This is a genomic window from Algoriphagus taiwanensis, assembly GCF_036245645.1.
Classification (GTDB): Bacteria; Bacteroidota; Bacteroidia; order Cytophagales; family Cyclobacteriaceae; genus Algoriphagus; species Algoriphagus taiwanensis.
In genome coordinates, this window is the sequence record NZ_BTPE01000012.1 from 56,095 (window position 1) to 156,118 (window position 100,024).

The 100,024-nt window shown below is 44.7% G+C and carries 91 protein-coding genes and 2 tRNA genes (1 of these 93 cut by a window edge); 47 read left to right on the forward strand and 46 right to left on the reverse strand.

Translation table 11 applies throughout. From position 1 onward, the window contains the following. Together AAA938_RS15715 and AAA938_RS15720 are read left to right on the forward strand one after the other, a co-directional pair. Positions 1-1,072, forward strand: the final stretch of a protein-coding gene (locus AAA938_RS15715) for a prolyl oligopeptidase family serine peptidase (RefSeq protein ID WP_338229705.1). 1,856 nt of this gene lie to the left of the window's left edge; only the last 1,072 of its 2,928 coding nucleotides appear in the window; its start codon lies beyond the left edge, outside the window; it ends in the stop codon at positions 1,070-1,072. Between the two features lie 172 nt (positions 1,073-1,244). Further along, positions 1,245-2,201, forward strand: coding sequence for a calcium/sodium antiporter (locus AAA938_RS15720; protein WP_338229706.1), 957 nt, complete (start codon positions 1,245-1,247; stop codon positions 2,199-2,201). Between the two features lie 3 nt (positions 2,202-2,204). Here AAA938_RS15720 and AAA938_RS15725 read toward each other — a convergent pair whose 3' ends face one another. The 3 genes from AAA938_RS15725 to AAA938_RS15735 are packed head-to-tail and all read right to left on the reverse strand — an operon-like array spanning position 2,205 to position 3,620. After that, positions 2,205-2,489: a hypothetical protein gene (locus AAA938_RS15725; protein ID WP_338220877.1), complete on the reverse strand. Its 285-nt coding sequence runs from the start codon at positions 2,487-2,489 to the stop codon at positions 2,205-2,207. A 7-nt stretch (positions 2,490-2,496) separates the two neighbouring features. Further along, positions 2,497-3,291 carry a P-loop nucleotide/nucleoside kinase family protein gene (locus AAA938_RS15730; protein WP_338229707.1) on the reverse strand — a complete coding sequence of 265 codons (795 nt, stop codon included), beginning with the start codon at positions 3,289-3,291 and terminating at the stop codon, positions 2,497-2,499. Between the two features lie 5 nt (positions 3,292-3,296). Further along, positions 3,297-3,620 carry a hypothetical protein gene (locus AAA938_RS15735; protein WP_338229708.1) on the reverse strand — a complete coding sequence of 108 codons (324 nt, stop codon included), beginning with the start codon at positions 3,618-3,620 and terminating at the stop codon, positions 3,297-3,299. A 235-nt stretch (positions 3,621-3,855) separates the two neighbouring features. Between AAA938_RS15735 and AAA938_RS15740 the strand changes: the two genes are divergently transcribed. From AAA938_RS15740 to AAA938_RS15755, 4 genes are all read left to right on the forward strand, one after another. Further along, complete coding sequence (locus AAA938_RS15740) at positions 3,856-6,240, forward strand: TonB-dependent receptor (protein ID WP_338229709.1); 2,385 nt, start codon at positions 3,856-3,858, stop codon at positions 6,238-6,240. Between the two features lie 71 nt (positions 6,241-6,311). Beyond that, on the forward strand, positions 6,312-8,492 hold the full coding sequence (locus AAA938_RS15745; protein ID WP_338229794.1) for a DUF5916 domain-containing protein: 2,181 nt from the start codon (positions 6,312-6,314) through the stop codon (positions 8,490-8,492). A gap of 54 nt (positions 8,493-8,546) precedes the next feature. Continuing rightward, positions 8,547-8,792, forward strand: coding sequence for a DUF6364 family protein (locus AAA938_RS15750; protein WP_338229710.1), 246 nt, complete (start codon positions 8,547-8,549; stop codon positions 8,790-8,792). Next, the gene (locus AAA938_RS15755; RefSeq protein WP_338229711.1) at positions 8,789-9,208 is read left to right on the forward strand and encodes a type II toxin-antitoxin system VapC family toxin; all 420 of its coding nucleotides are present in this window, start codon (positions 8,789-8,791) and stop codon (positions 9,206-9,208) included. The genes AAA938_RS15750 and AAA938_RS15755 overlap by 4 nt, the downstream gene beginning before the upstream one ends. A 14-nt stretch (positions 9,209-9,222) precedes the next feature. Here AAA938_RS15755 and AAA938_RS15760 read toward each other — a convergent pair whose 3' ends face one another. The 3 genes from AAA938_RS15760 to AAA938_RS15770 form a co-directional block, all read right to left on the reverse strand. Beyond that, positions 9,223-9,789 (reverse strand): pyridoxamine 5'-phosphate oxidase family protein, encoded by a 567-nt coding sequence (locus AAA938_RS15760; RefSeq protein WP_338229713.1) that lies wholly within the window; start codon positions 9,787-9,789, stop codon positions 9,223-9,225. Then, positions 9,789-9,971, reverse strand: a complete 183-nt coding sequence (locus tag AAA938_RS15765) for a CPXCG motif-containing cysteine-rich protein (RefSeq protein WP_338229714.1) — start codon at positions 9,969-9,971, stop codon at positions 9,789-9,791. Before AAA938_RS15765 ends, AAA938_RS15760 begins: the two co-directional genes overlap by 1 nt. A gap of 125 nt (positions 9,972-10,096) precedes the next feature. Next, entirely contained in the window at positions 10,097-13,213 is a 3,117-nt protein-coding gene (locus tag AAA938_RS15770; RefSeq protein WP_338229715.1) for a WD40/YVTN/BNR-like repeat-containing protein, read from the reverse strand. A gap of 251 nt (positions 13,214-13,464) precedes the next feature. Between AAA938_RS15770 and AAA938_RS15775 the strand changes: the two genes are divergently transcribed. Next, positions 13,465-14,607, forward strand: coding sequence for an ATP-binding protein (locus AAA938_RS15775; protein ID WP_338229716.1), 1,143 nt, complete (start codon positions 13,465-13,467; stop codon positions 14,605-14,607). A 56-nt stretch (positions 14,608-14,663) separates the two neighbouring features. On the opposite strand, the gene clpB is transcribed toward AAA938_RS15775, so the two are convergent. The 3 genes from clpB to AAA938_RS15790 form a co-directional block, all read right to left on the reverse strand. After that, positions 14,664-17,288: an ATP-dependent chaperone ClpB gene (clpB, locus tag AAA938_RS15780; RefSeq protein ID WP_338229717.1), complete on the reverse strand. Its 2,625-nt coding sequence runs from the start codon at positions 17,286-17,288 to the stop codon at positions 14,664-14,666. A 172-nt stretch (positions 17,289-17,460) separates the two neighbouring features. Beyond that, positions 17,461-17,961 carry a hypothetical protein gene (locus AAA938_RS15785; RefSeq protein ID WP_338229718.1) on the reverse strand — a complete coding sequence of 167 codons (501 nt, stop codon included), beginning with the start codon at positions 17,959-17,961 and terminating at the stop codon, positions 17,461-17,463. 50 nt (positions 17,962-18,011) lie between these two features. Further along, positions 18,012-19,265, reverse strand: a complete 1,254-nt coding sequence (locus AAA938_RS15790; RefSeq protein WP_338229719.1) for a dipeptidase — start codon at positions 19,263-19,265, stop codon at positions 18,012-18,014. A 171-nt stretch (positions 19,266-19,436) separates the two neighbouring features. On the opposite strand from AAA938_RS15790, the gene AAA938_RS15795 reads away from it, so the two are divergent. From AAA938_RS15795 to AAA938_RS15815, 5 genes are all read left to right on the forward strand, one after another. Beyond that, complete coding sequence (locus tag AAA938_RS15795) at positions 19,437-21,164, forward strand: alpha/beta hydrolase-fold protein (RefSeq protein WP_338229720.1); 1,728 nt, start codon at positions 19,437-19,439, stop codon at positions 21,162-21,164. A gap of 3 nt (positions 21,165-21,167) precedes the next feature. After that, the gene (locus AAA938_RS15800) at positions 21,168-22,058 is read left to right on the forward strand and encodes an ATP-binding protein (RefSeq protein WP_338229721.1); all 891 of its coding nucleotides are present in this window, start codon (positions 21,168-21,170) and stop codon (positions 22,056-22,058) included. Positions 22,059-22,244: 186 nt separating this feature from the next. After that, a complete protein-coding gene (locus tag AAA938_RS15805; protein ID WP_420915747.1) occupies positions 22,245-23,243 on the forward strand; it encodes an acyl-ACP desaturase in 999 nt (332 codons plus the stop codon). 64 nt (positions 23,244-23,307) lie between these two features. Then, positions 23,308-24,606: a Zn-dependent hydrolase gene (locus AAA938_RS15810; protein ID WP_338229722.1), complete on the forward strand. Its 1,299-nt coding sequence runs from the start codon at positions 23,308-23,310 to the stop codon at positions 24,604-24,606. A gap of 67 nt (positions 24,607-24,673) precedes the next feature. After that, positions 24,674-25,516 (forward strand): pirin family protein, encoded by an 843-nt coding sequence (locus AAA938_RS15815; RefSeq protein WP_338229723.1) that lies wholly within the window; start codon positions 24,674-24,676, stop codon positions 25,514-25,516. On the opposite strand, the gene AAA938_RS15820 is transcribed toward AAA938_RS15815, so the two are convergent. The 14 genes from AAA938_RS15820 to bshC all read right to left on the reverse strand — a co-directional run bounded on the left by AAA938_RS15820 (position 25,517) and on the right by bshC (position 44,444). Next, positions 25,517-25,840 (reverse strand): hypothetical protein, encoded by a 324-nt coding sequence (locus AAA938_RS15820; RefSeq protein WP_338229724.1) that lies wholly within the window; start codon positions 25,838-25,840, stop codon positions 25,517-25,519. Next, complete coding sequence (locus tag AAA938_RS15825) at positions 25,840-26,382, reverse strand: DUF2589 domain-containing protein (RefSeq protein WP_338229725.1); 543 nt, start codon at positions 26,380-26,382, stop codon at positions 25,840-25,842. The genes AAA938_RS15820 and AAA938_RS15825 overlap by 1 nt, the downstream gene beginning before the upstream one ends. An 11-nt stretch (positions 26,383-26,393) precedes the next feature. Continuing rightward, a complete protein-coding gene (locus AAA938_RS15830; RefSeq protein WP_338229726.1) occupies positions 26,394-27,545 on the reverse strand; it encodes a hypothetical protein in 1,152 nt (383 codons plus the stop codon). A 42-nt stretch (positions 27,546-27,587) separates the two neighbouring features. Further along, positions 27,588-28,241, reverse strand: coding sequence for a DUF2589 domain-containing protein (locus tag AAA938_RS15835; RefSeq protein WP_338229727.1), 654 nt, complete (start codon positions 28,239-28,241; stop codon positions 27,588-27,590). A 299-nt stretch (positions 28,242-28,540) separates the two neighbouring features. Next, positions 28,541-29,317, reverse strand: coding sequence for a Rossmann-like and DUF2520 domain-containing protein (locus tag AAA938_RS15840; RefSeq protein ID WP_338229728.1), 777 nt, complete (start codon positions 29,315-29,317; stop codon positions 28,541-28,543). 87 nt (positions 29,318-29,404) lie between these two features. Then, positions 29,405-30,802 (reverse strand): dihydrolipoyl dehydrogenase, encoded by a 1,398-nt coding sequence (gene lpdA / locus AAA938_RS15845; protein ID WP_338229729.1) that lies wholly within the window; start codon positions 30,800-30,802, stop codon positions 29,405-29,407. Positions 30,803-30,917: 115 nt separating this feature from the next. Beyond that, the gene (gene odhB / locus AAA938_RS15850) at positions 30,918-32,444 is read right to left on the reverse strand and encodes a 2-oxoglutarate dehydrogenase complex dihydrolipoyllysine-residue succinyltransferase (RefSeq protein WP_338229730.1); all 1,527 of its coding nucleotides are present in this window, start codon (positions 32,442-32,444) and stop codon (positions 30,918-30,920) included. Positions 32,445-32,538: 94 nt separating this feature from the next. Continuing rightward, positions 32,539-35,331: a 2-oxoglutarate dehydrogenase E1 component gene (locus AAA938_RS15855; protein WP_338229731.1), complete on the reverse strand. Its 2,793-nt coding sequence runs from the start codon at positions 35,329-35,331 to the stop codon at positions 32,539-32,541. Between the two features lie 138 nt (positions 35,332-35,469). Continuing rightward, entirely contained in the window at positions 35,470-36,402 is a 933-nt protein-coding gene (locus AAA938_RS15860; RefSeq protein ID WP_338229732.1) for a hypothetical protein, read from the reverse strand. 18 nt (positions 36,403-36,420) lie between these two features. Beyond that, on the reverse strand, positions 36,421-38,070 hold the full coding sequence (locus AAA938_RS15865) for a SusD/RagB family nutrient-binding outer membrane lipoprotein (protein WP_338229733.1): 1,650 nt from the start codon (positions 38,068-38,070) through the stop codon (positions 36,421-36,423). Between the two features lie 18 nt (positions 38,071-38,088). Then, positions 38,089-41,340: a SusC/RagA family TonB-linked outer membrane protein gene (locus tag AAA938_RS15870; protein ID WP_338229734.1), complete on the reverse strand. Its 3,252-nt coding sequence runs from the start codon at positions 41,338-41,340 to the stop codon at positions 38,089-38,091. Between the two features lie 445 nt (positions 41,341-41,785). Beyond that, complete coding sequence (locus tag AAA938_RS15875; protein ID WP_338229735.1) at positions 41,786-42,292, reverse strand: hypothetical protein; 507 nt, start codon at positions 42,290-42,292, stop codon at positions 41,786-41,788. Positions 42,293-42,303: 11 nt separating this feature from the next. Next, a complete protein-coding gene (locus AAA938_RS15880) occupies positions 42,304-42,885 on the reverse strand; it encodes a 5-formyltetrahydrofolate cyclo-ligase (protein ID WP_338229736.1) in 582 nt (193 codons plus the stop codon). Continuing rightward, positions 42,882-44,444 carry a bacillithiol biosynthesis cysteine-adding enzyme BshC gene (gene bshC / locus AAA938_RS15885; protein ID WP_338229737.1) on the reverse strand — a complete coding sequence of 521 codons (1,563 nt, stop codon included), beginning with the start codon at positions 44,442-44,444 and terminating at the stop codon, positions 42,882-42,884. Before bshC ends, AAA938_RS15880 begins: the two co-directional genes overlap by 4 nt. Positions 44,445-44,626: 182 nt before the next feature. On the opposite strand from bshC, the gene AAA938_RS15890 reads away from it, so the two are divergent. The 4 genes from AAA938_RS15890 (at position 44,627) to AAA938_RS15905 (ending at position 47,743) form a co-directional block, all read left to right on the forward strand. Next, on the forward strand, positions 44,627-45,868 hold the full coding sequence (locus AAA938_RS15890; protein ID WP_338229738.1) for a M16 family metallopeptidase: 1,242 nt from the start codon (positions 44,627-44,629) through the stop codon (positions 45,866-45,868). Next, complete coding sequence (ispF, locus tag AAA938_RS15895; protein ID WP_338229739.1) at positions 45,865-46,347, forward strand: 2-C-methyl-D-erythritol 2,4-cyclodiphosphate synthase; 483 nt, start codon at positions 45,865-45,867, stop codon at positions 46,345-46,347. Before AAA938_RS15890 ends, ispF begins: the two co-directional genes overlap by 4 nt. Continuing rightward, a complete protein-coding gene (gene mnmC2 / locus AAA938_RS15900; protein WP_338229741.1) occupies positions 46,344-47,036 on the forward strand; it encodes a tRNA (5-methylaminomethyl-2-thiouridine)(34)-methyltransferase MnmC2 in 693 nt (230 codons plus the stop codon). The genes ispF and mnmC2 overlap by 4 nt, the downstream gene beginning before the upstream one ends. Before the next feature lie 236 nt (positions 47,037-47,272). After that, entirely contained in the window at positions 47,273-47,743 is a 471-nt protein-coding gene (locus tag AAA938_RS15905) for a Clp protease ClpB (protein ID WP_338229742.1), read from the forward strand. On the opposite strand, the gene AAA938_RS15910 is transcribed toward AAA938_RS15905, so the two are convergent. The 6 genes from AAA938_RS15910 to AAA938_RS15935 form a co-directional block, all read right to left on the reverse strand. Beyond that, on the reverse strand, positions 47,736-48,248 hold the full coding sequence (locus tag AAA938_RS15910) for a hypothetical protein (protein WP_338229743.1): 513 nt from the start codon (positions 48,246-48,248) through the stop codon (positions 47,736-47,738). The two genes, AAA938_RS15905 and AAA938_RS15910, sit on opposite strands and share 8 nt — an antisense overlap. An 82-nt stretch (positions 48,249-48,330) precedes the next feature. After that, positions 48,331-48,993 (reverse strand): phosphatidylserine decarboxylase family protein, encoded by a 663-nt coding sequence (locus AAA938_RS15915; protein WP_338229744.1) that lies wholly within the window; start codon positions 48,991-48,993, stop codon positions 48,331-48,333. Positions 48,994-49,061: 68 nt separating this feature from the next. Next, positions 49,062-50,339, reverse strand: coding sequence for a Glu/Leu/Phe/Val family dehydrogenase (locus AAA938_RS15920; protein ID WP_338229746.1), 1,278 nt, complete (start codon positions 50,337-50,339; stop codon positions 49,062-49,064). 68 nt (positions 50,340-50,407) lie between these two features. Beyond that, positions 50,408-51,247, reverse strand: coding sequence for a phosphatidate cytidylyltransferase (locus AAA938_RS15925; protein WP_338229747.1), 840 nt, complete (start codon positions 51,245-51,247; stop codon positions 50,408-50,410). Then, positions 51,231-51,437 carry a putative signal transducing protein gene (locus AAA938_RS15930; protein ID WP_338220837.1) on the reverse strand — a complete coding sequence of 69 codons (207 nt, stop codon included), beginning with the start codon at positions 51,435-51,437 and terminating at the stop codon, positions 51,231-51,233. Before AAA938_RS15930 ends, AAA938_RS15925 begins: the two co-directional genes overlap by 17 nt. Beyond that, a complete protein-coding gene (locus AAA938_RS15935) occupies positions 51,412-52,365 on the reverse strand; it encodes a CPBP family intramembrane glutamic endopeptidase (protein WP_338229748.1) in 954 nt (317 codons plus the stop codon). The genes AAA938_RS15930 and AAA938_RS15935 overlap by 26 nt, the downstream gene beginning before the upstream one ends. Positions 52,366-52,402: 37 nt before the next feature. Here AAA938_RS15935 and dusB point away from each other — a divergent pair, with 37 nt between their 5' ends. Beyond that, positions 52,403-53,392, forward strand: coding sequence for a tRNA dihydrouridine synthase DusB (gene dusB / locus AAA938_RS15940; protein WP_338229749.1), 990 nt, complete (start codon positions 52,403-52,405; stop codon positions 53,390-53,392). Between the two features lie 105 nt (positions 53,393-53,497). Beyond that, complete coding sequence (locus tag AAA938_RS15945; protein ID WP_338229750.1) at positions 53,498-54,403, forward strand: DMT family transporter; 906 nt, start codon at positions 53,498-53,500, stop codon at positions 54,401-54,403. Position 54,404: 1 nt separating this feature from the next. On the opposite strand, the gene AAA938_RS15950 is transcribed toward AAA938_RS15945, so the two are convergent. The 7 genes from AAA938_RS15950 to AAA938_RS15980 all read right to left on the reverse strand — a co-directional run bounded on the left by AAA938_RS15950 (position 54,405) and on the right by AAA938_RS15980 (position 60,336). After that, a complete protein-coding gene (locus AAA938_RS15950; protein ID WP_338229751.1) occupies positions 54,405-55,304 on the reverse strand; it encodes a M23 family metallopeptidase in 900 nt (299 codons plus the stop codon). 57 nt (positions 55,305-55,361) lie between these two features. Continuing rightward, positions 55,362-56,438, reverse strand: a complete 1,077-nt coding sequence (locus AAA938_RS15955; protein WP_338229752.1) for a DUF3810 domain-containing protein — start codon at positions 56,436-56,438, stop codon at positions 55,362-55,364. A gap of 12 nt (positions 56,439-56,450) precedes the next feature. Beyond that, positions 56,451-57,032 carry a NifU family protein gene (locus AAA938_RS15960; protein ID WP_338229753.1) on the reverse strand — a complete coding sequence of 194 codons (582 nt, stop codon included), beginning with the start codon at positions 57,030-57,032 and terminating at the stop codon, positions 56,451-56,453. 96 nt (positions 57,033-57,128) lie between these two features. Then, positions 57,129-57,872, reverse strand: coding sequence for a ThuA domain-containing protein (locus AAA938_RS15965; protein ID WP_338229754.1), 744 nt, complete (start codon positions 57,870-57,872; stop codon positions 57,129-57,131). 74 nt (positions 57,873-57,946) lie between these two features. Further along, a complete protein-coding gene (locus AAA938_RS15970) occupies positions 57,947-58,612 on the reverse strand; it encodes a M15 family metallopeptidase (protein ID WP_338229796.1) in 666 nt (221 codons plus the stop codon). A gap of 77 nt (positions 58,613-58,689) precedes the next feature. Further along, on the reverse strand, positions 58,690-59,454 hold the full coding sequence (locus AAA938_RS15975) for an SDR family NAD(P)-dependent oxidoreductase (protein ID WP_338229755.1): 765 nt from the start codon (positions 59,452-59,454) through the stop codon (positions 58,690-58,692). 216 nt (positions 59,455-59,670) lie between these two features. After that, positions 59,671-60,336, reverse strand: coding sequence for a heme exporter protein CcmB (locus AAA938_RS15980; RefSeq protein WP_338229756.1), 666 nt, complete (start codon positions 60,334-60,336; stop codon positions 59,671-59,673). Positions 60,337-60,827: 491 nt separating this feature from the next. Between AAA938_RS15980 and AAA938_RS15985 the strand changes: the two genes are divergently transcribed. The 4 genes from AAA938_RS15985 to AAA938_RS16000 are packed head-to-tail and all read left to right on the forward strand — an operon-like array spanning position 60,828 to position 64,700. Then, positions 60,828-61,619: a sterol desaturase family protein gene (locus AAA938_RS15985; protein WP_338229757.1), complete on the forward strand. Its 792-nt coding sequence runs from the start codon at positions 60,828-60,830 to the stop codon at positions 61,617-61,619. Between the two features lie 27 nt (positions 61,620-61,646). Continuing rightward, on the forward strand, positions 61,647-63,761 hold the full coding sequence (locus tag AAA938_RS15990) for an outer membrane protein assembly factor BamB family protein (protein WP_338229758.1): 2,115 nt from the start codon (positions 61,647-61,649) through the stop codon (positions 63,759-63,761). Positions 63,762-63,816: 55 nt separating this feature from the next. Further along, entirely contained in the window at positions 63,817-64,119 is a 303-nt protein-coding gene (locus tag AAA938_RS15995) for a DUF6922 domain-containing protein (protein ID WP_338229759.1), read from the forward strand. Next, positions 64,074-64,700 (forward strand): nucleotidyl transferase AbiEii/AbiGii toxin family protein, encoded by a 627-nt coding sequence (locus tag AAA938_RS16000; RefSeq protein ID WP_338229760.1) that lies wholly within the window; start codon positions 64,074-64,076, stop codon positions 64,698-64,700. Before AAA938_RS15995 ends, AAA938_RS16000 begins: the two co-directional genes overlap by 46 nt. On the opposite strand, the gene AAA938_RS16005 is transcribed toward AAA938_RS16000, so the two are convergent. Beyond that, positions 64,692-65,558, reverse strand: coding sequence for an AraC family transcriptional regulator (locus tag AAA938_RS16005; protein WP_338229761.1), 867 nt, complete (start codon positions 65,556-65,558; stop codon positions 64,692-64,694). The two genes, AAA938_RS16000 and AAA938_RS16005, sit on opposite strands and share 9 nt — an antisense overlap. A gap of 160 nt (positions 65,559-65,718) precedes the next feature. On the opposite strand from AAA938_RS16005, the gene AAA938_RS16010 reads away from it, so the two are divergent. The 5 genes from AAA938_RS16010 (at position 65,719) to AAA938_RS16030 (ending at position 71,942) form a co-directional block, all read left to right on the forward strand. Continuing rightward, positions 65,719-66,609 carry a dihydrodipicolinate synthase family protein gene (locus AAA938_RS16010; RefSeq protein WP_338229762.1) on the forward strand — a complete coding sequence of 297 codons (891 nt, stop codon included), beginning with the start codon at positions 65,719-65,721 and terminating at the stop codon, positions 66,607-66,609. 100 nt (positions 66,610-66,709) lie between these two features. Beyond that, positions 66,710-68,155 (forward strand): aldehyde dehydrogenase (NADP(+)), encoded by a 1,446-nt coding sequence (locus tag AAA938_RS16015; RefSeq protein WP_338229763.1) that lies wholly within the window; start codon positions 66,710-66,712, stop codon positions 68,153-68,155. Positions 68,156-68,268: 113 nt separating this feature from the next. Then, entirely contained in the window at positions 68,269-69,273 is a 1,005-nt protein-coding gene (locus AAA938_RS16020; RefSeq protein WP_338229764.1) for a 4-hydroxyproline epimerase, read from the forward strand. A 134-nt stretch (positions 69,274-69,407) separates the two neighbouring features. Beyond that, positions 69,408-70,463: a hypothetical protein gene (locus AAA938_RS16025; protein ID WP_338229765.1), complete on the forward strand. Its 1,056-nt coding sequence runs from the start codon at positions 69,408-69,410 to the stop codon at positions 70,461-70,463. Positions 70,464-70,694: 231 nt separating this feature from the next. Further along, positions 70,695-71,942 carry an NAD(P)/FAD-dependent oxidoreductase gene (locus tag AAA938_RS16030; RefSeq protein WP_338229766.1) on the forward strand — a complete coding sequence of 416 codons (1,248 nt, stop codon included), beginning with the start codon at positions 70,695-70,697 and terminating at the stop codon, positions 71,940-71,942. Between the two features lie 81 nt (positions 71,943-72,023). Here AAA938_RS16030 and AAA938_RS16035 read toward each other — a convergent pair whose 3' ends face one another. Next, positions 72,024-72,554, reverse strand: coding sequence for a DinB family protein (locus AAA938_RS16035; protein ID WP_338229767.1), 531 nt, complete (start codon positions 72,552-72,554; stop codon positions 72,024-72,026). A 77-nt stretch (positions 72,555-72,631) separates the two neighbouring features. Here AAA938_RS16035 and gldD point away from each other — a divergent pair, with 77 nt between their 5' ends. Further along, positions 72,632-73,204 (forward strand): gliding motility lipoprotein GldD, encoded by a 573-nt coding sequence (gldD, locus tag AAA938_RS16040; RefSeq protein ID WP_338229768.1) that lies wholly within the window; start codon positions 72,632-72,634, stop codon positions 73,202-73,204. 54 nt (positions 73,205-73,258) lie between these two features. Here gldD and AAA938_RS16045 read toward each other — a convergent pair whose 3' ends face one another. Continuing rightward, complete coding sequence (locus AAA938_RS16045) at positions 73,259-75,034, reverse strand: sodium:solute symporter family protein (protein ID WP_338229769.1); 1,776 nt, start codon at positions 75,032-75,034, stop codon at positions 73,259-73,261. A 168-nt stretch (positions 75,035-75,202) separates the two neighbouring features. On the opposite strand from AAA938_RS16045, the gene AAA938_RS16050 reads away from it, so the two are divergent. The 3 genes from AAA938_RS16050 (at position 75,203) to AAA938_RS16060 (ending at position 79,447) form a co-directional block, all read left to right on the forward strand. Beyond that, the gene (locus AAA938_RS16050) at positions 75,203-76,273 is read left to right on the forward strand and encodes a phosphotransferase enzyme family protein (RefSeq protein ID WP_338229770.1); all 1,071 of its coding nucleotides are present in this window, start codon (positions 75,203-75,205) and stop codon (positions 76,271-76,273) included. Between the two features lie 75 nt (positions 76,274-76,348). Continuing rightward, a complete protein-coding gene (recG, locus tag AAA938_RS16055; RefSeq protein ID WP_338229771.1) occupies positions 76,349-78,442 on the forward strand; it encodes an ATP-dependent DNA helicase RecG in 2,094 nt (697 codons plus the stop codon). Between the two features lie 246 nt (positions 78,443-78,688). Next, positions 78,689-79,447: an alpha/beta fold hydrolase gene (locus AAA938_RS16060; RefSeq protein ID WP_338229772.1), complete on the forward strand. Its 759-nt coding sequence runs from the start codon at positions 78,689-78,691 to the stop codon at positions 79,445-79,447. A 29-nt stretch (positions 79,448-79,476) separates the two neighbouring features. On the opposite strand, the gene AAA938_RS16065 is transcribed toward AAA938_RS16060, so the two are convergent. The 3 genes from AAA938_RS16065 to AAA938_RS16075 are packed head-to-tail and all read right to left on the reverse strand — an operon-like array spanning position 79,477 to position 82,338. Beyond that, a complete protein-coding gene (locus tag AAA938_RS16065; protein ID WP_338229773.1) occupies positions 79,477-80,619 on the reverse strand; it encodes a cysteine desulfurase family protein in 1,143 nt (380 codons plus the stop codon). A gap of 34 nt (positions 80,620-80,653) precedes the next feature. Next, on the reverse strand, positions 80,654-82,048 hold the full coding sequence (glmM, locus tag AAA938_RS16070; protein WP_338229774.1) for a phosphoglucosamine mutase: 1,395 nt from the start codon (positions 82,046-82,048) through the stop codon (positions 80,654-80,656). Positions 82,049-82,107: 59 nt separating this feature from the next. Then, a complete protein-coding gene (locus AAA938_RS16075) occupies positions 82,108-82,338 on the reverse strand; it encodes a hypothetical protein (RefSeq protein WP_338229775.1) in 231 nt (76 codons plus the stop codon). 72 nt (positions 82,339-82,410) lie between these two features. Here AAA938_RS16075 and mazG point away from each other — a divergent pair, with 72 nt between their 5' ends. The 4 genes from mazG to fumC all read left to right on the forward strand — a co-directional run bounded on the left by mazG (position 82,411) and on the right by fumC (position 85,754). Beyond that, entirely contained in the window at positions 82,411-83,211 is an 801-nt protein-coding gene (mazG, locus tag AAA938_RS16080) for a nucleoside triphosphate pyrophosphohydrolase (protein WP_338229776.1), read from the forward strand. Positions 83,212-83,406: 195 nt separating this feature from the next. Continuing rightward, complete coding sequence (locus tag AAA938_RS16085; protein WP_338229777.1) at positions 83,407-83,790, forward strand: RidA family protein; 384 nt, start codon at positions 83,407-83,409, stop codon at positions 83,788-83,790. Between the two features lie 2 nt (positions 83,791-83,792). Further along, the gene (locus AAA938_RS16090; RefSeq protein ID WP_338229778.1) at positions 83,793-84,281 is read left to right on the forward strand and encodes a hypothetical protein; all 489 of its coding nucleotides are present in this window, start codon (positions 83,793-83,795) and stop codon (positions 84,279-84,281) included. Between the two features lie 72 nt (positions 84,282-84,353). Then, positions 84,354-85,754 (forward strand): class II fumarate hydratase, encoded by a 1,401-nt coding sequence (fumC, locus tag AAA938_RS16095; RefSeq protein WP_338229779.1) that lies wholly within the window; start codon positions 84,354-84,356, stop codon positions 85,752-85,754. Between the two features lie 71 nt (positions 85,755-85,825). On the opposite strand, the gene AAA938_RS16100 is transcribed toward fumC, so the two are convergent. From AAA938_RS16100 to AAA938_RS16115, 4 genes are all read right to left on the reverse strand, one after another. Continuing rightward, positions 85,826-86,482, reverse strand: a complete 657-nt coding sequence (locus tag AAA938_RS16100; RefSeq protein WP_338229780.1) for a hypothetical protein — start codon at positions 86,480-86,482, stop codon at positions 85,826-85,828. 367 nt (positions 86,483-86,849) lie between these two features. Beyond that, a tRNA-Arg gene (locus tag AAA938_RS16105) sits at positions 86,850-86,948 on the reverse strand. After that, a complete protein-coding gene (locus AAA938_RS16110; protein WP_338229781.1) occupies positions 86,939-87,232 on the reverse strand; it encodes a GIY-YIG nuclease family protein in 294 nt (97 codons plus the stop codon). The genes AAA938_RS16105 and AAA938_RS16110 overlap by 10 nt, the downstream gene beginning before the upstream one ends. Beyond that, positions 87,208-87,279: transfer RNA gene (locus tag AAA938_RS16115), tRNA-Arg, on the reverse strand. The genes AAA938_RS16110 and AAA938_RS16115 overlap by 25 nt, the downstream gene beginning before the upstream one ends. A 348-nt stretch (positions 87,280-87,627) precedes the next feature. Between AAA938_RS16115 and AAA938_RS16120 the strand changes: the two genes are divergently transcribed. The 12 genes from AAA938_RS16120 to AAA938_RS16175 all read left to right on the forward strand — a co-directional run bounded on the left by AAA938_RS16120 (position 87,628) and on the right by AAA938_RS16175 (position 99,851). Then, on the forward strand, positions 87,628-88,209 hold the full coding sequence (locus AAA938_RS16120) for a 30S ribosomal protein S16 (protein WP_338229782.1): 582 nt from the start codon (positions 87,628-87,630) through the stop codon (positions 88,207-88,209). A 14-nt stretch (positions 88,210-88,223) separates the two neighbouring features. Then, the gene (rimM, locus tag AAA938_RS16125; protein ID WP_338229783.1) at positions 88,224-88,754 is read left to right on the forward strand and encodes a ribosome maturation factor RimM; all 531 of its coding nucleotides are present in this window, start codon (positions 88,224-88,226) and stop codon (positions 88,752-88,754) included. After that, a complete protein-coding gene (gene trmD / locus AAA938_RS16130; protein ID WP_338229784.1) occupies positions 88,754-89,443 on the forward strand; it encodes a tRNA (guanosine(37)-N1)-methyltransferase TrmD in 690 nt (229 codons plus the stop codon). Before rimM ends, trmD begins: the two co-directional genes overlap by 1 nt. 77 nt (positions 89,444-89,520) lie before the next feature. Beyond that, positions 89,521-89,886: a 50S ribosomal protein L19 gene (gene rplS, locus AAA938_RS16135; protein WP_338220778.1), complete on the forward strand. Its 366-nt coding sequence runs from the start codon at positions 89,521-89,523 to the stop codon at positions 89,884-89,886. An 84-nt stretch (positions 89,887-89,970) separates the two neighbouring features. After that, complete coding sequence (locus tag AAA938_RS16140; protein WP_338229785.1) at positions 89,971-90,255, forward strand: hypothetical protein; 285 nt, start codon at positions 89,971-89,973, stop codon at positions 90,253-90,255. A 142-nt stretch (positions 90,256-90,397) separates the two neighbouring features. Beyond that, positions 90,398-91,936: a glutamate--tRNA ligase gene (gene gltX / locus AAA938_RS16145; RefSeq protein ID WP_338229786.1), complete on the forward strand. Its 1,539-nt coding sequence runs from the start codon at positions 90,398-90,400 to the stop codon at positions 91,934-91,936. A 1-nt stretch (position 91,937) separates the two neighbouring features. Further along, positions 91,938-92,123 (forward strand): hypothetical protein, encoded by a 186-nt coding sequence (locus tag AAA938_RS16150; RefSeq protein WP_338229787.1) that lies wholly within the window; start codon positions 91,938-91,940, stop codon positions 92,121-92,123. A 76-nt stretch (positions 92,124-92,199) separates the two neighbouring features. Then, positions 92,200-94,812 (forward strand): carboxypeptidase regulatory-like domain-containing protein, encoded by a 2,613-nt coding sequence (locus tag AAA938_RS16155; RefSeq protein ID WP_338229788.1) that lies wholly within the window; start codon positions 92,200-92,202, stop codon positions 94,810-94,812. Positions 94,813-94,866: 54 nt separating this feature from the next. Beyond that, the gene (locus tag AAA938_RS16160) at positions 94,867-97,635 is read left to right on the forward strand and encodes a carboxypeptidase-like regulatory domain-containing protein (protein WP_338229789.1); all 2,769 of its coding nucleotides are present in this window, start codon (positions 94,867-94,869) and stop codon (positions 97,633-97,635) included. Positions 97,636-97,665: 30 nt separating this feature from the next. Next, positions 97,666-98,310, forward strand: coding sequence for an outer membrane beta-barrel protein (locus tag AAA938_RS16165; RefSeq protein ID WP_338229790.1), 645 nt, complete (start codon positions 97,666-97,668; stop codon positions 98,308-98,310). A 60-nt stretch (positions 98,311-98,370) separates the two neighbouring features. Then, positions 98,371-98,799: a type II 3-dehydroquinate dehydratase gene (aroQ, locus tag AAA938_RS16170; protein ID WP_338229791.1), complete on the forward strand. Its 429-nt coding sequence runs from the start codon at positions 98,371-98,373 to the stop codon at positions 98,797-98,799. Beyond that, a complete protein-coding gene (locus tag AAA938_RS16175; RefSeq protein WP_338229792.1) occupies positions 98,796-99,851 on the forward strand; it encodes an aminotransferase class V-fold PLP-dependent enzyme in 1,056 nt (351 codons plus the stop codon). The genes aroQ and AAA938_RS16175 overlap by 4 nt, the downstream gene beginning before the upstream one ends. Positions 99,852-100,024: the final 173 nt, after the last annotated feature.

Here is a 100,024-nt window from a genome sequence, read left to right on the forward strand (position 1 = left end):
GAAAAAAGGAGGACTTGCTCCAGGCACAAAAGTGATGATTTGGGAAGATGCTGCAATCCAAGGCTTGAATAAGGCCGAAAATGCTGCCGTTTACTATTTCACCAAGGAAAAAGCCAATGTACCGACTCAGGTTTTCTTGACAGACGCTTCTTTGTCAGCGCCCAAGCAGATCACCGAAAACGCTCCTGATGCAGGTAAGTTTGCCTGGTCATCTGGGGTGAAGCTGGTAGATTATGTTACAGACAAGGGAGACTCTCTGCAAGCTGCACTTTTCCTTCCGGCTGGCTACGTGGAAGGACAAAAGTACCCGACCGTGGTGTATTATTATGAAAAACTATCTCAAACCCTCCACAACTGGGCTAACCCAGGCTACAGCGGTACGGGTTGGAATCCGTCCCTCTACACCAGCAATGGCTATGCAGTGCTGATTCCGGATATCGTGTACAAGCTGGATGATCCGGGAATGTCTGCCGTCTGGGCAGTACTTCCAGCAGTAGATGCCGCGATCCAAACCGGCGTGATCGACGAAAGCAACATGGGCCTACACGGACACAGCTGGGGAGGCTATCAGACCTCTTTCCTGATTACTCAAACTACCCGATTCAAAGCCGCTGCGGCTGGTGCTCCACTGACCAATATGATCTCCATGTATGACCTGATTTATTGGAATTCCGGAGGTGGAAACATGTCCATCTTCGAAGCTTCTCAGGGGAGATTCCGTGGAGGGCCTTGGGAAAATTGGGAAGCTTATGAGCGAAACAGCCCGATTTACCATGTAAAAAATGTACAAACTCCGCTTCTCCTTTTGCACAATGACAAAGACGGAGCGGTAGACTTCACTCAGGGTGTGGAGTATTATAATGCTCTCCGCCGATTGAAAAAGCCGGTCATCATGGTTCAATACTTGGGTGAAAATCACGGGCTGGGCAAAACAGAAAACAGAAAGGACTATGCCGTCCGAATGATGGAATTCTTTGACCATCATCTAAAAGGTGCTGCTGCCCCTGACTGGATGAGCAAAGGTGTACCAAGGCTTCAACTTGGAGAGCATTTAGAAGAAAGAGCATTTTAATAAGCTGAATTCAAAAATCTCAAGTAAGAAAATCCTCCGGTGCGAATCGGAGGATTTTTCATTTGGAGATTAAATTCTCTGGGAAAAAATAATTTTTCCGGACGGTCAATTGGATTGAAAAATTGAGGAAAAATTAACGCTAGCTTTACATGAACTTAGCCCCTCTACTCCCGTGATTCTTCAGGTTTTCCTATTGCTTCTTGGTCTCATTCTCTTGGTCAAAGGTGCCGACTGGCTGGTAGACGGGGCTTCTGTTTTGGCCAAAAAGAAGAACGTCTCTGACTTGGCAATTGGACTCACGATTGTTGCTTTTGGGACTTCAGCCCCGGAACTGGTAGTCAATGTCGTCGCAGCATCAGGAAACTACCCGGATATTGTCTTTGGCAATGTGATTGGCTCCAATAATTTCAACCTGTTTATCATCTTGGGTATATCCGGACTGATTATCCCTCTCTCCGTGCAGTCAAGTACCGTTTGGAAGGAAATCCCCTTCTCCCTATTCGCGGCAATTGGCTTGTTTTTCCTCGCAAACAACTTCTTCCTTTCTGAAACTACGGTTCTTTCTCGCTGGGATGGATTGATTTTGTTGGTGTGTTTTGCCGGGTTCCTGTACTATGTAGCCACTCAGCTCAAATCTGACCCGCAAGCAGAGCAAGTGGAAGCAAAGGATTATTCCAATCCGAAAATCTGGATGTTGATTTTGGTAGGTTTGGCGGGCTTGGTCGGCGGTGGAAAATTAGTCGTAGACAATGCCGTTTCCATGGCTCAATCCCTTGGTGTAAGTGAAAAAATTATCGGGCTCACTATCGTCGCTGCGGGTACTTCTCTTCCCGAGCTTGCAACCTCGGTAGTCGCAGCGATGCGAAAAAATGCTGACATTGCCATTGGCAATATCGTGGGCTCAAATATCTTCAACCTGTTTCTAATTCTTGGAGTTAGCTCAGTAATCCGTCCTTTGGAATTTAACGTCTCTTTCAACACTGATCTTTACATTCTGGGGGCAGGGACGGTCTTCCTTTTCTTTGCCATGTTCACTGGAAAGCGCCACAAGCTGGACCGTTGGGAAGCTTTGGTTTTATTGAGTTCCTATCTGCTCTATACCGGATATTTGGTGGGATTAGAAAGCTAATTCTCATTCATTCCCTTGCAGATTCAGATTATTGAGCCCATTCCAGGCGATCATTTCTTCTTCCGCTATTTCCATGGCTTTCACCACGTATTGAAGGCTTTGGATATTGGGATCAGAGGCATGATCAAAATCGCTGGACCTAAATGAGAAAAGCTCTCCTTCATCAAACAGCTCATCGATATCTTTGAATTCGGAAGCCATTGCCACATTGATCAATGCTGTAAAAACCTGGATTTTAGCATTTTCTAAAGCTTCAAATGCCTCTTTAACTTTTTCCTGATAGTTCATCTTTCGATTAGTTTAAGTAGAAATTCCATTTTTGGTTGGCTTGAAGGGCTTGCTTTCCCCTTAGGTAGTGTTGATATGCCGACCGAAACTCAGATTTGTATCGGGAATGGACTTCCAAGGGAACCAAACCGAAAATCGGATATTTGTCCAAGAGTGCAGTAAAAGCTTCCTTGAAATTATCGAACTCTTCGATGTAGTTGACCCCCTCTTTTTTCTCAAACTCATAGTCAGGTTCAAAATCAAAATACCCATTCTCATCCGTAGTAAAGAAAAACCGATCCTGACTTCCCTTTTTGAATCGGAAAAAACTGATCGTGCCTCCCTCACCCCCGATTTCACAAATCCGATCAAAGTCCAGATTGAACTCCACATCCTCCAGTATTCCCATGAAAATGAATTCGGTATCCTCTTTTATCCTTGCAGAAGGAAAATAGGCCGATCCAGCTTTTTGAACCCGGTTCCAAGCTTCATCCACATCACAAGTCAGGGCAATTACCTCGATTCTCACACCAAGGGATTTGGCTTTCTTAGTCATCGCAAAAAGTCCGTCATCAAAACCATCCGTGTAGTACTCGACTACTACTTCTTTTCCCTCCATCAAGGCCATAAATGCTTCGCTGCAGGAGGCATTGATGGCTTGAAGCTCCATATCTCCATCTTCCATCGCTTGATAGCTCCCAAAAAGCTCTTTTGCTTTCCTCGCAATGTTGAAAATGAAGACCTCTCTCCTTCCAGCATACTCCCGCTCGATCAAGCTGCTCTTTCCTACCCCACTTGGCCCGATGACAAATGTTACTTTCATGACAATCAGTGGTTTTTGGCATAATCCCACATCACTCCCCAAATGTCATGATAGGACTGTAACTTGTCCCGCTGTTCCGGGTTTTGAGCGATGGCATTTTTGAAATTTGGATAGTCTATTTCCAATACCTGCTGAGAAATGATAGATACTGCTTCCTGTTTACTGACATGGACCCGGTAGCCATAGTCTGCTTCGGGAGTTTCGATGATGCTTTCCTTCGGAAAAAGTGATTCCAAATCCTTTCTAACCCGAGCTCGAAAAAGCACCTGATCTGGTTTGTCTCTATGCTGTACGATAGAAACAAACCCATTTTTACTGGCAATCCACATAGTTGATTTTGAATTGATTACAGGAATAAATCTACGGGCAAAAGAATTATTGAACTAACTTTTGACAGTAAGTGTCACTGAATAGTTTTGATAGCATTTATTAGATCCCTGCTTTTTTCAACTCAAAATTTTCTCCTGCCATTGATCAAAAAGAGAAGCTATATCCCCAAATAACGAGGTAATTTTAGAAACTAATTTGGCAGACTAACCATTTGCCCTCCCAGCCTGAAAACCTATGCACCGCCCAAAAAGCCTCCTTCGGTATTGCCTTGCCGTTTTTGCACTATTTCTGTTAGGAAGCAGTGATGCTTTCTCCCAAGGGAAACTACGGGGGATGGTTCAAGACCAAACCTCCAAACAAGCTCTTCCTTTTGCATCAGTAGCAGTCTATTCAGAAAAAGACAGTCTGATCGGAGGTGGAATTACAGAAGACAACGGAAGCTTTTCCATTGACCTTCCTTTGGGAAAGTTTTATGCTTTGGTGGAGTTTATGGGTTTTGATTCCTTCAAAAGTCCGGTTTTTGAGCTTTCCAGAGCCGATGCCAATTTTAATTTAGGAACTATCACCCTACAAGCATCTGATCAAAAACTGGATGAAGTAGTCGTCCAAGGGGATAAGACCTTGATGGAGCTTTCGCTGGACAAGCGCATTTTTAATGTGGGGAAAGATTTGGCAAATGCCGGAGGTACTGCCACGGATATTTTGATGAACTTACCCTCAGTAGCAGTGGATACCGAAGGCAATGTCAGCCTTCGCGGATCCTCCAATGTCCGGATTTTGATCGATGGAAAACCGTCTGGACTTGTGAGCTTCAAAGGCTCCTCAGGTCTGAGACAGCTTCAGGCCAATATGGTCGAGCGGGTCGAGGTCATCACCAACCCCTCTGCCCGCTATGAGGCCGAAGGGATGGCAGGAGTCATCAACATCATCCTGAAAAAAGACAGCAACCAAGGATTCAACGGCTCCTTTGAAGTTATTGGAGGCACTCCGCTCAATCTGGGCTTTTCTACCAATCTGAATTATCGCAAAAACCGCATCAACTGGTTTATCAATTACAGCTTTGCCCGACGCTATCAACCCTACGTCAGTGAGCAGTACCAGGAAGTGTATGAAAACGGGGAAACACTCATCCTCAGTCAGGCAAATTCCGGTGAGCTTCGAGGATGGAACAATAGCATCCGGGGAGGACTCGACTATTTTTTCTCCGAGCAAAGCATTTTCACCGCTTCCTACCTCTGGAGGAGAACTGACGGTAGAAGAATCACCGACATCCGCTACGACGACTACCTGAATTCCTTGGACAACTTCCAAGGCTATTCCTTGCGCAGGCAGGATGAAAAGGAAAAAGAGCCCAACTCCGAGATTGCTTTGAACTACAAGCGGACTTTTGGACAAAAAGGACATGAATTGACCGCCAATTTCACCTATCTGAACTACTGGGAAAATTCCGATCAGCTATTCACCGAATACCGCTTTGATGCAAATGGACAGGCTGTCCCTGAAGAGGATTTGGTGCAGACCTCTCTCAATGATGAGTTTGAAAATCAATACCTCTTTCAGCTCGATTATGTCAAACCCATTGGCTCGGAAGGCAAATTTGAAACCGGACTTCGGACCAGCTTTCGGGAAATGGAAAATGACTTCATCGTCTCCGAAGAAAACGAAAGCGGAGAATTGGTCCCTTTGCCCGGACTGGACAATATTTTCCTCTATAATGAAAATATCCTTGCTGCCTATGGAATTCTCGGCAACAAAACCGGAGACTGGACCTATCAGGCAGGACTTCGCGTAGAGCATACCGATGTGGAAACCATTCTAGCAGAAACCAACGAGCGCAACCCCAGAAACTACACCAATCTCTTCCCAAGTGCTCATTTGACTTACAATATCTCTGAGGAAAATGCCTTCCAACTCAGCTATTCGAGACGGGTGCGCCGACCGGTTTACAATGATCTCAGTCCCTATGTGACGTTTTCCGATCAGCGTAATTTCTTCAGCGGTAATCCAGATCTTGACCCGGAGTTTACCGACGCATTCGAACTGGGACACATCAAGTATTTCGAGAAAGGAACCCTGTTTTCCACTGCTTATTTTAGAAATACGGTGGATAAGATCGAGCGAATCAGAACGGTGAATGAGGAAGGGTTTGCAACCACATTGCCTTACAATCTGAATGGGGAAAAATCCTTTGGGCTGGAGTTTAGTGCCGATTACCGACCCAAAGATTGGTGGAAGCTGGATTTGAACCTGAACTTCTTCCATGCTGACATAGATGGAAGCAATGTGCAGGCAAACTTTGAGGCAAGGACTACCTCATTCCTTGCCCGGCAGACTTCCAGGTTTACCTTGGATGGAGGATGGGATTTACAGCTGCGCGCAAATTACGATGCGCGGCAAAAAACGGCTCAAGGAGTCAGAAAAGGCATCTTTTTCATTGACCTTTCTGCAAGTAAGCAAATCATGCAGGAGCGAGGCAGGCTGATATTGACTGCCAATGATATCTTCAATTCCCGAAGAAACCGCTACATCATCGAAGGCGAAAACTTCTTCACCGAAGGAGACTCTCAGTTTATCCGACGCCAGATCAATCTGACCTTCTCCTACCAAATCAATCCATAAAACCCTTCCTTTTGCGACTCCTGTCACTGAAATCCAAGCCATCCTTTCTCAATTTTGGGAGGCTAAATGCTATGCTCCGATTTACCGCTTCACTTCTCTTCCTTTCCCTGGTTTGCAATAGTCTCGTTCAGGCTCAAAAAATCAATGATGCCTACCGCCTCCACATGAAGCGGGCTACATCTCCGATTTTGATCGACGGAGTGATGGATGAGCAAGCTTGGGAAGAGGCTGAAGTGGCCTCTGATTTTTTTATGATCACACCGATGGATACCAGCTTTGCACAGGTGCAGACGGACGTCCGGATGACTTACGATGATCAAAATCTATATCTCATCGTGGTCAATCATCATCTGTTGGAGGGACCTTACATGGTGGAGTCGCTTCGAAGAGACTTCTCTTTTGGTAAAAACGACAACTTCCTGCTATTCATGGACCCATTTGATGATCAGACCAACGGCTTCACTTTCGGGGCAAATGCTGCCGGAGCCCAATGGGATGGAATCATGTTCAATGGGGGATCGGTGGATTTGAGCTGGGATAACAAATGGACCTCCAAAGTCAGCAATTACGAAGACAAATGGATCTTTGAAGCGGCAATTCCTTTCAAGTCCATCCGGTACAAAAAAGGCATCAAAGAATGGGGAATCAACTTTTCCCGACTGGATCTAAAAGCCACCGAAAAGTCAGGCTGGGCGCCCGTACCCCGTCAGTTTCCTTCTGCTTCTTTGGCTTACACGGGCGTTTTGGTTTGGGATGAGGCCCCTCCGGAAGCAGGAGCCAATGTTTCCGTGATCCCTTACCTGTTGGGAGGGGTGTCCAAAGATTTCGAATCGGAGGGAGAAACCCAGTATCGGAGGGAGTTTGGAATGGATGCCAAGATTGCCCTGACTTCTTCATTGAATCTGGACTTGACGGTGAACCCGGACTTTTCTCAGGTAGAAGTCGATCGCCAAGTGACCAATCTGGATCGGTTTGAGCTCTTTTTCCCCGAACGAAGGCAGTTTTTTCTGGAAAACGGAGACCTCTTCGCCAACTTCGGCTACAGCACTATCCGGCCATTTTTCTCCAGAAGAATCGGTCTCAATGCGCCAATCCAATTTGGAGCCCGACTCAGTGGAAAGATCAACAAGGACTGGCGTATAGGTGCCATGAATATGCAAACTGGAGCCGTCGACTCAGAGGGCCTTCCTTCCCAAAACTTCACCGTGCTGGCTTTGCAAAGACAGGTCGGTGCCCGCTCAAATATCACCGGCATCCTGATCAACAAGCAATCCCTGAACTACAACCCGGACCCCGAATCTGAGCATCCAGTCTACAGCCAATTCAACCGCAATGTAGGTCTGGAATATAATTTAGCTTCTTCCAATAACCTTTGGACAGGAAAGGCCATGGTGCTGAAAAGTTTTGGTCCGGACGGCACTCAGGAAGGCTTTGTCCATGCGGCCAATCTTCGCTATGCTTCCGGGAATCTGACTTGGAACTGGCAGCATGAGTATGTCTCAGAAAACTACACCGCAGAAGTAGGATTTGTACCCAGAAATGGCTTTTATAAAATCAGTCCAACGGTAGGTTATCGCTGGTTTCCCAAAAGTGAAAAGATCCTTTCCCATGGACCGGATGTGGGAACTACCTTCTTTTTCAATACTACGGGCGAACAAACCGACAATACCACCTATGCAGCCTACAATGTCAAATGGAGAAGCCAAAGTACATTCATGCTTTGGGCAGGTTATGATTTTGTAAAGCTGCAACGGCCTTTTGACCCAACCAATTTCTCGGGAGAAACCCTGCCTGCAGGAACCACTCACACTTGGAGAGCATGGGGCACCGAGTATGCTTCCAAGCCTCAAAGTCTATTCACTTACAGCTTCTCCACTCGAATGGGCGGATACTACGCTGATGGGGATCGGTACAACATCAGCACTGAGCTGGGCTATCGATTCCAGCCCTATGTCAGCATAGCCATGAGCACCAATTACAACCGGATTGTGCTGCCTGAGCCCTGGAATACGACCAATTTCTGGTTGGTCGGCCCTAGGGTAGATGTGACGATGACCAACACGCTCTTTTTCACGGCCTTTGTACAATACAATGAGCAGATCAAAAACATCAACCTGAATACCCGCTTCCAATGGCGATTCCAGCCGGCTTCGGACTTATTTATCGTGTACACAGATAATTATCTACCCGCACCATTTTATACCAAAAACCGCTCCATCGTGCTGAAATTCACCTATTGGTGGAATGTCTGATCAAAACATGGACTAAGCTTGAAAATTTCACGTATAAGAATTAATTTTATACGTATGAACAAAAAGCTCACACTTTCTTTGGACGAAGACATCATTGAGAAAGCAAAAATCTATGCTTCCCAAACCGGAAGAAGTCTTTCGAGTCTGGTGGAGGATTTTTTTGAAAACCTGACCGAGAAATCCTCATCCACTCAAATTTCAGCGAAAATCAAACGCATTTCAGGGAAAATCGAAGTCCCAGCTGACTTTGATTGGGAGGAAGAGTTGAGAAAAGGCCTAGAAGAAAAGCACCTGAGATGAAGCTTTTTTTGGATACCAATATTATCATTGATTTTTTGACCAATCGACCGCCGTTTACTCAGGAAGCAATAGCTCTTTTTCAACTTGCAGAAGGCGGAAAAACTGAGCTTTTCACCTCCACACACGTTTTGGCCAATACCCATTATGTTTTGAAAAAGTTTGTAGAGGACAAAAAGCTACGAGAAACTCTCCTTGAATTAGCTGAAATGATTACGATCGCTGATGTAACTTCCAAGGGTTTTTTGACTGCGCTCAAGTCAAATCACAAGGACTTTGAAGATGCGGTTCAAATCATCACTGCAGAGCAAATTGGAGACGTGGATTATATCATAACCCGAAATCTTAAAGATTTTAAATCCTCATCTATTCCTGCAATTTCAGTTCATGAGTTGATGAGAATACTTTCTGGAAAGTAAAATCACCCCAAAAATCAAGGAACCAACCAAGCCCCTTTCCAATCCTTTTCCTTTGAAAACATCAATCGAAGATGTCCTTCTTTTCTTAACTGTAAAACCTCGATTTCCATCGGAGAAAATTCCAAAACGCAGAAAAAGTGATTTTCCAAATTACCTACTGTCCAGCCATCTTCAGGAAGAGAAATGGGGGTTCTCGGAGCTTGGGCACCGGTATATTCTGACCTTCGGTGGACGGGAATTGTTTTCCATATTTCTTTAGACAAATCATCCTGAAAATGAAGCTTAGCCTGAGTCTTTATCCGGATTTGAACCTGCTTTTTGGGATGGTAAAAATGAAGGGATGCGTTGGAATTTTGCTGTAAGTTCGAGCACTTTTCAGACCGATAATCGGTGTAGACAAAGAAATTAAGCTCCTCACTTACCTTTCTTAGCACCACCGTACGAACTGAGGGAAAATCCCCAGAAACCGTCCCCAAATTAACCCAATGAAAGGGGTGCTTGACGTCCAAAGCCCCGCGATGTAATTCGTGCTTGACCGCTTGCCAGATTTCTTCCAAACTATCTGTGTCCTTAAACAGCATTATTGCTCGATCGAGTTAGCTTCAAAAAAGACCAATTCTCCCTCTTCAAACTCCACCTGAAGCTCAATGGGATTGCAGCAAACTTCGCTATCCTCAATGTACTCCTGCCTGGAAACTGAGGGATCAAGCAACATAGAAATCTCTTGAAAGCAATGAGGGCATTGGAAGTAGTGTTCGTGCATGAAAATGAAACAGGTGAAAGGGTAAAAAGTTAAGGCCTGGATTACAAACCCAAGCCTTAATAAACTCAATTACAACTCTCCTGTTTTTGGAGAAGCAGGACAGCCGGAACACTGATCCCTTTTCCTTAATCCTTCTTCGGCCCCAAGATTGGAATCTTCTGGTCAATCATGGATTTCTCCAGAGCCTGAGTGGAAGCCATCACTGCATCAACTTGACCTTTGACTTTTTCATAAACTCCCAAGAGATCTTTTGCTCGTTGTTTTTGACCCTCTGTGATCGGAGGCTCCCCCTCATTGATTGCTCCATAGATATGCAGCAAGTCGGCATCGAGCTTGTTTGGGAAGTTGATCACATCCTGGAAGGTTTTCTGCTTAGTCTGAATCAATTCTGCTTCTGCTTCATCGATAGCGGTCAGTACTTCCTTAGCTTGAGTATGCCAAGCCTCATATTTTTCTGAATCGACTCGAATTTGCAAATCAGTGATTTGTGCGCGAATACTGCGTAGATCCTCAGCCATCGAACGGGTATCAATAATCGCTTCTCGAAGGCTCGTCAACTGCGCATCCTGCTCCTGATACTGTGCCGCCGTAGCAGTCCATCTTGGATCAGGTTTTACTTCGATTTCCTTGCTGATTTCCTTATCTCCGTAGCGCATCACCAATTTGTATTTGCCAGGAATCACTCGCTGAGCCGAAGAACCAATTCCGGAAAATACTCCTTTAACTGACTCAAAGGAATCCAAACTCAAATCCCAGTTCAGTCGGTTCATACCCGTCTTCTTTTTGATTTTTCCTGTTTTGGCTTCCGAATCAGTCGTGAATTTGCGTAGCACTTTTCCACTCATATCCTGAAATTCGGCTTCCAAAAGCACCGAATCCATATTTTCTTTTAGGTAATACATCACTGAAAATCCGGGATAAGGATTTTGCCCTACTTGTGGATTATTTCCACGGAAAGCAAAATCACGAATCGCAGCCTCAGGTTCGTAAACGTAGAAGTTAGCGTCTGCGGCAGCTTTCAGTTCATACAGCGGATTCAAATCATCCATCACCCAAAATGCCCTTCCGGAAGTGGCAATGATCATGTCATTGTCCTGAATCATCAGGTCATTAATCGGAACCACGGGCAAGTTTTGTTGGAATTTCTCCCATTTTTGGCCTCCATTGAAAGAGATATAGAGACCTGTCTCTGTTCCAGCATAAAGCAAGTCCTTTTGGTTAGGATCTTCCCGTACGACCCTTACAAAAGCTTCCTCCGCAATTCCATTCACGATTCGGTTCCAAGTAGCTCCGTAATCGGTCGATTTGAAAATGTGTGGGGTGAAGTCATTGTATTTGTAACTGGTAAAGGCCACATAGACCGTCGCAGGGTCATGAGGAGATACCTCGATCTGATTGACCATGCCTTCGGGTGTATTCGGGATGGTGATATTGGTCCAACTTTGTCCTCCATCTTTAGTGACATGAAGCAAACCATCATCCGCTCCGGCATACAAGACATCCGGAGTATGCGGAGATTCAGCGAGATACATGATGGTATGAAAAACCTCTCCGCCGGCACCCTCATTGGTAATCGGACCTCCACCATAATCCAAATGGGCTGGATCATTTTTGGTCAAATCCGGCGAAACTTCCTCCCAGCTTAATCCTCGATTGGTCGTCTTCAAAATCACATTTCCGGCATGGTAAATCACCGAAGGATCATGCTTGGAGGCAATGATGGGTGCATTCCAGTTGAAGCGGTACTTGACTTCGGCTGGCTTGGACGCTAAGCCCTGGTAAGGATAAGCCATCACGTCCTTTTCCTGCTTGGTTTTGGCATTCCACTCCGTAATAATGCCCTGATAGCAGCCCGAATAGATGTAAATGGGATTTTCCGGATCAAAGGCAGAATAAGCGGATTCGCAGCCACCTACCGGATAAAATTCCTCCCAACCAATCCCCGAACCATTTGCACGGGAAGCAATGGAAACCGAGGAATTATCCTGCTGCCCTCCGTAAATGCGATACGGGAATTGCTTGTCTACATTCACCCGATAAAACTGAGCAGTAGGCTGATTATCCTGTCGAGACCAGTTTTTGCCTCCATCGATGGAGACATTTCCACCTCCATCATTCGCATTGACCATGTATTGGGGATGTTCCGGATTGATCCAAAGCTGATGATTATCGCCGTGTCGGGTTCGAAGGTTAACAAATGTCTTCCCCCCATCCTTGGACTCGACCAAGGGTGCGTTCATTATGTAAACTGTCTCCGGCTCGGTAGGATGAGCCAAAATATGCATGTAATACCAAGAGCGCGCGCGAAGCAATCGGTCCTCATTGACCAATTTCCAGCTTTTTCCGGCATCATCCGATCGAAACAAGCCCCCGTCTTCGGCTTCAATAATTGCCCAGACGATATTGTTATTGGCACGGGAAACTGAAATTCCGATTTTCCCCATCACTCCTTTAGGAAGACCTTCGGTCAGCTTGGTCCAGGTTTTCCCCATATCTGATGACTTGTAAATTCCTGAACCTGGGCCTCCACTCTGTACCTTCCAGGGAAATCTTCGATGATCCCAATAGGCAGCATAGATCATCCGGGGATTGGTCATATCCATGCTCAGATCCGAAACACCGGAATTTTCATCCACATTATGGACTTTCTCCCAAGTTTCCCCTCCGTCCTCAGATCGGTAAATTCCCCGGGCATCGGTCGCACCGTATGGACTACCCTGACCACCCACGATAACTAAGTCAGGATTGCTAGGATGAACCACAATTTTGGAAATCTGTCTGATCTCAGAAAGCCCCATGTGCTTCCAGGTCTTTCCTCCATCAACTGATTTGTAGACCCCATCTCCATGAGATGTCATCACTCCCCGAACGGGAGCTTCTCCCATCCCTACATAGACCACGTTCGGGTCTGACTCTGCTACGGTGATTGCACCGACAGAGGCGGTTCCGAAAAAACCATCGGAGACATTAAACCAGCTTTCACCGGCATCGGTGGTTTTCCATACTCCGCCGACCGAGCCTTGATAGAAAGTCAAAGGTTCCTGAACTACTCCTGCCACGGCCGTAGCGCGACCTCCCCGGAAAGGTCCGACAAGACGGAATTCCATGGCATTGTAAAGTGCGGTATCATAATTGACTTCTTGAGCCGGCTCAGATTTCTTTTTGGATTTCTGTGAAAAGACACTTTCGGGTGACAAAAGCAAAAGCAACCCTAGGAAAAGGGGGCTGAATTTTAAACGCATGATGGATTGGGTTTGGTGGTAAGCAGTAAGTTACAAAAGGCTGGGAAAAATGAGTACAGAAAACATAAATTAGCTTTTCCTAAAAGGAAGTAACTGACGGAATTTACATGAATTGCGTCAATTAATTGACTGAATTAACGTTAATTGCGTCAAATAACTGACGGAATTAACATAAATTACGTCAACTTAATTTGGATTTATTGAATGAATGAGTCAATTTTAGACTGATATTCAGTGATATAAGATATTTAATGGTAATTTATCCAAGAGCGATTCAGGAAGTTTTTGAAAAAAAGCTAAGACCCAACAAGGTGCTGATGCTGATCGGCCCAAGAAGAGTGGGAAAGACTGCCTTTATCCGAGACTATATTTCCCGGTGGAAAACTGAAGAAAGACTCACCATAAACGGCGATGACGTCACAGACGCGGCATTGGTTCAGGAAAGGTCTGTCGCAAATTATACCCGATTGCTAGCAGGTAAAAAACTCCTTGTCATCGACGAGGCGCAGCACATACCTGATATCGGAATGGCTTTAAAGCTTATCGTAGATACCATCGAGGGAATTCATGTGATCGCTACGGGATCTTCAGCTTTTGACCTTCATCAGCAAGTGGGTGAGCCATTGGTCGGACGGAAAAACACACTTTACCTTTTTCCTTTAGCTCAAATGGAATTCAAGGAGCGGGAAGATTATAAGACCACGTTGGAAAAACGTGAAGAGCGACTCATTTTTGGAGGCTATCCGGAGTTAAACCAATATCCGGACTGGAAAGATAAACAGGATTATCTCTACCAAATCATGAATGATTACCTACTGAAGGACATCTTGATGGTAGACGGAATCAGAAACTCAGAGAAGCTTTATTCCTTGCTGAGACTTATCGCCTTTCAAGTGGGGAAAGAAGTCTCACTAGAAGAGCTGGGCCGTCAACTCAGCATGTCCAAAAATACGGTAGAGCGATACTTGGATATGCTATCCAAAGTTTTTGTGGTATACCGAATAGGCGGATTCAGCAAAAATTTGAGAAAAGAAATAGTCAAAAACAGCCGTTGGTATTTTTATGACAATGGAGTACGAAATGCCTTGATTCAGAACTTCAATCGTCTGAATCTAAGAATGGATGTAGGAGAACTTTGGGAAAATTATTTGGCAGCTGAACGCCTGAAATTCCAGAGCTATACTCAAATGCGCTGCAATAATTACTTCTGGAGAACTTACGATCAGCAAGAATTGGATTGGGTGGAAGAAGAAGGTGATCAATTACGAAGCTATGAATTCAAATACTCCCTGAATAAATCGCCAAAAGCGCCGGCTGCTTGGTCAAAAGCCTATCCTAAAGCGCACTTTGAAGTGATTCATTCGGGGAATTACCTGGATTGGATTGGGGGGTGAAAAGAACCCCCGACCTCTATTAGAGGCCGGGGGTGAAATATGATCAGTATTTTAGCTTACTCCACCTCGACAGCAGCATCTACATTCTTAAAGTATACCTGCTTGTCGGCATCCAAGTCAACCAAAACAGCTGAGTCATTTTTGATGTAGCCTGCCAAAATCTGCTTGGAAAGCTCATTCAAGATCAATCGCTGCATGGTTCTCTTCAGCGGTCTTGCACCAAACTGTGGATCGAAGCCGACTTCGCCCAGATAATCCAAAACTTCTTTGGTCGCCTCAATTTCAATATGGGATTCGGCCAATCGTTTTTGAATCTCTCTCCATTGGATATCCACGATCTTACGAATGATCTGCTTGTTCAGCGGCTCAAACATGATCGTTTCATCTATTCGGTTGAGGAATTCTGGTCGTACAGACTTTTTGAGCAGGTCAAATACTTCCGCTTTGGTTTTTTCCAAAACCTCTTCCTTATTCCACTCCTCCATTTCGGCAAATCGCTCCTGAATCAGATGAGAGCCAATATTGGTCGTCAGGATAATGATCGTGTTTTTGAAATTGGCAATTCGGCCTTTATTATCGGTCAATCGGCCATCGTCAAGCACTTGCAACAAGATGTTGAAGACATCCGGGTGAGCCTTTTCGATCTCATCGAGCAAGATGACAGAGTAAGGCTTTCTTCTCACCGCTTCTGTCAACTGACCGCCTTCATCGTAGCCTACGTATCCCGGAGGCGCTCCCACCAATCGACTGACGGCATGTCTTTCTTGGTATTCTGACATATCAATTCGGACCATGGCATTCTCGTCATTGAAGAGATATTCAGCTAAGGCTTTGGCCAGCTCGGTCTTACCCACACCGGTTGTACCCATGAAGATAAAACTACCAATAGGACGCTTCGGATCCTGCAGACCTGCTCGGCTTCGACGTACGGCATCAGAAAGCGCTGCAATGGCTTCTTTTTGACCGGCAACTCTTTTTCCAAGCTCATCTTCAAGATGAAGCAATTTTTCCCGCTCGGATTGAACCATTTTGCTGACAGGAATTCCAGTCCATTTAGACACAACTGCAGCGATATCTTCATTATCCACTTCCTCTTTGAGAAGCGGCGAACCAGCCTGCATTTCCGCCAATTGGGATTTAAAGGATTCCAACTTCTTCTCAGACTCTACGATTTTGCCATACCGGATTTCGGCTACTTTGCCAAAATCCCCTGCCCGTTCGGCTTGCTCAGCTTCCAGTTTGAACTTGTCGATATTCTCTTTTTCGCGCTGAATGCCCATGATGACGGCTTTCTCGCTTTCCCACTTGGCTTTGACGGACTGTCTTTTTTCTCCTAATTCAGCGATCTCTTTGCTCAGAATCGCTTCCTTGTCTTTGTTATTTTCTCTTCGAATTGCCTCCCGTTCGATCTCCAACTGCATGATTCTACGGTTGAGTTCATCGAGTTCTTGAGGAAGAGAGTCGATCTCCATTCTCAGTTTGGCGGCTGCCTCGTCCATCAAGTCAATGGCTTTGTCCGGCAAGAAGCGGTCTGAAATGTATCGCTGAGACAATTCCACTGCGGCAATCACCGCATCGTCCTTGATTCGTACCCCATGGTGAAGCTCATATTTATCCTTAATGCCTCGAAGGATTGAAATGGCGTCTGCTGCATCCGGTTCATCCACGATCACGGCTTGGAATCTTCGCTCCAATGCTTTGTCCTTCTCGATGTACTTTTGGTACTCCTTCAGGGTAGTCGCACCGATGGCATGGAGTTCACCACGTGCCAAAGCAGGCTTGAGCAAGTTGGCTGCATCCATAGCACCTTCTCCTCCACCTCCGGCACCGATCAAGGTGTGAATCTCATCGATAAAGAGAATAATCTCCCCATCAGAATCGGTCACTTCCTTGATTACTGCCTTCAGTCGCTCCTCAAATTCTCCCTTGTATTTGGCGCCTGCGACTAGCAAGCCCATATCCAGAGAGATCAAGGTTTTACTTTTCAGATTTTCCGGCACGTCACCGGAGACGATACGTTGTGCCAACCCTTCGACGATCGCTGTCTTACCCACACCGGGTTCTCCGAGGAGAATGGGGTTGTTTTTGGTACGTCTAGCGAGGATCTGCAGCACCCGTCTGATTTCTTCATCTCGGCCAATTACCGGGTCGATTTTACCCTTTTTGGCCAATTCGTTCAGGTTTTTGGAGTATTTCTCCAAAGCCCTGTACTTGCTTTCTGCGTTGGGATCAGTCACTTTATTTCCTTTTCTTAATTCCTTAATCGCTTCGATCAGGGGCTTTTCAGAAATGCCCTGATCTTTCAACAGTTGGGCAGTAGCCTCGCTACCCGCCAAAATCCCCAAGAGCAAATGCTCAATAGCGACATATTCATCCCCAAAAGTCTTAAGATAATCCTTTGCCTTAGTCAAAGCCTGATTGGCTGCCCCAGATAGATAAGGCTGCTGATTGGCTCCGCTGACTTTGGGAAGTTTTCCCAATTGCTCTTCAAGCTTTTGGGTTAGTTGTTGCTTATTGGCACCGAGTTTTTTAAAGACAAAATCGGTGACATTCTCATCTTCGGAGAAAATCCCTTTGAGCAGATGAGCTGACTCGATATTGGGTTGGCCCGAAGCCATGGCCAACTCAGCTGCTTTTTGGATAGCCTCCTGAGATTTAATGGTGAATTGCTTGAAATCCATTATTGTTGTTAGTGGTTTAGTGTTCTGGATTTCCAAGGATCAAAACCTTCGCCAAGTAAAAAATCTGGCCATTTTGTCCGAATTCGATCAATTCAAAGTGAGTTTTCAGAAAATATGGCAGAAAAAAAGCCCCAATCATTAATTAGGGCTCTTTGCAAATTTGGACAGCGATTTAATTCCCAGATTTTAATAATTCTTTGGCTGATGGTGCTTTTTTATTTCCTCCATGATCAGGATGAATAAACGTGTGGAAAAATAGACGAACAAAATACTTTTCCTGAGTTTGAAATACCTGACTCATTCCATCGGTGATAGTATATAGAGTTTCCTCGTCTTGAGCTTCCAACCAATCTTGATCAAGAGCTTTAAACATTCTAGCGACCGGCACATATGTGCCATCTGCTTTTTGGACTGAAACTGGCCGAGTGATTTTTCCTCCCTGAACATTGGTTTTCGCCATATAGCATTCACTTCTACCCTGATTAATAACCACCATCACTACTTCATGCTCTCCATCAGGGACCTCATACGCACCTCGATCATGGAAGGAAATATAATAATCTGAATAACAACCCTGGATTCCAGAGGCAAAGATGCTTTCGGCTCCTTGGCTTTGACCAAATCCCTGAAGGGAGGCGACAAAAACAAAAACGATAAATAGAAGTGATTTCATAGAAATTATAGCTTGATTTTTGGAAATCAAAATTTAATTATTTTTTTCATTCATCCTCCTTGTTGAGCCGCATAATCCTCTACCGCTTTCCAAACACGGAAAACATTTTTATAGCAGATCTTCTCGATATCCTCTTTGGAATATCCTCTTTTTAATAATTCTGCGATCAGATTGGGGAACATCGACACATCCTTCAGTCCAGTAGGCAAAGAATCTCCCACACCATCAAAATCTGACCCGAAACCCACATAATCAATCCCTACCAAATTCACCACATGATCGATATGGTCTGCTACTCGCTGTACAGTTGGGAAAGGATTGTTTGCTGCAGCATAAGCTTCTGCATATGCTCTAAATGCAGAATCTGATCTGCTCAGGTTATTTTCTGCCATGTAATTGACCAAATGCTCCCGGACCTTGGCAGAACCAGCTGCGTAGGCGGAGTCTATGAAACTACCTCCAAAATTGATCATCATCACACCTCCATTTTTGGCCATAGCTTGGATGAGTTCGTCACTCATATTCCGCTCAAAACCCGGAGTAAATTTTCTGACGGAAGAATGGGAGGCGATCACGGGCACTTTGGTGATGGCCAAAGCATCGCGAAAGGTATTGTCCGAAACGTGGCTCAAATCCACCATAATTCCTACTCGATTCATCTCAGCCACTACCTTTTCTCCAAATTCGCTTAGGCCTCCATGAGTCCCTGTGGTATCATAGCTGGCATCACCGATCAGGTTATCCTTGCCGTGAGTCAAGGTGATGTATCGAATTCCTCGCTTTTGGAAATACTCGACATTGGCCAGGTCATCTTCTATCCCGGCACCGTTTTCCATCCCCATAGGAAGAGAAATAAGCCCCTTGGCAAAATTGGCCTCTATTTCGGCCGGGCTGTAAGCCATGGCAAACTTGTCCGGAAATGTGGCTGCCAATCTCTCAGTCATCAATATTAGAGAATCTGCCAAAGCCTTTGAAGCTCCCGGCATAGCTTGGTTTCCTGCAGGAATATAAATCGACATAAAGGGAGCATCCAAGCCCCCCTCCTTGGAGCGGGGATAGTCAAAATTCCCGTCAGGAGTACGGACGGAAACATCCAAAATTTCCCGCTGAAGGGTAAATCCTCCTACTTTCATCCGATAGGGCAAGTCCACATGTCCATCTACCATGATGGTGGATTGGGCTATCTCTTTGGCTACTTCCAAGCGCTCGGCATCGGAAAGTTGGGTGTAGTCGATTTCCGGACTTTTAGTTTCGCAGGAAAAGATCATCCCTGCTAAAGCGATCAGGCTAAGGTATTTTTTCATAAGGCGGTTTTTTTCACTTCTAAAAATAGAAGTATTCTGAAGTCGGTTGACAAAATATCCATAAATGGCTAATAAAGCAGAATATACTTGGCTTACCTACGGGTATAAAGCCATAGGATCGAAATAAAAGATGGATTTTGTGTAAATTTCCTTTCTACCAACCCATCAATCATGAAAGACTTATCCGGACTCTTTCTACTCCTCTTTTTCTTGGCTTCCTGCCAAACTAGCCAAGATTCCCCGATTTCAATATCCATCGATGAATCCCTACAGGGAGACCTGCAAGATGGCCGACTCCTGCTCATTTTCTCCACCAATCATGAAGCTGAACCGCGATTTGGGATCAGCGACAATGTCGGAACCAATCAGGTTTTCGGGATGGATTTTGAAAATTACCAAGCTGGACAACCTTTGGTTTTTGACATGGAGAGTTTTGGATACCCGATCGAAAGTATAGCTGATATTCCTGCAGGAGAATACACGGTTCAAGCTTTCATCCAGAAATATGAAACTTTTTCCCGCGCTGATGGGCACACAGTTAAGCTTCCCATGGACCAAGGAGAGGGAAGACAGTGGGCTCGAGCTCCAAAAAACATCTACTCCACCCCACAAAAAATTAGTTGGGAAAATGGAAAATCACTTTCACTAACCATAGATCAGATCATCCCTGCAGTCACCGAACCGGAAGACACCCAATACATCAAGCATATCAAAATCAAATCAGAGAAGTTGTCTGAATTTTGGGGTAGGGATATGTACTTGGGAGCTCATGTCCTGCTTCCAGAAGGCTTTGAGGAAAATCCCAATCAATATTATCCCCTGATGATTTACCATGGCCACTTTCCATCTGACTTTGGAGGATTCCGTACAAGTCCTCCTGACCCCGACTTGGGAGAGGATGACTACAGCGCAAGATTTGGGATCTATGGCTATGAGAAAATGCAGCAGCAGGAAGCCTATGATTTCTATCAGCAATGGATTTCTCCGGACTTCAAGCGATTCATTGTCATCGAAATCCAGCACGCCAACCCCTACTACGATGACAGCTACGCGGTGAATTCCGCCAACCTAGGACCTTATGGAGATGCTATCACTTATGAATTGATCCCATACATCGAGCAGCAGTTTCGAGGAATCGGAGAAGGATGGGCCCGGTTTCTCTATGGAGGGTCTACTGGTGGATGGGAGGCCTTGGCTGTGCAGGTTTTTTACCCAGACGAATACAATGGCTGCTTTGCCGCCTGTCCAGATCCGATTGACTTCAGGGCCTACACCTCTATCAACCTTTATGAAGACAAAAATGCCTATTACAAAGAGGGGCATTTCAGAAAGACTCCACGTCCCGGTCATCGCAACTATCTGGGACATGTCAATGCCATGGTCAAAGACATGAATCATCGGGAACTGGCATTAGGGGGAGAAAAAAGCCGCTCCGGGGATCAATTCGATATTTGGCAGGCAGTCTATTCCCCGGTGGGAGAGGATGGATATCCGAAGCCAATCTGGGATAAGTACACTGGTGAAATCGACTCGGAAGTAGCCGCTTATTGGAGAGAAAACTTCGACCTCCGCTACATTATGGAAAGGGATTGGGCCACTTTAGGTCCCAAACTGGAAGGGAAAATCAGGATTTATTGCGGAGACATGGACAATTACTATCTCAATAATGCAGTCTACCTAACGGAGGAATTTTTGGAAAAAACGGAGAACCCTTTTTACGCCGGAGAGGTTGCTTATGGTGATCGGGCCGAGCACTGCTGGAACGGGGATCCGAATTTACCCAATTACATCACCCGACTGCGATACAATACCATGTATTTGGATAAAATTGCAAATCGCCTTCGGCAAACAGCCCCACCTTCTTTTAATCAAAACAACTGGACACTAACCAAAAACTAAACAATGAAAACCACATTAAAATCAGGAATTCTTTTCGCAAGTGCCATCTTGGCCTTTGCCCAATGCTCTGCTCCAAAAAGCGGTAGCAACGAGGAAATGGCTTCAGCAGATAGCACAGTTGTAAAAAATCCAAGCCTGACTCTCCTTTGGGAGACTCCTGCAGAGTTGATCACCAATGAATCGGTCCTTTTTGACCAATCTAGTGGCCAGCTTTATGTCTCCAATATCGGAGGAATGGATCCACTTGAAAAGGACGGCAAAGGTTCGATAGCTATCGTTTCTACTTCAGGAGAAATCATCAACCCAGCATGGGTGACCGGACTAAATGCTCCTAAAGGAATGGCTATTTCCGATGGAAAGCTGTACGTGACAGACATCGATGAATTTGTGGAAATTGATATCGCTACAGCAGCAATATCAAACAAGTGGAAAATAGAGGGAGCGCAGTTTCTCAATGACGTGGCAGCACACGAAGGAACCGTTTACTTTACCGACATGAATACAGGCAAAGTTCACGCTTATGCGGACGGATCTATTTCCACTATCTCGGAAGGAAATACCTCTATCAACGGGATAGCAGTGGCCAATGACGGTACTATCTATGGATTGGACGGATCCGGATTGAAAAAATGGAATGCAGATGGCTCCACTACTATTATTAACTCAACAGTAACAGGAGGCGATGGCCTGATTATCATGGGAGACGGTAACTTTGTTGCCTCAAGATGGCAGGGAGAAATTTGGTTTGCCTCGGCTGATGGCGAAACCAACATGCTGGATACTAAAGCTGCAGAGTCGAACACTGCCGACATTGGCTATAACCCTTCCGAAAAAGTAGTTTACGTCCCTACTTTTTTCAAAAACAAAGTAGCGGCTTACAAATTGGATTATTAATCCCAACTTATTCTTCAAGAAAGGGGGGCTGATTCAGCTCCCTTTTTTGTTTCCAAGTAGATTTAAATCCATTCATGGAAACTCAAATAAGGATTAGAGTTTTTCCATATCGATTCTGCTTTATTGTCCTTACCTTTATATTGATTCTAGATAATAACCCGAAGAGAATCAGGTAACCCGAATATTATGAGTTCAAAACCTATCAATTACGAACTGGAAAAAAACATGGAAGTGATCTCCCAACTGGATGATGTGGTAGGTCATGCAGTAGACACGATCCTGGTGGACCCCGATGACTGCTGGCAACCTTCCGACTTCCTTCCTGATCTTTCCAACCCTGAAGCTTTGGAAGACATCAAACTTTTACAGCAAAGAGCAGAAGGAATTCCTGACACCGTACTGACTTCCCTTGTAGGCAATATGATTACTGAGGAGGCACTTCCTTCTTACCAGACATATTTCAACCTTCTGGAAGGAATCAATGATGAAAGAAGCCTGCTTTCTCCTTCTGGCTGGGTGAGGTGGTCCAAAGCTTGGACTGCGGAAGAAAACCGTCACGGGGATTTGTTGAACAAATATCTTTATCTGACAGGAAGAGTAGATATGAAAGCGGTTGAGCGTACCATCCATAGATTGATTTCCAATGGATTCGACCCCAAATCCGAATCTGACCCATATCAGGCGATGATTTATACTTCCTTTCAGGAAAGAGCTACCAAAATTTCCCATGTAAACACAGGAAAACTGGCAGACAAAGCAGGAGACCATGTCTTGGCAAGAATCTGCAAGACTATCGCCGGAGACGAGGCAAGGCACGAGAAGGCATACAAAACTTTTATGTCCAAAATTTTTGAAATCGACCCGAGCGGTGCCATGCTTGCTTTTGAGAAGATGATGAGAAAGCAAATCGTCATGCCTGCGGTGCTGATGGGTGAGGGAGGCAATAGACAATCCCTTTACAAGGATTTTTCAGAGATCACTCAAAAAGTCGGTATTTATACAGGCTGGGATTATGCACGAATCATTCAGCATTTGGTAGACCATTGGAAAGTAGAAGCTGTGACTGGTCTAAATGATCTGGCTTCCAAAGCCCAGGATTACCTCGCTAATTTGGCAGACCGATACATGAGATTGGCAGACCGAATGAAAGCCCCTGACGAAGTCAAGCTTGCCTGGCTAAAATAAACTTAAAAGTCCTTCTGAAAAGAGGGACTTTTTTTGTATTTCCTGATCCCTTTGCCATCCAAATATGAAAAAACCAATATCCCTCCTTCTTATGACTTGCCTTTTCCTCTACCATGGAAGAGGTAAGGCTCAAGACTTCAGAGTAAATGAAGACAGACTGCATTCCACTTTGATGACATTATCCACCTATGGCAAAAATGAAAAAGGAGGCAGCGACCGGATTGCCTATTCCAGCCATGATGTTGAAGCCCGCGACTACGTCAAGGAGCTCATGATAAAGGCCGGGATGGAAGTCAGTGTGGATTTTGCAGGAAATATTATTGGCAGAAGACCAGGAAGAAACCCGGAAATGAAGCCAATTTCTTTTGGCTCCCATATCGACGAAGTCCCAAATGGAGGAGACTATGACGGTCCAGTCGGATCTTTGGCAGCCATTGAGGTGGTCCAAACTCTGGCAGAAAACAGACTATATACCGATCACCCACTGGAGGTCATCATTTTCACCAACGAAGAGGGAGGAGTGGTTGGCAGCCGGGCGATCGTCGGAGCCTTGAGCCAAGAGGCGATTCAGGTGGTAAGCAATGCCGGAGTGACTCAGGCTGAAGGAATAAAGCTTCTTGGAGGCAATCCGGAAAGAATCCCTGAAATAAAGCGAAATCCAGGTGATATAGCCGCTTTTTTGGAACTGCACATCGAGCAAGGCGGAAATCTTTATAATGAAAAACTGGATATCGGTGTGGTCGAAGGCATAGTCGCTATCGAGTGGTGGGAGATTTCGTTCAAGGGCAAGGCCAATCATGCCGGCACTACGCCCATGGATATGCGAAAAGACCCCATGCTTCCGGCGGCGGAGTTAATCTTGGAAGTCAACCGGATTGTTAATTCTTTCGAAGGGAGACAAGTCGGGACGGTCGGTAAAATTCAAGCTTTTCCTGGGGCTGGAAATGTGATCCCGGGAGAAGTAAAACTCAACCTGGAAATCAGAGACCTTTCTTCTGAAAAAATCTGGACGATCTACAAGGAAATCGAAGCCAAAGCCAAGGAATTAGCCGAAAAAAGCGAAACTCAACTCGATATCAACCATATAGAAGTGGCAAGCAAACCGGCCTTGGCAGACCCAATGATCCGTGAGATCATTCAGAAAGAAGCAGAAAAGTTAGGGTTGACCACCAAAAGTCTTCCAAGCGGAGCAGGCCATGATGCACAGGAGATGGCTAGAATAGCCCCGATGGGAATGATTTTTATCCCTAGCAAAGATGGCATCAGTCATGCACCCGAAGAATACTCCTCAAAGAAGGATATAGCGAATGGAGCTAACGTCCTTTTAAATACCATTCTGACGTTGGACAGAACCTTAAAGTAAAAATCATATCGAAAGAAAACTTTTTTCGCTTTTTTCCAATTAAATGTCTATACAACTATTTCCAATCATGAGACAAATCAAGAAAATCCATAAAGCGGAGTACCGACCAATTGACGATCTAGTCACCTACAGCCCAATGCCGACCCGCTCTCTTTCCATGATTGACCCGTTTTTATTTCTGAATCACCATGGATTGCAGACTTATCCCCAGCATAATCACGGGTTGCCATTCGGTCCACATCCGCACAGAGGGATGGAAACCGTAACCTTTATTTTGGAAGGAGACATCATGCATTCGGATTCTACAGGAAAAAATTCGGTAATCGGACCTGGAGGAGTACAATACATGACAGCTGGAAAAGGCTTGATCCATGCCGAAGTTTCCAGTCCGGAGTTTAAGCGTAAAGGAGGAGAATTGGAAATTCTTCAGCTGTGGTTGAACCTCCCCGCTTCCAAGAAAATGATTGCTCCCAAATATAAAGGTTTACAAAAGGAAGAAATACCCTTTTTCGAACTCGACCAAGGAAAGGTGCGAGTTCAGCAGTTGTTTGGAGAATGGAACGGAGTGAAGGGGGCATTTGAGGGTAATTTTCCTATTCAAATGAGCACAATCTACCTGGACAAGGGAGGGAGATTTGAAAAGGTCGTTCCTGCCCCCGAAAATGTCTTTTTCTATATCGTCAGAGGAGAGCTAAAAGTTAATGGAGAGGAGCTGGTCATGAGACATTTGATCGAGTTTGCCAATACTGGAGAAAAAATAGCCGTGGAGGCGTTGGAAGACTCAATCTTGATTTTGGGCCATGCCTTGCCATTTAATGAGCCTGTAGTAGCTCAGGGTCCTTTTGTGATGAATACTCAACAGCAGATTTACGAGGCTTATCAAGATTACCAAGCTGGAAAATTTGCCTGATCAGTTCAGTTGATTGTCTGATCTGATTTTCTCAGCCTGATCCAGACCATCCTGCAATCTCCTCAGAGATTCTATGGATTGTCTGGATTTTTCTTGATCAATAGTCAGCTCCAATCCACATCCGTGGCAAAGTACCGGCTCATAATTGATCAAAGAAGCGATGCTGATGACCAGCTTGGTACCACACTCCGGACAGGATAAACCCGGCTGTCGAGCCACTTCCACGATGGGAGTTTTCTCAGGCTCAGCAGGTTGGGATTCCTTTTTCCCCACCCCAAACCAGCTTAGAATTCGATCTTTGAAGGTAATTATCCAATTGGCCATTAGGTCTCTTTATTTGCGTTATCCAAAATATTCAGAAGTTGGACCATCCCGATTGCAGGTTCAGCTTGGGCAAGTCGGATTTTGACATTCATATTGGCCGTGGCAGCCTGAGTAGTATTGGGCTGATTAGGAACTGGCTTTTTCCCGAATATTCCTTTCAGTCTGAGCGAACTTGTATCTCCAATAAATTTATTCCCAATGGAACCTCCGCTTTTGGGAGTACTTGCAGATTGGTCAGGCTGAGACAGCGCCAAATCAAACTCTATTTCTGCCTCAGCTACTTTCAAGGATGGAATTGGTATAATAGTCAATAAAGGGACCGCTATTTTGGCAGTTTTGGAAGAACCGTCAGCCTCCACCTTTTGATAGGTAAAAATGATGTTTCTTACCTCCCCGAAGTCCTCATCAGTAGATGTGGATGTCTTTGAAAACCCTACTTCTTGGATAAACTCAGCAGTTGCCTTTGCCGCAATTGCCTCTGCCTGGACTACTGCAGCCAAAGGGGCTCCCAGCAGGTCAGAAATATATCTTGGTGTGATCATGATATCAGGGATTAAAGAATGGAAGTTTTGTTTTCGTCATCCAGCAGGGTAAAATCTTGGGAGCCTAGCGTAAACTTAATGGTCGCAATACTCTCTGGCTTGGCTTTGCTGATCGCTTCGCTATCCACTGAGACCTGAAGCTTGGTGACCACATTTTCAGAGAGAATTTTACTGGCAGAACTTTCGAATAAGGGAATTTTTTTTGCCAAAATTCGCTCTGCCAACTGAACCATAGCCCGGTCCTCCTCAAAATCATCCTTTGGATTAGGTGGTGGATTGTTACCCCCCGGACGTCTGACAGCAGATACTCCTCCCATCCACACTGGCTTGATTGCGGTGGACTTGTTGATAGCTAGTGCTTTTTCGGAAACGGACTTGTCAAAGAATGCTTTGGAATTAGCCGAGCCTATTTTTTGGGAGGATGCGATGATTTCCACTTCTTTATTCCCAACCTTTACTTTGGCAATCTCAGTTTTGGTATCCGTGTCTTTTTTGATTGCACCGACTTCCACTTTTCCTTTTTTCAAAGACTCCGAGAAAAGCTTTGCCTCTGCCAATGCTTTAGCGCTGTCATCAAAGCGCTCATTGATGGTGAATTCAGATTGCCCCTTTTTATCCAAGCCTATCACCTGGAATTCCCCGGTTTCCAAAGGAACAACTGCTAAGGATGGGCTTTTCTGCACGACTGGAAATAAAGGCTGCAAACTTTTAGTGAATGAATCCTTCACCAAGGCAGTCATTTTGATAGGGTCATTGGTTTTGATCCCCTCGAGAAGGGTATCCTCGATTTGCTCTGAAAGGGATTTTTCCCATTCATCGGATGGATAGGAATTGCCCAGTCCTTTGTATAGCTCGTTGGTCTGAGTCAGACTTTTCACCTGAGATTTGATTTCGGCCGCCGTCTCTTTGGAAAAAACCGCTGCCAAATCCGCCAATCTTTGCTTGGAAAGGGCTGGATTGGCCGGTTTTTCCTCTACCCCAGTCACGGCATATTTGATTTCCACTTCCAGATTTTGTATTCCGATTCTGGGCACTGGAAAATATCTAAGAATCTGATCGGAGGCGTAGGCTTTGGCTATTTCTCTGGAGGCCTCATCGGCTTTGGATTTGGCCTCATTGATATCGCTGAGTATAGACGCAATTATTCCATTTAACTGGCTCATAGTCAAGTAGGGGTTTAAAATGAAAAAAAGAGGGAGGGTGAATTACCCCCCTCCTCCGCCACCAGCTGCTGGTTTTTCCAAAATAGCCTGCTCCATGATATCCAAAACTTTGGCAAGTCCGGCTGGCATTTCGTCTTGGACAGCCTTCACCTGAATATCCATGGTGTATTGAGTAGAAGTATTGACTTTGTTGCTTTGATGACTGCTCCAATTGTTTCGAGTAGACACCTTAGCATTCAGATTAAACTTTACCGGAGAGAAGAATCCGCCCGCCTTAAAGCTCATGGTCGTATCCGTAGCGACACTGCCACTGCTGGCACTTCCACTTTTGTACTCTTGCTGCTCGGTGATGTTTGCTGTGAATTGGATAGTCATCTCCTGAATCCGGATAAAAGGAATCGGTACAATCGTAAGGATGGGTACGGTAAGGGCTACCGTTTCTTCTCCGGCATCATTTCCGCCAGAGCTCCCTCCTGCGGTTTTTCTTGTGTATCGGAAAGTGACATTGCGTACATCACCAAGGGTTTCGTCTTGGTCACCATTTTGCTCTTCCGGGGCTGACTTAAAACCTACCTCTTTAATGAAGTTCACTGTAGACTTTGCGGCGAGGCCTTGTGATTGGATTGCCGCGACCATTGGGCCTCCTATGATTCTGCCAAAGGGCAGAGAGCGGAGGGTTCGATTTACATAACTCATAGTAAAATTATTTATGGTGGAAAAAAAAGAAATTCAAAAATCAAAGGGTCCAAAAGGACTAAATCGAGTACTAAACAGCTGGAAGTAAGGAATTTAAATTTGAAATGTCAAGGAAAAAAGGGGTTAATACTTTTCACCAACCGTATCATTTGAAAAACTTAATTGACTAAAATAATATTTATACGGAATTAAATTTCAAAATAAAACAATAGTGCCAAATAAAATTAATTCACTTAACTCATTAAAAAGGCATTCTGACTTAAATCAAGGCCATTAAGCCTATTTAACTATTAAATTGATCAGGAAGCATCAATAATATCCTGAGAAATGAGCCTGTAAATTTCAGCCACTTGCTCATTGTAATTCAAAAATCGAAAATGCTCTTCCAAGGTCTCATAATCCTCTCTCACTGCCGGACCCGTTTGAGCTTTTTTTGCCCCAATTTGAAGGCTTTTGGAAATGGTTTCAATGATTAACGGCTTGAGCATCTCAAAATCCAATCCCTGCCTTCGCATGATTTCCTCAGCAATTCTGATCATATGATTAGAAAAATTGCTGGCAAAAACAGCTGCGATATGTACAGCCTTTCGGTCTTTGGACCGGACCGTATAAACCAAAGGAGAGAGGCTTTTGGCCAGCTTCTTCAACTTCTGAAGCGTTTCCTCATCTTCCGTTTCCAATAGGAACGGAACCTCGTCCATTTCGATTTTTTTTCCTTTAGTAAACGACTGAAGAGGGTAAAAAATACCTGTAAAACTTGCTGAACTGTAGCCTAAAATATCCAAAGGCATGGTCCCAGAAGTATGGACAAGGATGCTTCCTTCAGGAAGAATTACCGCATCAGCCACTTCGGGGATGGCAGAATCCTTTACTGCCAAAATAAATATTTGAGCTATACTCTCTGAAAAATCCAAATCATCTTTAGCCTCGGCGGAGTAAACCCGTTCCGTCACTTCAATGGCTTTAGCCAGATCACGAGAATATACTTCGGTAACCTCATGGCCGGCATCTTCCAATGCTGGCGCGAGCTGCCAAGCCACGTTTCCTGCTCCTATCAGGGCTATTTTAAACTTCATGATGGAAGTAAGGGATTTTTACACAAAAGAAAAAGTCACTTCCGAAGGGGAAATGACTTTTGGATTCTTAAGTATAATGTGGGTTACCTAGACGTGAAGCGCTCTGTTGTCCGTAGCTGCAAGGCAGGCCTCTTTGAAGGCTTCCGTATAAGTAGGGTGAGCGTGGGACATCCTTGCAATATCCTCAGCCGAAGCCCGGTACTCCATGGCTACCACTGCCTCGGCGATCATGTCCGCCGTACGTGGTCCAATCATATGCACACCTAGGATTTCGTCTGTTTCAGCATCGGCTAGGACCTTAACCAATCCATCCGTATCCATAGAGGCTCTGGCTCTGCCGGAGGCCATGAAAGGAAACTTTCCTGCTTTGTACTTCTTTCCTTTTTCCTTAAGCTGCTCCTCGGTATAACCCACAGAAGCTACTTCAGGCCAGGTATAAACCACCCCAGGGATAAGCAAGTAATTGATGTGAGGCTTTTGTCCAGCGATAGTTTCGGCTACGAAAACCCCTTCTTCTTCGGCTTTGTGAGCGAGCATTGCTCCTTTGATGACGTCACCGATGGCGTAAATATGAGGCACAGAAGTCTGCAGATGATCATTGACTTCCACTTGACCTCTTTCATTCAATTTCACTCCGGCTGCTTCTGCATTCAAGCCATCCGTATATGGTTTTCTGCCAATGGAAACCAACACATAATCCCCTTTGATCTCAATGGTTTCTCCTTTTCCGTTCTCCGCTTTTACAATGACTTCTTTGCCTTTATTCTCTACAGAAGTCACCTTGTACTTGAGGTAAAATTCAAAACCCAACTTTTTGAGGGACTTTTGCAGCTCCTTGCCCATGGTTTTGTCCATAGACGGAATCAAAGAATCCATGAATTCTACAACAGAAACCTTGGCTCCCATTCTTCCATAGACCGAACCCAGTTCCATGCCGATCACACCCCCGCCAATCACAATCAGGTGCTTGGGAATTTCCTTCATTTTTAATGCTTCGGTAGAAGTGATGATTCTGTCCTTATCCAATTTGATGAAGGGTAAAGAAGCTGGCTTGGATCCTGTAGCAATGATTATGTTTTTACCCTGGATTTCTTCAAATTTCCCGTCTTCTTTGGTGATTTTGACGGTGTTTTTATCTACAAAAGAGCCCATCCCATGATGGACATCGATTTTGTTTTTCTTCATGAGAAATTGGATACCATCCACATTTTGCTTCACGACATCATCCTTTCTTGCAATCATCTGCTTCAAATCCACTTTGAGATTGGAGAGATTGATTCCATGAGTTTTAAAGGTGTGAGCCGCATTGTGATAATGCTCAGAGGAGTCCAAAAGAGCCTTGGAAGGGATACAACCCACATTGAGGCAGGTACCTCCCAAAGTGGAATATTTTTCGATAATGGCGGTTTTCATCCCCAATTGGGCAGCACGGATAGCTGCAATATATCCTCCGGGACCAGAACCGATTACAATGACGTCATACATGATTTTTAGATTTTAGAAGCTAGACTCAAGCCATAAGACTTGAGCTAATTTTGTTAAAAAAAGGGACCGGTTCTATCCAGCCCCTCGTAAATCGAAATTCGTAATGGATGCTTAATTAGACTCCAAACAACAAACGTGTAGGATCTTCAAGCAACTGCTTCACCCGAACCAAGAAGCTTACAGACTCTCTTCCATCGATGATTCTGTGATCGTAAGAAAGAGCCACATACATCATTGGAAGAATTTTCACTTCCCCATTTACTGCCATTGGACGCTCAACAATGTTGTGCATACCCAAAATTGCAGACTGAGGGGCATTGATGATCGGAGTAGACATCATAGACCCAAAGACTCCTCCGTTGGTAATAGTGAAGGTTCCTCCGGTCATTTCTTCGATAGAAAGCTTGTTGTCTCTAGCTTTGGTAGCCAATCTGACCACTTCTTTTTCGATCTGATCAAAGCTCATTCCCTCAGCATTTCTGATTACCGGAACTACTAGGCCTTTGGGAGCTGATACTGCAATGGAAATATCACAGTAATTATGGTAAATGATTTCATTTCCGTCAATCTTAGCATTGACAGCGGGCCATTCTTGGAGAGCCACACAAACTGCCTTGGTAAAGAAGGACATAAATCCGAGACCCACTCCGTGCTTTTCTTTGAATTGATCTTTGAATTTGGATCTAAGGTCCATAATCGGCTTCATGTTCACCTCATTGAAGGTGGTCAACATAGCTGTCTCGTTTTTGACAGCTACTAATCTTCTTGATACCGTTTTTCTCAAAGAAGACATTTTCTCACGACGCTCATCTCTGGATCCTGATTGGGCAGGAGCCTGAGCAGCAGGAGATTCAGATTTACCTTCCACTTTGGCCGCAGCTTTTGGAGCTGATTTTTCAGCATTTTGTGCGTCTTCTTTGGTAATTCTGCCATCCTTACCCGTTCCTTTTATCTCCTCAGGCTTGATCCCTTTTTCTGAAAGGATTTTTGCTGCGGCTGGAGATGCATGACCGGAAGCATAGGAGCTGGATTGGGTAGAAGAAGACGCTTCTTTATTTTCTGTTTCAGAAGCAGTAGCCTCTTTTTCCGGAGCTTCCTCAGTGACTTCAATTCGACAGATCAATCCTCCTATTTCAAGTACGTCACCTTCTTTGGCAACGTGGCGAAGAATACCTGTAGCCTCTGCTGGAAGTTCAAAAGTAGCCTTATCAGAATCTACCTCAGCGATAATTTCATCCAGGCTTACAAAGTCTCCGTCTTTTTTGATCCAACTTGCTAGGGTAACTTCAGTAATGGATTCTCCAACAGTTGGAACTATCATTTCCTTGATTTCACCACTGGATTGGGATGATTTTTTGGAAGGCTTCGCTTCATCTGGAGCATTGGACCCTGATCCAGAGTTTGATGCTGATTCTTCAATCACACAAATTAACCCTCCAATTTCGACTGTTTCCCCTTCTTGTGCTTTTATTCTCAAAGCACCTGAGGCTTCAGCAGGAAATTCAAAGGTTGCTTTATCAGACTCAAGTTCACAAAGAACTTCATCCAGCTGGACTTGATCTCCGTCTTTTTTAAACCATTGACCTACGGTGACTTCGGATATGGACTCACCTACGGTAGGCACTCTCATTTCTTTGCTCATGGTTATTTTTTTTATCCCTTCTGGAGACAGAAAGGAGGTTTATACAAATGAATTTTTGGATTGGAGTATTTATGACTCCGGTAAAGGAATAAGATTAAACTTTAAGCGCTTGAGAAACAATATTCTTTTGTTCTTCCACGTGGACTTTGTTATAGCCGGTCGCAGGCGATGCACTTGGCTTACGGGCAATGACCTGCATAGGAAGATCCTTGTAAAGCAGTCTCAAAAGGTAGTTCCAATACCCCATATTTTCAGGCTCTTCTTGTACCCAAACGACTTCCGCTCCTTTGTATTGATTCAGCACATCGAGAATTTGTTTTTTAGGAAGTGGATGAAGCTGTTCGATACGGATGATTGCTACGTTTTTGATTTTCTCTTTTTCTCTTGCTTCTTCTAAATCATAGTAGACTTTACCAGTGCAAAGAATTACTCTTTTCACATCTTTTGTTGCCACTGTAGTATCCGGAAGTACTTCTCTGAATGTCCCTGAGGTGAATTCGGAAAGTGGAGAAATCACTTTTGGATGTCGAAGCAATGACTTTGGTGACATGACAATGCATGGCTTTCTGAATTCCCAAGTCAATTGCCTTCTCAGCAAATGGAAGAAGTTGGAAGGTTCCGTCACATTAGCAACGATCATATTGTACTCAGCAGAAAGCTGAAGGAATCTCTCTGGACGAGCATTGGAGTGCTCTGGCCCTTGACCTTCATATCCATGAGGAAGAAGCATTACGATTCCGTTTTGCTTTTGCCATTTGGATTCACCTGAAGAAATGAACTGGTCAATCATGGTCTGGGCGCCATTGGCAAAATCACCAAATTGTCCTTCCCAGATAGTCAATGAATTTGGATTGGCCATACCATACCCATACTCAAAGCCCAAAACTGCATACTCAGACAAAAGGGAATTATAGATATGAAACTGTCCCTTTCTTTCCTTCATTTCCTTTAAGGAATTGTAAGGTTGGTTGGTATTGGCATCATGAATCACTGCATGTCTATGGGAAAATGTACCTCGCTGAACATCCTGTCCAGTGATTCGTACAGTTTTCCCTTCAAGAAGCAAAGAACCATAGGCCAAAAGCTCTGCAGCAGCCCAGTTCAGTTCTTTGGATTCAAAGAACATATCCTTTCTTTGCTTCATCTGAACCTCGATCTGCTTGATCGGCTTGAATCCTTTCGGAATAGTAGTCAAGGCCTCGGCAACTTTGGTGATTTGATCTTCCTGAATGCCTGTCTCAGGAGATTGCTCGAAGTCTTCCGGCTTGGATCTTCGAAGATTACCCCATTCTCTTTCAAACTTGGTAGCTTGATAAGGCAAAGGTTTTTCTTTGACCATATTCAGACGATCCTGCAATAGTTGTCTGAATTCTTCATCCATTTGGGCAGCTATTTTGGCATCAAAATCACCCCTTTCGGTCAATCTCTTGATATAGATTTCTCTCGGATTGGGATGCTTGGAAATGATATTGTACAGCTCTGGCTGGGTGAATTTTGGCTCGTCAGACTCGTTGTGCCCATGTCTCCTGTAGCAAACCATGTCCACGAAAATATCCTTGCTGAACTTCTGACGGAATTCCGCCGCCAACTTAGCTGCAAAAACAACGGCCTCGGCATTGTCACCATTCACGTGAATTACAGGCGCATCGATGATTTTAGCCACATCTGTACAATAGATTGATGAGCGAGCATCATCAAAGTCTGTGGTAAAACCAACTTGATTATTGATTACGAAATGAATGGTTCCCCCTGTATTATATCCTTTCAAACCAGCCATTTGGGTGACTTCATAGACTATACCCTGACCGGCCACTGCAGCATCTCCATGGATCAAAATAGGCAGGGCTTTCTTAGCGTTTCCCTGATGCTCTGAGTCAATCTTCGCGCGAATAAATCCTTCAACCACAGGGTTTACTGCTTCTAGGTGGGAAGGATTTGGAGCAAGCTTAAGGTGAACCTTGTTATCTTCAGGAGTAACGATATCTGAGGAATAGCCCATGTGATATTTCACATCTCCATCACCCATGGTCAGATCTGGTTTCGCTGTTCCTTCAAACTCGGAGAAAATCTGCTCATAGGTCTTCCCCATAATATTGGCCAAGACATTGAGACGACCTCGGTGAGCCATTCCGATCATAACCTCCTCTACCCCATGCTTGGCAGATGTATTTATGACTGCATCCAAAAATGGAATGGTACTTTCCCCACCTTCCAGGGAGAATCGCTTTTGTCCCAGGTATTTGGTATGAAGGAAATTTTCAAAAACTACAGCCTGGTTCAGCTTAAATAAAATCCTCTTCTTTTCCTCCACGGATGGATTAAAAGCCAATGCTTCTTTCTCGACTTTGGTTTTGAACCAATCCAGCATTTCCGGATCACGGATATACAGGTATTCAAAACCCATCGGGCCTTCATAAATGGTCTTCAGAGCTGAAATAATATCCGAAAGCTTGGCACTACCAATGCCAATTTCATTCCCAGCCTGAAAAACAGTATTCATATCCGCATCGCCCAATCCAAAATCCTGAGGATCGATCAAGGCTTTCCTATCGCGACGCTCTCTGACCGGATTGGTCTTTGACCTCAAATGAGCTCGGGATCGATGAGCGTGAATCAGAGCGCGTACTTTAATTTCCTTGGGCAGCTGCTCCATATCCATAATTGTCCCCGGAGTGGCCAATGAACCATTTTTTGGAACAGATGTAGAGCTTGCGACTGAGGAAGAAGAACCATTTTCTTCCTCACCGTAATTGGCAAGGGCAAAGTCAAATCCTTCAAAAAACTCTTTCCAGCTTGGGTCTATTGAGGAAGGGTCATTTTTGAACGAGGAGTATAACTCATCGATGTAGGAAACATGCGCGTTGGCGATGTATGAAAATTTATCCATGGTGTGTTTTTGAAAGCCTAACAAAACTAGGATCAAATTGTTAGATTAAAAAACTGCTTATTTGTTTTAGCAAATATTCTAAGAAAAAAGAAAAGCAGCGCCAAAAGGCGCTGCTTAACTTATCCAAAAGAGGAACTCTTATCTGAGGTTAGGCCAAGGCTTGCCAGCATTAGACTTCACTGCCACTGTACCAAACTCGCCGAATGTATTCACCCACTCAAAGGTCAATACTTCAGGAGTAGAACTAATTACAGTCATAGAGTAGCTATCACCATACTTATCGGTACCAGTCATTGTCAAACGGTTACAAGCATCGTTGATTCTAACATTTCCGCTTCCCCAAGTATCAGGGTAGCAAGATTGCCAAGCGCCGAATGTACCATCAGATACAGTATAAGCACCTGGAGTTGAAGCAACGGCCGTCCAAGTTGTAGAACCAGAGAAGGTATCACCGCAGAAAGTCTCCAAATGATCAAACTGATAAGTACCAGCCAAATCTGAAGGACAGATTACAGAGACAGGATACTGGAATGGAGATGCATAGAATGGAGCACCAGCCACGTTAGTAGTCACATTGTCAGAGCTGAATCTTCTTCCAAATTTGTCATTCAACACCAAACGGAATTCAAATACGTCCCCACCTTCAATATCTGCAGGTGTCAAACCTACTGCAGAAATTGCTGCAGTTGCAGAAACTTCAAAGGTGGTTCTCAAGAATCTTGAATCAGGATTTGGTTGAAAATCTGCAGCCTGCAAAGTAGACACCAAGACATCATTTGCAGGAGTAAATTCCAAACCTACTCCAGGAATCAATCTTCTATGTCTTACTCGGATTTCTACAGTTTCTACTGTAGCACCGTCTTCATTGTCTACTGCTTCTAGAGTCAAGGCAAATTTGGAATTGGCCAAGTCGAAGAAGTTAAACGTCGTGCTTGTACGCGCGATTGTTCTCAAATAAGCACCGTTATCGAAATCAGTGTAAGGCACATTTGGCGTTACCGTATCTCTACAGGAGCTTAGAAAGACAAGGGCCATTGCGAGCAAGCCGAAACTATATTTTAGCATTTTCATGTTTTTCTAATTTTTTGGTTAATAAATCCAAGGTGAAGGAGGATTATTATCCCAGAACACCTGCTGAGCTAGATTATCCTTTTGCTTAGCATTAGTGTTGGTTACAACATAGTTGTTAGGATAGAAGAAAGAACGGATAAATGGACCCGGAATTTCTTCCAACGCAGGCTGCATGTTCAAAGGCATACCAGTTCTTCTATACAGATTGTAAGACTCAACACCATTACCATATAGAGACAACCAATATTCAGTAGCAACGAGATTCATTCTTTCAGTATTGTTGGCAGCTTCATCATATCGAGCACCTACAAACGCCAAGTAATTGTCTTTGGATCTTGTATACTGATCATCAGGTTCAAATGTACGAATTGCAGCACCTTGAGCACTTGCCAAAGCAAAAGCTCTAACGAAATTCATTTGCTTAGTAATTCCAGAAAGCATTAAGGCCTTAGCATCGCCAGTTGTACCTAAGGTAATCGCTGCCTCTGCCAACATGAAGTCTACATAAGCGGCCAACATAATCGGATGAATTCCGGCACCTGCAGCTCCTAAGGAAGGGTTGTTTACAGGAGCAGCAGAATTGTCATCAAATCGGCCACCCGCAGGGTACGTACCATAGGCAGTTCTTCTCAAACCATCTGGTGGAATACCGTCTGGGTCCAAATGATCTCTACCCCAATAACCTCTAGTTCCTGGATTACAGTATATATAACCACCCACCAAATACTGTGGAGGAGGTAGTTGTGTAATACACTCTTGTTCATCAGGGTTAGTGGTATTGGTCAAAGACTGACGATACATGTAATATCTCACTCGAGGGTCATCAAAACCTTTTTCTTCAGTCAAATGCCACATGTAATAGGTAGACTGATAGTCACCACCACCAGAAGTATACTGACCAGCAAACTTAGGATGTCTAGAATCTGGGTCAGCCTGAGAAGTACCAAACCGGAAGACGAAGTCATCACCTGTACCCAACATGTTGTTCTCAGCGATCAGCGCATTGATACCTGCAGTAGAACCAGAAGGATCAACCAGTCTTTTCGTAATGAAATATCTCAGTTTCAAGGTATTTACCAACTTTATCCAACGAGTATAATTTCTGTTGTAGAAATAGTCATTTGGATTACCTGCTGATTGGGCAGTAAAGTGAGCAGCAGCTTCGTTAAGCAGACCAAAAGCAGCTTCGTATACCGCAGCTCCAGAATCTACATTTGGATTGAAGTTAGCCGCATCCAAAGCTTCAGAGAAAGGAACATCTCCGAAGGTATCTACCAAATCAAACAACACCATCGCCTTGATGGTCTTGGCAATACCCATGTGTCTTTGGAAGTTGGAAGCCTCTGCCAAAGGAAGCAAGAAGTCAACATCCGCCAAAATTCCGGCATACGCTGTAGACCAAGTACCATTCTTTGAAGGTGGCGTATAAGCCAATTCATACAGAGCGGAACCTTGGTTGATCATACGAGTCAGTCTTTCCCCGTCATCAGACAGACCAAACCAAAGACCTGTATAACCTAATTGTATACTGTTCAAAAGAAAATCCGGAGAAGCCGTTTGTGCGTTTACCGCATTTGGGTTTTCCAAAAGTTCATCTAGTTTTTCTTCACATGACGTGGCAAAAAGCACGCTAGCTGCCAAGGTCATGCTATATAGAATTCTTTTCATATTAGTGTCTGTTTAGGGTTAGAATGTAAGGGTTAACGTTCCACCCAATCTTCTTGAGCTAGGTCCAGTCACGAAATCAAATCCAAGTCCGTTACCAACACCCGTTCCCAACACGTCCACATCAAAGTTCATGTTAGGTGGGAAGTTAGCAGCCAAGAACCAAAGATTGGTTCCGCTTACTGCGATTGAAGCTCTCTTGAAAGGAGTCTTAGACATCAGGTTATTTGGAAGCTGATAAGCCAAAGACACTTCACGAAGTCTCCACATACTTCCATCGAATACGTTTGGCTCATCAGTAGCTCCTTGGTATCCTGAGAAGAAGTAGTCAGAAGCAGTGATTTGGTAATCGTTAGGAATATAGTTTGGAGATCCATCAGCTTTTACTCCATCTTGTCTTACACCTGGCATGATGAAGGTCATTTCACGATCTGCTACTGGATCTTTGGTTACACCTCGAGCCAATGTTGCAGTTACAGTATTGGAGAATACAGCACCTTTGTGACGGTATTCCAACATGAAGTTGAACGTGAATCCTTTGTAAGTAAAGTTGTTGATCCAAGAACCAGTCCACTGAGGGTTAGGATCTCCCAATTCTACCAAGTCAACAGCGGCTTTGTGCACCCCATTGGAAAGAATGATTGGTTGTCCGGCAAATTCTTGGCCTTCAGGCACTCGGTCAAAACCAACACCTTTGATGATGTTGAATGGTCTTCCTGGGATAGCGAAGTTACCTAGGGTTGTAAAACCGGCAACTACAATTTCTTCCAATCCACCACCCAACTCAAGCACTTCACTTCGGTATTTTGACCAGTTCAAAGTGGAATTCCACTCAAATCCTGAAGCTGTAGATACCGGAGTTACTGTGGCCTGAAGTTCAGCACCACGAGTTCTGATTTTACCGATGTTGGTAAACGTGCTGGTAAATCCAGTAGAAGGGTCAATTGGTGCAGAGGTGATCAAGTCAGAAGTATTTTTCTCATACAAAGAGAGATCGAATCTCAATTTATTGTTGAACATCACTGCTTCAACACCAAATTCCAATTCACCGATCAATTCAGGTCTCAAATTAGGGTTACCCAACTGATTGGCTACTGCGTGAGTAGAAGTTACTCCATTTCTATCAAATGCACGTGCAGATTGATTCAGGATATTTCTGGTTCTGTATGGTGAAGGATAACCAGCAGAAGTACCATAACCCAATCTCAACTTTAGATCATTGACAGTAGAAGAATTCCAATCAAAGGCGGTAGTTGGGATAAAGGAAATGGAAGCACCTGGATAAATAATGCTTCTGTTTTCAGGCTCCAAAGTAGAAGTCCAGTCATTTCTAGCTGACAAGTTCAAGAACAAGTAGTCAGAATAATCGAAAGTCAAGTTGGTGTAAACACCAAATCTTCTTTCCTGAACGATGAAGTTCATGTTACCGCCAGAATAGGCATCATTACTAGAAGAGTTGGTGAAGTTGGAGTGACGGAACAAACCGAAAGCCAACTGACCCTGAGAAGCAACACCTACTTGCTCATAGTCATCAAATCGAGAGTTACCACCGATCAAAGCACTCATTCCGAATTTCTCAGAGAAGTCCTTCTTCCAGTTGATGATCAAATCTTGGTTCCAAATGGTATTGGTGATATTGATCGTTCTGTAATAACCTGAAGTGGTTGCCAAAGAAGAAGAAGGTCCACCTCTGTTGTATCTCAATTCCTGTACTTCAGAGTAGGTATCCAATCCCAATCGGTAAGTGATGGAGAAGTTGTCATTGATATCATAGTTCACTGAAGTAGAATTGAAGAAACGGCTTACATCAGAAGAGTTAACATAGTTTCTTACCAACCAGTTAGGGTTTACGATATCGTTACCGCCTCTATAGTAAACGGAGCTTCTATCCACTGGATTCTCGAAAGGCAAACCTGCCAAATCAACAGATCTTGGAGTATAAAGCACGTGTGCGAATACAGAAGGAATACCACCTGATGGACCAGAACCGAATGCTGCGTTAACTGGAGGAGTCAACAAATTGGTGATCGCATAGGTAAATGAAGAATTCACAGAAAGTTTGTCGGTAATCGCTGAGTTGATACCCAAACCGAAGTTGAATTTCTCCAACTCGTTACCCGGAAGATATCCTTCCTCATCTGTATATCCAAAGCTGGCATTGAAGCCGGTACGATCAGAACCACCTGCAATCTGAACAGAAGTATTGGATACCAAACCTGTTCTGAAGAAGATTTCTGAAGGATCAGCATACGCCTTGTACTCATACTGAACTGGAGTACCACCTACGACACCATCTACCCAAAACTCAGGGAAAGCATTTCGGACGGCAGCTACAGAAGATGTAGCATAAGGGTGGTTAACTGTACGTCCTTCATCCATTCTAGGTCCAAAGTTGGAGAAAAAGAATCCAGGAGCTTGCTGGAAACCATTTCCATATACTTGGCCATAGGTTGGCAAAGAAGCTGCCTCGTTTGCAAAGAAGGACTGGTTGACAGTTACCTCAGCAGCTTTTCTTTTAGATGCACCAGACTTGGTAGTAATCAAGATTACCCCGTTTCGACCTTGGTCACCGTAAAGAACTGTTGCAGAAAGACCTTTCAATACAGACATGCTCTCGATGTTGTTTGGATCGATATCCAAGAATCGGGAAGAAGTCGCAGCACCACCGGTAGTAAATCCGTTAGCATTGTTGGTGCTGGTGTTGAAAGGAACACCGTCTACTACGAATAGAGGCTGGTTAGAACCAGTTGCAGAAGAGTAACCACGGATTACCATGTTGGTACCCGAACCGGACATACCATTGGTAGAGGTGATGTTTACCCCTGGTACTTTTCCTTGCAATACACGGGCAACGTCAGCTTCAGGGCGATTTTCCAGCTGCTCATTGCCTACTGAAGTTACAGCGTAACCCAGCGCTTTCTTTTCTCTTTCGATACCGATCGCCGTTACTACCACTTCGGATAGTTGGGACGCGTCGGTCGTCAGAGTGACATTCACTACGGAACGATTGCCAATTGCTTCTTCAACGGACTTGAGTCCGACAAAAGAGAAAATCAGAACATCTGAACCCGCAGGTACATTAATGGAATAATTACCATCCAAATCGGTGGTAGTACCCACTGTCGTACCCTTGACGAGAACAGTTGCTCCTGGCAACCCTAATCCGTCTTCCTCGGAAATTACCTGTCCGGTAATTACCCGTTGTTGCGCCGACACCTCATAACTGAGGGCCATGGTGAAAAGCGCAACAACAAAGAGTAAAGCTTTTCTCATAAGGTATTTAGTTTAGTTGATCCGTAAAGAAAATTTATTCTTTTTTAATTTCAAAAGCGGTAAAAATTTCGTCTAAGCGGAAGAAAAAGCTAATTATTTGGCGTACCACCCTATTATTAACAATATTTAACTGCCAAGGACAGATTTTTTAACATTGGCAAAACAATATTTCGAGAAATGGCAAAAAAGTAAAAAATCAAAAAAAGATTGAAATTGAAAAAAAACTCAAAATGACGCTCATTTATTGAATTTTCTGCTGTTTTAGATGAAAAAATGCACTCAAATTCGCTTTTTCAATATAAAATTCTGATTTATACTATTTTTAAAAAATCTGATCCATTCTTTTTTGTTTAAACAAAATATTCGATTCCTTATTGATCAATAATTTTCGATTTTTTTGCAAAAAATGAAAAAACCGGTTCATTTTTTAACCGGTTTTCCAATTTTAGAACGAATATCTTAACGTGAAGGCTGCTTCATCCCACCACAGGTCCGTAAAGTCAACAAAATTATATGCAGGCTTCCAATCTAAGCTTAAATAGAAGTTTGTATTATAAAAATTATACTCCAGTCCAACTATAGCGTCTACTCCAAAAGCCCTGTAATCCTCTGTCCCTTTATATACCCACGGGGGTTCGGCTTTAGGTTCTTTCCAAATGCCATAATGAACACCTCCGCCTATGTACCACTCCATCCCCCGAAACTCCCGGATGTCCATATGGTATTCGTAAAGCAAACTGGCATTCCACCCTTTCCATCTATTAAACACCATCAACTCCAAAGCAGACTGATCCGTGACAAAATGCTTGACAGACCCTCCCAAAGAGGTTCCACCACGGACTCCTACCATCACATTGTAATCTCTAAAACTGTATTGTGCATGGGTAGAGAGAAACGTAGTGCCATATAGTAAGGCAAAAATCAAAAAACGGATAATCGGGAATTTTCTCAAAGGGCGCTGATTTAGGCTGAAAAAGTAAAGACATTTTCAGGAGTAATGCAATAATCCAGAGAAACATCATGGGGTTCGGCTTCTATTTGATCTTCTGGAGAAAAAAAGCTCAAACCCATTTTTACCACCGGTTGATTCATACTTCCCAAAAACGAGTCATAATATCCTTTCCCAAAACCCACCCGATTTCCTTTTTTGTCATAGGCCAATAGAGGCACAAATACCAATTGGATTTTGGAAGAAGACACCTGAATGGATTCCTGAGGAACCGGTATACCCCACTCGTCTTCGAAAAACTCCGCTTCTCTTGGAAGTTTTAAGGTTTCAAGTTCGGTGGCGCTTCGATTTACCCGGGAAGTGTAAAGCGTCTTCCCTATCTTTTCCAATTCCTCTCTCAATAAGAAAGTATTGATCTCATTGAACTTGATAATTGGAAAAAACAGGTGAATATGCTCGATTTCAGGGTGAGCTTGTAACCAAGCCAATACCCGGTCCGCAATAGCTCTGGATCTTTTTTCTACTTCCTCAGGATAAAACTCCATCCGCTTGGCCCGGTAGAAGGACCTCAATTGTTCTTTGGTGCTGGTGATCATTCGTATTGTAAAACAAATAGCTTAAACTCCAATGGGTCAAAATTCTCCATCAATTCAGATATCAACTTTGGATTTTCAAGGTAAAACTGCATGAAATTGACCGTCCGCTCCTGAGGCACACCTCCAGAAGCTGCAAAGTCCAATACTGCTTTGGCCCGAGCAAGAACCACCTCCTGCCTTCGTTCTTCGGCTTTCCTTAGCTTTCCCCCCAAATGGTCTAGAATTTTCAGACTCCGAACCTGCGCCGCATCGAATGCCGATTTCAGACTCTTCTCCAAACCTTCTGCCTCGTTTCCTTTTTTCTGAAAAAGCTCAATTACTTGTCTTTTTTGCTCATCCATATTGAAATCCACAGAAGCATGGGCCTCTACGTAGCTCTTTTTCCAGGAAGAAAAATCACTGAACAAATCCTCCACACTCCAACCCAGCTGATTCATTTTCCTTGAAGCAACTGAATCCAAAATCAACCCGAAATTTCTTGGCAATAAGACCGGAAAAGGGATTTGAAAATGGTCAAAGACTCCCTTCAGCTGCAACCAATAAACCACCTCTGCCGGACCGCCCAAATAAGCCAGATTGGGGAGAATTATTTCCTGATAAAGGGGGCGAAGGACCACATTCGGGCTAAACCGCTCCGGATGGGCCTGAATCAGGTCTTTCATTTCCTTTGGAGAAAAAGAAATTTCTGTATTCAAGACTCGATACTCCTCGCCTACTAGCTCAATGCGCTCTCTGATTCCCTTTTCCAGGTAAAAAAAGTTGATCTCTCGGGGATATATCTGACTTTTATAACCCAAGTCTTCCAGTCTTTGGGTGTAATCAGATGCTTGCTGGAAGGCGGAATGATAGAAAAGATCGTCTTCGATCACTGAAGCAAACTCCCACTTGAGACCCGAATGATTGCCATCCACTACAACCAAGCCCTCATCACCAAAAAGCCCATCTACATATTTTCTTACTGCTTCAGCGAGAGTTTTACTTTTTAAATATGCTTCTTTAAACACCTCCGGGGCAAAATGAATCTCTTTCATCCAGTCCCGAAAGCTCTGATCCAGCTCAAAATCCCCTACTGCTCCGGTCTGATTACTGTTCCATTGATACTTTTTGCCATCGAGTTTGAAATAATTGATTTCATCAAAATCGTGATCCTCTGCCGCCATCCAATAGACCGGCACAAAGTGATAATCGGGAAATTCATCCTTCAGCTTTCTGGCCAGATTGATGGTGGACACAATCTTATAGATGAAGTAGAGGGGACCGGTAAAGAGGTTCAATTGATGCCCTGTAGTCACGGTGAAGGTCTTCCCATCCAGTAAAGCATCCAGATTGGACTGTACCTCATCCTTGATCGTAAGGGATTGATACTGCTCCAAAAGCGCATTATGGAGAGTTTTTCGACTCGACTCCGGGAAAGCTTTTGCTTTAATTGCATCCTCAAAACTTTCCAAACGTGGAAGGTGAGTATAAAAAGGACGGAGACTTTCTTTTCCCTTAATGTAATCCAAAAAAAATGATGAAAACTGGCCGGTTTTTTCAAGATCAATACAGTACTTTTTCATCTATGGGCGGAGTGATTTTGGGGAGAGTAACTGAGTCGTTTTGGTCAAAGTTCGTTTTTTTTTCCAAAAATCAGGACATCTTACATCAGTGGCAGTCAGAGAAGGCTAAATTGCTTTTTCTTTCTTAAAAAGAAACAAAATAACCCCTTGAACTTTTTATTTACCCGAAACATTCCCAATTCATGATTCCCTACCAAAGGAACTTCTTGGATAATGGTCTTGAAATCATCACCCATCAAGACCCGAATAGCAAGATTGCAGTATTCAACCTGCTTTATAAGGTAGGTTCCCGATTTGAAAAGCCCGGAAAAACCGGTTTAGCTCACTTTTTTGAGCATTTGATGTTTGGGAGCTCGGCAAATGTCCCGGAATTTGACCGGGCTTTGGAGCGGGCTGGCGGATCTTGCAATGCCTTTACCAGCCCGGATATCACCAATTACTACATGACTTTGCCCCCCAGCAATCTGGAGACGGCTTTCTGGCTGGAATCTGATCGCATGCTGCAACTGACTCTTTCAGAAAAAACGGTCGAAACTCAGCGGAAAGTGGTTTTGGAAGAATACAAGCAGCGCTATCTGAATCAACCCTACGGAGATGTCTGGCACCATATGCGAAAGCTCGCTTACGATTCCCATCCTTATCGATGGCCGACCATTGGAGCATCGCTATCGGACATCGAAAACTACACGCAAGAAGATGTGTGGGAGTTTTACAAAGAAAATTACTTTCCGGCCAATGCCATTTTGGTGGTGGCAGGCAATATCGATCACCAAGAAGTCCTTCGGCTGGCCCAAAAATGGTTTGGTCCTATCCAAAACCCTAAGTTCAAATCAAAGTCTATTCCCAAAGAACTGCCCCAAACCGGCAGAAAAGTTCAGCAACTGGAGGCCCGAGTTCCAACTGATGCTTTATATAAGGCGTTTAAAATGCCCGCTCGAGGAGAAGAAGGCTATTTGGAAGCGGATTTGATTACCGATTTGTTGGGATTTGGTAAGTCTTCGCTATTGGAGCAAAAACTTGTCAGAAACGGAGATCGATTTGCCTCGGTTGGTGCCTACATTACCGGTTCTGTAGATCCGGGGCTTTTGGTCTTTTCCGGAAAAATGGAGAAAAACATCAAGTCGATGCAGGCCGAGGAAGCCTTGGATGAAGTTTTGCAGGAGTTTTTGGCAAATACAGTTTCTGAAATTCAGCTTCAAAAAATCAAAAACCAATCGGAAAGCATGAAGGTCTACGAATCCATTCAGTTGCTTAACCGAGCGATGAATCTGGCCTATTATGCCCATTTGGGAAATCCTGATATTTATGAGGAAGAATTTGTGAAAAAATCTGCCCTTGATCCGGACCGAATCCAAACCTGGGCAAAAAAACTTCTCAATGAAAATCAATCTTCTGTGATTTATTACCAAGCACAAGCACTATGACACCATTTAGAATAGGATTTGGGTACGATGTCCATCAGCTCAAGGAAGGCTATGACTTTTGGTTGGGAGGCATCAAAATCGACTTTGAAAAAGGGGCAGTCGGGCACTCTGATGCAGATGTTTTGATCCATGTGATCTGTGATGCGCTTCTTGGAGCAGCCAACATGCGGAATATCGGCTATCACTTTTCTGACAAAGACCCCAAATTCAAAGGAATTGACAGCAAAATCCTCTTGAAAGAGGTAATGAAAATGATCCGTGAGGCAGGTTACGAAGTGGGAAACCTGGATTCAACGGTTTGCCTTCAACTCCCCAAGCTCAATCCACATATCCCTGCGATGAAAAACTGTCTGGCAGAAGTGATGAATGTAAGCGAAGAGGCGATTTCCATCAAAGCCACGACTTCCGAATGGCTTGGTTTTGTGGGTAGGCAGGAGGGAATATCCGCTTATTGCACCGCATTGATTTATAAAGTATGAGTGAAAAAGTAAAGATCATTACGACCGAGGATGGTTCTCATTCTCTCTATCATGAGGGCCTTCAGGAGACTTATCATAGTTTTCATGGTGCCTATAGAGAATCTCTCCATGTTTTCATGATCTACGGGCTGGATTCTTGGCTTGCCCGGAATCCCGGAAAATACCCCATCCGGATCTTTGAGGTAGGTTTTGGGACGGGACTGAATGCTTGGCTGACTCTAGTCTGGGCGGAGCAAAACAAGGTACCTGTCTTGTATCATACCATCGAGCCCTTTCCACTCTCTAAGGAAATCTACTCCCAGCTCAACTACATTGAGCACGACCACGGCATCTGGCATTACCACAAATATTTTGAAGCCCTTCATCAGGCAGCATGGAATGCAGGTGGGCCAGTTTCCGACTATTTCAATATGAAAAAGGATCAGGTCACCTTGGAGGAGGCGCAGCTTTACCCTATGGATGTGGTCTTTTTTGATGCTTTTGCTCCGAGCAAGCAGCCTGAGCTTTGGGCCAAACCCTTGCTGGCAAAAATCACCGAAAACATGCGCCCCGGTGGTGTTTTCACTACTTACTGCGCAAAAGGCCAAGTCAAGCGGGATTTGAAGGACCTAGGCCTGGAAGTAGAAACCCTCCCCGGACCTCCCGGGAAAAAGGAGATGACCCGGGCTTGGATGAGCAGTTGGCAGTAAGCAGTAGTCTGAACCAAAGTGAAGAAATGTTAGTGGCAAGGAGTGGATGGTAAGTTGTAGAGAGCATCCGGTTATCCTACACTTTTTTCAGATTCAGACTATGGATCAGAAGTCTAAATTCAGAAAGCTGAAAATTTAACTCTTTCAACTGCCTACTGAGAACCGCCTTCTGCAAACTGAATCCTACCCACTGAATTGGCTTATATTTTGCAAAAGTCATATCCAAATACACGACTATGCTAACCTTTATCTTTACTCTTCTACTTGCCTGGATGCAATCCGGAAGCTTGGAAAGCGCCAAATTGGAAAAAATGGTGGCAGAGCGCGAAAGCCTTCATCGACAGTGGAAAGAATCCGAATCCAAAAAGTCTGGCATTTTTGGCAACCGCACCAAAAAGGACATGATCGAAACCAACGAATGGCTAGAGAGAATCTTGGCCAAAGACAATCAGATTATGGACGAGCTGAAAATGATCGGCGCTATTGAAACCACAGTGATTTCTCAGGAAAAGGAGGATTACAAGACTATTACCATGAGTCTGGAACAGGACGTGCAAGCCTTAAAAAGGGCCTTATCGGAAAAAGACAAAGAAATAGAGGCAGCACTTTCGACCCGCAGAACCTTTGAATGGACCACAGTTATTTTTTTTCTTAGTACCCTAGGTTTGGGATTCGGACTTTATAAAAGCAAAAGAAGGGTCAATTGACCCTAACATATTCTCTAAGAGGAAAAGGCAAACAATCCTCTGCCGTACCTACTCTCCAGCAATCCTCTTGGAATCTGAATCGATTTCCATTTTCAAAAAAAGTAAGTGTCCCTGTTGGTACTCTGAAAAAGTCCACAACCCCGGGTTTAAGCTCTTCCTTGGTTCCATAAGGCTTCTCTTCCGAGTCTGAGGCACCACCAAAATTGATCAAAGCGTAGGAATAATAGTATTTGAAAGTACTTCCCTCCAGATTATACCAAGAGTCTGCGATCATCCGATAGCCAAGGGTCTCCCCTATTTCCGTTTCCCGTACAATTTTTTGGACTTCCATCAGGGTGTCATTTTTAAAAGTCAGCACCTCCACAAACCAAAGCCCTGCTGCTTCATCAAACTCCCTATTTTCCCATGTTCCACTCAATGGAGATTGAAAAGGCTCTTCTGATTCCTGACAACCAAAGAGGCTTACAAGGAGAACTAGGGATAAGGTGTAAAAGAAAGATTTCATAAAAGTCTGATTAGGGATTGTACCTACCTAATACGATCCCTAATCTCAATTTGCTACAAAAAGCAAGGAATTCTTCTCTTAGTTAGGACTTCAGTCGTGCAATCGGAGTCCTTCCCCCCTTGGTGACTTGATCCATAGCAACCAAAATCTCAGCATCCAAAGGCAGGTACAAATCCACACGGGAACCGAATTTGATAAAGCCGAATTCTCCGTTTTGCTCTAGCTGATCTCCTTCTTTGACATACCATTTGATTCTTCTGGCCAAAGCACCGGCAATCTGCCTCACCATGATTTTCACCCCGGAATCAGTCTTCAGCACCATGGAAGTCCGTTCGTTTTCCGTACTGGATTTGGGATGCCAAGCTACGAGGTACTTGCCGGGATGATATTTGAAAAATTCCACTACTCCTTTTACCGGAGAGCGATTGACATGCACATTGATAGGAGACATGAAGATGGAAACTTGCTTCCGCTTTTCTTTTAGAAATTCATCTTCGAAAGCCTCTTCGATTACCACCACTTTTCCATCTGCAGGGGCATAAACCAAGCTTTCATCTTTGGGAAGCTTGAAGATGGGGTTTCTGAAAAACTGGAGAATAATCAGATAAAACACCAAACTGCCCAAAATAGCCACGTTGGACCAAAGTCTGGCATCAGGATAGAAATAAATTATCAGGTAATTTCCGGCCACCAGAATAATCAACAGCCAAAACAACAGGACTCTTCCTTCTCTATGTATAGTCATGGTATGAGATAAATAAAGGCGTGGATTCATCACCCACGCCTCAAAGATACTAGATTCTCTTAATTGATTTAGAAACCGCCACGGAAGGTGTAGGTCTTCGCCACCTTGTCAATAGCAACAATGTAAGCTGCTATTCGCATCGGTACATCGTATTTCTGGGATGCCTGATACACATGCTCGAATGCATCCTTCATGATTCGGTCGGAGCGACGGTTAACTCGATCTGCGGTCCATTTGTATCCGAGTCGGTTTTGCACCCATTCAAAATAGGAAACAGTCACCCCACCAGCATTAGCCAAAATATCAGGCACTGCCATGATTCCTTTGTCGTTGATGATGGCGTCAGCTTTTGCAGAAGTAGGGCCATTGGCTCCTTCCACGATTAGCTTGGCTTTGATTTTATCTGCATTGGCAGCGGTAATCACGTCTTCGAGTGCAGCTGGAACCAGCACATCCACATCAAGGGTCAACAAATCCCCGGGGTTTTCCATCAAATCTCCTCCTTTGAAGCCTTCCAAGGTACCATTGTTTGCTTCCTTGTGCTTGATGGCTTCTTCAATATTGATTCCCTTTTCGTTGTAGAATGCACCTGTATGGTCAGAAATAGCCGTAATCTTCAACCCTCTTTCCTCTAAAAGCTGAGCAGCCCAGCTTCCCACGTTTCCAAATCCTTGAACTGCGCAAGTCGCCTGGAAAGGATTGATTTTCAGTTTTTGCATAGCTGAAAGAGCCGAAACCATTACCCCGCGTCCGGTAGCTTCAGTTCTTCCCAAGGAACCTCCCAAAACCAAAGGCTTTCCGGTCACCACAGCTGGCACCGTCATTCCGTGAGCTTTGGAATACTCATCCATCAACCAAGCCATTTCTCTAGGGCCTGTACCCATATCCGGTGCAGGAATATCTTTGTCCGGACCAAATACATCAATCATAGCCATAGTATAGGCACGCATCAGTCGTTCGATTTCTCCTTTGGACATTTCGCGTGGATTACAGCGAACACCACCCTTGCCACCTCCATAAGGGATGTCCACAACAGCACACTTCCATGTCATCCATGCTGCTAGCGCCCTCACCTCGTCCAGATGGACGTCCGGAGCAAAGCGGATACCGCCTTTTGCAGGCCCGAGAATATTACTGTGAATCACCCGAATCCCTTCAAAAACCTGGATCTTTCCGTTGTCCATGGTGATGGGAAGAGAGACGATTACTTGCTTGGCAGGATTCTTCAATACGTTGTAGACTTCATCAGAAAGTCCAAGCTTTTCAGCTGCGATATTGAATCTCTCCATCATTGACTCCAATGGATTCTCTTTATCCTTAATTGGGGCCGGTTCAATGTAAGCCATATTGGGTTTGATTATTAAGTGAAATGCGGTACAAACTTAAGAGGATTTTCAGACTGCCCACTTAAGAATTAAAAGATTTTCAAAAAAGCAGTAATAAAGGGGGCTGAAAGTAACAATCCATCAAATCTATCCATAAATCCCCCGTGACCGGGCAGTCCATTTCCTGAGTCTTTGATCTCAATCGAACGCTTGAAAAGAGATTCAATTAAGTCTCCATAAGTACCGGCAATAATGATAATCCCTGAGATTACCAGCCATTTCCAGTCGGCCAAGACATGAAAGTATTGGGAAATCAAAAAAGCTACCGCAATGGCGGAGAAAGCTCCTCCCAGGAAACCTTCCCAAGACTTCTTGGGTGAGACCCGCTCGAATAGCTTGGTCTTTCCAAATTTGGTCCCGGCAAAATAGGCCCCTGTATCACTGGCCCAAAGGATCAAAAGACATCCAATCAAGATTTCATAGTGATACTCCGCTCCAACCGAAAACACAGCCAAATTCAATAAAGAAAAGGGCACCGCCACATAGAAAATCCCCAAGTAGGTAAAGGCAACTCCTGTAAATGGCTTTTTGTCTGTTTTTTTATACAGCTTGATGAAAAAAGTGAGGGAGACTAAGGGAAAGATCAAATAGAGGTATTCGTGAGAAAGCCGCTCTTTCTCGATCATAAAAGTCAGCGTAAAAATCATTAAGCCGAGAACAGTGCCAAAACTCTTCAAGGGCAACATCCCGTCCAAGCCGGAAAGCTTGTAGAATTCCATTTGGGAAAAAGCCAGAATGACTCCGAAAATCAAAAAATAAGTCCAATCGGAATAGATCGATCCGCCCACCACAATAAAAGCCCCAATCACCGCAGTGATGGCACGCTGTCCGAGATTGCTGTAATTATTGATATTAAAACGTGATCTCATTTTGAATCAGTTGGAGAGCTATCAGGGCTTGGTCATGGGGTACAAGGACCTCAAATGTCCCATAAAGTTTATAGACTGTTTCTTTTTTGTTGAGAACCACCGCAGGAATCTGATTTTCTTCCAAAACCCCTTTGACTATTTCGGCCCTGATCTGATTTTGATCCTCAAATACCCTGATCCAATTCTGCATTTGTCTTTTGGTTGACTGTTCTAAAGTAAAGGAATCCAAGAATAAGAACCAAAAGCCCAAACAAAGCTGCAGGGTAAGAAACGGTATCCGTTGATTCCAAATCAAAATCCAAAGCTCCCTGATTGGAAAAATAGACAATCAAGACTGTGAGGCCATTATTGAAAATATGGGCTAAAATCGGATACCACAGACTTCCTGAATAATGATACAGGTAGCCAAATAAAGCTCCCAAAAATACCCTTGGAACAAATCCATAAAACTGCACATGAATCGCAGAGAAGATAATTGCGGTAATCCAAATTCCCCAATGGGGAGATTTGAGGTAGGATTGCATTTTAGGCTGCACCAAGCCCCGGAAAAACACCTCTTCGCCAACACCAGCCAATACCCCTATGACCAGAACTCCAGCGAGGAGCTCAGGGATTGTCTGGAAATCGGTCAGATACTTGGTCAGCTCCATCAGCTGGGTCTCCATCTCTTTCATCCAGTTTTCCAGACCTGCCATAGACTCAGGTAGCGTGAGTTGAGCATTCCAATAGACCAGCAGTCCATTGAACAGCATTGCCCCAAAGGTGATACCAAGGGATAAAATCAAGTTTTTGGAATTGAGCCTTTCCCCTTGAATCTCCCAATGCAGGTCGGCCTTTTCTATGTATTTCATGATGATCCATGCAGCGACCCAAAAGCCGATACCTGAACCTATCCCCTGCACAAAAAGCAAAGCCATTCGGCCATTAGGGACATCATAATTGCCCGACATCAGCCCCAAAAGGTCTTCCACGGACAGATTGAAAAGTAAGGGAACAAAGGCCAAAGAAACGGCCTGCAGCAAGATCAGGGTTCCAAAAGTCACTAACACAATGACTACCAAGGACAAAAGCCAGTTTTTGCGTTTGGCGATTTCTGCCTGAGTTTCGTAAATCTCCATATTTGGGCTAAATTTACGCCAAATTTAGAATTGAGAAGTGGTTAAGATTGGAAATATAGAATTAGGTGACTTCCCTTTGCTGCTGGCACCGATGGAAGATGTCAGTGATCCGCCTTTTCGCGCAGTCTGCAAGCAGAATGGAGCTGACTTGATGTACACGGAATTTATCAGTTCCGAAGGGCTTATCCGGGATGCCGCCAAAAGTGTCCAAAAGCTCGATGTATATGACTATGAGCGCCCAATTGGGATTCAAATCTTTGGAAACGAGATCGAATCCATGCGGGAAGCTGCTGCGATTGCAGAGGAAGCAGGGCCCGACATTCTGGACATCAACTATGGCTGTCCTGTTCATAAAGTAGCCTGCAAAGGAGCCGGTGCTGGAATTCTGTTGGATATTCCCAAAATGGTCTCCATGACCGCCGAGATTGTCAAGCGGGTGAATATTCCTGTTACGGTGAAGACCCGACTGGGCTGGAGCCATGACACCATCAAAATCGTAGAAGTTGCCGAAAGACTACAGGACGTAGGGATTCAGGCAATTTCTATCCACGCAAGAACCAGACAGCAGATGTACAAGGGTGAGGCAGATTGGTCCTGGCTGAATCTGGTAAAAGACAATCCTCGTTTGCATATCCCTGTATTTGGCAACGGAGACATTGATTCGCCTGAAAAAGCTGCTGAATACAAGTCCAAATACAACGTGGATGGGATGATGATCGGCCGGGCATCCATTGGATATCCCTGGATTTTCAATGAAATCAAGCAGTATTTGGCTACCGGGGAAAAACTTCCCGCTCCGGATTTGGCAGAAAGACTGGCTGTAGCGAAAAAGCACCTGGACTTTTCCATCGAATGGAAAGGGGAAAAACAGGGGATTTTGGAAATGAGAAGGCATTACACCAACTATTTCCGAGGCATGCCCAATTTCAAGCCCTACCGAACCGAAATGGTCACTGCTGATACGTATTCGCAGGTATGTGAAATCCTAGATCAGGTTGCCGAAGCCTATGCGGAATATGAATTTTAAAAAATGAAATCAACCAGACCTCCCGATATTTTTCCGGAGGTCTTTTTTTTGAACTTTTATGGGGTGGATTGCTTTCTTTTGCAATTCCAAATTGTTTTCACCCGCATGAACTCTTCTTCCTCGGAAAACAGTCTGCTTAGCTGGGGCTTGCTGACCATACTTACCCTGATCTGGGGAAGCTCCTTTATTCTGATCAAAAGAGGACTGGAAGTTTTTTCGCCGGGTGAAGTAGGTGCCTATAGGATGGTGGCAGCAGCATCCCTTTTGCTCCCCTTATCCCTGCCAAGAATAAAAAACCTGAATAAAACCCAAATCAAAAATCTGCTCCTATCCGGGATGCTGGGAAGTTTTATCCCCGCTTTTTTATTTCCAATGGCTCAGACCCAGCTTAGCAGTTCACTGACCGGAGTTTTAAATGCCCTTACGCCCTTGTTTGTCGTCTTGGTGGGAGCCCTGTTTTTTAACACTAAAATCACCCGAAGAAATTTCCTCGGATTGGTTATAGCCTTTGCCGGTGTGATTGTCTTGGTGGCATACAAAGAAGGCGGGGGCTGGAGCTCCCTCACCGGCATCAATGCCTATGCATTATTTGTAATCGCAGCCTGTATTTGCTACAGCTTCAATCTCTACGTAATCCGGACCCGCTTCACCAAACTCACTTCTATAGAAATTTCTTCGATTTCCCTACTAATGATACTTCCCGTGGCCTTGATGTACCTATTTGCAGGGACGCAGTTTTCTTACAAACTGGTCACTCATCCCCGGGCTTGGGAAGCTTTGGGATACGTGACTGTATTGGGTATGGTGGGCACGGGTACTGCTCTCATTCTTTTCAATATCATGGTCAAGCAATCAGGTCCCTTTTTTGCAAGTCTGGTCACGTACACTATTCCTATTGTGGCTATTTTATGGGGAGTACTGGACGGAGAGGTACTTCTTTTAGGCCATTATTTTGGAATCGCAGCAGTTATTCTTGGGGTATGGGTCGGCAACAGAAAAAAAGCTGTCTGACCTATTTTCCTTCCTGAAAGGCCTTCAATTCTCTTTTGCTCATTTCAGCTATCACCACCTCCTCGGGATGGGCCACGGTGAATTTTTCGGGCTGGTTAAAAGAAATCTCACCCTTTTCCCCTACAAAAGTGACAGGAAAGGCCTCCATGCCTAGTTTATCTGCCTCTTTTTTGACGGGACGTAGGTTGATCATTCGCACATGAGGACCGGAGGAGTAGTTTTCTCCACCTGACTGAGCAATGATATCGCCGGGAAATACCAAATCTCCTTCTTTGACCTGGGCTGAATTGGCCTTGAGTACGGAGATTTTGGTGAAAGTCCCATCTTCATGGTACAGCTCAATGAAATTCTCTTCCCTGTTAAAGCTCAAGTTTTCCTTGTCCCCTACATAGTCCATTTTCATGGAAGATACCACGCCCTTCCGTGGAGCTACAATAGCTGTGGGCGAGGGAAAGGAAAAAGAAACCCCCACATAACTTCCCACCTGCTCATTTTTATCCAATTGGGTGGCCAAGGGATTCATTTGCGCAGCCATAACTTCGTGGCCAGCCTCTACCGGAATGAGGTAGACTGCTTTGGTTTTGGACTTGGCAAAAAGATTACCTTTCACATAAGAATAGGAATATCGGTAGTTAGTCCCTTGTCCTGAAAGGGTGGGTTTAAGCGTGGCTACTCTTGACCTACCCGGAGAAGCCAAGGCAGTGACATTTCCCCCTCCTGAAGTGGTCATGTTTTGAAGTTGAGAAAAATTGATCACGACGGTATGTGGGATAGACGTACGATTGATTGCATAGATGCTCACCACACCGTCATTATCTCGTTCGGACTCCATTTCAATCTGTCCGAAGGAAACAAAATTGAGGGAAAAAAGAAGGAATGCTGATAAAAAGAGAGTTTTCATTGATTGGTAATTTTCTTGGGAGGAAAACTAATACCCAAGACACCAAAAACAAAAAATCTACTCCTCGAAATTGATTCTTTTTCTCCAGGCATAGGCAAGCATGGGCAATTGCTGATAGGAGTTCACCCCAGCTTTTACGCCTTGTGTCTTGAGAAAGAGGTCATTGGACTTTTTGGAAAGCTCCAAAGAAAAAGGTTTGATCGCCTCGGCTGCTTCTCTGATGGATTGCAGATCGGCAAGGACTCCGGGAGCAATGGTTTTGACCCAGGCTTTGTATTTCTCGGGCTCCATCCGGAAGTAGTCTCTCATCTGGTACTGAAGCAATCTCAAATGCCCGGAGTAGCGAAGCAAATAATTTTCAGAATTAGCACAGATGACCCAGGCAATGAAATTGGCCTCTCCCTCATCGGTCACTCCGTAGCTATGGGCCATTTCATGAGCCACAGTAAATGGCTGCTCCAGAGGGTGAAGCGTGGGATCAATGTAGCTTTCTCCGGTAAAAGGAAAATAAATACCAAGAATCCCCATCTTTCTCATAAATCCCGGAGGGGGAAAAAGTTTGGTTCGTGGTCGGCCGGTAAAATTGAGACCAAGAATTTCCAGATTTTCACTCATGTTGGACCGCACCAGTATCTCCAAATCCCGATATGGCAAGGTGCTTTGAATAGCCGTGGTATCCTGAGTAAGCCGCGAGCGGTAGAGTTCCACCAGCCTTTGGGTGAGTTTGATTTCTGACTCGATCTGCTCCAAATGGAGGGATTGTGGCTTCAGCTCCAGCTGCTGAAAGATCGGAGTCCGCTGATAGTTGTATCCCCAAAGGATCAGGAAGAAGAAAACCAAGGCTCCTGCACCATTCGCTACAGCCTGAAGGGTATATAGTGTCTTCTCCTTCCAGCCTTGTCTTTTGGATAATCGAAAAAGGTAAATCCCGATTATCAGAAAAATCAAAACCAAAAAGAGATAGACACTTGGGAAAGGCAAATAGCCCAAGGTGAGGTCTATTACATTTCTCACCCCGGGGAAAAACTTCCGGGAATACAGGTCATCGGTGAGCTCGGCATTTTGCATAGCAAAATACCGTATTCCCAAGGCCAAAACCCCAAGAAAAGCCCAGGACCAATCCCTTTTGCCCATATCGTTTTACGCTTAGATTCCCTCTGCCACCACTTCCTTCACTTCAGGAAGCATACGGGTCAGCAGATTTTGGATGCCAGCTTTGAGCGTCACTGTGCTGGATGGACAGCCTGAGCAAGAGCCCTGAAGAAGGACTTTGACTACGCCATCCTGAAAAGAATGAAAAACAATCGCTCCTCCATCCTGCTCTACTGCGGGACGAATGTATTCGTCGAGAATCCCTTTGATTTTTTTGACCACTTCCGAGTCATTCTCATCAAAAAGCGGATCCTTATCAAAACTGGCCTGAACAGCTTTTTGACCTGATTCCAGATACTGCTTGATATGATCCCGGATGATGGTTTGGATTTCCGGCCATTCCACGTCCTCGGATTTGGTCACAGTGACAAAATTGGAAGCTATAAACACCCGCTGCACGGCTGAAAAATTGAAAAGTTCCTTAGCCAACTGGCTATTGTCGGCGCTGCCTACATCCGGAAAATCAAAACTTACTCCCTCATCTACCAACATAAAATTGGCCACAAATTTCAGGGAATTAGGATTGGGATTGGCCTCCATGTAGAGGTGAACAGGGCGTGCTTGTGCTTTCAGCATGGTATTCTTGATTTGGTTGTAAAGAAAAACCAAAAAAGGCCTCGGAAGTTCCGAAGCCTGATCTTTTTCCTGATTTTAAGTTGATTTAACGGGAAATCATTTTGGAAGCTTTCCTTTGGCAGCGTACCAGATACCTCCATGGACATGCTGCAAGAAAACAGGATTGGCCCAAGCGGCCTCCACGTGACCCAAAGCGGTGTAAAACACTCTTCCTCCATCAAACTCATGATACCAAGCCATTGGGTGATTCGCTCCCATAGGTTTGGCAGGTTCGTAGGTGCTTTCATCCGCATTGATCAAGACCTTGATGGCAGGATTGATATTTCTGAATTCGTACAATTCATCAAACCAAAGCCAATTTTCCGGCAAATGCCAGGTGGAAGGATGGGATCGATCCAAAACCTGCATTCTCAACGTCTGTTGGCGTGGATGAGCTAGGAAATAGGCTCCGATCATTTGATTGTACCAAGGCCATTCGTACTCAGTATCTGTAGCAGAGTGGATTCCGACCACTCCTTTTCCGCTTTGCACAAACTTTTGAAAAGCTGCCTTTTGGGCATCATTGAAAATGGTCCCGGTTGTACTCAGCAAGACCACGACATCGTATTTGGCCAAGTTTTCATCGGTAAACTGATTGGCGTCCTCAGTAACATAGACTCCAAAGCCATTTTCTTGACCGAGTTTTTTGACTGCCGCTACTCCCTCGGGAATGGACTGATGCCGGAATCCGGCAGTTTTGGAAAATACCAAAACTCTAAACTGACCGCCTTGCTGGGCAAAGGAACCTGCACTGACAAGAATTGCCAGAAGAAAGGTGAGAAATGTGGATTTAAGTTTCATAGGCGAGGTGATTTGGGTTATGGTTTATTGAAAATATTCTTGACTCTTGGATTTAGCTTCTTGATTCTCAAAGCTTATTGAACAAGGGGGAATTTCTCCCCGGCTTCTTTTCGTGAAAATGCATTGAAATGCCACCATTCGCTACCGATTCCTGTAAAACCTGCCCCTTTCATCACTTTTCTGAGGATTTCTCGGTTGGCAATGTGGGTTTGGGTAATTTTTCCCTCAGCCAGCATCTGCTTTTCTCGGTCAGGATAGGCAGGATAACCGAAGTAATCGTAAGTAGTCCCCATGTCCAAAACCGAATCAGCTTGGGTATCGAAAATGGTCAAATCTACCGCCACACCAAAGTTGTGCAATCCACCTATTTTGGGATCAGCCACATAGAGCGGCTTGATGCTATCCGGCTTGTCCAGGCTATCCCAAAGAATCTGCTGCACACTCAATGGTCTGACACCATCGTAAATCAGCAAGGTCAAGTGCGGATACTCTTTTTGTAAGGCCTCGTTGGCGGCCTTGACACGCTGAGCCACTTCAGGCTGTAAATAACATCGAGTCAATTCTCCATAAACATCCTGACCAAAGAAATTATCCTCTGTGGAATATTTCAATTCCACTCGAATGCTGGGGTCAACGGCTTGGATTTCCACCAGTCGCTGATCAATCAATTTCTGCTCAAGAGAAGAAATTGAGGCTGTTGCTTCCACAGTGGCAATGGGAGAGATTTCCTCCCGCTGCATTTCCGAAAAAGTTTCCTGATCGCTTTTGGGAGCGGAGCAGGCAAAAGCCAAGGCTATTCCAATCAAAGCCCAGTTTCTCATGAAGTCAGATTTTTCTTTACTAAAGTAGCTGCGGCCTGCGCCGTGGGAAGGACCACAATATCGGCCAGCACCACATGCGCAGGACGATTGACCACAAACTCCACGATATCGGCAATATCCTGAGCCAAAAGGGGTTCGTATCCTTGATAAACCGTTTCAGCACGTTTCTCATCTCCTTTAAATCGGACCAGAGAAAACTCTGTTTCCACTAAGCCGGGATGAATGCCGATGACTTTGATCCCAAAAGGGTTTAGGTCGATTCGCATGCCTTTGGTGATAGCATCTACGGCATGCTTGGAACCGCAGTACACATTCCCGTTGGGATAGACTTCTTTCCCTGCGATGGAACCGATGTTGATGATGATGCCAGATTTTCTTTCGGTCATGCCTGGAATAATGGCTTTGGAGACGTATAGCAATCCTTTTACATTGATATCCATCATGGCATCCCAATCGTCCAGATTTCCGGTTTGGATAGGATCTAGGCCATGGGCATTCCCGGCATTGTTGATCAGGACATCGATGGAGGACCATTCTGAGGGAAGATTACCCAAGATTTTGCCCACTTTTTCCCGATCACGCACATCAAAAACCAAAGGCAAAAATCGAACTCCTGCAGGGAGCTCTTTCGCCAATTCATCCAACCGATCTTTTCTACGTCCTGTGGCGATGATATCGTAACCCATTTTGGCCAGGGTAATCGCAGAAGCTTTTCCGATCCCGGAAGTCGCTCCGGTGATCAGGGCAATTTTATTTTCCATGGTTTAAAGATAGAAGGATTGAAGAAACTTGTCCGCCGAGGCGGATTGGAAAATTGAAAGATCGAAAAATTGGGGAGATTGATTGAAGACTTCGAAAATTTAAAGGTTAAAAGCCCTCAATTATTGACCTTAAAATCAAAAAGCAAGGATTTACTAGTGTAGGCTTGGAGTTCCCTACCCACTTGTAAATCGTAATTCGTCAATCGTACATCAAATTCAGCTTCTCCATAAATAAGGAAACAAAATATACCCCGTAGCTGCCACGATCGCATTGATCGCCAAAAGGCTAAGCAACTTATCTGCACTGACACTCCAATCCAATCCATCCAAGGCATTTTTGGATATTCGGATGGCCATCAACAGAATCGGGATAATCACCGGGAAACTCAAAATAGCCATCAAGGTCGCATTGTTTCCAGCTTTGGAAGCAATCCCACTGACCATGGTTAAGGAAGCTGAAAAACCCACGGAACCCAAAACCAAATTCAACAAAAACAAACCTTGTTCCTGAACTGGATTTCCCAAAATCACAGAAAAAACTCCATAACCTAAAAGAGCCAAAATCAGCGTCAAACCAGTGTTGTACAAGATTTTTGAAACAATAATCGACTCTGGCGAAGCGATCATGTAGTAATACAACTGACGTCCTTGATGCTCTTGTACAAAGCTCTTTGCCACGGCATTTACCGCGGAAAAGAGGATAATGATCCAATACAGCGCATTCCAAGTAGGGATGGAAAGGTTACCCATTTTGGCACCGACACTCAAGTAGGTGATAAAAACCGCCGAAACCACATAGAGCAAAATCCCATTTAGAGCATATTTCTGCCTCCACTCAAGCGTGATTTCCTTTTGGATCAAAACCGAGATTTCCTTCCACATGGCTCAAAGTAAATACATTTTTTGCCACGAAGACCCAAAGGCACCTAAGGATTTTTCTTTACGTTTTTGCTCACAGATGTCACAGATCATCACAGATGGGTTTTTATCTGTGGGCATCCGTGGAATCTGTGAGAGTTTTCTCCGGCTGTGACCATTCCTCAACTTACCCTTACTGACAAAAATTTAATCATCAATTCATAGCAAAAACACCTTTGCTCACAGATGTCACAGATCATCACAGATGAGTTTTTATCTGTGGGCATCCGTGGAATCTGTGAGAGTTTTCTCCAGCTGAGTTAATTCCTCACCTTATTATCACCAACAAAATTTCAATCATCAATTCCAAACAAAAACACCTTTGCTCACAGATGTCATAGATCATCAAAGATGAGTTTTTATCTGTGGGCATCCGTGGAATCTGTGAGAGTAAATCCTCCTCTTTTGACTGGAAAGGATTCTCTGATTAACTTGAGAGTCTTCAATAGAATGCTATGATTTGGGAAGACTTCTTCATTCGGTGGACCAGAATCGCAGGGAATGTTACATTTCGCTATTTCCTGATTGCCGGCACGGTTTTTTTCCTTTTCTATTTCATTTTAAAGGGAATAATGGCCAACCGAAAAATGCAAGCCAAATTCCCCAAGCTCAAAGATTACTCCCGGGACATAACCTACTCTTTGATCACCATTTTGATCTTCGCCACGGTAGCTGCGGTGACTTTTATTCTTTTGTATCCTTACACGCTTTATTATCGGGATGTTGAAAAATTTGGATGGACTTATTTTTACCTCAGTTTCCCTTTGATGTTTTTGATCCACGATGCCTATTTCTACTGGGCACATCGGCTGATGCATCATCCTCGGCTTTTCAAGGCGATCCACCGAGTTCATCATCAATCTACCAACCCCTCCCCTTGGACAGCCTATGCTTTTCATCCTTTGGAGGCGATCATTGAGGCCGGAATTATTTTGGTTTTGGGTTTTGTCTTACCGATCCATCAGGCCGCATTTGGGCTATTCATGCTGTTTCAGTTTTCTTACAATGTCTACGGGCACCTGGGCTATGAGCTTTATCCCAAAAATTTTCACCGAACCTGGATCGGAAAATGGATCAACACCGGAACCGCACATAACCAGCATCACCAATATTTCCATGGAAATTACGGGCTTTACACCTTGATTTGGGATCGGTTGTTTGGCACGCTTAGAGAGGATTACGACCAAAAGTTTGATCAAGTGACTACTCCGAATCAAGCGCGAAGTCATGAAAAAACACTGGCATGACACCCTTCCCGAAACATTTCCAAACCCATGAATTTTAGAAAAATCCTCTTTTCCGCTGTCTGTTTGCTGACTTTCTCCTGCACAGAAAAAGCCCCGGAAATCGACTATACCGACTGGTCGTACTATGGAGGACCGGAGGACGGTTCCCGGTATTCAGCTTTGACCCAAATCACCAAAGACAATGTCTCCCAACTCCAAGTGGCTTGGACCTATCACACGGGAGATGCTACCGAGCGCAGTCAGATTCAGTGTCAGCCCATCGTGGTAGATGGATTGCTTTACGGAACCACTCCCAAACTCAATGTCTTTGCTTTGGATGCCGCAACTGGAGCAGAAGTTTGGCGTTTTGATCCCTTTCAGGTTTTGGGTGGGGAAAATTCTTGGGCCGGAACCAACCGAGGCGTGACCTTTTGGGAGGAAGGCGAGGATAAGAGGATTTTGTTTACCGCAGGCAATTGGCTGATGGCGCTGAATGCGCAGACTGGAGAACCGATTTTGAGTTTTGGGGATCAGGGAAAAGTGGATCTGCGAAAAGACTTGGATACGGATTTGGAGGATTTTCTGATTGTCTCCAATTCCCCGGGCGTAGTTTTCGAAGACAAACTGATCATGGGCATGCGGCTCTCCGAAGGCTTGGATGCTGCACCGGGAAATATCCGGGCTTACAATATCAAAACCGGAAAGCGGGAGTGGATTTTTCACACCATTCCGCATGAAGGGGAGGAAGGTTATGAGACTTGGGATCCCAAATACATCCGCCAAATCGGAGCAGCCAACAATTGGGCAGGAATGACTGTGGACCAAAGCCGTGGGATTGTTTTTGTCCCAACTGGCTCGGCTACGTATGACTTTTGGGGTGGATACCGGACCGGAGATAATCTGTATGCAAACTCACTTTTGGCCCTAAATGCCCATACCGGAAAACGGATCTGGCATTTTCAGGCGGTTCATCATGATGTTTGGGACCGTGATTTTCCAGCCAATCCTAACCTTATCCGAATCCAAAAAGACGGAAAATGGATTGATGCTGTGGCTCAGATTTCCAAGCAAGGCATGACCTACGTATTCGTAAGAGAAACCGGGAAGCCTATTTGGCCCATTCAGGAAACTCCGGTAACCCAAAGCGTGATGCCCGGTGAGGTGAGTTCAAAAACTCAGCCTATCCCTACCCTTCCAGAGCCATTTATGAATATGGTCTTCGAAGAAAAAGACATCCTCAACCTCACGCCCGAATGGGAATCTGACATCCGAACTCAGCTTGAGGGTGCTATCTTGGGGGATACCTGGGCTCCTCCTCATCCGGAGAAACCTATTGTACTCTTCCCCGGGATGGATGGAGGCGGGGAGTGGGGCGGCGCTTCCTTCGATCCCCAAACCCAAACCCTTTACGTCAATGCCAATCAAATCCCTTGGCTGATCGATATGACTCCCAATGCCAGTTTCGGGAATGTGGGCCTATCCATCTACAGCAATTACTGCGGCAATTGCCATGGGCTGGACAGAAAAGGCAATCCTCCGGCTTTGCCAAGTTTGCTGGGATTAAAGGAAAAATACTCGGCTGATTCTTTGGATCAGCTGCTCCGAAAAGGCCGTGGAGCGATGCCGGCCTTTTCCCATATTTCCGCTGAGGAAAGAGGTATTCTGATTGACTACCTACTGGGAAAAGCAGATGCAGGAGATAAAAAGGAACTGGAAGCAGAAAGCTCCAAGCTCTATCCCCGCTACTACATGAAGGGCTATCAGCGACTGACCACCAAGGAAGGAATCTATGGTTCCAATCCTCCTTGGGGACTTTTGACGGCGATCGACATGAATACCGGCTTTAGGAAATGGCAGATTCCCTTGGGCTCTATTGACTCCCTGAAAACCATGGGGTTTGAAAATACCGGCATTGAAAACTATGGAGGGCCGGTAGTTACGGCAGGCGGAGTTTTGTTTATCGCTGCGACCAAGGATGAGAAAATCAGAGCCTTTGACAAAGAAACAGGTCAACTCCTTTGGGAAGCCCAACTCCCGGCCGCAGGTCATGCCACTCCGGCAGTCTATGAGAAAGGCGGAAAGCAGTTTTTGGTCATTGCCTGCGGAGGAGGCAAGGGCACTAAAAGTGGAGACGCCTATGTGGCATTTGCTTTGCCAGATTGATTTCAAAATCAACGATCCCCTTTCTTGTTTGCCTATTCCTGTTTAATTTTCCGATATGAGTGACAAGCCCAAACCCATTTTTGACAAACGCATTTTCTGGGATGTGAATTTTGAACAGATCGATTACGACAAAAAATACAAGTTTGTCATCGAGCGGGTTTTTGAGCGGGGAGACACCCCGGATATTCGCAATTGCCGAAGATACTATGGAGATGAGTTGGTGGCAGAAGTTTTGCTGAATGCGAAATTTCTACCTCAAATGCGAATGTATCTTGCTGCAGCCGTAATTGATCGACCAGTAGAAGATTTCAGATGCTACAAACTCAGACAGTCGAACCCGGAACTCTTTCCCTATTAAGAGACCTTTGTAAACTTCCGTGTCTTCAAGGGTTTGCTTTAGTTGGAGGGACTGCCCTTTCATTAAAGTATGGACATCGTTTATCTGTCGATTTGGATCTTTTTTCCACTTCCAGATTTGAAAATGAAGACGTTATTTCTTGTCTCAAGACTGAATTTGGTGAACAATTCACTATTGAAGACAAACCTCCTCATTTCGGAATATTTTGCTATATCTGGGATGTGAAAGTGGATATAGTTCGTCACCCACATCCATTAATCGACCAAACAGAATCCATAGAAGGAATTCGTTTTTTCTCCGATAGAGATATCATGGCCATGAAGATTCAGGCTATTTTGGGTCGGGGGAAAAAGAAAGATTTCTGGGATATTGCAGAGCTTCTTCAGCACTACTCAGTGGGAGATTTTATCCAAAGCCATAAGGAAAAATACAGCACTCAGAATCTCCTGATTTCCATTCCTCAGGTGATGGTGTATTTCCAGGATGCCGAAGAAGACGAGAATCCTGTGAGTCTAAAAGGCCAAACATGGACAAGTGTGAAAAAGACCATAACCAAAAAAGTCTCGGCACATTTACGCTAAGTTTTTAAACTCCCTGGGGGTCATCCCGGTATGGCTCTTAAAGCTCCGGTTGAAATAGGATAAATTCTCAAAACCTACCTTGTAAGCAATCTCCGAAATCCCCAAATCCGTTTCCTGAAGCAATTTTTGGGCTTCGCTGATCCGAAGTTGCTGAAGGTATTGCGTAAAGGTTTTTCGGGTTCTCAATTTGAAAAACCGGCAAAATGCCTCCTTGGAAAGATGGGCTTGTCCGGCTGCCTCTTCCAGGGTAATGGACCGAAAGCGATTTTCGAGCAAAAACTGCATGACTCGGTTCATCCGACTGCCATCCTTTTCCGAAAGTCCCCGCATCAGCCCCGGCTCATTTAATCGGACCAAATCCCCCCTTGCTTCCTCCAGCCAATTCAGCATTTGGAATGCCAACTGAAAGCGATGAAGCCCCTCGCTTTTTTCTGCCTGAGGGAAAATAGATTTGATCCGTTCGGCAGTTTCACCCTGTACTTGAAAACACAAACCTTGAAACTCCTCAAATTTCCGCATAGACTGTAGCTCATCCAGTTCTCCCAAAGCCTTGCCCAAGGCTTGGAAATCAAAGAAAATGGTATTTCCTGAAGATTTTAATTCGGTGCCTTCTTCAAAATATTCCGGGTCGCTCCGAAAAACATGCGGAGCATTTTCTCCTAAAAAAAATAAATCTCCCGGCTGAAATCTCCCCACATAATCCCCACTGAGCAGCTGACCTTTTCCCTCCAAAATCACCGTCAACTGCAGCTGAGGATGCTGATGTAGCTTATCATAAAAATGCGCCCCTCTATCCTCCTGATAGCGAACAAACTCCCGCTGTGACTTGGGGACCTGAAAGGAAATCACTTTTGCCATGCTGCAAATAATATCAAATTGAGTGAAAGTAAGAGACAAATTTTATAAACAAATCAATTGGGTATCAAAAGGGACTAATCCAGTGAAAGAAATTGCCTCTTTGGTCTTTTACTTTTGATAAATAATCATCAAACCCTCTGGGATAAAAACTGAAACTACTATGAACTGGAAAGGCGTATTCCCCGCAGTCACGACCAAATTTCACGCAGACGGAAGTCTGGACATGGACCTGTTTTTCAAAAATCTGGATTTCCAACTGGAAAGTGGAGTTCATGGCATCATCCTGGGTGGCACCTTGGGTGAGAGTTCGGTTTTATCGCATGAAGAAAAAATCACGCTAACCGGAGAAACGGTTAAGTACATCAACGGGAGAGTACCTGTCATCCTCAATATTGCCGAAGGCGCTACCAAAGACGCACTTTTCTGGGCTAAAAAAGCAGAAGAATTGGGAGCATCCGGCCTGATGATTTTGCCTCCGATGCGCTATGCTGCAGATGCTAGAGAGGTGGTAACCTATTTTAAAACCGTCGCCAATTCCACCAAACTACCAATGATGATCTACAACAACCCGGTGGATTACAAGACTTTGGTAACAATAGACATGTTTGCCGAATTGGCCGAGTGCGAAAACATACAAGCCATCAAAGAATCCACACGGGATATTTCCAATGTTACTCGTATGATCAACCGATTTGGTGATCGTTTCCAATTGCTTTGCGGGGTAGACACCCTGGCTTTGGAAGAATTGCTGATGGGAGCCGTAGGATGGGTTGCCGGATTGGTTTGTGCTTTTCCAAAGGAAACGGTGACCATTTTCAACTTGGTTCAGGAAGGAAAAATTGAGGAGGCCAGAGAAATCTACCGTTGGTTTTTGCCTTTGCTGGAGCTGGACATTCATCCCAAACTGGTGCAATACATCAAGCTTGCAGAGCAGCATTGCGGAGTAGGTTCCGAGCATGTAAGAGCTCCAAGATTGACTTTGATCGGGGAAGAAAGAGCAAGAATTGAGAAGATTATTACAGATGGCTTAGCAAAAAGGCCGAAATTGTGAAATAGACGCAAGAAGCTAGACATTAGACACAAGACTAATCGCTCTGGATATTCGCGAAGCTAATTTTACAATATTCCAATTTTAAAATCTTTCAATTTCCATGAACCTAGACAACCTATTCAGCGCCGCCCAAGAAGCATTTCTGTTTTATAAAAACCTCCCGGGCAAGGAAAGAGGAGCCTTTTTGGACACCCTTGCAGATACACTAGAAGCAAATCGCCCCGAGATCGTCCCTTTGGCAGTGAAGGAATCCAATCTCCCCGAAGGAAGAATCAACGGAGAATTGGGAAGAACCACAGGCCAAATCCGGCTTTTTGCCAACTTGGTCAGAGAAGGCTCTTGGGTGGAAGCAACTATCGATCCGGCCATGCCTGATCGCACTCCCCTTCCTAGAGCAGATATTCGCAGAATGCTTACTCCATTAGGTCCTGTGGTGGTTTTTGGCGCAAGCAATTTTCCTTTGGCTTTTTCTACGGCTGGTGGGGATACTATCTCTGCCTTGGCAGCAGGCTGCCCGGTAATCTACAAAGCCCACCCTGCGCATCCTGAGACTTCCAAAAAAGTAGCCGATTGCATCCATCAGGCCATTTTGAAATGCAGCCTTCCTTCTGCTCTTTTTACTCATGTCGAAGGAGGAATTGCGGAAGGTCAAGCTTTAGTCAAACATCCTATAGCAAAGGCAGTGGCATTTACAGGTTCTCATGCCGGTGGAATGGCCCTATTCAACCTTGCCAATCAACGGGAAGAACCAATTCCCGTTTTTGCAGAAATGGGTTCAGTCAATCCTATTTTCTGCTTTCCAAGTAAGTTGGAAAAGCAAAACGAGGCTTTAGCCAAAGCATTCGTCGCTTCTCTTACCCTTGGTGTAGGCCAATTCTGCACCAATCCGGGGCTGATTTTCGTGCCTGAAGCTCAAGCCAAAGCTTTTGAACAAGCCATCGCTGCAGAACTGAAAGATATCGTGGCTGCCCCAATGCTTCATCCGGGAATTGCTCAGGCTTATTACGACTCCATTCAGTTTTTGGAATCCCGGGAAGAACTTCGCTGGGTAAAAGTGGCCGATCCGAAGCATTTGATTAACGGAAGCACCGCTTTGGCAGAAATCAAAGCCCAAGACTGGTTAAAGGACTCTCTTTTCCAAAAGGAAGTTTTTGGGGCTTTTGCCATGATGGTAGTCTATCAAAGCGAAGAAGAACTTTTGGAAATTGCCAAACATCTTCATGGACAATTAACCATTACGGTTTGGGCAGAGGAAGAGGAGCTAAAGAACCAGCTTTTCCTGATCAATCTTTTGGAAGAAAAATGCGGAAGATTACTATTCAAAGGAGTTCCTACCGGGGTGGAAGTAGGCTATGCCATGCAGCATGGAGGACCATTTCCTTCCACCACGGCTCCAAACAGCACTTCGGTTGGAGCCCATGCAATAAAAAGATTTGCCAGACCCATTGCATTTCAAGACATGCCACAGGAATTGCTTCCAGATGCCTTGAGGGATGAAAATCCACTTGGAATTTGGAGATTGGTGAATGGGAAGTGGGAAAAATGATTTACGAATTACGATTTACGAAGCTCTGATTAGAACTAACCCAAAAACTAATCGCAAAGACTTCTTTCTCTAGAATTTTCCAATTTTAAAATCTTTCAATATTCAAATTTTATATGTCTTCAAGACACACCTTCTCCTGCATCGACGCTCACACTTGCGGCAATCCTGTTCGGGTAGTTTCCGGTGGTGTTCCTTTTCTGAAAGGAAACAACATGCTCGAAAAGCGGCAGTATTTTCTGGAAAATCTGGACTGGATCAGAACCGGGCTGATGTTTGAACCCCGTGGACACGACATGATGTCGGGCTCTATGCTTTTCCCTCCACACGATCCTGAGAATGATTTTGCTGTGCTCTTTATCGAGACTTCAGGTTGTCTTCCCATGTGCGGGCACGGCACGATCGGCACAATCACCATAGCGATAGAAGAAGGATTAATTCATCCCAAAACTCCGGGCTTCCTGCGAATGGAAGCACCCGCGGGACTGGTTTTGGTGGAGTACAAGCAGGAAGGCAAAAAGGTCAAATCTGTCAAGCTGACCAATGTAAAAAGCTATCTGGCTGCTGAAAATCTGGAAATTGAAATCGAAGAACTGGGCAAGCTAACCGTGGATGTAGCCTATGGCGGCAACTTTTACTGTATTGTGGATCCCCAAGAGAATTTCCCAGGATTAGAGCATTTCAAAGCAGAACAATTGATCTCCATGGCCCGAAATCTCCGGAAAAAGATGAATGAGCGCTATGATTTTGTCCACCCAGAGCATGACCGAATCCGAGGACTTTCTCACGTGATGTGGACAGGAAAAACCTTAGAAGAAAGCAGCACTGCACGAAATGCCGTTTTCTACGGGGACAAAGCTATTGATCGCTCCCCTTGCGGCACGGGAACCTCGGCAAGAATGGCCCAGTGGTTTGCCAAAGGCTGGCTAAAGCCCGGAGATGAATTTGTCCATGAAAGCTTCATCGGATCCAAGTTTATCGGAAGAATCGAGGAAGTAACCGAAATAGCCGGAAAACCGGCCATCGTCCCAAGTATCGAAGGCTGGGCCAAGGTATATGGCTACAATACGATCATCCTGGATGATGATGACCCGTATGTTCATGGATTTCAGGTAATCTAAGGGCAAAAAGTAGCTTTGGCGGCTTTAATCAGTCTCCGATGAACCAAGTCAATACTGAGGGGCTAAATCCAGTCCCTCTTCTTTTTTGTAAAAGGATAATCCTTAAATTCAGGAAATTAACAATCATTTTTAGCATGAAGGGGATTTATAGAATCAGTAGTGGATTTGCTTTTATCTTGATGTTGTCATTTGCTTCTTCCTTATTTGGAAGGCAAAAGGACATCCTGTTTGAAGATGAAGAACCTCTACAATTGGAACTCACCACCCAATTCAAATCCTTGAAAGGTTCCGAATCCGACACGGTTTATTTTCCCACTTTCCTCAAATACAAAAACGAGTCCGGAGCCACCGACTCGGTGCCTGTGAATGTACGGGCAAGAGGAAATTCCCGTAGGGCTCAATGCTTTTTTATGCCGCTTTGGTTAAAAATCCCCAAAGGAAATTCGAAAAACACACCTTTTCAGGGAAACCGTAGTCTCAAACTCGTACTTCCTTGCCAAGAGGGGCAAGAATACAGGGAGTTGGTCGCAAAAGAATTCATGGCCTATAAACTCTACGAGGTGGTAAGCCCTGTTCATTTCAGAACCCGAAAAGTCAATTTGACCCTTACTGATCAGCAAAACAAAAGAAAAAGAACCTACAACCTATCAGCTTTTGTGATTGAAGATGTGGATGAGGTAGCCAAAAACCATGATGCGAAAAAGATCAACTCCGGAATCATTTTTCCCCACCTGATCAATGATACCCTTGCCATGAAGCAGGATTTTTTCTCATTCATGATCGGTAACACGGATTGGTCCAATACCACGCAGCACAATGTGAGAATGCTGGATCTGAAAAATGAGGAGAAGCACATCCCTGTCCCTTACGACTTCGACTATTCAGGTTTTGTCAATGCTCCTTATGCCGTTCCCTACGACTACCTTCCTATCAAATCTGTAACAGAAAGACTCTATCGAGGGGTCTGCAGAGATGCTGAACTTACCCAATGGGTAAAAAATGAATTTCTGGAAAAGGAAGATCAATTCTTCCTCACTTTAGAACAATACAAAACAGAGCTTTCTGAACCGGAATTTCAAAAAGCAAAAGTCTATCTCTTGGATTTCTTTCAGATCTTAAAAAGTGAGGAAGCTTTTCAATCCCAAATGATCTCCACCTGTCAAGAATATCAGGTTGGAGGATCTGAGTAAAAAGAAAATGCCATCAAACTCAGCTACCGGAATCCATAGCAAATTGATCCTTCCGTGAAATAGTCAATCCTAAATAAAAACAGATCAAATTAGGACCTGAAATATCAGGCCATCCAACCTATCTTCGCATGCTGAGTTTCAGCAATGACTTAGAGAAAAGGAAACCGAAAACCCAAATTCGGGAAATCAGCTATCAATTGATATTTTGATCAAATCATCCAGAGCGAAAAAATGAAGCCCACTCTTATCATCGGCGGCGGTATTGTCGGGTTGTTTTCAGCCTATTTCCTCCAAAAAGAAGGGATTGAGGTGACTGTCATCGACCGCACTGACCTACAGGACAATTGCTCCACGGGAAATGCCGGCATGATTGTCCCCAGTCATATCATTCCTTTGGCAGCCCCGGGTATGGTCACCAAGGGAATCACTTGGATGTTTTCTGCAAAAAGCCCCTTCTACATTCATCCCCGGTTGGATTATAAGCTGTTGCAGTGGTGCCTGCTTTTCTTCAAATCTGCCAATGAAAAGCAAGTCGCCAAAGCCATTCCTTATCTGAAAAACCTGAGTCTGCTATCTAAAGCACTTTACCTGACTTTCAAAACGGAACATCCGGAAGCGGCCTTGGCTCTTCAGGAAAAAGGACTGATGATGGCTTACCAGACTGAAGGAGTGGAAAAGGAAGAGGTGGAATTTGCTCATTTGGCCAGAAAATATGGTTTGGAAGCCGAAATATTGACTCCTGAAGATCTCCGAAAAGTAGAACCGAATCTGGAACTCAAAGCCCGTGGCGCGGTGCTGTTTCCCGGAGATGCCCACTTGGACCCGGGAGCTTTGTATGGATTTTTGAAAAAATATCTGGAGGAAAAAGGAGTTAAATTTCTTTCGAAAACCCAAGTCTTGGGGTTTGAAAAAGCTGGATCCCAAGTAAATGCAGTCATCACAGATCAAGGAAAAATCGAGGCAGAAAAAATACTGCTCTGCGGGGGTTCATGGTCTGGAGAATTGGCTCAGATGCTTGGATTTTCCTTGCCTATGATGGGAGGAAAGGGCTATTCATTTATCCAAAAGAATAACCCTGAAATCAAACAAGCCACTATCCTTACCGAGCAAAAAGTGGCGGTAAGTCCTTATGGAGAAACGGTCCGCTTTGGCGGAACATTAGAAATCGCAGGGACGAATCAAAAGGTGGATATGAGACGGGTTCAGGGAATTTTTGAATCCATCAATCGATATTATCCTGAATTTGAAGCCAAATTCCCTCAGGAAAAGGATATCTGGAAAGGACTGAGACCTTGTTCTCCGGATGGTTTGCCTTACATCGGCTTTGCACCAAACTATTCCAATGTACTGGTCGGTAGCGGGCATTCCATGATGGGAATTTCCCTAGCGCCGGCGACAGGAAAGCTTTTAGCCGAGCTACATCAGCAAAAAGATACTACCCTAGAAATCGGTGGATTTGAAGTGGGAAGATTCAACTGAAGCATTTTCTTAATTACTCTCTATAAATGAAAAAAGCAGCGGAAAATTCACGCTGCTTTTTTGCTCAAAGGGAAAACTTAATCAGAATCCCACAAATGCCGGAGGCTCGACTCCACTGGCTCTCAAGTAGGCAATGGCCGAACCTCGATGGTGGGTGCTGTGGTCAATCAAAAGAGCCTCAACCTGTCTTCTTGACACCATATTTCCGAAGACTTCAATTTTTTCAGCTTCATCAGCAGTACTCAAAGCCTGCACAGATGCTGCTCCATAATCGTAAGCTTTAGTCACAAAATCAGCCAATTGGGCTCTTGTAGCTGTTTTGACATCCAGAGAAGGAGCATCTGCGGCGCCTTTTAGAAAGCCTTGAGAAATCCCCACAATGGCCGTTCCGATGTGGTGAATCTGCTCCTTGAAGGACATGGCTCCTGGATCGGTTTTGTAATCCATGCCTGAATCCGGCATTTTGGCCAATACATCCAAGGTAAACTGCTTGCTGTTATTCCATTTGCTGAGAAACTCCTCTTTTGTGGTCTGAGCCTGCGCCAAAGATCCTATTGTCAATACTACCGCTGACAAAACTGCGGCTACAGATACTTTAATTTTATTGATCATAACCATTCTTTATTTGGTGGAATCTTAAAGTTCCTTATTTCCCCAATCAAATCAAATGGAAAACCTAATTTTAAGCCATGAAGAGATTCTTGGCATTTTTGATAGTAGGAAGCCTACTCAGTGCTTGCGAAAAAAATTGGCTGCCCAAACCACCCGGGTACAACCGAATCGATTTGCCTCCGCATGAGTTTCAGGAACTGGAAAACAAATACCCCTACCAACTGGAATACTCTCAGCACAGCTTGGTGGAGCCTGATTCATTCAATCTTTCTGAGAAAAATTGGATCAACCTGAATTACAAGGATTTCGGAGCCAAAGTCCATCTGACCTACAAAGCAATCGAGGGAGATACCGATTTCAAGACCCTCTCCAATGATGCTTTCAAACTGACTGCAAAACACCAAATGAAAGCCTATGGAATAGAGGAGGGAGTAATTTTGACCCCGAATGGCTACACCGGCGTGGTCGCTGAGCTTACTGGCGAAGTGCCTACCCAATTCCAGTTTTTTGTTACCGATTCCACCGATCACTTTCTTCGAGGCGCCCTTTATTTTAATACAGCGATGAAAAATGACTCGCTGGCTCCTGTGATCGAATACATCAAAATCGACATGACTCACTTGATGAACAGCATCAAGTTCAAGGAATAAAAAAATCCTGCTCCACTTTAGAGCAGGATTTTCATTTGGAAAAGGCTTGAGAGCTTATTTTAATTTTTTCCAGGATTTAATGATAACAAATCCACCTGCTAGAGCAATCACGGCTGCAATGAATCCGGGGACAACTTCTCCGTAGATAAAAAATCCCGTCGAAAACAATGCGGAATACACCATAAACGTACCCGTAATCATCAATCCAATTTCTTTACCCAAAGTACCCACAACTACTTGCTCCGAAGGGTATCTGTCCAAGACTTTTCTCCATCCTAAGGCCGCAGGAGTGACTTTCCGATAGAAAGCGAGTAAAACCTCGTCCTTTTCCGGCTGAGTCAAAAAGGTAACAATCAACCATCCTACAGTGGTAATTGAAACAGAGTAAATCAGCTTCAGGTAAGACTGGTCGGCGGGAATATCGATCAGGCCGAGCTTGGGATTGATCACCTCAAAGAAAATCGCAACCACAAAGGAAATAGCCATAGCCGAAATCTCGGTATAGGCATTGATTCTCCACCAGAACCAACGAAGGATAAAAATCAAACCCGTTCCGGCACCTATTTGAAGCAAAATCTGAAATGCATCCAAGGCAGAAGAAAGAGCCAGAGCCAAAACAGCCGATAAGCCCATCAGCAACACAGTAGAAATCCTACCCACAGCCACCAGTTGCTTATCCGAAGCATCCGGCTTGACGAAACGGAGATAAAAGTCATTGACCACGTAGCTTGAGCCCCAGTTGAGGTGAGTGGACAAAGTGGACATCACCGCCGCAATCAAGGAAGCCAAAACAATCCCAACCAAACCAGTCGGGAGGAAAGAAAGCATAGCCGGATAAGCCAAATCATCCCCCAATTTGTCTACAGGAATATGAGGAAAAGCCTCCTGCAAGTCTGAGATATTTGGGAAAATGACGAGTGAGGAAAGTGCGACAATGATCCAAGGCCAAGGTCTCAGTGCATAATGGGCCACATTGAAGAACAAAGTAGCTCCGATGGCATTCTTTTCATCCTTGGCGGAAAGCATACGCTGGGCGATGTAGCCGCCTCCGCCTGGTTCGGCACCCGGATACCACGTGGCCCACCACTGAATCGCTATTGGAAGGATGAAAATCGGGACATAGACATTAGGATCGGAGAAATCAGGTAGAAAATCCAACTTGGTAGATACCACCTCATGAGCAAGAAGATTGTTCAAAGAACCGATTTCAGGCAAATCCAAAATATAAAATGCCGCACCAAATGAGCCAATGATGGCGATAAAGAACTGGAAGAAATCAGTCAGCAAAACTCCTTTCAGCCCACCCAAGGAGCTATAAACCACGGTTACGATCGAGGCAATCAAAAGAGTCTGCACAGGAGAAAGCCCCAACATGACCCCACCGATTTTGATGGCGGCCAAGGACACGGTAGCCATGATCACCACATTAAAAAATACACCCAGATAGATCGCCCGGAAAGCTCTCAGGAAGGCTGCCCCCTTGCCGGAATAGCGAAGTTCATAAAACTCCAAATCCGTGGTCACTTCCGACCTTCTCCAGAGCTTGGCATAGACAAATACCGTCAGCATCCCGGTCAAAAGGAAGGCCCACCAGGCCCAGTTTCCTGCCACACCGTTTTTTCTGACGATATCGGTTACCAAATTGGGAGTGTCTGCGGAAAAGGTGGTCGCCACCATGGATACACCCAATAGCCACCAAGGCATATTTCGCCCCGAAAGAAAAAATTCCTTCGCTGAGCTTCCCGCGGTTTTGGCAGTGAATAATCCTATTAAAAGAGAAATGATAAAGAAGGCAGCAATGATGGCCCAGTCCAGGGTGCTTACATTCATAGGGTTGGGGTTTATTTTGGGAAACCAATTAACAAAAAATTTCTCTTAACAAGTGAAGTCTTTTTTAATTTTTTTGAAAAATTAAAGCAAAAATCGAAATCTTCATCAAATTTCCTTTAGCCATTTGACTTATCACCAGCAAAGGCTATTCTTTCTTAATTTCGCCCGATGAATTCCAGTCTTCTCCCACAACTCATTCACGCTTATCCTTTTCTCAAGGAGGAAAAACTATTTCTAAAGCCCTTTGGGGAAGGACTAATCCATGAGACCTTACTTCTGGAGTCTCAGCGCGGTAAATGGATTCTACAGGGTTTTAATGATTCGGTTTTTAACTATCCAGAACGAATCGACCACAATCTTCGCCTTTTGGATCAGGAGACTAAGGGGGAAGTACTCCCTTTTCAGCTACCTCTTCCGATTTTAAATCGGACCACTAGTGGGCTGACTGAGATCGATGGGAAAAAATACCGTCTTTTTGAATTTGTCGAAGGCGAGACACTTCAGCAAATCAAGGAACCTAAACAGGCCTATTTGGCAGCCCAAGCGTATGGTTTGTTCGCTGATTGGGCAAAAAACTTGGATGCTCTGGAGATGCAGGAAACCATTCCTGACTTTCACCGGCTTGACCTTCGCTTCGAAAAACTCAAAAAGGTACTGGAAGAAAAGCCAAACCTTTCCTCTGAAGAAATTCAGATTAGAGACTTTTACCTTGCACAAAAGCCATTGGTCGATTGGTATTTGGATCAATTCCATCAGCTACCCCTGCGAGTCACTCACAATGACACCAAAATCAATAACCTGATTTTTTCAGAAAATCTCGAAAAAGTAAATGCCTTGATCGATTTGGATACCTTGATGGGAGGGTACCTCATGTATGATTTTGGAGACTTGGTCCGGACCGTAGCCTGCAGCCTTCCTGAAACCTCCACCGACTGGGATTCTATTGAACTGATTCCTGAGATTTTCGAAGAATTACTCAAAGGCTATTGGGAAGGCATCCAATCCTTTTCCACTCCCAAAGAAAGTCAATCCTTACTCTTTGGGGGTGAAGTAATGACCTTGATTATGGGCCTGAGATTTTTTACAGACCACCTGCAGGGAAATATCTACTATAGGGTCAACTATCCGGAGCAGAATTTTCACCGAGCCAAAAATCAGATGCTCTTCCTTCAAAGTCAGCAGAACAGCCGAAGCCATTTGTTGGAGATTTGGGGAAAGATCACCGCACTTTCTGAATAGCCTGACATTTGGCTTCTTTTCCTTGGGAAATGCACGGGCCGGGATTTATTTTGCCTAACCCAAAATCAAGTTCCCTTGTCAGGCATTTTTGATACCCGCATCGAGTACCTCAAAGGCGTCGGCCCTCAAAAGGCCGAATTGCTCAACAAGGAGCTGAATATCTTCACCTACGGAGACCTCTTACAGCATTACCCTTTTCGCTACGAGGACCGGACCCAGTTTTTCAAAATCCGGGAGCTAAACGAGGAGCTGGAAAACGTCCAGGTCATTGCCCGCATCAAAAATGTGGAACTGGTAGGTGCGGGAGGAAAGCGTCGATTGGTTGCCCATGTTGTTGATGAGACAGGCGAGATGGAAATGACCTGGTTTAAGGGAATTCAATGGGTGCAGAAAAAGCTTCCCGTCGGAGCAGTGTATATCTTTTTTGGGAAACCTGCCCAATACGGTAGAAAATGGAGCATGGCCCATCCTGAGATGGAGCTTGTCACCGCGGCCAATGAAACCCGGAATAACTTTCAGCCGGTCTATTCAACGACCGAAAAGCTCCGGGCCCGATTTCTGGATTCCAAGGGAATCTCTCGGATTCTTGAGCAATTGGTCCCCTTGGTGTACAACCAAATCCCCGAAACACTTTCCTCGGACATCCTTCAGCAGTATCAGTTGATAGAAAAAAGAGAAGCTGTTCGTCAAATCCATTTTCCCAGCAATCCGGAATTGCTTCACCGAGCAAGAAAACGCCTGAAATTTGAAGAGTTTTTCTACTTGCAACTGCGCCTTTTGCTGATGAAAGTAACCCGAACGGAGAAATTCCGCGGGCAGTCTTTGGGTAATACGGATCTTCTTACCGATTTCTACAAAAACCACATTCCTTTCGAACTCACCAATGCCCAAAAGCGGGTGATCCGGGAGATCTATTCAGACATGAAATCAGGCAAGCAAATGAATCGATTGGTCCAAGGAGATGTGGGAAGCGGGAAAACCATGGTCGCTTTTATCAGCATGCTCATCGCAATCAGTTCGGGAGCACAAGCCTGCCTGATGGCTCCGACGGAGATTCTCGCCAATCAGCACTACGAAGGACTCAAAGAATACGCAGAAATGATGGGGCTAAAAATTGCCCTGCTGACCGGATCAACCAAGAAATCCGCCCGGAAAGTGATCCACGAAGAGCTACTCAGCGGGGAATTGAAAATCCTAATCGGAACCCATGCCCTGCTGGAAGATGTGGTGCAGTTTCAAAATCTCGGATTGGCAATTGTCGATGAGCAGCATCGCTTTGGGGTAGCTCAGCGAGCCAAGCTTTGGGCAAAAAATGAGTCATTTGTACCTCATGTTTTGGTCATGACTGCCACACCCATTCCCAGGACGCTTGCCATGACTCTTTATGGAGATTTGGACGTGTCTGTCATCGATGAATTGCCCGCCGGGAGAAAACCCATCCAAACCGTCCATCGGTATGACAAGGACCGGCTGAAGGTCTTCGGTTTTATTAATCAGGAGGTTCAAAAAGGCAGGCAGGTCTATATCGTCTATCCCCTAATCGAGGAATCCGAAAAGATGGACTTGAAAAACCTGATGGATGGGTTTGAAAGCATTTCACGCGCTTTTCCCAACTATCACCTGAGCATCGTGAATGGAAGCATGAAAGCAGAGGACAAAGACTACGAGATGCAGCGATTTGTCAAAGGGGAAACGCAAATCATGGTGGCGACCACGGTCATTGAGGTTGGAGTCAATGTGCCCAATGCCTCGGTGATGATCATTGAGAATGCAGAGCGGTTTGGGCTATCCCAGTTGCATCAGCTTCGGGGCCGCGTGGGTCGGGGAGCCGAGCAAAGCTATTGCATCCTGATGAGCAAATACGAACTGAGTAAGGATTCGCGGATACGTTTGGAGACTATGGTGAGAACCAATGATGGCTTTGAAATAGCCGATGTGGATCTGAGACTACGAGGTCCCGGAGATATGATGGGGACGCAGCAGAGTGGAATCACTGATTTGATGATCGCCGACTTGAGTAAAGATGCTCCGTTGTTGACTTTGGCGAGAGACGCAGCCCAGCAGTTGCTAGCCAATGATCCAGAACTTACCCAACCTGCAAACTCACCTATTCTAAGGCAGGTAAAACAGCAGAAAAAAACGGCGGTGAATTGGAGTAGAATCAGTTGATTGACAACTTGGAACAACCTAGGAAACTCTGAAAAGACAAAAACCGGGAAAAAATCAAGGTTACAAATCAGAACTGTTCTAAGAAAAAGAACATTACCTACATGGAATGGCAGACCTAATCAGCGGATTAATCAAAGTAAAACATGGCATTCTAAACGGAAATTTTAACTTAATCACTGACAGAATCGTAACAACCACTTTCATGCATCTTCACCTAGTAAATCGTATTTAGTAAAACAAAAATCTGTGAAACTTAACTTTAGAAAAATCGGCTCAGGCAAGCCATTAGTCATTCTGCATGGACTTTTTGGCTCTTTGGACAATTGGTTTTCCATTGCCCGAGAGCTGGAAAAGCATTACACTCTTTACCTCGTAGACCAACGAAATCATGGAGATTCTCCTCATTCGGATCAATGGAATTACCAAGTCATGGTAGAGGATTTGAAAGAATTGTTGGATGATGAGGGATTGGAAAAAATTTACCTGATGGGTCACTCAATGGGTGGAAAGACAGCTATGTTTTTTGCATCTGCCTTTCCAGAGAGAGTAGAAAAACTTATCGTAGCGGATATCGCTCCGAGATATTATCCCATCCATCATCAGACGATTTTGGAGGGGCTGAACTCCATCGATTTGAAAGAGACCAAAAGCCGGAAAGAAGCCGATGATCAATTGGCGGAATACATTCAGGAATTGGGAATTAGGCAGTTTTTGCTGAAAAGTCTGGGTAGAAATTCGGAAGGCTTTGTCTGGAAAATCAATCTGCCGGTCATAACCAAAAACATCGAGGAAGTGGGAAAGGCACTGCCTGAGGAGGCAAAATATGCCGGGCCAACTTTGTTTTTGGGAGGATCAAATTCCAACTACATCAAGCAATCCGATCTCACGGATTTGGAAAAACATTTCCCGAATTACGAATTGGAGTTTGTCGCCAATGCCGGACATTGGCTACATGCCGAACGGCCGGAGGCGGTGATTGAAGAGGTTAGGAAATTTCTAAAATAAAAAAGGAGCTCATTTGAGCTCCTTTTTGCTTAGGCCTCTACCGCGTAGAGTTCCTTTAATTTTTCAACGGAATAATCTACTTCCTCCAGGGTGTTAAACCGGCTAAAGGAGAATCGAACGGAATCCCTTTCCGGATTATGATTTAATGCTCTCAATACATGGGATCCAACGGTAGCCCCGGAACTGCAAGCGGAACCACCGGAAGCGGAAATTCCTTCCAAGTCCAAATTGAACAAGAGCATGCCTCGATTGGCTTCAGAAGGTGGAAGGCTTACATTCAATACGGTGTAAAGACTTTTTCCCAAGTCTGCGGAAAGACCATTGAACTCTACTCCGGGAATTTCCTGAGCCAGTTTTTTGATAAAATGCTTCTTGATTTTCTCCACATGAGCTTGATGACCGGACATGTCTTCATAGGCAAGCTCTAATGCTTTTGCAATTCCGATAATGCCTATAACATTCTCTGTCCCTCCACGCATGTTTCTTTCCTGGGCTCCACCATGGATAAAAGGATGGATTTTTTTGTCTTTTCTCACATACAAAAATCCAGAACCTTTGGGTCCGTGAAATTTATGTCCACCTGCGACGATGGCATCCACAGGGAGATTTTTCAAATCATGGGAATAATGCCCCATGGTCTGCACGGTGTCCGAATGGAAAAAAGCGCCGTATTCTTTGGCTAGGCCTCCGATTTTCTCCAAATCATTCAGATTACCGATTTCATTGTTTGCTTGCATGAGGGAAACCAGCGAGTTGGGATTTGACTTCAGCAAATCTTCCAATTGGCCTAGATCGATTTCTCCCTTTTCATTGACATCCAAAAGGCTGAGTTTAATCTTTCCTTTTTTCTCCAAAATCTCCAAAGTATGAAGCACGGCATGGTGCTCAATCGGGGAACTGATCGCATGGGTGATGCCGTGGGTTTCCACTCCGCAAACCAAAGCCGTGTTATCAGCCTCAGTTCCTCCGGAGGTAAAGAAAATCTCAGAAGGCGTGGCATTGAGCAATTCCGCTACCTTTTTTCTGGATTTCTCAATGGCATTTCTCACCTCACGTCCATGGCTATGGACAGAAGAAGGATTGCCAAAATGGGACTTCATGAAAGGAAGCATGGCTTCGATCACGCGATCGTCCATGGCTGTGGTGGCGGCATTGTCAAAGTAAACTTTCATTCTATCTGGGTTGGTGTATGCTGGGTAATTCGAATCAGATCAGAGAAGCACTGACCACTTCTTTGATGTCCAAAATAATCTTTTTAGCCAAATGCTCCGCAGTCGCTTCAGAATCCGACTCGGAATAGATTCGGATAATGGGCTCCGTGTTAGACTTTCTGAGATGAACCCACTCTTTTTCAAACTCTATTTTCACCCCGTCAATATCATTGATCGGATGCTTTTTGTACTTGTTTTTGATCTCCAAAAGGATCTTGTCCACATCGATTTCAGGAGTGAGTTCGATCTTGTTCTTGGAGATATAGTAGTTAGGATAAGAGGCTCTAAGCATAGAGATGGACTTGCCAAACTTAGCCAAGTGGGTCAAAAACAAGCCAATTCCCACCAAAGCGTCCCGTCCATAATGAGAAGTAGGATAGATGATGCCCCCATTGCCTTCTCCTCCGATGACTGCATTTACAGCTTTCATCTGATTGACCACGTTCACTTCACCCACTGCAGCAGCGGTGTAGGTTCCGCCCCTTTTAATGGTTACGTCCTTAAGCGCGCGAGTGGAGGAAAGGTTGGATACGGTATTGCCCGGAGTCTTGGAAAGCACATAGTCTGCCACAGCCACCAAGGTGTATTCTTCTCCAAACATAGAGCCGTCTTCGTTGACAAAGGCCAATCGATCCACATCCGGATCGACTACGATTCCCAGGTCGAAATTTCCTTTTTCCAGCTTTTTGGATATTTCTCTCAGGTTTTCCGGAAGTGGCTCCGGATTGTGAGGGAAATGCCCATCCGGGGTACAGTACATTTTTTCGATGGTTTCCACACCCAAAGCATGCAAAAGTTTTGGCACTGCGATTCCTCCGGTGGAGTTGACCGCGTCCACCACGATTTTGAAGTTTCTCTTTTTGATGGCTTCGACGTCTACCAATTCCAGTTCCAATACATGCTGGATATGCCGATCGATGTAGTCATTGATTTGGGTGTATTTGCCAAGTTTTTTAACCTCTGCAAAGCTGAAATCTTCTTTTTCAGCTTTTTCCAGAATGGATTTCCCTTCTTCGTCGGAGATAAATTCCCCAATTGAATTGAGGAGCTTTAGGGCATTCCATTGAATGGGATTATGGCTGGCTGTGAGGATGATTCCCCCGCCCGCATTTTCTCGTGGTACTGCAAATTCCACGGTAGGAGTAGTGCTCAGCCCAAGGTCAATCACGTCGATTCCCAAGCCCTGAAGGGTAGCGGAAACCAATCGGGAAATCATATCACCGGACAACCTTGCATCTCTTCCGATGACTACTTTGGCATTACCGGTTTTCTCGATGACCCATGCTCCATACGCAGAAGCAAACTTAACAACGTCAATGGGGGTAAGTCCTTCTCCGGATTTCCCACCAATAGTTCCCCTAATTCCGGAAATAGATTTAATAAGCGACACGTACAGTTGATTTAAGTAAAAGTGGATTTAAAAAATCCTGCCTAAGGACAGGATTGGATTTATTTGAATTTTGCGAGGACCTTGTCGACCTCATTGTCCGGATTGCCACAGGTGCTGTCAGCACTGACTGTTTTGCCACAGTAGCCGCAGGTGGCTCCTTCCTTGTTTAGAAATGGACTTTGAGAGGCACAAGTGCCTTTAAATTCCCCATTTTTGAGGAAAATAAGTCTCACAGACATCAAAACAAAGAATAGGGCTATGAAGCCGAGGGTAATCAGTACAGTTGCCATAACGGATAAATTTGCGCAAATTTAAAGCTTTACTTCGAAAACGTTCACAACTTCCCCATAGTTTCCCAAGTCATGTCAAATTTGAGTACCCGTTCTGAGCAATTGGCGGCCTTTGATCGATTGTTGACCATCATGGATGAGCTCAGGGCTCAATGTCCCTGGGATAAAAAACAAACCACTGAGAGCCTCAGGCACTTGACTATTGAGGAAACATTTGAGCTTTCTGATGCCATTTTGGAAGGGAATCCCGATGAAATCAAAAAAGAATTGGGGGACATCCTGCTCCACATCGTCTTTTATGCCAAAATCGGCTCTGAAGAAGGAAACTTCGATATGGCGACCTTGACTCATGCCTTGTGTGAAAAATTAATCCGCAGACATCCCCACATCTATGGAGATACCGAAGCGAATGATGCCGATACGGTAAGTCAAAATTGGGAAAAGATCAAGTTGAAGGAAAAAGGCAATGTGTCTGTTTTAGGCGGAGTGCCAAAGTCTCTTCCTGCTCTGATTAAAGCCATGCGAATCCAGGAAAAGGCACGGGGAGTGGGTTTTGACTGGGAAGAAAAACATCAGGTTTGGGAGAAAGTGGAGGAGGAAATGCAGGAATTCAAAGAAGAATTTAATGCAGCCGATGAGAAAGAGATCGATAAAGAAAAAGCTACGGCTGAATTTGGAGACTTGCTTTTTTCCCTGATCAATTATGCCCGATTTATCGATATCAATCCGGAAGAGGCATTGGAGCGAACCAACCTGAAGTTTATCAAACGCTTTCAGTACCTGGAGAATTCAGCCAAAAATGCCGGTAAAAATCTCAGCGAAATGACCTTGGCCGAAATGGATGTGTACTGGAATGAAGCAAAGAAGCAGTAAGTAGTAGGTAGGATTCAGTGCGCAGTGATCAGTGGTCAGTTCATTGACAAGATCCGAAGTCATAAGGCAGAGTACTTAAAAATTCAACATTGGAAAATTGGAAGATTTCCAGAATCAAAAAAGATAGCAACAATTGAAATAAGGCTTGATGCTTGAAAAAAGCTCGTAAATCGTAATTCTCAAATCGTAAATTTTATGTCCAATCAAATCATTTTCACCTCAGAAGCTCCTGCACCAATCGGGCCCTATTCTCAGGCTGTCTTAGCCGGATCTACATTATATGTCTCAGGGCAGATTGCTCTGGATCCGGAAACTGGGGAATTGATCAATGAAAACATTACAGAGGAGACCCATGCTGTCATGAAAAATATGGAAGCCATCCTACGTGCCGCTGGATTTGGATTTTCGGATGTGGTCAAATGCACCATCTTTATCCGGCACATGGGGCAGTTTGGAACAATCAACGAAGCGTATGGTCAATACTTTAAGCTAAACCCTCCGGCCCGTGAAACAGTTGAGGTAAGTAAGCTCCCAAAAAACGTGAATGTGGAGATTTCCTGTATGGCAGTAAAAAATTAACCTTGAACCTTATTCCATACCATAGCGAAGCCCTAGTCAGTATTCTTTCGAAAGAGGAAGTGCTGGGACACCTGATGCGGACTACCCGTCAGGTGAATTTTCTGGGTATGGAAAATTCCACAGATGAAAAGATAAAATTCAACGGAATTGTAGGTCAGGAGGGCTTCCGCATTTCCCGGGTGATCAGGAAGGGGGATTCATTTTTGCCCCTTCTTTCCGGAAAAGTAGAGTCCACATCCCGGGGAAGTTTGATACTGGTGGAGTATCGACCATTTCCTGCCACCGTATTCTTTTTGGCTTTTTGGAGTGTGATATTATTGGCTTTTTCGGCCTATTTCTTTTACCAACTCAATCCGGATTATGCTTTAATCTGTCTCAGCCTAGCCTTGGCCAATTACGGTCTTGGATTACTTTTTTTTCACAGACAGGTCCGGATTTCCAGAGCTTTATTCCATGAACAGATCAATTTGGAGATGAAGGACAAGGATTAGTTATTTGTCCGGTTGGGCAAAAAGTCCGATTGATCTTATCTTGCGGCACAAATCACAAAAGACCAAAATACCATGTCCATTCGAATAGAAAAAGATACCATGGGACCTGTAGAGGTACCCGCAGATAAATACTGGGGTGCACAGACCCAGCGCTCCATCAACAACTTTAAAATCGGTGGAGAAAAAAACCGAATGCCAATTGAGATCATCCGGGCTTTTGCCATTCTTAAAAAAGCCGCAGCTCAGACCAATGCAGAATTGGGAGTGATGGAGCAGTCCAAGGCGGATATCATTGCGCAAGTCTGTGATGAGATTTTGGCAGGAAAGCACGACGATCAGTTTCCGCTGGTGGTCTGGCAGACAGGCTCTGGGACTCAATCCAACATGAATACCAACGAAGTAATCGCTTATCGGGCGCATGTGTTATTGGGAGGGTCTCTGGAAGATGCCAAGAAGAAAATTCACCCAAATGACGATGTAAACAAGTCTCAGTCCTCTAATGACACCTATCCTACTGCGATGCATATCGCAGCTTATCAGATGGTGGTAGAGACGACGATCCCCGGAGTGCAGAAGTTGAGAGATACCTTGTCTGCAAAAGCTGAGGCATTTAAAAACGTGGTGAAAATCGGTAGAACGCATTTCATGGATGCGACTCCATTGACTTTGGGCCAGGAATTCAGCGGCTATGTAGCCCAGTTGGACCATGGCTTGAGGGCTTTGAAAAACACCTTGGCCCATCTGTCCGAGTTGGCTTTGGGTGGTACTGCAGTAGGTACCGGATTGAATACCCCAAAGGGTTATTCTGAATTGGTAGCCAAGAAAATCGCAGAGCTTTCCGGACATCCTTTCGTCACTGCGCCAAACAAATTTGAAGCTTTGGCAGCTCACGATGGTATGGTGGAGGCACATGGGGCCTTGAAGCAATTGGCGGTTTCTTTGATGAAAATTGCCAATGATATCCGGATGCTTTCCTCTGGTCCAAGATCCGGAATCGGTGAAATCTTGATTCCTGAAAACGAGCCGGGTTCGTCCATCATGCCAGGAAAAGTTAACCCAACTCAGGTAGAAGCCATGACCATGGTAGCCGCACAGGTAATGGGTAATGACGTGGCCATCACGATAGGAGGTTCAAACGGTCACTTTGAATTGAACGTCTTCAAGCCTTTGATCGCAGCGAATTTCCTTCAGTCTGCGAGGCTGATTGGGGATGCCTGTGTGTCCTTCAATGACAACTGTGCCATCGGTATAGAACCCAATACCCCAATGATTCAGAGACACCTGGAAAACTCCCTGATGTTGGTCACTGCGCTCAATACCCATATTGGTTATGAAAATGCAGCTGCCATTGCCAAGAAGGCACATAAGGAAGGAACTAGCTTAAGAGAAGCTGCCATCGGTTTGGGTCTATTGACTTCCGAACAGTTTGACGAGTGGGTCAAGCCTGAAGATATGATCGGAAGCTTGAAATAACGATTATTGAAAAAGTAAAAAGCCCTCGAAGATGAGTTCTCCGAGGGCTTTTTGGTGTAAATGGGGTATGTTTATTTGAGTATTTCTCTGTTATCTAGCATAAATCCGACCGAGAGATACATCATATTACTCTGAGTAGGCCGATAGTTTACTCCCGCCACATTGACGGCCTGATTTTCTTCGATTAGGTAATCGGTCAAGTAATATTTAAAGCGAATGTAGTTTCCTGTTTTTGCTTTAAACTCGATGAAGGCAGAGGGGAGATAAATTTTCGTTCGATCGCTAAACCAAATATTGGTTTTCGACTTTTCGTCATTCACGTAGGTTTTTTGCTTGTAATTGATTGCAAATTCATTGTTGATGCCTATTCCCACAAGGTTTCCTTTCATGTCTCCAAATTTGAGAGCAATCGGAATTCCAAGGTTGTAAGTTCTCTGCTTGACCCGAACCGAATCATTGAGATCCGTGATTATCCCCACATTTCGGATATCCACGCCGAAATAAAACCCTGCTTTGTCGCTAAAGTCCTTGTGAAGCGTGACCGCGTAGTTGAAAAAGGGAGTGAACCTGACCACATTGTTGGATTCCAATCCTGTGGCCTTAACTGAGCCTAGTGAAAGGATTGTTTCGGTAGAGGATACGCTGTACCAGCCATTTGAGGCGGACTCTTGTGCCCAAAGGCTAAACGAGGAAAACAAAAGAAGGAGAGAAAGTAGAGCTTTTTTCATAAGAATTGATTTTTAAAAACTGAGAAATAAGGTACTATTTTACAAATAGAAAAATATTCGATCACCCAATTTTTTGCCTTTTTTATCCACCAGAGAACATGATTAGGTCTTTTTCTCCCAGAATCTCTCCTCCTCAGGAAGCTTTTTTAGGTATTCCATGGTTAAACTATGGTCAAAAAAACTTTTTAAATCATGGTTTTCTGGGCTTACTAGGGAATTAATAGGGGTGTTGGAAAAGAAAAATCGGGCTATAGCTTTATATTCTCAGGTTGATTGTAGTCTGTTTAGCTCCAGACTTTTGGAGATAATTTTCATGGCTAATTTAAGCCAAAAAAAAGGAGGACGATAATCTCTGCAATAATTGTAGTAGCCCCGACGGGAATCGAACCCATATCTAAAGTTTAGGAAACTTCTATTCTATCCCCGTCCGACCGCGTCAGCCGGGCGGGCATTGAACTACAGGGCCAATTTTTCTTTCAAAAACCGTCTTCCTGCAGCCGATTTAAAGAATTTCTCTCGTTGAATTGCTGCCGACAAACTTTCAAACTCTTCAAAATAGACAATTTTAAAAGGGATGTAGGGACGAATAGATTTAGTTTGTCCGCTATTATGTTGCTTGAGTCTCTGCTCCAAGTTTTTACAATGTCCCTTGTAGAAATAATCGTAGGACAAGCTTTTGAGGATATAAGCGTAAAAAATCTCCTTCATAGCTAAAAAGGTGAAAGTAGCCCCGACGGGAATCGAACCCATATCTAAAGTTTAGGAAACTTCTATTCTATCCATTGAACTACAGGGCCATATTACATTTTGACGATTTGGAAACTCATTTACCTATTATTGACATCAATTAGGCTTTTCGAACCTTTATCTTTTTTCAACCAAAGAAACTTCTATTCTATCCCTGTCCGCCTTGCTCCAGCCAAGCGGGCCCGTTCGACCGCGTCAGCTGGGCGGGCCTGTCCGACTTGCGTCATCCGGGCGGGCATTGAACTACAGGGCCAATAAAGGACTCGCAAGATAAGCGAATTGGTAAAAAACCTGCAAATATTCTGAACCCAACTTGTGGCTTTCCAATCATTTACCCTATCTTTGCACTCCAAATTTAGGATGGACGGGTTCCATCCACTCACTTAATCTAAACAATTATGTCCGTAAAAATCAGATTAGCACGTCGGGGCAGAAAAAAACAAGCCATTTATGACGTCGTTGTAGCTGATGCAAGAGCTCCACGAGATGGACGCTTCATCGAAAAACTCGGAACTTACAATCCGAACACCAACCCTGCTTCTATTACAATCAACAATGAGCGCGCTCTTACCTGGTTGTTGAATGGAGCTCAGCCTACTGATACCGTGAAGGCCATGCTTTCTTACAGAGGTGTCATGCTGAAAAAACACCTTCAGATCGGTGTTTTGAAAGGTGCAATCACTCAGGAGCAAGCTGATGCAAAATTCAACGCTTGGATCTCTGAGAAAGATGCCAAAATCGAAGGTAAAAAAGACAAGTTGGCTACTGCAAAAGCAGATGCCCGTGCGAAGGCTTTGGCTGCTGAAGCTGCCAAGAACCAAGCTCGTCTGGATGCCATCAAAGCAAGAGAAGATGAGCAAAAGGCCTTGCTAGCTGCTGCTGAAGCTGCTAACAATCCTGCTGCTGCTGATGCTGCCGCCGAAGAAGCTGCTCCAGAAGCTACCGAGACTCCTGCAGAAGGCGGAGAAGCTGAAGCTTAATAGAATCAATTTCCATGAACAAGGAACAGTGCTTTCAAGTAGGGAGAATTGCCAAAGTTCATGGACTTCGTGGTGAAGTAAATGTGGTGCTGGATGTAGACTATCCTGAGGATTACGAAGGATTGGAGCACCTCTTCATCGAACAAAAAGGCCGATTGGTCCCCTTCTTTCTGGAGCACTTTGTGATCCAGCCCGGAGGAAAAGCCCTAGCCAAGTTCGAAGATCTAAATTCCCTCGAGCAAGTGGAATCTTTGGTCGGATCGGAAGTTTTTCTTCCTCTCGCCGAGCTTCCCGAACTGGAGGAGGATCAATACTACTACCACGAGCTGATTGGATTCGAGGTTTTTGACGAAACCAAAGGACTGATCGGCCCTGTACAGATCATCTACGATCTGGAAACACAGGATCTCCTCGGAGTGACCCACCAAGGAAAAGAAGTGCTCATTCCGATTCAGGATGGCATCATTACCAAAGTGGACAAGGCAGCTAAAAAAGTTTACTGCCAGTTGCCCGAAGGCTTACTTGACATTTATCTGGAAGACTGATGCATATTGACATCATCACCGTAGTGCCGGGACTCTTGGAAGGACCTTTTTCCCACTCGATTCTGAAAAGAGCCGAGGACAAAGGATTGGCCAAGGTCCGCTTGCATAACCTTCGGGATTATGCGGCAGGCAAGCAAAAGCAGGTGGATGATTATGCATTCGGTGGTGGTGCCGGGATGGTGATGATGATCGAGCCCATCGCTCGATGCATTGAAGCCCTTCAAAAGGAGCGCGAGTACGATGAAATCATCTACATGACGCCCGATGGAGAGACATTCGACCAACCCATGGCCAATGACCTTTCCCTGAAGAAAAATCTCCTGATCCTCTGTGGTCATTACAAAGGAGTTGATCAGCGGGTGAGGGATAGGTTTATCACCAAGGAAATCAGCATTGGAGACTTCGTTCTTTCCGGAGGAGAATTGGCAGCGGCTGTAGTGGCTGATGCAGTAATTCGCCTGATTCCGGGGGTTTTGAACGATGAGACTTCCGCATTGACAGATTCCTTCCAGGATAATTTGCTGGCTCCTCCGGTCTATACCCGGCCTGCTGAGTATGAAGGGATGAATGTCCCGGAAGTATTGCTCTCAGGACATGAAGCCAAGATAAGCGAATGGAGATTTGAAGCGTCGGTTCGCCGAACCAAAGAAAAACGGCCTGATCTGCTCAAGGGTACAGGCTGGGAATAGGCGAGACAGGATTTTAACAGAAGTAATTCATTTCAGCCGCTGCGGCGGTAACTGCGAAAGCATAAAAACATAAAGCTATGAGCGATCTAATGAAAATTGTAGAAGCGGAATACAGCGAGGCGAGAGCCAAATTCCCTTCTTTCAAAGCCGGTGATACCATCAACGTACACGTACGAATCAAAGAAGGTAACAAGGAGCGTATCCAGCAGTTTCAGGGAACTGTGATCCAGCGTAAAAACCCTAATACCAACGGAGAGACTTTCACCGTGCGTAAAGTTTCTAACGGAGTAGGGGTAGAGCGTATCTTCCCGATCATTTCCCCGGCTATCGAGCAAATCGACCTGGTAAGACAAGGTAAAGTAAGAAGAGCACGTCTGTTCTACTTGAGAGGTCGTCAGGGTAAGGCTGCGAGAATCAAGGAAAAAATCGTTAACAGACATTAATCTGTTTGTTAATAAAGACAAAAAAGGAACTCAATTTTGGGTTCCTTTTTTGATTTTGGGTAAATTGGATGAAACATTCCAGCTATGAACTCCTCCCTTTCCTTTACCGATCCCGGGGCTATTCTCGGCAGGACCTTCCTCAGAATCGCACAAGTAATCTTGGTCATTCTGGCTGTAGGGGCAGGATATATGGCTTATTTGGGAAGTGAGGGATTGTTTTCAGATTGGGCTATTGAGATTGACTCGGATCTGGAGGATTTTTTTCCAAGCATCACCCCGGAATCATGGATTATTTACCTGTTTCTGGGATTGGCGCTTAAGTTTTTATTTTGGTTTGGCATATTGGCTTGGTTAGAAAGGAAGATTTGACTTATAGTTTGTACAACTGATTTTTAAATCAGGCTTCTTCCCGTTTATTCTCTCCTTTCCTCCACAATTCCCTATCTTTGCCCCCTGATTTTCAGAAACCCCAACCCGGTTTTTCGGGTTGTTAATCAAGAAATTTGTCCTCATGTCCAGAGAAGTTCGCGTACGTTTCGCTCCATCTCCCACAGGACCACTCCATATCGGAGGTGTCCGAACCGCCTTGTATAACTACCTTTTTGCCAAAAAAATGGGAGGAAAATTCCTCCTACGGATCGAAGACACCGATCAAGGTCGATTCGTTCCCGGTGCGGAAGGCTACATTCAGGAATCCCTGGAATGGTTGGGAATCGCTCCCGAAGAAAGCCCCTGGAATCCCGGAAGTGTAGGCCCCTACAGACAGTCCGAGCGAAAGGAAATGTACAAGCAGTATGCGCTGGACCTGATCGAGAAAGGGCATGCTTATTACGCGTTTGATACAGCGGAGGAACTGGAAGCCATGCGGGAGCGACTGACTGCTGCCCGGGTGGTACAGCCTCAGTACAATGGCATCACCCGCACGCAGATGAAAAACTCCCTCACTCTTCCTACAGAAGAAGTGAAGGCTAGGTTGGAGTCAGGTGAACCCTATGTAATCCGGGTAAAAATCCCTCTCAAAGAGGACGTTCGACTGAATGACCTTATCCGCGGCTGGGTGATGGTGCATAGCTCTACCTTGGATGACAAGGTCCTGATGAAATCCGACGGCATGCCAACTTATCACTTGGCTAACATTGTGGACGACCACCTAATGGGCATCACCCATGTGATCCGTGGGGAAGAATGGTTGCCTTCAGCGCCTTTGCATGTTTTGTTGTATCAGTTCTTCGGATGGGAGGATACCATGCCTCAGTTTGCACATTTGCCGCTTTTGCTGAAGCCCGATGGAAACGGCAAGCTCAGCAAGCGGGATGGAGATAAGTTGGGCTTTCCGGTTTTCCCCTTGAACTGGACCGATCCTTTTTCAGGTGAAAAATCTCCCGGCTTCAGGGAGCAAGGCTATTTGCCGGATGCATTTCTGAACTTCCTGGCCTTCTTGGGCTGGAATCCGGGTGACGATCGGGAAATCTTTTCTTTGGAAGAATTGGTAGAGGCCTTTTCCGTGGACCGAATCGGAAAATCAGGAACCAAGTTTGACATTGCCAAAGCCAGGTGGTACAATGAGCAGTACCTCAGATCCAAGCCTAATTCTGAATTAGTGGAGTTTTTGACAGCTTCGGCTCAATTGGAGGATGTGGAAATTCCATTAGAAAAGGCTTTTGCCATTGTAGCTCTGGTCAGAGATCGGGTTACTTTCACAGGGGAATTATGGAAGGAAAGTCGCTTCGTGATGGTTGCTCCAACAGAGTTTGACCAGGACGTGGCGGCCAAAAAATGGAATTCCGATGCGGTGAAAGTCCTAACCAGCTATGCGGAGGCTTTGGATGGATTTTCGGAGACTTTCGACGCTATAAGTGCCAAGTCCCTGTTGGAATCCACTGCTGAGGCAGAGGGGATCAAACTGGGCAAAGTGATGCAGGCGGTACGTTTGGCAGTGACAGGTCTGGGCGGTGGTCCGGATTTGATGGAGGTATTTGCTATCTTGGGTCCTGCTGAAGTGGCCAAAAGAGTACGCTTTGCGTTAGAGACATTGAAAAAGATAGATTAAGATGAGCAAAAAGAAAAAAAAGGAAGAGAATCCCAAGGTTCATGAAGAATTGAAGGGATTCAAGATGGAAATCAACTCTTTCGGAGAGATTTCCAGTAGTTTTCCCATAGATAAAATCAACGAATTCCTCAACAAAAACGTAGAGGATAAGAAGCTAAAGGATAGGGATGATTTGAAAAAATCATAATTCATCACAAGAAAAAGAAACTAAAGGCTCCATATTGGAGCTTTTTTTATATACTTGGTAAGTAATACTCATAAATATGGCAAGGTATTTAGTTGTTTTATTTTTCTTTTTTGTCTCGTTTTCATTTGGTCAGACAGGCAAAATTTTTGGGAAAGTCACCGATTCTAGTTCTGGTTTGCCTATGGTGGATATTCATGTTTTTATCCCAAACACAACCTATCAGGCCTTTTCTGACTCTGCCGGGGGATTCATTTTGTCGGATATCCCAGAAGGGAAGTGGGAAATCCAGGTTAGGGGATTTGGATGGCAAACTTTGGAGGAAAAGGTATTGGTCAAAGCAGGTATTCCTAATGATTTGGATTTGAAGCTTTCTCCGGAAACCACCTTTGGTATGGCCTCAGCCGACCTGTCCAAATCCAAACGCTCCAAATTAGAACAGGAAGTTCGGGAGGTTTTTGTGGGGAAAAACAATACAAAGGAAAGTGTCCATTTATTAAATCCGGACAAGCTGATTTTTGAATCCCAACCTGACAATTTATATAAAATCTCTTCCGTCGGCCCCGTGTTTTTCACCAACAATGAAACGGGATATCTGGTATCGATTTATTTCAAACCCTTTCTTTTGGGATCAGGAGAAAAGATCGAGCAGACTATCACCTACTTCGAATTACCTCGAGAAGAAAGCCTAGAAGCTGAAAGACGAAAAGCAAGATTGGCTGCATTTCAAAATAGTCCTCAGCATTTCCTTTCCCTGCTGATGGAAGGAAAAGCAGAAGGTTTTTCATCTAATCCAAATCCAGAAGTGGCCTTTGGAACAACCAGTGGAGACTATTTACTGAGCTTTGCTAAACCACTTCAGGTGGATTTAGGGGCTGGATCGAAAGGCATTTTGGATTATTCGGGAGAAAATCTCGAAGTGAAAATCAATGGTGCGCCTAGTTCATTTGATAGGTTGAAATTGGGAGGAACTTTTGCAGACCTAAACCCCATTTTTGGAGTTCCATCCAATTTTAATGCGGACCGCCTGACCAAACTTGCCAATCTGGAAAAAAATGCTGAAGTCATGCAGGAGCGCTTGTATGTACAAACAGACCGGAGGCATTATTGGCCTGCAGAAAACATCTATTTCAAGGCTTATTTAAATTATGGGAATCCCTTGATGGCAGAGGAATTAAGTAAAGTCCTCCATGTCGAATTGCTGGATTCCACAGGGTATGTTTGGATTCATCAGGTATTTGAGATTGAGGATGGCTTTAGCGAAGGACATTTGGCTCTCCCTGATTTATCAGAGACGGGTAGCTTTCTCTTGAGGTCCTACACAGCATGGGGTCTAAATTATAAGCAAGGTGAACACTACATCCCAATTCAGATTTTAAATCATCAGAGCCAACCAGAGGCAACTCAAATTCCCAAGGAATCTTTAAAGGTTGGTGTTTTTTCAGATAAGGAAAGCTACAAGGGAGGAGAAAAGGTCAAATTGAATATCATGGCAGTGGATGAGAATGGGTCACCGATTCAAGCTAATCTATCCGTCTCCGTCTTGGATCTAAACCAGGCCGTATATGTGCCGGAGAGCCAAAGCATAGCCCAAAGTTTTCTTCCAAAAACTACCAATGGAGAAATTGAAAGCTTTTTGAATCCCGTGGAAAAAGGATTTGAATTGGAAGGGCAATTGCGGGATGATAGCGGGAAACCTATCGAGGGTTCGGTCAAAGCATTCGTCAATGGATACGACGATATAAGAAATGTAAAATCAGGAAGAGGGGGTGATTTTTCTTTTCCTGCTTCTAATTTTCAAGGTGATTTTGAAATTTCTCTTCAAGCTTCTACAATTCAATCCGGGCAGCCTATTCGCACTATTGAGTTGGATTTGAAATCCTATCCCAGACAGAATGCCTCAGAAAACTGGAAATTCCCTGCTGTAGTCAAAAGAGGAATTCAGCCTGATCCCAAAATTCGGCCAGTAATTCCTATGCAGGAAGGGGAAATTCTACTTGAAGAGACAGTGGTGGAAGAAAAGAAAGAGGCTTCTATCGGCCCGATGATTTATGGAACTCCGGATAAGGTGGTCATGACGGAGAATATGAATGTGGTCGGGACTACTATTCAGTTTCTTTATGCGCTTTCGGCACAGGTTTCTGGGTTAAGAATTGTTGGAAGCCCTCCCAATGTTTCAGTAAGCTTGAGGGGTGGAGAACCCTTGGTGCTGATCAATGGAGCTCCGGCAAATGGAGGTTCAGGCACAGTGCTAGAGGGAAATAGCGGTCGAAGTGTTTACGATGTTTTTGAAAGTGTCAATGTGTTTAACATCGAACGAGTGGAAGTAATAAGGCGCTTGGTACCTCAGTATGGAGATTTGGGAAGAAACGGACTGATCTCCATTATTTTGAAAACTGGGGAACAGCAGCGTGCCAATTTGAATAACTTCACGCTTTTTAAACTTACCGGATTTCCCAAATCTGTACCCTTCTCCGAAGCAGAAGAAAGCAGAAACTCATTCCCTTTCTTAGTCCCTTTCCGACCTACTTTATATTGGAACCCCTTGCTGATTAGCGATGGGTCAAGGCTTTCTATCCCTGTAGAATTTTACTTAAATGAACTTCCTGGGCCTATTTTGATCGAAATTCGAGGTATAACTGATCTTGGACAGCCGATTTATGGAACCTTTGTACTTAATCAACCGAATTAATCTCAAGGCTTAATTTAACTTGACCTTCGAAACTGAACCAAACCAACTGTTACTGTGAAAAAACACTTTTCTCTAATTGCGCTTCTTTTCCTTTTCTGCTTGAATGGGATGGCGCAAACGGGAACCATCACCGGTATAGTCAAAGATGCAGAAACGGGTGAGACTCTCCCCTTTTGCAATGTCTTTATCAATAACACTACCATCTCCACAGTCACGGATATGGATGGAAGCTATACACTCAGCAATTTAGAGCCCGGACCGGTGGAGTTGGGCTTTTCTTTTCTGGGTTATGAATCCCAAAGCAAGACAGTAACCCTGAGTCCGGGAGGAAAGCTTACCGTGAATTTGAATATGAAGCCTTTTGCTCAGGAACTCACCGATGTGGAAATCCAAGCCAAGCGGGATAAAGCTTGGGAAAGGGATTTGAGGAAATTCCAAAATCTCTTTATCGGGATTGACGAAGCTGCATCCAGAACTCAAATTTTGAATCCGTGGGTTGTGGATTTTCCAGCTCCGGAAGAGAGAAATTCCTTTGTGGCCAAAGCTGAATTGCCTCTGGAAATCCAAAACAACTACCTCGGTTACAAAATTACCTTTGACCTCCGAGAGTTTTTTGACTCTCCTACCCAATCCCGGATTTCAGGATCGGCCCGGTTTGAAGAATTGACCCCGGAATCGGAAAGTCAAAGGACTACCTGGGAGAAAAACCGCGCGGATGTGTATCGGAAATCTCCGATGAATATGTTTCGCTCTCTTCTGAACGGAACAGCTGAGCGGGAAGGATTCTATCTCTATGGTGATAAGCCAGGAGGCTCAGAAAGCATGAATATGCGTTCGGATATTTTTGCCAATGAACTGGGCAAGTCCGTGGTTCCCTACAAAGCCGACCCTCTTGTGACCCCAACAAGCCCTCCCGGAACCTATCTAATCAACCTCAAAGGAAGAATTGAAGTCCATTACCAAAAAGGCTATGCTCAGGCCAATACCTATCGAGATGCCCCCTACCCCGTCTCTTGGCTCGAAGTAAGTGGTGGGCAGGTGAAAGTTCGGGAAAATGGCATGGTGCTCAACGCGCAGGATTTGGTCTTCTCAGGAGACATGGACCGGAAGCGAATTTCCAATCTCTTGCCTTTGGACTACAATGCCGAAAAGGCAATTCAGCTGCAAGACTTGGCCAAAACTGCCAAAAACTATCAGGAAAAAGTCTATATCCACACGGATAAAGCCTACTACTATGCTGGAGACCAGGTGTATTTTCAGGGATATTTCGCCTATGGAAATCCCTACCTGAGAGATGAGCTGAGCAAAGTCCTCCATGTGGAATTGATATCCTCTGACAGGGATTTGGTGATAGAAAAGAAATTTCCTGTTCGAGATGGAGTGGTGACCGGTGATTTTTATCTTCCTGACACGCTCAGAGGAGAGCAATATTTCCTTCGGGCCTACACCAACTGGAATAAAAACTATGGGCCAGGGCACTATTTTCTTCAACCATTGGCGGTTCTATCTCCTTTCGCCAGAGTATCACCCCAGTCTGCACAGAAAGCGTTTAAAAATCAGGGCGTAGCCTTAAAAACCAGCAAAGACCAAGGTCTGGGTGCCAGAGAAAAAGTAAATCTGACCATTTCTACCCAGGGCCCCAAAGGGCAGACCATACCAGCCAGAATATCCGTGGCAGTTACCGATGCTTCAGCGGTGTTGCCGATTCCACGACAGCCCGATATGAATCAAACTTTGAATCTGGAGGGGGTGCCAGAGGGAATGAGTTTAGATCGTTTTTCCTATCCGGTGGAAAAGAGTCTGGTTCAGGAGGGAATTGTCCGGGATGCCAAAGGGAAAGGCAGCAGCGCCCAAGTCACTGGCTTTGTCAATGATTTTCAAGGAATGATCGACTTGGAAGCCAATAAGGATGGAATTTTCAGGCTGGAGGAAATGGAGTTTTACGGGCCGATGAAATTGGCTTTCTCCGCCACTGACAACAAAGGAAAACCACTCAAGGATATTGAACTTCAGGAGCAGCTGAAAGCTCCTGTAGCCCTGCCGGCCGATCCTTTTTTCCCAAAAACCACTCAAACGGATCAGCCTATTCGTCCCATAGCTGACGAGGAAGAAAATGTAGAAGAGCTAGAGGAAATCTTGGTGGAAGATAAAGCTGTGCAAGAAAAGCAGGCGATTTATGGCAAGCCTGATTATGTAGTCACCGGCGATCAGCTGACCAAAACAGGGAATAGCTCGGATTTGGTTGCAAGCTTGGCAGGGAATGTCCCCGGAATGCGAGTGACTTTGGTTGGGGCTACCGGGCAGCAGCAGATTCGTCTTCGGGGCGGTTCGGCTACAGTCACAGGGTCAGCGGAACCTGTGGTCATGCTCAATGGTTCCATAATGGTGTCTACCGGGACCAGTACTGCCTCGGACAATCTCAGAAGTATCAATCCATTTGACATCGATCGGGTAGAAGTCGTGACCAGAATATCATCTATGCTGGGAGACCAAGGCAGGAATGGGGTGATTGCGGTGTACCTGAAGGAAAACGGAAATTCTGCATTGCCTTTTGCCGGAGAAGGAATCAAAGAATTTGTGATTGAGGGATACCAGCCACCCAGCAATTTTTTCCCGGTGGATTATTCTACAGAAAATGACACCGCCATTCCTGATTTCAGACAGACTTTGTATTGGAATCCGTTTTTGGTTACCGAGGAATCCGGAAAGGTGGACATCAGCTTCTTTACCAACGATCGTCCTGGTCCGGTTTTGATTGAGGTGAGAGGAATGGGAGCGGATGGGGAAATTCTTTTCGGCACTTTTCTGATTAATCAGCAATAGGTAAGCTTTGAAAAATACCTAGTTTTGGGCATGAAGAGGCGTCTGTTGATTTTCCTGATTTATTGTCTTCCCCTTACGGCTTGGGCTCAACTCAGTGTGGGAATCCGTGGAGGTTATGCGACCTCCTCCTACAGCTACCAGCCCACAGCTGGTTTTAGAAGCAGGTCCGTTGAGGGGATCGGCGCTCCCACATTTGCTTTGGTAGTCGAGTATTTCAACTCCAAAAATGCCGGAGTGGAATTCAATGCTCAGCAGCTGACCATTGGTTTTCGGCAGATTGAAGACGAGCTGATCAATCAGACCGAGTTTACCTATTTCAAGTTTCCGCTGTTGGCCAGCTTTTTTGCAGGACGATCGGGAAGATTCCAGATCAAAATCGGCCCACATTTGGGCTTTCTTTCGGAGGCGGTGGATGTATCGAGGGAGTTTTCCGGATCCAATCCTGCCGAACTTCCCACCTATGGGCAGCCGGGAGACAATCCTAATCGCTTTATGTATGGAATCACCGCAGGGGCAGGTATCTCCAAGCTTTTCGGGAAAAGTACAATTTCCGGAGAGGTCAGATTTGCCTATGATTTTACCAATCCTGAGTCTCAGGACAGGATTTACGACATGGGTTCCACCAATCTGGAGTTTACGCTGGCCTATCTTTTCAGGATAAAGGAAAGGAAGTAATCGCTGGAAAGCCAAAAAGTACTCCTTAACTTTGGAAACACCAATCAACCTATCCAAACCTTGAAAATTCAAATCATCAACGGTCCCAACCTCAACCTTTTGGGGAAACGAGAACCGGAAATCTACGGAAGTGAAACCTTCGAGGATTATTTCGAAGGACTCAAAAGACGCTTCCCCCAAATCGAGCTCTACTACTTCCAAAGCAATGTAGAAGGCGAGCTTATCAATAAAATTCAGGAAGTGGGCTTTGACTTTGATGCGATTCTGCTCAATGCAGGAGGCTATACGCATACTTCTGTTGCCATTTCGGATGCTATTGCGGGAGTGACTACGCCTGTATTGGAGGTCCATATCTCCAACATATACAAGCGGGAGGAATTCCGGCACAAGAGCATCATCTCCAAGTCCTGTGTTGGGATGATTGCCGGTTTGGGACTTAAAGGATATGAATTGGGAGTTCAGTTTTTTCTTCATTCTCCACAGCTATGATCACATTTGCTCCGGGACCTTCCAAGGTCTATGATGCTTTGCCAAAATACTTGCAGGACGCTTTCGATCAAGGAATCCTAAGTGCCAATCACCGAAGCTCGGCTTTTATGCGGCTTTATCAGGAGACCGAACAGCTGATGCGGGAAAAGCTCCATTTGCCAGACGATTACCGCCTGCTCTTCACCTCATCTGCTACCGAAAACTGGGAGATCATTTCCCAATCTGTGGTAGAAAAAGCCAGTTTTCATATTTACTCGGGTTCTTTTGGAAAAAAGTGGATTGAATTTGCCAAGCATATCATTCCTGAGACCTCCGGGATCAAAATCGGAGCTGAGGAAGAAATACATGTTCCCGACTTGGAGATTGGGGAGGGGTTTGATCTCATCGCAATTACGCAAAACGAGACCTCTAATGCCTCTCAGGTACCCATGGAAGTGATTGCAGAGATAGGACGCAAATTTCCCGAGAAAATGATTGCCGTGGATACCACTTCCTCTATGGGAGGAATTGAGCTGGACTTTTCTCTGGCTGACATCTGGTACGCTTCTGTCCAAAAATGCTTCGGGCTGCCTGCCGGATTGGGGATTTTGATTTTGTCTCCCAAAGCGGTCGAAAAGACCCTGAGAAAAGGAGAAAGAGGCCGGTACAATAGCCTGACTTTTATGCTGGAAAATGCGGACGGCTACCAAACCCATTATACTCCCAACGTTTTTGGAATCTACCTGCTGAATCGGGTGCTGAAGGACATGGAAGAAATCCAGCATGTCGATGCCCGACTTCGGGAGCGCATGAGCCGTTTGGAAAATACCATTGCCCAGTCCTCAAGTCTGAGAATGCTTGTGCCGATTGAGAAAACCCGAAGCACGACTGTAATGGGTGTAGCTGGGACTGAAGATTTGATTGCGAATGTGAAGAAAGCCGCTGAAAAAGAAGGAATGCAGATGGGAAGTGGATACGGACCTTTGAAACCGACCAGTTTCCGGATTGCCAATTTCCCGGCAATTACCGATAAGGAATTTGATCGCCTGATTCAGTTTTTGCAGGCGTATTAAAAAGATCTAATGGTCAAAAATAGTTGGTGAAACACCATCTAATCATCTGATAATAAATTATTTACAAGGGCCTTATTGAAACCAGTTTCAATAAGGTTTTTTTGTTTCATGAAAACTTCAAAAAAAGCGGTGCTGGGCCTGTGGGTTTCTTGACTCAATCAAGTGGGGAAAAC

Excerpts from the sequence above, each read along its gene's own strand:
- AAA938_RS15725 (WP_338220877.1), bottom strand. The coding sequence starts at position 2,489 with ATGAACTATCAGGAAAAAGTTAAAGAGGCATTTGAAGCTTTAGAAAAT.
- AAA938_RS15730 (WP_338229707.1), bottom strand. The coding sequence starts at position 3,291 with ATGAAAGTAACATTTGTCATCGGGCCAAGTGGGGTAGGAAAGAGCAGC.
- AAA938_RS15735 (WP_338229708.1), bottom strand. The coding sequence starts at position 3,620 with ATGTGGATTGCCAGTAAAAATGGGTTTGTTTCTATCGTACAGCATAGA.
- AAA938_RS15740 (WP_338229709.1), top strand. The coding sequence starts at position 3,856 with ATGCACCGCCCAAAAAGCCTCCTTCGGTATTGCCTTGCCGTTTTTGCA.
- AAA938_RS15745 (WP_338229794.1), top strand. The coding sequence starts at position 6,312 with ATGCTCCGATTTACCGCTTCACTTCTCTTCCTTTCCCTGGTTTGCAAT.
- AAA938_RS15750 (WP_338229710.1), top strand. The coding sequence starts at position 8,547 with ATGAACAAAAAGCTCACACTTTCTTTGGACGAAGACATCATTGAGAAA.
- AAA938_RS15755 (WP_338229711.1), top strand. The coding sequence starts at position 8,789 with ATGAAGCTTTTTTTGGATACCAATATTATCATTGATTTTTTGACCAAT.
- AAA938_RS15760 (WP_338229713.1), bottom strand. The coding sequence starts at position 9,789 with ATGCTGTTTAAGGACACAGATAGTTTGGAAGAAATCTGGCAAGCGGTC.
- AAA938_RS15765 (WP_338229714.1), bottom strand. The coding sequence starts at position 9,971 with ATGCACGAACACTACTTCCAATGCCCTCATTGCTTTCAAGAGATTTCT.
- AAA938_RS15770 (WP_338229715.1), bottom strand. The coding sequence starts at position 13,213 with ATGCGTTTAAAATTCAGCCCCCTTTTCCTAGGGTTGCTTTTGCTTTTG.
- AAA938_RS15775 (WP_338229716.1), top strand. The coding sequence starts at position 13,465 with ATGGTAATTTATCCAAGAGCGATTCAGGAAGTTTTTGAAAAAAAGCTA.
- clpB (WP_338229717.1), bottom strand. The coding sequence starts at position 17,288 with ATGGATTTCAAGCAATTCACCATTAAATCTCAGGAGGCTATCCAAAAA.
- AAA938_RS15785 (WP_338229718.1), bottom strand. The coding sequence starts at position 17,961 with ATGAAATCACTTCTATTTATCGTTTTTGTTTTTGTCGCCTCCCTTCAG.
- AAA938_RS15790 (WP_338229719.1), bottom strand. The coding sequence starts at position 19,265 with ATGAAAAAATACCTTAGCCTGATCGCTTTAGCAGGGATGATCTTTTCC.
- AAA938_RS15795 (WP_338229720.1), top strand. The coding sequence starts at position 19,437 with ATGAAAGACTTATCCGGACTCTTTCTACTCCTCTTTTTCTTGGCTTCC.
- AAA938_RS15800 (WP_338229721.1), top strand. The coding sequence starts at position 21,168 with ATGAAAACCACATTAAAATCAGGAATTCTTTTCGCAAGTGCCATCTTG.
- AAA938_RS15805 (WP_420915747.1), top strand. The coding sequence starts at position 22,245 with ATGAGTTCAAAACCTATCAATTACGAACTGGAAAAAAACATGGAAGTG.
- AAA938_RS15810 (WP_338229722.1), top strand. The coding sequence starts at position 23,308 with ATGAAAAAACCAATATCCCTCCTTCTTATGACTTGCCTTTTCCTCTAC.
- AAA938_RS15815 (WP_338229723.1), top strand. The coding sequence starts at position 24,674 with ATGAGACAAATCAAGAAAATCCATAAAGCGGAGTACCGACCAATTGAC.
- AAA938_RS15820 (WP_338229724.1), bottom strand. The coding sequence starts at position 25,840 with ATGGCCAATTGGATAATTACCTTCAAAGATCGAATTCTAAGCTGGTTT.
- AAA938_RS15825 (WP_338229725.1), bottom strand. The coding sequence starts at position 26,382 with ATGATCACACCAAGATATATTTCTGACCTGCTGGGAGCCCCTTTGGCT.
- AAA938_RS15830 (WP_338229726.1), bottom strand. The coding sequence starts at position 27,545 with ATGAGCCAGTTAAATGGAATAATTGCGTCTATACTCAGCGATATCAAT.
- AAA938_RS15835 (WP_338229727.1), bottom strand. The coding sequence starts at position 28,241 with ATGAGTTATGTAAATCGAACCCTCCGCTCTCTGCCCTTTGGCAGAATC.
- AAA938_RS15840 (WP_338229728.1), bottom strand. The coding sequence starts at position 29,317 with ATGAAGTTTAAAATAGCCCTGATAGGAGCAGGAAACGTGGCTTGGCAG.
- lpdA (WP_338229729.1), bottom strand. The coding sequence starts at position 30,802 with ATGTATGACGTCATTGTAATCGGTTCTGGTCCCGGAGGATATATTGCA.
- odhB (WP_338229730.1), bottom strand. The coding sequence starts at position 32,444 with ATGAGCAAAGAAATGAGAGTGCCTACCGTAGGTGAGTCCATATCCGAA.
- AAA938_RS15855 (WP_338229731.1), bottom strand. The coding sequence starts at position 35,331 with ATGGATAAATTTTCATACATCGCCAACGCGCATGTTTCCTACATCGAT.
- AAA938_RS15860 (WP_338229732.1), bottom strand. The coding sequence starts at position 36,402 with ATGAAAATGCTAAAATATAGTTTCGGCTTGCTCGCAATGGCCCTTGTC.
- AAA938_RS15865 (WP_338229733.1), bottom strand. The coding sequence starts at position 38,070 with ATGAAAAGAATTCTATATAGCATGACCTTGGCAGCTAGCGTGCTTTTT.
- AAA938_RS15870 (WP_338229734.1), bottom strand. The coding sequence starts at position 41,340 with ATGAGAAAAGCTTTACTCTTTGTTGTTGCGCTTTTCACCATGGCCCTC.
- AAA938_RS15880 (WP_338229736.1), bottom strand. The coding sequence starts at position 42,885 with ATGATCACCAGCACCAAAGAACAATTGAGGTCCTTCTACCGGGCCAAG.
- bshC (WP_338229737.1), bottom strand. The coding sequence starts at position 44,444 with ATGAAAAAGTACTGTATTGATCTTGAAAAAACCGGCCAGTTTTCATCA.
- AAA938_RS15890 (WP_338229738.1), top strand. The coding sequence starts at position 44,627 with ATGATTCCCTACCAAAGGAACTTCTTGGATAATGGTCTTGAAATCATC.
- ispF (WP_338229739.1), top strand. The coding sequence starts at position 45,865 with ATGACACCATTTAGAATAGGATTTGGGTACGATGTCCATCAGCTCAAG.
- mnmC2 (WP_338229741.1), top strand. The coding sequence starts at position 46,344 with ATGAGTGAAAAAGTAAAGATCATTACGACCGAGGATGGTTCTCATTCT.
- AAA938_RS15905 (WP_338229742.1), top strand. The coding sequence starts at position 47,273 with ATGCTAACCTTTATCTTTACTCTTCTACTTGCCTGGATGCAATCCGGA.
- AAA938_RS15910 (WP_338229743.1), bottom strand. The coding sequence starts at position 48,248 with ATGAAATCTTTCTTTTACACCTTATCCCTAGTTCTCCTTGTAAGCCTC.
- AAA938_RS15915 (WP_338229744.1), bottom strand. The coding sequence starts at position 48,993 with ATGACTATACATAGAGAAGGAAGAGTCCTGTTGTTTTGGCTGTTGATT.
- AAA938_RS15920 (WP_338229746.1), bottom strand. The coding sequence starts at position 50,339 with ATGGCTTACATTGAACCGGCCCCAATTAAGGATAAAGAGAATCCATTG.
- AAA938_RS15925 (WP_338229747.1), bottom strand. The coding sequence starts at position 51,247 with ATGAGATCACGTTTTAATATCAATAATTACAGCAATCTCGGACAGCGT.
- AAA938_RS15930 (WP_338220837.1), bottom strand. The coding sequence starts at position 51,437 with ATGCAGAATTGGATCAGGGTATTTGAGGATCAAAATCAGATCAGGGCC.
- AAA938_RS15935 (WP_338229748.1), bottom strand. The coding sequence starts at position 52,365 with ATGGAGATTTACGAAACTCAGGCAGAAATCGCCAAACGCAAAAACTGG.
- AAA938_RS15945 (WP_338229750.1), top strand. The coding sequence starts at position 53,498 with ATGAACTCTTCTTCCTCGGAAAACAGTCTGCTTAGCTGGGGCTTGCTG.
- AAA938_RS15950 (WP_338229751.1), bottom strand. The coding sequence starts at position 55,304 with ATGAAAACTCTCTTTTTATCAGCATTCCTTCTTTTTTCCCTCAATTTT.
- AAA938_RS15955 (WP_338229752.1), bottom strand. The coding sequence starts at position 56,438 with ATGGGCAAAAGGGATTGGTCCTGGGCTTTTCTTGGGGTTTTGGCCTTG.
- AAA938_RS15960 (WP_338229753.1), bottom strand. The coding sequence starts at position 57,032 with ATGCTGAAAGCACAAGCACGCCCTGTTCACCTCTACATGGAGGCCAAT.
- AAA938_RS15965 (WP_338229754.1), bottom strand. The coding sequence starts at position 57,872 with ATGAAACTTAAATCCACATTTCTCACCTTTCTTCTGGCAATTCTTGTC.
- AAA938_RS15970 (WP_338229796.1), bottom strand. The coding sequence starts at position 58,612 with ATGCAGCGGGAGGAAATCTCTCCCATTGCCACTGTGGAAGCAACAGCC.
- AAA938_RS15975 (WP_338229755.1), bottom strand. The coding sequence starts at position 59,454 with ATGGAAAATAAAATTGCCCTGATCACCGGAGCGACTTCCGGGATCGGA.
- AAA938_RS15980 (WP_338229756.1), bottom strand. The coding sequence starts at position 60,336 with ATGTGGAAGGAAATCTCGGTTTTGATCCAAAAGGAAATCACGCTTGAG.
- AAA938_RS15985 (WP_338229757.1), top strand. The coding sequence starts at position 60,828 with ATGATTTGGGAAGACTTCTTCATTCGGTGGACCAGAATCGCAGGGAAT.
- AAA938_RS15990 (WP_338229758.1), top strand. The coding sequence starts at position 61,647 with ATGAATTTTAGAAAAATCCTCTTTTCCGCTGTCTGTTTGCTGACTTTC.
- AAA938_RS15995 (WP_338229759.1), top strand. The coding sequence starts at position 63,817 with ATGAGTGACAAGCCCAAACCCATTTTTGACAAACGCATTTTCTGGGAT.
- AAA938_RS16000 (WP_338229760.1), top strand. The coding sequence starts at position 64,074 with ATGCTACAAACTCAGACAGTCGAACCCGGAACTCTTTCCCTATTAAGA.
- AAA938_RS16005 (WP_338229761.1), bottom strand. The coding sequence starts at position 65,558 with ATGGCAAAAGTGATTTCCTTTCAGGTCCCCAAGTCACAGCGGGAGTTT.
- AAA938_RS16010 (WP_338229762.1), top strand. The coding sequence starts at position 65,719 with ATGAACTGGAAAGGCGTATTCCCCGCAGTCACGACCAAATTTCACGCA.
- AAA938_RS16015 (WP_338229763.1), top strand. The coding sequence starts at position 66,710 with ATGAACCTAGACAACCTATTCAGCGCCGCCCAAGAAGCATTTCTGTTT.
- AAA938_RS16020 (WP_338229764.1), top strand. The coding sequence starts at position 68,269 with ATGTCTTCAAGACACACCTTCTCCTGCATCGACGCTCACACTTGCGGC.
- AAA938_RS16025 (WP_338229765.1), top strand. The coding sequence starts at position 69,408 with ATGAAGGGGATTTATAGAATCAGTAGTGGATTTGCTTTTATCTTGATG.
- AAA938_RS16030 (WP_338229766.1), top strand. The coding sequence starts at position 70,695 with ATGAAGCCCACTCTTATCATCGGCGGCGGTATTGTCGGGTTGTTTTCA.
- AAA938_RS16035 (WP_338229767.1), bottom strand. The coding sequence starts at position 72,554 with ATGATCAATAAAATTAAAGTATCTGTAGCCGCAGTTTTGTCAGCGGTA.
- gldD (WP_338229768.1), top strand. The coding sequence starts at position 72,632 with ATGAAGAGATTCTTGGCATTTTTGATAGTAGGAAGCCTACTCAGTGCT.
- AAA938_RS16045 (WP_338229769.1), bottom strand. The coding sequence starts at position 75,034 with ATGAATGTAAGCACCCTGGACTGGGCCATCATTGCTGCCTTCTTTATC.
- AAA938_RS16050 (WP_338229770.1), top strand. The coding sequence starts at position 75,203 with ATGAATTCCAGTCTTCTCCCACAACTCATTCACGCTTATCCTTTTCTC.
- AAA938_RS16065 (WP_338229773.1), bottom strand. The coding sequence starts at position 80,619 with ATGAAAGTTTACTTTGACAATGCCGCCACCACAGCCATGGACGATCGC.
- AAA938_RS16075 (WP_338229775.1), bottom strand. The coding sequence starts at position 82,338 with ATGGCAACTGTACTGATTACCCTCGGCTTCATAGCCCTATTCTTTGTT.
- mazG (WP_338229776.1), top strand. The coding sequence starts at position 82,411 with ATGTCAAATTTGAGTACCCGTTCTGAGCAATTGGCGGCCTTTGATCGA.
- AAA938_RS16085 (WP_338229777.1), top strand. The coding sequence starts at position 83,407 with ATGTCCAATCAAATCATTTTCACCTCAGAAGCTCCTGCACCAATCGGG.
- fumC (WP_338229779.1), top strand. The coding sequence starts at position 84,354 with ATGTCCATTCGAATAGAAAAAGATACCATGGGACCTGTAGAGGTACCC.
- AAA938_RS16100 (WP_338229780.1), bottom strand. The coding sequence starts at position 86,482 with ATGAAAAAAGCTCTACTTTCTCTCCTTCTTTTGTTTTCCTCGTTTAGC.
- AAA938_RS16110 (WP_338229781.1), bottom strand. The coding sequence starts at position 87,232 with ATGGGTTCGATTCCCGTCGGGGCTACTTTCACCTTTTTAGCTATGAAG.
- AAA938_RS16120 (WP_338229782.1), top strand. The coding sequence starts at position 87,628 with ATGTCCGTAAAAATCAGATTAGCACGTCGGGGCAGAAAAAAACAAGCC.
- rimM (WP_338229783.1), top strand. The coding sequence starts at position 88,224 with ATGAACAAGGAACAGTGCTTTCAAGTAGGGAGAATTGCCAAAGTTCAT.
- trmD (WP_338229784.1), top strand. The coding sequence starts at position 88,754 with ATGCATATTGACATCATCACCGTAGTGCCGGGACTCTTGGAAGGACCT.
- rplS (WP_338220778.1), top strand. The coding sequence starts at position 89,521 with ATGAGCGATCTAATGAAAATTGTAGAAGCGGAATACAGCGAGGCGAGA.
- AAA938_RS16140 (WP_338229785.1), top strand. The coding sequence starts at position 89,971 with ATGAACTCCTCCCTTTCCTTTACCGATCCCGGGGCTATTCTCGGCAGG.
- gltX (WP_338229786.1), top strand. The coding sequence starts at position 90,398 with ATGTCCAGAGAAGTTCGCGTACGTTTCGCTCCATCTCCCACAGGACCA.
- AAA938_RS16150 (WP_338229787.1), top strand. The coding sequence starts at position 91,938 with ATGAGCAAAAAGAAAAAAAAGGAAGAGAATCCCAAGGTTCATGAAGAA.
- AAA938_RS16155 (WP_338229788.1), top strand. The coding sequence starts at position 92,200 with ATGGCAAGGTATTTAGTTGTTTTATTTTTCTTTTTTGTCTCGTTTTCA.
- AAA938_RS16165 (WP_338229790.1), top strand. The coding sequence starts at position 97,666 with ATGAAGAGGCGTCTGTTGATTTTCCTGATTTATTGTCTTCCCCTTACG.
- AAA938_RS16175 (WP_338229792.1), top strand. The coding sequence starts at position 98,796 with ATGATCACATTTGCTCCGGGACCTTCCAAGGTCTATGATGCTTTGCCA.